Source organism: Psychrobacter immobilis, from assembly GCF_904846235.1.
In the GTDB taxonomy this organism is placed as follows: Bacteria; Pseudomonadota; Gammaproteobacteria; order Pseudomonadales; family Moraxellaceae; genus Psychrobacter; species Psychrobacter immobilis_C.
This window is the reverse complement of sequence record NZ_CAJGZN010000006.1, coordinates 57,672-173,014: the sequence shown is the minus strand read 5'-3', so window position 1 is coordinate 173,014 and position 115,343 is coordinate 57,672. Positions and strand designations below refer to the sequence as shown.

Genomic DNA, 115,343 nt, shown 5'->3' with positions numbered 1-115,343 from the left:
ATTTATTTCAAGAATTTTTATTTTAAGACCTTTAAACCCGCTTTATTATCACGCTTTGGTTTAGGTGCTTTAGCAGGGCTATTGTTAGAAATTTGCGCTGAGTCGTCTTCTGGTACATAATTATCATACTCTTTTGGATCAAAGAACATTCCTTGTGAGTTCTCTTTAGCATAGATACCCATTACAGCAGTAAGCGGTACCCAAATCTCTTGTGAGACGCCACCAAAACGCGCGCTGAAATGTATGTACTCATTTTCCATGCTCATATTACCAGTAGCACGACTAGCAATATTAAGTACAATACGACCGTCTTGCACATGCTCTGTCGGTATCTGTACGTTATCGGCATTAGCATCGACCATCAGATAAGGTGTCAAGGCGTTATCTTCTATCCATTCATATAGCGCCCGCACCATGTAAGGACGAGTTGGGGTAATAGAGGTAGTTTCGCTCATCTAATGATTTCCTATACTAGTAATTTTTAATAATTGAAAAATATCTCGTTCAGCAATTTATCAGATAACAAATGCTAATTAACGTCTGTCTTATTTATACTTTATTTTAGGACAGCTTTTGATACTTGTCTAATCAACGCACGCTTTTTTGGAAGCTACTGCGCTCAAACACTCTCGTTTGGTATTCAAACAATGGACGGCTAATGGCGCGTGGCAGCTCAATACCCATCTCGTCTAATCGCCATAATAGTGGCGCTAATAACACGTCACACCAACCAAACTCATCAGCCATAAAATAAGGCTTATGAGCGAACAGCGGTGACAGAGTAATCAACGAGTCACTGAGCTGTTTTTTGGCAACGGCGGCTTGTGATTTATTAAAGCTATCTGGATGCGTCAACAAGCGCTTACCAAGTACTAACCAATCACGCTGAATGCGCCAAGCCAGTTGGCGAAACTGTGCACGCTCTTGCGGTGTTTCAGGGAGCAATTTATTTGTGTGATAACGCTCTTCAAGGTACTCAAAAATAACGTTAATCTCATAAAGCGCAATCTCACGCTGCTGTAATACAGGCAAGGTATGATAGGGGTTTAGCTCAGTCAAATCTTCAGGGCGCTCAGAATGTAAGCGAGACAAATAGTAAGCGAGCTTTTTTTCTTCAAGTAATAGGCGTACCACATGACTGTCGTAGCCGTCATCAGCATACAAAATTAGCTGACTACTTGGAATGTCATTCGCATCAATCATGAAAGCCTAATGTTAATAGTGAAGGTTGTCATCGTAAACAAACTCGCAACGTTTATCAAGGTAGTGTACGTAAACATTAGCCCTGAGCGACTTATTTCTCAGCTTATTTAGTATTTATGCTCTATATCAAGGCAGAAAAAAGCACTACCGAAGTAGTGCCTTTTTTAATTCGAAGAACTATCTGCTGACTATGACTTATTTGACATCTTTCCAGAACTCTTTATTTAATAAGTAAACTGGTATGAGCAGTACTAATAAGAATAGAATGACGAAGAAACCAATTACTTGACGGTCGTGACGAGCAGGTTCACCCATCCACGCCATAAAGTTAACCAAGTCACCAACTTCAGATTCAAACTCTTCTTGGCTCAACTCTTCTTGCATGTTATGCAATACGTGAGGCATCGCTGCATTGGCCAGTACTAAGTTATTCGCGCCCCAAGGACGGCTTGGATCTTCATAGAACGATAGTAGGTAAGTATATACCCAGTCGTCGCCACGCAGACGTGTCTCAAGTGATAGATCAGGAGGCGCTGCGCCAAACCAAGACGCTTGAATCTCAGGATCGATCTCAGCAGTAATGTGGTCACCGATTTGATCGGTAGTAACCATCAAATACTTTTCAACCAACTCAGGAGGTATCTCTAAATCTTTCGCAATGCGTGAGTGACGAACATACTTGGCTGAGTGACACCCAGCACAGTAGTTCATAAAGATTTTTGCACCGTTTTGTAGCGAGCCCTTATTGGTAAAATCAATAGGAGCAGTACTACAAGCCAAATGCTCGTCAACACCTTCAGCGTTGGTAAACGTACCACATCCACCACCACCAGCCGCCATTGCCGTACCAGCAGTCAACGTCAATGCCGCGCCTAAGCCTAGACCAGCTAGGGATTTAATTAGCGTGTTCATTAGTGACCTCCGGTAACGCGTTCTGGTGGCTGTTTACACTTCTCAATGGCAGTGTAGAACGGCATCAGTAAGAAGAACAAGAAATATAGAATCGTGAATACACGAGCCATGATAGTTGCCGTCGGGGTAGCAGGTGTCGCACCCAAGTAACCCAATACAATAAAGCTAATAGCAAATACAGTAAGCGCGATTTTAGATAAGATACCTTTGTAACGTATAGAACGTACAGGCGACCTATCAAGCCATGGAATCAAGAACAATACGGCAATTGCAGCACCCATTGCGATCACACCACCAAGCTTATCAGGAACAGCACGCAGGATAGCGTAGAAAGGCGTGTAGTACCATACTGGTGCAATATGCGCTGGTGTTTTCAGTGAGTTCGCTGTCTCAAAGTTTGGTGGCTCAAGGAAGAAACCGCCGCCTTCTGGGAAGAAGAATACCACTGCAAAGAAACAGATAAAGAATACTACGATACCAACCATGTCATGCACAGTGTAGTACGGATGGAATTCGATACCGTCTAATGGCACACCATTTTTGTCTTTTAGCTTTTTGATGTCGATACCATCAGGGTTGTTCGAACCCACATGGTGCAACGCTACAATATGCATAAATACTAGACCCACGAGTACTAATGGAATAGCAACAACGTGTAGAGCAAAGAAACGGTTTAGGGTAATACCAGAGATGATATAGTCACCACGTACCCATTCAGCAAGGCCATCACCAATAACAGGTAATGCCGCAGGTAAGTTCAAGATAACCTGAGCACCCCAGAATGACATGTTGCCCCAAGGTAGTAGGTATCCAAAGAAACCCTCTGCCATAAGTGCTAGGTAGATACCCATACCGATGAGCCAAATAAGCTCACGAGGTTTTTGGTATGAACCGTATAGCAAGGCTCTAAACATATGCAGGTATACAACGACGAAAAACGCAGATGCGCCGGTTGAGTGCATATAGCGAATGAGCCAACCACCTTTTACGTCACGCATGATATATTCAACAGACGCAAATGCCCCTTCGGCACTTGGGTTGTACATCATCGTAAGCCATATACCAGTCACCAATTGGTTGACCAGTACGATCATTGATAGCACGCCAAAGAAGTACCAAAAGTTAAAGTTCTTTGGTGCGTAGTACTTTGACATATGGTATTCATAGGTTTCGGTCGCTGGAAAACGCGCGTCCACCCAATGCATTAACTTTTTACCCATACTCATATTAAGCCTCCCCAACCGTCAAGATGGTACCATCCATACCATATTCTGGAACGGGTAAATTAAGTGGTGCAGGAACGCCGCTATATACGCGACCTGCTAAGTCATATTTTGACCCGTGACACGGACAGAAAAATCCGCCGTACCAATCATTACCACCTAAATCCACCGCGCCCACATCAGGACGGTAGTTTGGTGCACAGCCCAAATGTGTGCAAACGCCTTCGACCACCAATACGGTTGGATCTAAAGAGCGAGTGGGATTTTTGCAATATTCAGGTTGTAGAGACGCATCAGACTCAGGATCAGATAATAGAGGTTTAACTGACTCTAGTCCTGCAACCATGTCTTCGGTGCGCTTAACCACATAAATAGGTTTACCACGGTATTTGACGACGATCATTTGTCCATCTTCGATAGAACCAATATCTTGGGTCACTGCAGCCCCTGCAGCCTCAGCTTTAGCGCTTGGGTACCAAGAACGGACAAAAGGTGTCGCCACGGCAGCTACCCCAGCTGCACCAATCGCGGCAGTTGAGGCAATAAGAACTCTACGGCGTTGTACATTAACGCCTTCGGCTTGGCTCATTAATACTTCCTCCAGGTGAATGAAATGGGATTATCCCACACTGGGTTTGTGGCTTAGAAAATATACAATATCAAGCCACTTTAGCTGTGCCTAATTTTGCTAATTGTTGCTATTCTAAGCTATTTCGGTGATAAAATAAATTATTGCGTTAAAAATAAAGCAACCTCAATAGGACATATTAGAAGGTTGAATATGATAATCAAACCAAAACAGTTGGATTATCAACGCTTAACGCTAACTTTGCTTTAACAAGGATTATGATGTGATGACCTTATAAATAATAAGGATTTTCAGCAATAGCGAATGATACTTGAAATTAAGGTAATGTTCACTAACTTTCACCATCTAACTACTTTGTAAGTTGCTGTAAAACAAATATCACCACTCTATATAATAAAGTGGTGATGTCTTCATAATGATTAATAATGTTTTGTCAAACTATCAGGAACTTATTTATCGAAATACGCAATGCAAAGTACATATGCGATATTCCAATAAACTCAGCTAGAGAGTTGCCAATACTAGCCTTCAAGCTCGCTCCAGCGTTCAAGCTTGTGCATCATCTCATCTTCAATGGTTAAGAGACGCTCACTAGCAGCTGTCGCCGCATCAAAGTCAGTATTAAACCAAGAGCCATCGGCCAGCTTTTCTTGCAACTGAATTTGTTCGGCTTCGAGTGCAGCGATTTCTTTTGGCAAGTTATCCAGTTCGCGTTGATCATTATAATTTAGCTTTTTGGCTGCCTTATTTGGTTTCGCTGCTGTGCCAGACTTGTTTGTCGCTTTATTGCTTGCTGCATTGTTGGCAGGTGCTTTTGCAGCACGAGATGCTTCTTCGCGGTTCTTTTGTACGAGGTACTCTTGATAACCACCTACATACTCACTAACAGTGCCTTTGCCATCTTCATCTTCGCCAAACACCCACGTAGAGGTAACGACGTTGTCCATGAATGAGCGATCATGACTGATTAGCAAAATCGTACCACCAAAGCTGGCGACTGACTCTTCTAATAGCTCAAGTGTTGCCATATCCAAATCGTTAGTCGGCTCATCGAGTACCAAAATATTGGCAGGTTTTAATAGTTGTTTGGCAAGTAGTACTCGGTTACGCTCACCACCAGACAAGGCTTTGACAGGTGTACGTGCGCGCTCTGGTGCAAATAAGAAATCTTGCAAGTAGCTCATGATGTGCGTCTTGCGACCGCCAACTTCGACAAAGTCAGAACCTTCCGAAACGTTTTGCGCAACGCTTGCTTCAAGATCTAACTGATCACGCAGCTGATCGAAAAAGGCGATTTTCAGATTAGTACCTAATTCGACACTACCAGACTTAGTGACTTCGTCATCAGACATATCGAGTAGGGCTTTAATAAGCGTAGTTTTACCAGCACCGTTAGGGCCGACAATACCAATCTTATCGCCACGCATAATAGTGGTCGTAAAATCATCTACCAAGACATTGCCATCATACTCAAGATGTAAGTTTTTAACTTTACAGACAAGCTTACCGCTTTTCTCGCCTTGGCCCATGGTGATGTTTACATTGCCCACTTGCTCACGGCGATCGCTACGCTCTTCACGTAAGGCTTTTAGTTCACGTACACGGCCCTCATTACGGGTGCGACGGGCTTTGATACCTTGGCGAATCCAAACTTCTTCTTGTGCCAGTTTTTTATCAAAGTTGGCATTGTTCTTTTCTTCAGCTTGCAACTGCAGCTCTTTTAGCTCTTGATAGCGCGCGTAACCACCTTCACCTTGTGTTACGTCATAACTGGTCAATTGGCCACGGTCAAGCTCAATAATGCGAGTCGATAGTTTATTGACGAATGCTCTATCATGAGTCACGAACAACAACGTCAAACCTTGCCAGTCAAGCAAAAAGCGCTCTAACCATTCGATACTTTCGACATCCAAATGGTTGGTTGGCTCATCTAGTAGTAGCACATCAGGCTTAGTAACTAGCGCACGAGCAAGTAACACGCGGCGTTTACGACCACCAGATAGAGATGATAAGTCGTCTTCTGGATTAAGGCCCATGGTCGTAATCAGACGCATGGCATCGCGTTCTAAGTCCCAACCATGTACCGCATCGATATCATGCTGTAGGGTCGCCATATGCTCACAGGCATCCATATCGCCATTCGCGCACATATCGACTTGCTTATTATAGTTAATGAGCAAATCAGCTGTGCGACGACTGCCGCCCATAACGATGTCTAATATGCGACCGCTGGTCTCAGGAACGTCTTGCTCTAGCATCGCTACACGCATGCTACTGTTGGTAATAATCTCGCCACTGTCAGGCTGCAATGAGCCATTGATCAGTTTAAACAAAGTAGATTTACCTTCGCCGTTGCGGCCAATCAAACACACACGCTCGCCTGAATTGATAGAAAAATCAATACCATCAAGAACAGGCGCGACGCCAAACGCTAAGTGAATATCTTTTAAATGAATCAGTGCCATAGAGTATCTTAAGCTTATATAATAGTGAGGTAGGGGTTGTTGCAAAATTGCCAGCAGTATAACATGCCACCGCGCAACTGTAGTGCGAGTAAATAGTTTTATCAGTACTATTTATGGCTTTTATTCATAGTGGCTATTTTTTGATTAGCATGATGGATTTAACAATGTCACCTAGGTTTTGCCACCTATTTTACTTGCTAAACCTTTCAGCCTTATATTTACGATACTTTAGAGAAAAATATGAATCAATCCAATAACAAAGATGCTGCTGCGAGCATGCAAGATGACTTACAAACTCAAGTAATTGATCTTCAAATGAACGTAGCCCACCTTGAGATCACAGTAGATAGACTTGATGAGGTGATCACACGTCAAGATAAAGATATTCAGACATTGCAACGTCAGCTACAGCTGATTTATAAGCAGATAGAAAATCAAGACACAGAGAGTGGTATAGCCCCATTTGATGTGATGGCGGATAGACCACCACATTATTAAAAAATAATAGTAAGTAAGATAACCAGTAGTGAATGATCGCAATATGTGTATTTTTAGATAAAGATACTTTTTGGTGACTTAATAGTCATAATATGGAAATAATGTATTTTGGTAGTTGTTTTAGTGTTTAAAAATCTTTACTATCTTCCACCTCGGATGCTGTTTACTTAAGAAAATTAAGTAAAACAGTAAAACAATGCGGATGTTTGGAGATGTAAAATGCGCGCCACCTTTCACTTAAAAACTCTTGCAGTAGCTATTGCTGCTCTGTCTGTCGCTAGCGCCGCTAGTGCTGCCGGTCTTGATCGCTCAGGTCAAGATATCACTGCATTCCTACAAGATGGCACTTATGCTGAAGCTGTCTATACCTATATTGATGCGGACGTGACGGGTGAAGATACTTCAGGTAATAAGATTGATGATATCGCAGAATCTTATGACTTTTTTCGTTATGGCGTGAAAACAGACATTAACGACACGTTTAGTGTCGGCGTCTTATATGACGAGCCTTTCGGTGCAGCAGCTGATTATAGTGGTGACAATAACTTTGTAGATGCAAACGGTGAAGGTACTAACGTAGAAGTAAGAACTGAAAGTATTACGGGTATCATAGGTGCAAAATTCGGTGAAAATAAAAACTTTCAAGTATACGGCGGTCCAGTGGCCCAACGTGTACAAGCTGATGTAAAGTTACGTGGTACTGCTTATAGTGCTGCTAACGGCTATACGACACATATTAGCCCCGATCAAGATTACGGTTATATCGCAGGCGTAGCTTATAGTAAGCCTGAAATCGCGTTGAAAGCTGCCTTGACATATCGCTCAGAAATTGAACACAACGCGCAATCATCTGAAATCTATCCTATTGTAGGTACTGGCGCTATACCAGCTCCCATCGAATCTGCATTAGGTCTTTCAACACAGAGAAATGATAGTATTGAAATCACTACGCCTAAGTCAGTGAACTTTGATTTTCAAACGGGTATCAACCCTACAACCCTAGCAACTGCCAAAGTACGCTGGGTACCATGGAGTGATTTTGCTATCGTACCATCACTATATAATGACGTTAGCAAGGTTTCGACTCGGGATGATAAGGGATTAGCGTTAGTTAGCTATGATGACGACCAATGGCAAGTAGAGCTAGGATTGGCTAAGCGCGTTGCGCCAGCACTTGCTATCAGTGGTACTGTTGGTTGGGACAGTGGTGCAGGCAACCCTGTCACTTCGTTAGGTCCTATCGAAGGCTATTATAGCGCCGGTCTTGGTGCGAAATATAATGTGACCGAGAACTGGGCAGTATCTGCTGGTGGTAAATACTTATGGTTCGGTGATGCCAAAGGTCAAATCCCAACTAAAACGATCGTTAGTGATTTCGAAAGTAACGATGGCTTTGTACTAGGTGTAAAGGTATCTTACCAAGCTCAGTAAATCACAAATAAATTATGTGATGTTATTTACCATTAATATTAAAAGCGATCCTTTAAGGGTCGCTTTTTTTGTAGGCATTATTATAGTCATAATGAACCCGTTTTATCTCGAGGAAAAACTTTCCTATTAACAAATACTTTTTTAGAAAATTCACATTTAAAAGTAGAAGTAAACGACATTGTTTGATTTATATCTTATTTGTACTGTTCAGTCATAATTGAGAAATAAAGCACTTTAATTGTTGTTTTAGTGTCAAAAAGGCATTAGTATTCAACTTAGGACACGACTTTGATAATTTCAATGTTAAGCGCAGCAATGCTATATATTGTTTATCAAAGTAGTAATACAACAAGGACCGTTGGAGATACACAATGCGCACTACCTTTCACTTGAAAACCCTTGCAGTAGCAATCGCTACTCTTTCTGTCGCTAGCATGACTAATGCTGCTGGTCTTGATCGTTCAGGCCAAGATGTCACTGCTTTCTTTCAAGATGGTACCTATGCAGAAGCCGTCTATACTTATATTGATGCTGATGTAAGTGGTTATGATAGTGCTAACACTAACCCTTCTCAGAATGACTACGTACGTGGTGATAAGACAGGTGATATCGCTGAGTCTTATGACTTTTTCCGCTATGGCGTAAAAGCTGACATTAACGATACCTTTAGTATCGGCCTATTATACGATGAGCCTTTCGGTGCAGCTGCTGAATATACTCAAAGTAACTTCGTCTCACAAGGAGATGTTGACGCCTCTATTGCTTCTATTACCAATGGATTAGTGCCAAGTCTTGCAGCTGCAGAGGGTGCAATTGATAGTCTTGCCCCATTCGATGGTTCTTTACCTGAAGAGCAGCAAGCTCAGTTAGATAGTTTGCGTGGAGCAGTGGCAGTAGCACAAGCTGAAGCAAGTACCGCGGGTGAGAATACTAATGTAGAAGTTCGTAGCCAAAGCCTAACAGGGATTTTGGGCATGAAGTTTGGTGCCAACAAAAATTTCCAAATTTATGGTGGTCCAGTTGCACAGCGTACTCAATCTGAAACAAAATTACGCGGTTTAGCTTATGGACCTGCTAGCGGTTATACTTCAAACAGTAATCCTGATATGGACTATGGTTATATAGCAGGTATTGCTTATAGTAAGCCGGAAATTGCATTAAAAGCTGCTTTAACTTACCGTTCTGAAATCGATCATGATATACAAATATCCGAGTCGTATCCGTTAGTAGCTATTAGAGCTATAGCAGCAGGAGCTACTCCAGAACAAGCAGCTGCAGCAGCAAATAGAAACAGCAAATACGAAATTACTACTCCTAAATCAGTCAACTTTGATTTTCAAACAGGTATCAACCCTACAACATTAGCAACGGCAAAAGTACGCTGGGTACCGTGGAGTGATTTTATTATTACACCACCACTTTATAATGATACTAGTAAAATCAGTTATGGCCCTGATGGACTGAACTTGGTGGAATATAAAGACGACCAGTGGATGGTAGAGCTTGGCTTAGCGAAACGCGTAGCACCAGCACTTGCTATTAGCGGTACCATTGGTTGGGACAGTGGCGCTGGTGACCCAACTACATCGTTGGGCCCAGTTGAAGGCTACTATAGTGTTGGTCTTGGTGCCAAATATAACGTCACGGAAAACTGGGCAGTATCGGCTGGTGGTAAGTACTTATGGTTCGGTGATGCAAAAGGTCAGTTACCTAGTGATAAAATCGTTGGTGATTTTCAAGATAATGATGGCTATATCGCTGGTGTGAAGCTTTCTTATCAAGGGAAATAATCTTTCTATATAACTGCTAAACAATAAAAAAGCGACCTATGATGGGTCGCTTTTTTATGGGCTTTCTATTACCTATTTGACCGTAAGTTCTCAAATATAGATAGAACAGCAAATATAATCTTTATAGTATTAATTCATATAGCACGACTACATTTTATTTGCCTAGTTTAGCTTAGTGTCCATATACAGCAAATACCCTTGCATTTAAGAACCTATACGCACTCGTACCTTACCGAATGAGTTGTTAATAACGTAGCATACTTGAGGTACACAAGGAAAAGATCTAAATAGATAATCAAATGTGATATTAAGAAAAGAAGTATTGTTGATAAAGGCTTACTTCGTAAAAGTGAGCAGCAGTTGGAATGCCAAATAGGCTAGGACAATCTGGCTTAGTATATCCATCACAGAGCTATCCATACTACTGTCTCATTGATCATAAGTTCTCTTTGTTTAATACTGTAGTAGGTTAAATATACTAAATCGTTACTCATAAAAAAACCTCGCCAATAATGACGAGGTTTTTTTATAACAATAATCTTAAGATATTACGTAAACTTATTTGTTTAAGTTTAACTCCATCTCTTTGTACTTAGCAGAAACTGAAGGTCTTGGGCCACCAGTCATGATACTAACGGCAAAGATAGCGATAGTACTTAAGATAAAGCCTGGAACGATAGCATATAACCAGCTATTTAGTGCCATACCATCTACTTGGAAAGGACCATAAATCCATAGGATAACAGTCAACGCACCAACAACCATACCAGCAACAGCACCATTACGGTTCATACCACGCCATGTAAGGCTGAAGATAACCAATGGACCAAACGCTGCACCGAATCCTGCCCATGCATTAGAAACTAAGTTCAATACTGAGCTATCTGGGTTAGACGCTAGCATAATGGCAACAATAGCAACGATGATAACTGAGATACGACCAACCAATACTTGGCGAGCTTCTGGTGCATCTTTATCAAAGAATAGTTTGTATACATCTTTGGTTAGAGAGCTAGATACAACCAATAGCTGTGATGAGATAGTACTCATAATTGCCGCTAAAATAGCTGCTAATAGGAAACCTGAAACCAATGGGTGGAACAAGAACTGAGTGAATACTAAGAAGATAGTCTCAGGATCATCCAACGTCATCGCAGTTTTTTGTACGTAGGCACGACCAGCAAAACCAGTCATTAGTGAACCAATAAGACTCACAACCATCCAGCTCATACCGATATTACGTGCAGTCGGTACATCTCTCACTGAACGAATCGCCATAAAACGTACGATAATATGCGGTTGGCCAAAGTAACCTAAACCCCATGCCATTAACGAAATAATACCGATGACACTCATACCGCTAGTAACGTCTAAAAGGGTAGGGTCGATATTTCTGACGGCTTCTGTAGTGGCTGAAATACCACCAAGATCAGTAAAGGCAACGACAGGTACGATTACCATGGCAAACAGCATGATGACACCCTGTACGAAATCGGTCATAGATACTGCTAAGAAACCACCGAATAGCGTATAAGCCACAACCACACCAGCAGTAACCCATAGGCCAGTACTATACGATAGATTTAGTGAGCTTTCGAAGAGTTTACCACCACCTACAAGACTTGCAGCGGTATAGACGGTAAAGAATAGAATGATGACCACGGCTGAGATGACGCGTAGCATGTGCGACTTGTCTTCAAAGCGGTTGGCAAAATAATCGGGTAGGGTGATAGCGTTGTCAGCCACTTCGGTATAAACACGAAGGCGAGGTGCTACGATGAGATAGTTTAATAATGCACCTAATGTCAAACCAAGGGCAATCCAAATACTGACAACACCATCGGCAAACATATAACCAGGTAAGCCAAGTAGTAACCAACCTGACATATCTGATGCACCTGCAGAAAGTGCGGTTACTGCTGGGCCTAAGTTACGACCCCCTAACATATAGCCTTCAGTATCATTGGCTTGCTTAAAATAAGCGTAAACACCAATCCCAATCATCACTAAGAAATAGGCGCCGAGTGATATCAGCACGCCACTAGAAACTCCGTTCATATAAGTTGTCCTTAACCAACATCGTTGGCTGTAATTATTTTTTAACTATAAAAGTTCTGTCCTACAAGGCGATGTTCAAAACAATATTTAAAGACAAAAAAAGCCATTAATTGAGACATAATGGCTTTTTTCAGTATCTTCTGTAGTTTTATATGATTGATGTTGTTCTATGGCTAGCACTCATATAGAGATAGAGAACAACGGGAACATCGCATTCCACTTATCTATTGTTATTGCTCGCATCTGCTATTTATATATGAGTATTAGCAACCTACATCATCAATCTAAACCATTAAACCTACTGTTAACCATCATATCTTACTAGAAGTATTCAATATATGACTATCAGTGTCCTTGTGGTAAATTTTTGTTATAAAAACAACGTCAAGCGTATTATAACGCATGAGAGATACAAATGCGAATAGGCAGAATTTATATATTATTATATCCAGCGAGTCTTATTCAATAGGCGCCAGTAAATCTAAGAGTGCAGTGACACTGCTAGATTGTGTAAGCTTTGGATTAATGACCACACCTAGATAACGCTGTAGCTCAATATTGTCTGCCATATCAATACGTTCCAAATCTTGGCTGACCATCGTTTGAGGTAGTACTGACCAGCCAAGACCGACAGAGACTAGCATACGAATAGACTCAAGCGGGTTGGTGCTCATCGTGGCATAAGGCTTCAGATTGTGCTTGGCAAACTCAGCCAAGGTAATTTGACTGGTAAAGGTATTGGCAGAAGGCAAAATGGCAGGATAGCGCGCTAACTGCTCCAACGTCACATTAGATTTAGTAGCCAAAGGTGATAGCGTACCCGTCATAAAATAAAGAGGGTCTGACCAGAGCGTGTGATAAGTTAAGCGCTTATCATATACAGGAGGTAGAGTTACAAAGGCCAAAGACAAATCACCATCTAGTACTGCTTTATGAGCTTTTTCAGAATCTACGAAGTGTACTTCTAACTGAACAGCTGGATAAGCTTGAATAAAGTGTTTAAGGACAGGTGCTAAATGATGTAGGCCAATATGATGGCTAGTACCAATGACTAACTTGCCAGAGACGATATGCTGAGAATGCTGTAAGTTGATTTTAAAGTTCTCATAATCTTCCAGCCAACGCTTGGCATGAGGTAGCATTTCACTAGCCGCTTGAGTAGGTACAATTCCACGTCCTACCGTATCAAACAAGGTAATGTTAAACTCGTCTTCTAAGTTTTTGATACGTTTACTGACAGCAGGCTGAGTGATAAACAGCTTTTCTGCAGCGCCTGAGATACTGCCAGTGTGCATAACGGTAACGAATGTCGTCAAGTTTGTGGTGTTCAAACGAATGTCCTTAGCTACTCTAGGAGCTATAAATAAAAGTTGGCTGACCCAATCACAACGTATTAGAAATAAAAGTTTGCGTCTGGTTAAAAATCATCAATTATTATTATAGGATTTGCCTGCTATAATCACAAGACATCGAGGCGTATTGTGACATATTTATTCTAAAAAATTGGCTATTTACCTTTTAAAACGTATTTTAAGCGTTAATTTTAGTCATATGTTGGGTCTCATAAAGAAATAATATTTAAATTTTAGATACGACAGTAATTATTAAACATTATAGATAGACATAGCATTTACATAGAATCTTAGCTTGGCAATGTGCAAATAAGTAAAAATTAAGTAATTAGTAACCTATAAAGGATAGCAACATGGCTGGTCAAACGTTATATGACAAACTTTGGAACGCTCACGAAATCACTAAGCGCGACGATGGTTCGAGCCTGATTTATATCGACCGCCACCTGTTGCACGAAGTGACGAGTCCACAAGCATTTGAAGGGTTGGAGTTGGCAAATAGAGCGCCATGGCGTCTATCGGCTAACATTGCCAGTCCAGATCACAATGTGCCGACCGTCACAAAAGAGCGCTTAGAAGGAGTACCGGGGATTAAAGACAAAGTATCACGCTTGCAGGTTGTCACGTTGGACGATAACTGCACCAAGTTTGATATTGCTGAATTTACTATAAATGATGCGCGTCAGGGAATTTTGCACGTGGTCGGTCCAGAGCAAGGTTTGGTCTTGCCGGGTATGACGGTTGTTTGCGGTGATTCGCATACAGCGACCCACGGAGCACTTGGTTGCTTGGCTCACGGTATCGGAACCTCCGAAGTTGAGCATGTATTGGCAACGCAGTGTTTGATTCAAAAGAAATCAAAAAATATGCAGATCCGTGTCACTGGTCAACTTGGTGCTGGTGTCACTTCAAAAGATGTGGTGTTAGCTATTATTGCAAAAATCGGTACAGCAGGTGGAACAGGACACGCGATTGAATTTGCAGGTCAAGTGTTCGAAGACATGAGTATGGAAGGTCGCATGACCGTCTGTAACATGGCGATTGAAGCAGGCGCGCGTGTCGGTATGGTTGCGGTCGATGAAACGACGATTGACTATGTTAAAGGTCGTCCATATGCGCCAAGCGAAGCACAATGGGAACAAGCGGAAGCCTACTGGCGTACACTATATTCAGACGATGACGCGGTATTTGATACTGTGGTGGAAATCGACGGTAGTCAGATCGCACCGCAAGTATCTTGGGGTACATCGCCTGAGATGGTGGTAGATATCACGCAATCTGTACCGACACCAGATCAAGCCATTGATGAAGCTCAAGAAGAAGGCTGGTTACGCGCTTATACTTATATGGGGCTAGAAGCTGGTCAGAAAATTACGGATATTCAACTTGACCGTATATTTATTGGTTCATGTACCAATTCACGTATCGAAGATTTACGTGATGCGGCAGCGGTAATCAAAGGTCGCAAAGTTGCTGATAACGTAAAGGAAGCGATCGTTGTTGCAGGCTCTGGACAAGTGAAACTGCAAGCAGAAGCAGAAGGCTTGGATACGTTATTTACCGAAGCTGGTTTTGAATGGCGTGAGCCGGGCTGCTCAATGTGTCTTGCGATGAATGCAGACAAGCTTGAGCCGCAAGAGCACTGTGCCTCAACGTCTAATCGTAATTTTGAAGGTCGTCAGGGTAATGGTGGTCGTACGCATTTGGTAAGCCCAGCAATGGCAGCCGCCGCCGCGTTGGCAGGTCATTTCGTGGATGTTCGTACATTTTAAGACTGATAATAAGTAGCTGACATCATGCTTGTATGAACGATAAATATATGAGCATGGTGTCAAAATGGTAAAAAATTATTTACTGTCTAATACGCTTATCAAGATCATCAGCCAGCAAAAATATAATTGATAGGAAATTTTATGCAAGCTTATAACACCCAAACAGGTATCGTTTGCCCGTTAGATCGCGCAAACGTCGATACCGACCAAATTATTGCAAAACAGTTTTTGAAATCTATTAAACGTACAGGTTTTGGCGTAAATCTATTTGACGATTGGCGCTATCTTGACGAAGGCTACCCTGGTCAAGACAACAGTACACGAGTCATCAATCCAGAATTTGTATTAAACAAACCACGTTATCAAGGTGCTACTATCTTGCTAGCACGTAGAAACTTTGGTTGTGGCTCTAGTCGTGAGCATGCACCTTGGGCGTTATCAGAGTATGGTTTCCGTACGGTAATTGCGCCAAGTTTTGCAGATATTTTCTACAATAACTGTTTCAAAAATGGCATGTTACCAATTGTGTTGGATGAAGCGATTGTAGATACGTTAATGAAGGCAACTTTTGATAACGAAGGCTATGAGTTGACCGCGGATCTTGAACGTCAGGTCGTTATCACACCAACTGGTGAAGAGTATGCCTTTGAAGTAGATGCCTTTCGCAAACATTGCTTGTTAAACGGACTGGATGATATTGGTCTAACCTTGCAGCAAAGTGATGCTATCAAAGATTATGAGCAACAAATGATGCAAAAAACACCGTGGATATTTAACGACGTAAGAGCGTAGAGGGTCATTCTATAATCTACTGCTAATAAAATATGAGTAGTCGCAACGCAGCGTTGAGTTATGGCGGTGAACTGTCTAAAATGAAGAATAGTTTTTCACTACATTTTATTATCTCTCTTGAATAGTAGCCGCCATTATGAATACAAAACGTTATGCTCTATGGACAAGTACCATTGTTGCTGCAAGCTTATTATTGTCAGGCTGTCAGCTATTGACGGGCTATCAAAAAATAGATGAAGCAGAGAATGCCGAGGCATGGGTGGGTAAAATTAAACCTATCGCTGGTGAAGTAAATATTGCATGTGTGGGTACATATCATTGCGAAATTGTGCAGATAGATAAAACACTCATTATCGCGCCCAACAGTCACGAGCCAATCAATCCTCAGATTATGACATCCTTACCACGTCAAGAAGGTATGGCGAAAACATCGATGAATATGGATATGACACCACTCGTCAATAAAAATGCCATAAAAGTTGTGCCGTTAGCGCCTTCTAGTATGCCAGGATTGACCAACTACTATGCACGAGTCATGCCTGCCAAACACGAGGTTCATGTTAATTTCTATCCAGAAAATAACATGGGTTATGTTGAACGCTTTGCGATGATCCATGATTTCACTGAAGCAGGTACCTATCAGTTACGTGCTTATCAAAAGAAAAGCAGTGAAAAATCAGGTAGTCTATTGGACACAGCATCACCTGAGCCTTTATGTATTGAGCTATTGCAAGGCACTCAAGTACAGCGCCGATTCTGTAAGCAACTAGACGCTGAGCATCAAGGTGAGTTTGTAGAGACTGGTATGGCCAAAGCAGTAACATCAGCACCTAAAGCCAAAAAAATGGCAGCATAAAATATGAGTATAAAAAGCTCGACAATATAATTAACCAATAAAAATATTTCCAAAAGGATCAGTATGGCAACGATTTTAACATTAGCGGGTGATGGTATTGGCCCTGAAATCATGACCCAAGCCATTGACGTGCTCAAAGCTGTCAATGATAAGTTTTCACTTGATTTAACGCTTGAGTCTGGATTGATTGGCGGTGTGGCTATTGATGCAACTGGTGAGCCTTTGCCAGATGAGACATTGGCCCGTGCTCGTGCCGCAGATGCGGTATTGCTAGGTGCGGTCGGTGGTCCTAAATGGGATGCAATCGAGCGTAGTAAACGCCCTGAGCGCGGTCTGTTGAAAATCCGCGGTGAGCTTGGTTTATTTGCTAATCTACGCGTAGCCAAGCTCTATCCACAGTTGGCTAATGCCTCAAGTATCAAACCGGAAATTATCTCAGGTCTAGATCTATTGATCGTCCGTGAGCTGACAGGCGGTATCTATTTTGGTGAGCCTCGTGGTATCCGCACACTAGAAAATGGTGAGCAGCAAGGCTATAACACGATGGTGTATAGCACAAGTGAGATTCAGCGTATTGGTAAAGTTGCCTTTGAATTGGCAAAAACGCGTGCGCAAGCAGCAGGTACAGCAGCTAAGGTATGTTCAGTTGATAAGGCCAATGTATTAGAAGTCACCGAGCTGTGGAAACAGACGATGATCGAGATGCAACAAGCTAACTATAGCGACGTGGCGTTATCACACATGTATGCTGACAATGCTTGCATGCAGTTGATTAAAGATCCTAAGCAGTTCGATGTTATGGTGACAGGTAATATGTTTGGCGATATCCTATCTGATGAAGCTGCGATGTTGACAGGCTCTATCGGTATGTTGCCATCAGCGAGCTTAGATGAGTCAGGTAAGGGTATGTATGAGCCGTGTCATGGTTCAGCACCTGATATCGCAGGACAGGATAAAGCCAATCCATTAGCGACTATCTTGTCTGTTGCTATGATGCTGCGTTATACGTTCAAGCAAGAAGATGCAGCACAAGCAATCGAGCAGGCAGTTAGTGATGTGCTTGATGATGGTTTACGTACGCTAGATATTTTAGATAGCAGCGAAGCTGGACTTAAGCAAGTAGGCTGTAAGGAAATGGGTCAAGCGGTCTTGGCCAAACTTATATAACTTAGCCCAAGTTTGAAGGCCGTTCCTATATAATATTTTCCATAGTCTAATCCCATATGTTTTATACCCATAAATTGCTGAGCACTTTATGGGTTTTTTATACTATGTGGTATACAACCATGCCTCACTGTAAATAAAATCTTGTATTCGTTCACTCTATTAACAAATGCATAGTAGGAATAGTTAGTTATTAACATAAAGCTGTTAGGGAATAGTGGTAGGGCTATGGCAATATATTTCTATGATAAATTTTTCGATATTTTTCGATACATGGTAATTATTTAGGGAGTTTTTTTATGTCTCAACTACTTAAGGTTGGCAGCCTTGTTATAGTGATGGGTACAACGTCTGCATTATTAGTGGGTTGTAGCAGCAATGCTAATAATGCTGAAAATAGCGTACAAACGACTAATGAGAGCAAGTCATCCAATAGTGGCATGACAGATCATAATAACAATGCAGGCACCGAAGCAGAGATGAATACTAGTAGCAATCAATCTACTAGTAACAGTATCGATGCTGATACGATGGACAGCAGGATGACTGATAGTAACGACATCAGTCCAGTAACCAACGGTGTTAGTCAGCAAATAGATGGTAATAGCAAAGCAGCAGATTCGCTCAATGAATTACTACCTAAGATTACATACAGTACAAAAGAGCTGTCAGATACCGCTAAAAAAGTGAATCAAGCGACATGGACAGCTGACACTAAAATTGATCGCAATGTCGGGACTAAACTGCAAGCGCTACTGAACTGGAATCATAGTGGCGTTGGTGCAGTTGATGGGTACTGGGGGAAAAACACGCGTAAAGCCATGCAAGCTTTTCAAAAGGCTCAAGGATTACCAGTAACCGAAGCGGTCAATGAAGAAACGTGGCAAGCATTGAATAAGAATTCCACGCTTACTTCACAGCCTGTATTAGTCAGTTATCAGCTGACAGATACTGATGTGAATATCAAAACTACCCAAATTCCTGCTAGTGCTGAAGCCAAAGCCAAGCTAGAGGGTATGTATTATGAAAGCGTCCTTGAAGCCTTGGGAGAGAAGTTTCATATCAGTCGTGACTATCTCAAATCGCTTAATCCTACTGCCAATTTTACGGCTGGTGAGACTATCACGGTATACAATCCAGGCAATCCTAACACTACACCAGTGAGCCGCGTGGTCGCTGATAAAAGCACGCAAACCCTCTATGCGTACGACGACAGTAATAACCTAGTTGCCAGTTATCCGACTACAGTAGGTAGCACAGCCACGCCTTCACCAACGGGTACGCATCAGGTAAAAGTCAAAATTCATGAGCCTAATTATACTTACACTGGCGATAATGGCGAAAAATCTATTATCCCTACAGGTCCTAATAATCCTGTTGGCTTGGTATGGATCGGTCTGAGTAAACCCTCGTATGGCATTCATGGATCACCAGATCCTGAACGTATTAGCCGTCAGGCATCAGCAGGCTGTGTTCGCCTCACCAATTGGGACGCGCTTAGCCTACTCGGTGTTATAAAGAAAGGTGCCACTGTTGAGTTCAAGTAATTCATAAAGGCGAAACAAAAAAATACCGCTGAATTTAGCGGTATTTTTTATGGTAAAACAAACAGTCCATACTAAATGACTAAAACAGTGATAGGCAATAATGAGCAGATTAGCGTTTTCATTATTATTATCAGTTAAACCACTCAAGCGTCTATATCAGCTATCAGCGATAACGTAGCCATTTGATTGTTGACTGCCTTTTACCAGCGTCAATACTTCCACAACCATATTGATTAGTAAGTATTTAGTTTTTACCACGGTAGGTAATGCGGCCTTTAGATAGGTCATAAGGTGTCATTTCAACTTTAACCTTATCACCTGTCAAGATACGAATATAATGCTTACGCATCTTACCAGAGATATGCGCAATGATTTCGTGCCCGTTTTCTAAACGAACTTTGAACAAAGTATTAGGAAGGGTATCAATGACTTCGCCTTCAAATTCAATAATATCGTCTTTTGCCATAATTTGTATCAATCAATTAAAAAATAAGCCCATATTATACGTAAGTTAGCGTATTAAAGCAATACGAACCTGCTTTTTACTTGACAGCATGTGAGTGATATGTATGTCAAATTATATCGATTTAGTCAGGTAGATTTAACCAGACAGGCGTTAGTGGTGCATCTGGTAATAAGCTTTGAAAACGTTCAGGATAATAGGCATTGATAAAATATAGTCCATCACCTGAAGCGGTAGGTGGTGCAATCGTTCGATCTTTTTTGTGCAAAATATTCAAAAAATCTGCTGGTTCTAGCTCATGTCTACCAATGGCATATAATGTACCCATCAAATTGCGAACCATATGATGTAAAAATCCATCTGCTTGTATATCAAAAACGATAAATTGACCATGAGCAAAAAGGTTGGCATGGCTAATCGTACGCACCGGTTGATTGGATTGACAGGCCGCAGCACGGTAACTGCTAAAATCGTGTGTACCGACGATATCGGCTGCTGCTTGCTGCATGGCTTCTAAATCAAGCGGATCATAGATATGAGTTACTTGATGATTTAGTATGGCAGGGCGCTGCACTTGATTGAGCGTAATATAACGATAGCGACGAGCAATAGCACCAAAACGCGCATGAAAATCAGCTGGCATGGGTTGTACCCAGCGTAGAGCAATATCATCGGGAAGTAAGCTGTTTACACCACGCAACCAATTATGAGTAGGGCGATACGCATGAGTTGTAAAATGGGCAATCATATTGCTAGCATGTACACTGGCATCAGTACGCCCAGCTGCGATGACTTCTACAGGCTCATTGGCCACTTTGCCGATAGCTGTTTCTAAGGCTTCTTGTACGCCCAAAACCTCTCGTTGTCGTTGCCAGCCATGATAATGAGTTCCTAAGAACTCAATAGCAATCGCTAAAGTGTAGGTTGATTCAGTTTCGATAATTTCAGTCTCAGACATTAGGGTTTCTAAACTTATAAAATGGGAATTAATTAAAAGGTGCTTATCGCTTTTTGATGCTAGTGCCAGTTTGATTGACGTTATTTAACCAACGCTGTCTGCGTCTTGCTGGACTATCATAGCGAAGTAACAACCATAGTAATCGGGCATAAATAGCAGGTATGGTCAAACGCCCACCAGCAATGACATGATGCTCGTACTGCCAACTGCCCGCCGCATAGCTGTCGCTGACGCCGCCAAACGGACATTGACTGGCTGATATCACCATATGTCCATGTTCATGAGCAAGGGTCAGTGTCTCTGCTAGTGCAGCTGAATAAGGGATGTTACCGGCGCCAAATCCCAATAGAATAATGCCACATGGTGGCTGCGACAATAAAGCTTGTAGCTGGTTGTTTATCATCGAAACATCGTTAGGTAGGCAATATAGCGCATGAACACTCGCGTTTTCAGCGCGTGTTTTAATACTGGATAGCAAGTCTTGTTGATCATCAAGCCAATGTTGCCTACGCGTGTCAGGTAGATTTTTTATATAGCTATTGGCTGGATAAGCGGCGCGAGAATGACCAGTAAATGCCATCAGATCATGACTGTGAATTTTCTGTACCGTTTGAGCAGGCCATGATTCGCCGCCAAAACTAACCTTCACACCTGATTCACCAGCAGCGGCTAGTTTTAATGAGTCGGTGAGATTGCCCCAAGCATCGCTATGTTCATCGATGTTATAGGAGTGCAATATTTCACTGTCTAATAATGGACGCATACTTGCGGTCAGAACAATACAAATATCACTACCTGCAAAAGCTTCTGCTAAAAATGCGCCTAAGTAACTCAACGTATCCGTGCCAGTGATGAGAACAAAGCGTCTATCACCTTTGGCATAAGTATTTAGTAGTAGTTGATAGAAATGCGTAAAATCACTAGGAGTAAGCTGGCTGCTGTCTTTGATCAGGGTGTTTTCTAACCATGAGACTGTCGGTAAGTTATTCGTACTGTCTTGGGCAGATAAAAGTTTTTGTAGAGTAGGCAAAAACACTTCTGCTGATAATGGCGCTAAAGGTCTGCCATAGCTACCAAAGGTACCACCAGCATAAATCAGTTGAATAGGATCGGATAGATTTTTGAGCATAACAGAAGATGGCATAGTATCAACACAGTAAACAAGTATGGAAGAAAAGAGGTACTGGAGAATTGAGCAACGATGGCTAAAGGGTTTAATAATAGATAGTATTAGAGTTAAATGCAAAAAAAATCAGCAAGCATCCCGTGATTAGGAAGTACTTGCTGATGAGAGACTAGACGATTAACTACGCAGTACGTTCAAGTAGTAACTGTGCTTGCTGTTTCTGTTCACTGTTACCTTGAGCTATCACCTCATTGAGTAGACGCTTTGCACTGTCGTATTCACCCAGTTGTAGATATTGCCCTGCCAAATCTAACGTGACTTGATTACTATCTAATGACTTTACAAAATCAAAATCTGCTGCGAACCGTGATGAGAATTCTTCGGCTGATTCAGTATCTTGAGTTGGGACAGGGCTTTCGGCCTCAACTGGTGCAGCAGTAGACACTGGGTCAGTGTCCGATGGAAAATCAAATAGAGAGTTGGTATCATCAATATCAAAATTATCGTCTATTAGTTTACTATCGTCGAAGACCAATGGTTCATCAGGTACGACATTCGATTCTTCGACATCGCTAACATCATTAACCTCGATATTATCATTGAATAATGGTTCCTCGAGATTAATATTTGCAAAGTTGTCTTCTTCAAGGGTTATGCTCTCAGAAGTATTGTTTCCACAATCAGTATTTTCTAGAATGAAATTATCAAAACCACTGTCGTTTTCAGTCGTAGATAGGTCGTCATTAGAAACAGTATCGATGTCATCTAATGTATCTAGGTTGCCCAAAGATAAAGCAAAGTCATCTTCACCGTTTTGAAGAGCATCAACAGAGTGTTGTTCTGAATTCGTAGATACGTCATTAGTGACGACGTTGTCTTTGTCTGCATTGGCTGCTAAATCATCGAAGTCTAAGATAAAATCTTCTTCTAGTGCTGCTTTCTCATTGTCATTATGTGAGAGGTTAGTGTCTATAGATGATTCATTCGAAGTATCATCAAATGAATCAAAGTCAAAGTCAAACTCAAAGTCACTAAGATCGTTATCTTCGTTATTACTAACATTATCGTTAGCAGAGCTCTCTAAAACGTCGTTATCTACATTGTCTAACGGTATGACAGGCGTTTCACTTGTCATATTAGGCGCAGCGAAATCGTTCTCTAAATCGCTGAGAGTCAGATCAAAGCTATCATTCGGATTTTCGGTAATAGAACTAACATTATCGACTTTGTCTGATAACTCTAAGCTGTCGATAGGTTCATTTATTGCAGTATCGTTATTACTTTCTTCAATTGACTGGTGATCTACTGTATTAGTACTATCATTCTGACTAATAGGCAAATCGAAGTCGATAGCGTCAAAATCATCTTTGGCATTGTCCGTTGCCAGTGTTTGCGCAGCGGCAGGTTCTAATTCATCAAACGATAGATTTCTTATCTCGTCTGCTTGAGCGATAGTCTGACTGTCGTTATGATTTCTTATAGACTCATAAATATTATTAAAATCTTCTGGCTGATTTATCGTCGCGTATATGCTGAGTAGTTTAAGAGACAATGCACTGTTATGAGGTTTTTCACTTAGACCACGTTTAATGGTTTCGATCGCCTTGTCATAGCGCTGCTGATCCATAAAACGCTGAGCAATAGTGATATGGTCAAATTTATGGCTATTGCTGACATTAGTGTGGGTAGGAGTATCATAGTCTACTTTTGGTGATGGAGTAGGCGTATCTTTTCTTGCATTAATAGGCGAAGGTGATGACGATTTCTGCGCCTTATTTTTGCGCAAGAATAAAGCAGCCACTAACAGAATAAGCGCCAATCCGGCGATGATATATAGCATATTGTCCATAGTTATTCCTACGCCTGTGATCACAATCTAATGTATGAATCAGTTAGGCAATTATTGATTGCGTAATTTTTCGAGACGAGCCTGCAGCTCAGCCAATTTTTGGTTTTGTAATTGAATTTTTTTAGTATAACTACTAAGAGTGCTACTGGTACTTGATAAACGTTGGGCCTGTGATGCTGCTTGTTGCCGCGATGCTTTGAGTGTCGCTAATATATCTGTACTCAAACCATTCCCTGTGTTTGATGCCGCTTTTGCTTGAGTGCCATCTGCATTGCCATCTCGCCCGGGCGCAAGCACAGAAAATTGTGCTTTTGATAAGGTTTGTGTTTTAGTTGTCGTGGCTTTTTCAGGGCGTTTGGCCGCTTGCGTACTTATAGAAGGTTTTTTAAAAGGTCTTTGAGCTGTTTTTTGCACCGCCGCTGTATTTGCTCTGCGAATATACTGTCTTTGTGCATCGATGGCCGCTTCTAGATTTTTCTGTGATGGTATAACATCATAACTAGGCAAAATAAGCTTAGCATCTGCTTTTAATTGATCTGCGTCTTTATTGATAAAAGCATCAGGGTTTTGTGATTGAATTTGCTTCATCACGATGGAAGTATCTAGATTGTTTTCTTGCGCGATCTGCTGAGCAATAATCCATAGGCTATCGTTACGTTGTACTTGGTATTGATTGATTGTCGAGCTATCTGTTGCTCTATCATTTGAAGGTACATTATTGGTAGCGCTGTTAGGAGTTCTCGACGTTGTATTGTCAATAGAAGCCGCCAAGACGCTAGTATCATTTTTCTCAGTATTGCTTGCGATGATGCTAGTAGTCGGAGTAGATACGGGTGATGTGTCAGCATCTGTTTTTTTACGACTCGGCTGTATCTGCCGTGTGACTTGAATATTTAGAGTATCGAGTGGTTTATCAATCAATACTTTATCTAAGATTGGAGTGTTTTTAATACTTGCTTTGGCGTTATCATTGGCAACAACTTTCGTAGGTTCAGTGCTGTTATTCGCACTCAAAGCACTGCTATCTAAACGGTTCGATGAACTAAAGCCGTTATCAGTATTCTTTGCATTACTGATAGTGTTTTTTATATCAGAATCACTATTTAAACGCCCATTATCAAGCCGACTAGGTGCGTAAGTAAGATTGCTAGTCTGCGAAGTAGCTGTCACTATCGGAGCTTGTATGTTAGACACTGATCTAGAAATAGAAGAGTCAACTGTTGCTATGTTTGCTAGAGCTGGTTTATTTGCAGCAGCGTTAGATACTGATATTAGGGGCGGCGGTGCACCTTTTCTTACGGTTAACGGTTTTGCAGCGCTTGCAGAAACACTTGGTAAATTGAGTTTCTGAGTGCCTTTAACACTGTTCTTGGAAGCATTATTAATCGGTAGACTATCATTTAACGGCATCAATAATGTTTTTGGTACGACATTTTGCTGCCCATTATCATTGATCGACAAAACCAAATCAGCGAAAGGCTTTGACACAGGCTGTGATGTGCTGATTAATACCTGACCGCTGGTCGCTGAAGTTGCTTGAAAGCGCACCTGCATTGAATCAGTTGGCGTCAATCCCATCTGTTGATAGATAACTGGATTGGCCAAGCTCGCTGAAAAGTCAGCCGCTCGTATGTTGGTAACCACAATACTTGCGTTTAAAGGTTCATGCTGGGCTGAGCTAACCACTGTCTTACCGATAGTTGCCGCTTGTGCGCTTGGAATAATAGCGGCCAAACCTACAGAATAAAGTAATGCCATCGATACCGCGCGATGTACAGGAGTCAAGCGACGAGATAAATGACAAGACATGAGCAGTCCTTTACAAAATAAGTTATCTTTGCTGTTATAACAAAGTACGGTTTAGTTTACCAGTTTATTTCACAACTGTTGCGTCCAATGCATAAATGTTTATTTAATGTTCAGCTTATTTTCTTGTCAAGTAACATAGCATCGCCATAGCTAAAGAATCGATATTCTTTTTCAATAGCATGTTGATAGGCATGTTCAATCGCTGCTTTGCCAGAAAAAGCTGATACCAACATTAGCAACGTCGATTTGGGTAAATGAAAGTTTGTTAACAGTCGATCAATGACACCGAATTTAAACCCTGGATAAATAAAAATGTCCGTGTCCCCTGACCAACTAGAAAGTGCTTGCCCATTGATAGCTGTTTTTTGATAAGCCGTTTCAAGGACGCGAGTCACCGTAGTACCAATCGCGATGACCTTATTACCATTTGCATGCGTTTGATTAATTAGCTCAGCAGTTGCTTGTGGCAGATGTGCATACTCACTGTGCATAGTATGATTGAGTAGGTTGTCTGTTTTAACTGGCGCAAAGGTACCAGCGCCAACATGCAATGTCACAAAAGCAGTATTGATGCCTTTTTCTGCCAATTTATTGAGAACCAAGTCATCGAAATGCAAACTTGCTGTCGGTGCAGCGACACTTGCAAGCTTAGCGGGATCATGAAACACCGTTTGATAACGAGTATTATCAGTGTCATCGGCCTGACGTTCAAAGTAAGGCGGGATAGGTAGCTCGCCGTAAAGTTCTAAATCAGGCAAAATTGGCGCATCAAAGGCTAAAATAAACAAGTTGTCCTGACGACCAATCATCGCGCCACTCATATGACTATCGGCCAGTTGAAAACGTTGACCAAGTTTCAGTGCTTTGCTGGCTTTTACATGGCAAAGGGCAATATGTCCTTGGTTGACTGATTCATTATTTGAATCTTCTAAATGCAGTGTCGTTATATCTAAGTCTGAGACAGTAACCAATCGCTCAATCAAAACCTCAAGTTTACCGCCAGTATCTTTTTGACCAAATAGGCGTGCCTTCATCACCTTTGTATCATTAAATACAATCAGGTCTCCAGCATCTAATAAATCAGGCAACTTAGAAAACAAACAGTCTTCTACAGGCGTAGCATTTGTGTCAGTGTGAGCAGGCAAGTACAAAAGTCTTGAAGCAGAACGCTGCGCTAATGGATATCGCGCAATCAAACGATCTGGTAGGTCATAGTCGTAATCTTCCACGCTTAGATAATCTAAGACGTCACTGTTGTTATTGGTAGTAAGTGGGGCATTAGAATCGGAAGATGCAGTGTGAGTGTTGGTCATAATTAGTCTTTAAATGGATAGAAATTTTGGCATAATTGTAGCAGAAATACTGCTATAAAAGGTTGCTTTACTAAGTAGTCACCGTGCACAAAACATATTTGAATAGCCTAAGCAAAAGTAATAGTTTTTAACTGTTCTCATGTTTATTACGTTAGTCTTTGTTTATTTTACTCAAATAAATTTAATTGAGGCAATAGTTGGGCTGCAGGTGTCAATGACGAAAAAGTGACCCCGACTAATCGGATAGGGAGCTGGCGCGGAATATCTAAGAATAATTTGTCTAACCAGTAATGAGCAGATTCAGCACTACTAAAAGCGGTAGTCAGCGTGTGCGTACGGGTAATCTGAGTAAAGTCGGCATACTTAACCTTGAGCGTTATAGTATGAGCGATGAGATTTTTTTTGTGCAGTTGCGCGAAGGCATCCGCATTTTGTTCATAGATTTGTACACGTAACGCCGTGTCATCGTTTAGGTTTTCTCTAAAAGTAGTCTCCGAACCAACAGACTTATGCAGGCGCTCAGACTTGACAGCGCGTTCATCGCGACCATGAGCGATATCATGATAAAACTGTCCTCGCTTACCAAACTCATTAATCAATACTTCGGCTGACATACGGCGTAGATCAGCACCGTTAGTCACGCCCATCGCATGTAATCGTCTTGCCGTTGCTTTACCTATTCCATGAAATCGTTCAATAGGTAGTGTACTAATAAAAGCATCAGCGTCTTCTGGTGTGATAATAGCGGTGCCGTTAGGCTTATTGATGTCAGAGGCAATCTTGGCCAACATTTTGTTGAAGGACACGCCAGCAGAAGCAGTCAATCCTGTATGTTGCAATATTTGTGTTCTTAACCAATTGGCCATCAATGTCGCTGAGCCTTTATGTACCGTGAGACCAGTGACATCAAGATAAGCCTCATCTAGCGATAATGGCTCAACATGAGGCGTTAAGCTGTACATGATATTGCGAATATCGCTGCTAACAGCTCGATATACTTCAAAACGTGGTCTGACAAATATGACTTCTGGACAACGTTTGCGAGCCTCATAACAAGACATAGCTGAGCGCACCCCAAACTGACGTACCTCATAGCTAGCTGCTGCTACAACACCGCGACCATTTGGATCTCCACCAACAACTAATGGCTTGCCCCGTAACTCTGGGAAGTCACGTTGTTCTACACTGGCATAAAACGCATCCATATCTATATGAATGATTTTACGTGGATTGGATGCTGTAGGAGTTTTCATGATTAATATTTTACATCACTCAATACTTTTATTTCAGTATCGATTATTAAGCGGTAAAGGGGTTTTTCGAATATAGAACCATAAAATATGGCAATATACGAATAATTTATATATCAATAACTAAATATAGTGTAAGGTTAATAGTTGAAGAATAGACAGCAATTAGATGTTGACAAATACACCTTAGTGAACGTATGTTAACTGCATATATTCTAAAATATGCATACATTAAATATTATAGATTTTCTATACCGCCTGTCTGAATATTATCGCCTTCCATCATGAATATTATAGTTATATGTTACAGTTCTAATGCTATCGCTTTACAATATATTAACCACGATAATCAATAGTTATGAAAGTAATAAATGGTCTTTTATAGGAATTGTATTTACCTGATAAGACATTGTTTATAGCTGATACCAAACTTATGAATTGAATACTGGTAAATTAACTTTCTAAAAATATTAATGAGAAAGTTCAAGATAATTAAGGAGCTGATGATGAGTCATGAATTAAAAGGGAGCGATTTGACAAGAGCAATGTTAGCGCGCGGTGATGAAAATATATGGTGTGCGGTTTGTGATGAAAGCGATGAACAAGCGATGATGGATCAGTGTGGTAATGATTTTACCGCTTATATCGTATCGTTTAATGATGGATATTTTTATTGTAGCGCTGGCATGCCATGGAGTTATGCAGTACCGATTAAGATAAGCGCTGTTATGCCATTTGAAGTATCGATATAAATAAATTAAGAGTTTGATAGGGCGAATATAATAAGCACAAAAAAACCTCCGATAAAGGAGGCTAGTTTGTACTAAATATTGGTACCAGTGGTCGGACTCGAACCGACACGCTTTTAAAGGCAACGGATTTTGAATCCGTCATGTCTACCAATTCCATCACACTGGCATGTTAGGTGATAATAATTATTGACTAAATATTATCTAATTGGGCTACAGTGTTGACTGTATAGGCTGCGTATTATAGCAGCCTATTTACTTGCGTCAAGTATTATTTTATACAATTTTTTATTTATTCTACTGGTGCTAAATGGCATCATTCTAACCAACAAAGGCACGTTCAACTGCGTAATCTGCTTGCACACCCATGCGCGGTGAAACAGTCAGGCCGAAGTCATCTAAAATAGCAGAAACCTCAGCGTTAAATGGCATGCTGCCACAAAGCATGACGCGGTCGTCGTCTTTATTCATTGGCGGTAAACCAATATCTTCGAACAATTTGCCTGATTTCATCAAATCAGTGACACGTCCTTGGTTTCTAAACTCTTCACGTGTAACGGTTGGATAATAGATGAATTTTTCGCGATACCATTCACCAAAGATTTCGTCATTAGGCAGCTCATTTTCAAACATTTCACGATAAGCCAAATCATGAACGTGACGTACGCCATGTACTAAGATGATTTTGTCAAAACGCTCATACACTTCAGGGTCACGTGCTAGTGACAAGAAGGGAGCAAGGCCAGTACCAGTAGAGAGCATGTACAGGTTCTTACCTGGTAGCAGATCGTCCAATACTAGTGTGCCCGTTGGTTTTTTACTGACTAACAGCTCGTCACCTACTTTGATATGCTGTAAGCGTGAAGTTAACGGACCATCTTGAACTTTAATAGAGAAGAATTCTAAATGATCTTCATAGTTAGGGCTGGCAATTGAATAAGCGCGTAGTAGTGGCTTGCCATCAACAACAAGTCCAATCATCGCAAATTCGCCATTACGAAAGCGCAAGCCATCGTCACGAGTGGTTTTGATACTAAATAGAGAGTCATTCCAGTGATGAACCTCTGTGACCGTTTCGGTGCGAAGTTTTGACATAAAGTCCTCGTTAATAAGTTGTTATTTGTGTGTTAAGTTTGAATAGGTATTAAATCAGAATTTTCAATGTTAAATTGAACATTATAAAAACGTATCAGTCTTTTAATCGTTATCGAAACTGCTATTTTTATGAACGAGTAAATGATGAGTAAGCGCAATATAACTAGTTTATCAGCTTATATATAGCCAGCTATTACGTCATTAGACATAGTAAATTTGCGTCAACGATGACAGCATTACCGGTCATATCGCCCAAATGTAAATGACTCTCATCAAATTTCTTGCTCATAATACCAAACTTTAAAATAAAAATCCGTCTAGCAGTGATTGTCTAGCATGATAAAATGGAATATCGTTAGTGAGTAATTTTGTATCATTTGGCAAAACTGCCTTATCAGGGCAGTTTTGTATTACTGGAGTTGGTCTATGCTTGATGAGAATCCCCTGTTAGATAACTACCATCAAGCTCCTGTTATTGGCTATCATCGTGCCCCGCTGTCACAAAAATTCGGTGCGCCACGCCAGCCAAACCTGGTCGCTCTGACTAGTGTCATTGAGATGTTAGCGCCATATGATACGCCAGCTGCATTTGATGGTTTGGATAAGTTTAGCCATATATGGGTGAGTTGGCAGTTTCATCATAATTATCGATATAAAAACAACAATGAAGCCAGTAGTGACTTTCGCGCTCAAGTACGCCCACCAAGATTGGGTGGTAATCAAAAAATAGGGGTGTTTGCCAGTCGCAGTATGTATCGGCCTTCAGGGCTAGGCCTATCTGTCGTCAAGCTCGAACAAGTCAAAATAGTTCAAGGTCGTGTATTATTGATTATCAAAGGTGCTGATATGATAGACGGCACGCCAATCATCGATATAAAGCCGTATGTGGCCTATAGTGATGCGCTGATTCAGACGGAAAATGGTTTTGCACCAACTGCTCCAGAATTATTAAACGTGACCGTGACCGATGCTGCTAACGAACAGTTTATGATGCTAGTAAGCGCAGGCGAGCCTAGTGATGCTAATAACAATGATACAAGTATTAAAGACGCAAACACTGGATCGAATAGTGCGACAGTTGCGTCTACGATTCATCGTATACAAAATCAATTGATAACCTCAGATATGAGCATTATTAAAGAATTAATTGCCCAAGACCCGCGTCCAGCTTATCGACGGATAGAGATAGCCACGCCATTTGTTATGCGTTATAAATCCGTTGATGTGAGTTTTCAGTTGATAGAATCAGGACAGCTACAGATAACTGCCGTAGCTGCAATCTAACTGGCTTGCATCGATAGCGTTTTTGACAACACATTTTAAAATAATAGAAGAAGAGAGATATGTCTGCTCAACAGTACTCGATAGTGATTGATTTGCGTTGGTGTTTAGATGAGCTATTGGCAGATAAAGTGATTGACCAACGCGGCTATAACCTAGTCATTACTAGCCTCCGCGACAAAACGCAGCATCCTCTATTAACGATTAGTGAATTTGGTTTGCCGAATGGCCATGCGACGGACAGTAGCGCTGAAAATAAATTAACTTTGGCTTGGCTCAACCAGTGGTTGGCGGCTAAAGCAGATATGTCTCTCGTTCGTATTGATCCTCTAAAAGTTGATGTCCCTGCAGTCACACAATTGATGTCATTTGAATATGCACGTTCACAGCATATTTTACCGATTGAGGTCGCTGTAGACGAAGTGGTTATCGGAACAGATCAGCCTTTTTATACTGACTGGCACTCAAGTATTGAAAAATTGATCAAATCAAAAAGCTATCGTACGGTCTATATCAATCCTGAGCAGATCAAACGCTACCGACAGGAGTTCTATCAAGTCACCCAAGCGATCGCAGGCGCAAATAGTGTCCATAAGCGTGCAGCTGCCGATGTGACCAATGTCGAAGCATTATTGCAATTGGGTGACAATACTAATCCCGATGCCAATGATCAGCATATTGTCAGAGTCGTTGATTGGCTGTTGCAATATGCCTTTGAGCAACGAGCTAGTGATATCCATTTAGAGCCACGTCGTGAGACAGGTAAGGTTCGCTTCCGAATTGATGGTGTGCTCCATACGGTGTATGAGATGCCATTGGCAATCATCGTCGCGGTGACCGCACGTATCAAAATTCTAGGTCGACTAAACGTGGCAGAAAAGCGTAAACCACAAGACGGTCGTTTAAAGACGCGAACGCCAAAGGGGTTAGAGACAGAGCTTCGTTTATCGACTATGCCAACTGCGTTTGGTGAAAAGTTGGTCATGCGGGTATTTGATCCTGAAGTACTGGTGCGCTCCTTTGCTCAGCTTGGTCTATCCGGCAAGCAGCTTGAAACGTGGCATGAATTGACGGCTCATCCAAACGGGATTATTTTGGTCACTGGGCCTACAGGTTCAGGTAAAACCACGACCTTGTATAGTACTCTCAAGCAGTTAGCGACTGAACAAGTCAATGTCTGTACCATTGAAGATCCTATTGAAATGATTGAACCTGCATTTAACCAAATGCAAGTGAATCCAGGTGTCGATTTAAACTTTGCTGACGGCATTCGCTCTTTGATGCGTCAAGATCCTGATATTATTATGGTGGGGGAGATTCGTGATGCTGAAACAGCCAATATGGCAGTACAAGCCTCATTGACAGGGCATTTAGTGCTCTCGACACTACATACTAACGATGCGCCAAGTTCAATCACTCGCTTGCATGATTTGGGTATTCAACCGTTTTTGACATCAGCGACTATCTTAGGCGTAATGGCACAGCGTTTATTACGTACACTATGCCCGCATTGCAAAAAAGCGGTAGACGTTGTGCCAGACAGCGAGGTTGCCATTCAATGGCAGGAGTTGGTACAACCTTGGCGTGCGCCTGCCCCAGCACAAATTTATATGGCTCAAGGCTGCGAGCATTGTCGACATACTGGTTATCAGGGACGAGTCGGCCTATACGAGATTATGCCGTTGTCTAACGAATTAAAAAAACTGGTCGCAGCCGATACAAACTTAGATGTACTCAAACAACAAGCTTATCGCGAAGGTCTACAGCCATTACGTTTATCAGGCGCAAAACGTATTAGTGAAGGCGTGACAACCATAGAAGAGGTGATGCGAGTCGTGCCTCTTAATTAGTCTCATGTATTTGAAGTCGTGTTTAGCGTTCCCAACGTACGTTTTGGCGAATGATTTTTGCTGGTGTGCCTGCTACCATACAGTTTGGTATAGTGACTGGTTTATTGACGAAGGCACCTGCTGCGATGATACATCCATCAGCGATAGAGACGTTTTTTGAAATAGTCACATTAGCCGCAATCCAAATATGATCTCCTAGAATGACATCAGAATGTGCTTTGTTCACTCGTACGTTAGTATCTATATCGTAGACCTTATGCACATCGGTAGCGCGAATTTCAATACCACGCGATATCATGCAAGACTTACCAATAGTCACACTCTTATCACGTGCCAAGATATAGCAGTCAATGGCAGTGGTATACTCACCAATATGAATGCGTAAATGATTACCAACGACTAATAATTGACCAGAGAATTTAACATGTTCTGCGATAGTGACTTGATTGTGATTACCATTAATGTCGATTTTTAGTTTATTAAGTTTCCCATGACTACCAATGGTAATTCGATTGTTATCACCTTTACGAATAGTAATTGTGGAGTTGCCAATGATACGTACGTCGTTAGCTATTTCAATGTAATTACTATGGCCTTTATCTTGTAATAAAAACCGTTGTTTATACAGTTGCTTGGGCAACAATGTTTTGAAGATATGGGGTAGAGTGATAGTTTTTTTATGGTTCATAGTATGGCACTTATGAGAGGTAATAAAGGTTTTGAAGCTTCGGCTTTTAAAAGATTGTTATGATGTATCGACTAAGTTCGTATCATCCATTTATTTAGAATAAATTCTATTTAGAGTATTTTTGATAGCCATTTAAGGTAGTGTACCGTTAAACAATACTTGAAAACAGCTTCCTTCACAGCAATCAATGCAAACAAGATTCAAATTTTTAATTCCCAGACTTTTAATTGAGAAAGTTTTAATAACGAGATTATTTATGTTTACAGACACTCATTGTCACCTTAACCGTTTAGATTTGACGAAATACGATGGTAAATTATCTGGCGCGATTGACGCTATGAAAACTGCTAATGTTACCCGTGCGATGGCGATTATGTGTGATTTTGCAGAATACGACGAGATTGCCAATATTGTGAGCACCTATGGTGACGAGACCCTAAATCTAGGGATGAGTGTAGGGATTCATCCTTGTGAGGATATCGATATACTGAAATCAGCGACGGTTGAGCGTCTAATCGAGACTGCTGATAAAGACCATGTATGGGCAATAGGCGAGACAGGGCTAGATTACTACTGGTCTACAGAAAATAAAAAAGAGCAGCAAGCCAGTCTTGCACGTCATATCCATGCAAGTCAGCAACTAAAAAAACCGCTTGTCATACACATGCGCGATGCAAAAGAAGATACGATCGATGTCTTAAAGAGTGAAGGTGCTGAGCATGGTATTATCCATTGTTTCACTGAAGACTGGGAGACCGCAAAACGTGCTTTAGATTTGGGATTTTATATCTCTTTCTCAGGCATTGTCAGTTTTAAAAGTGCCCAAAATATACAAGACGCTGCACGACAAATGCCTAAAGACAGAATCTTGATTGAGACCGACAGTCCATATTTGGCGCCTGTGCCTAAGCGTGGTCGTCCCAATGAGCCCGCCTACGTACCCTACGTCGCAAGCTTTATCGCAGATATGTATGGTTGTGATAGTAACGAGGTCGGAGCATTAACCGCAAAAAACTTTGAAAATTTACTGGCACAGTATCGCTAAAATGGTTATGCTATGACCAGTCAGTCATTTATGTGATGGTCTCATAGTTTAATCCCCTTTAGTATTTAATTTACTAAATGTAACTATATGATTATCAATGACTATTTGTAAATATAAGCATATCCCTTTTATGGTATTTCAGCAGTTCTTGTATAGTTTTATACGCTCATTGCCAAATGTACGCACATAATTGATGGTCATATGCTTAATCTTGTCATGTTTTAGGAGAGATTATGAGTCGTCAGCACCAGTTCAAGGCACGAGAAGAGAACATCTTAGCGATGGCAGAACAATTGCTACTTGAGTCAGGCGATGGTGATATCACTTTAGACAGTTTGGCAGATCAGCTCGATTTGGCTAAAGGCACCCTGTACAAGCATTTCTCCAGTAAAGATGAGCTTTATCTGCGTATTATTATTCGTTACGAAGAGCAATTGTTTGAGATTAACCGTATTGATGACTGCCCGTCGGCAGGCGTTGCCCGCATGATTTTTCAGCAGTTATTCAACCCGCAAAAAGCCATGCTGTTGAACCAAATCGAAGAGCGTTTGGCAGCATCAGTGACTGGTCTCAATCGTTTGTTTGGTGAATTATATGATATCCGTCGCCAGCGCATGAAGCGTTTGATTGATATTATTAGCGCATACCTAAAAGATGAGCACAGTAACTTGAGTACTCGTGATTATCTATCATCTATTTGGGCAATTGGTCAGGGCGGTGCAGGACTATTGAATTCCAGCTTTTACCAACGTTACTTAGGTCGCCGTGATACGCTGCGTTATGCCTTTGTTCAGCAAGTGCTAGAGTTGCCAAGCCATTATCCTGCTGATGATGAAGAGGTCATGGATGAGGATATGCAAGAACTGGTAGAGCAAATCGATACTGAATCAGAAGAGCACCGCAATACCAACTACTAAAGTAGTTATTGGTAAAGTAGCAAGTAATTTTTGGGTTGTGAACCTTTCTTAACTTTAATAAACCGTGTTGTAATGCTTACTATTGCAGCACGAATTCATATATCTTCTAATATTCTTCAAAACCCTTTCTCATTCTGCGACAATTAAAATTGGGCTTATAGGTGCAATATGCCGGTCAGTGTTAAGACGCAGTCCAGTTCAGCGGCTACTTGCTCTTTTACTCTAATTAGTCAAACGTCTCAGTCAAGCTGCTTAGATACAAGACCTACAGACCATTGTCGCAGCTGCGTCTCCATATCAAGTGATGCTTATCACTTATCATCAGTCTCATCGTTAAACAGTCGGCCACAGGCTGGTTTTACATTGGTGGAAATCGTGGTGGTAGTGGTTATCTTGTCTATATTTGCTGGCATAATGAGTTTGTCTGTCGGTAGCAGTGAATCCCGCAAAAACCGCGCTTTTTATGAGCATCTGACCGATTCATTGAGTTACGTTCGCCTATTGTCGGCTGAACGTATGCAGCCGATGGGTTTGCGTATGCAGGCAGATAAGCAGGGGCAGGTAGAGCCGGTCATCGTTACATTATCAAATCCATATGTCGCGTACCAGACAACAGAGATGATGTCAGATAGCGCCGACAGTCAGCCTAAGAATGCTATGGAGCTGTCGGCAGAGGTTGCTGGTCTATCAGGCTCTACTGATGAGCAAAAACCAACGCCAAGTTGGGAAGTCGAGTCGGATATCAATTTGCCTGAACTGCCCACTGGCGTGAGTATTAGAGTTCAAAGTTTGGATTCTAGCGGTTTACAGAGTACGGGACGAACCCAAACGTTACAGCCTTGGTTTAGCGATCAAAATGTACCGCAGGTATTGTGGTTTGGTACAGGACAAGCAACGCCCGTCACCATTGAAGTGCTTCACGATTCGCGTTTAGTGGGCGAGGTGATTACGATAATGCCAGATGGTAGCATGCGAATCGGACAGGGGTTATAGTGACTAAATTATATAAACCTCCTATGACAAGTCAGCCTATGTCACCAAGATCTATATCACTCAAGTCTAGGCGCGAGAGCGGCTTTACCCTTATCGAAGTGATGGTTGCTCTGGCTATTTTGGCAGTGGTAGCAGTCGCGGCGAGCCGTGCCAGTAGTGCATATCTGAGCTCAGTTGATATATTGCGTACTCGTACGCTTGCTCACTTCGTCGCTCAAAATGCCGCCGCTGATTTGCGTATTCAAGAGACGTGGCTGACAGCCAACCGCACCCAAACCGTGAACGCTCAAGGGCGTGATTGGCAAATATCAATGACAGTCGGCGACGCCATCACACCTGCCCTAAAAGAAGTAAATATCGCAGTTGCGCCTATTATAGATGGACAGACACGCACATCGGTCACTGATATCACTGTGATGCTAAGTAATGCTGAGCAAGATACGGGCAGTTTGGATTTAAGTGGTCTAAGCACAACAGGTGATAGCGGGCAAGCAGAGGGCGGTCTGTGAGGCATCAGCGTGGTTTTACACTGCTTGAGCTAATGGTTGCGATGGCAATATTTGCGATGCTAGCCGTTGCAGGCTGGCAGGTATTTGATGGGGTCAACCGTGCTCGTGAGCGCGCGCAATTTCATGCTGACAATCTGGCTGTTCTGCAGTACGCTTATTTACAGTTACAGCAAGACATGGGTCAAATTATCCCTTATCAAGCGCCGACTACTCAAAGTGTCAGTGCGGCGAATAACAGTCCAAGCGATAGTACTAACGCGAACACTAGCTCCCAATCAAGCGAGCAAATGAACGAAATAGCGCCTGAGCCCTTTATGAGTTTAGATGGCGAGCATATCAGCTTTGTACGCTTTGCCGATCCTGATCCACGATATCAGAGTAGCAATAGTATCCAACATATCGAATATATTTTTGCGGATGAGCGTTTGATACGTCGCCAGTATACCAGTATGGAAGGCGGGCGTGACAGCGTCAGCCTAGACAGCGTATTGCTCGAAGGTGTCACAGCAGGAAGCTGGCAAGCTTATCTACCAGAGCTAAGTACCAAGTTTCCGAGCGATGATGCTAACAGTGGCAGTAGTACGAATAAAGCGGTGAGACAATCAGCGAATACAGCGAGTCCTAAGCCAACAGCTGTTTTATTACCGAAAGGAGTCGCGGTTAGTTTTACATACCAAGATATGCCAATCACTTGGCAATGGGCACTCGCCCCGCAACCGATATCGCATAGCAATAGTCAAAGCACAGTCAATAACACAGATAGTAGCAGCAATGATAATGCTAATAATGACAACAGCGGTAGTGATGGTAATGACAATAATAGTAGTGCGGGAACGAATAATTGAGAAGGTAGTAGTTAAAATGCATCAATTGCTCAACAACAAAGGCTATGTATGTCGATGACTGCGAACTCTCAACGCGGTGTTGCACTGCTGACTATCTTATTACTGGTAGTGAGTATTACTGTGGTTGCAGGATCGATGCTTGCTAGCCAAAAAATTGCAATTAGGCGTAGTGGTTTGTTGTTCGATCAAAATCAGTTGCTGCAAGATATCGATGCAGGTCAACAGTTGGCATTGACGATGATTCGCGCTGATAGCAACATCAATGATACTGATAGTGCGCAAGATATCTGGGCGCAGCCCATACCACCTTATGCATTGGCTAGTCACAGTGTCAGCGTCGAGCTACGCGATGAGTCTGGTCGTTTTAACATTAATAACTTGTATCAAGATGGGTCGGCCAATACCACTGCTTTAGCAGTATTCCAACGACTACTCACGCAACTAAATCTAGAGCCTGATATCGCTATTGCTATACTTGATTGGCAAGATGCAGACGGCGAGGTATATCAAGATGGTGGTGATGAAAGTACGGTATATGCGCAGCAGTCAAACGCTGTAGCAACAGATGCTCTGCCAAATCAGCCTTTTGTCAGTATCGATCAGCTACTAGAAGTGACAGGGGTGAGCGCTGAAACTCTAGCAGTACTACGGCCTTATCTTACCGCGGTGCCTTATTATGTGCCGATTAATATCAATACTGCCAGTCCTGTATTGTTAGCCGCACTAATGGATGGTGCTAACAGTCAACAGATGCAATCACTGGTAGATATGCGCGCACAGCAGGCGCTGACGTCTATTGATGCAGTATGGCAATTACCGATATTTGGCAGTGTAAATGATGAGCAGCGAAAGGCTTTAACACCCATGCTCGCCGTTGATAGCCAAGCATTTATGGCACTTATCACAGCGACTGATAATGCAACTGTCGGTCAGGCTAGAGAGCGTTTTGCCACTGTTTTGATTAGTAAAACCGTCGTTGATAATAATCAGGCAGTTAATAGTAGTCAGACAGCTAATAATAATCAGGCGAGTAATAGTAGTGGGGTAGACGGTAAAATGCCCAAGGAAGTCAAAGTAGTAACACAGCGACTATGGGCATTTCGTCCGAGCTTTTAGCGGATGGTATTGAGAGCAACATTTAGTCTTTTAGGCGTGTTTCTTCGCTAGACTTCCAATTATAAGCCCCGTAAAAAAGCATCTGTGCTTGACGAGTACAGTTATGTAGCATTAGCTGCTTGTTTTCTTCGATTTCGTTTAGATCAATCTCATCATCATGATCTTCTGTATAGGTCAGCTCTAGCCAATCAATAATCCAAGAGAAGAACATATTTACGCCAGCCTCAGCTAATAGGCGACGGTCATAAGCATTGATATGGGTAAACGCTGGCTGCAACGCTAAGTCGTCGGCCAACCCTTGAGCATGTATCTTAATCAACTCATTGATGGCTTTTCGTACTGCTTCTGACCCACCATAACGCTCACTGACCAAGAACTGCCAGTAATAAGGCTGATCGCTGACCATATACAAGAATAGCTGAATACTTTTTGCGATTTGACGATCAAAGCTACGTTTGCGCCCAATCTGCAGGCTATCACTTAACGTGGCTAACGTACCGCCCAATTCCTCAATGACCAAAGCGCGCCCGAGTGACTCCATATCATCAAAATGGCGATAAAACGCAGTCGGCACAACGCCAACCTCGCGTGTTACTTGTCTGAGACTGATAGAGCTAAAAGATTGCCCTGTCATACATAAATCGAGCACAGCATTAAAAAAGGCGTGCCGAGTTTGAAGTTTTTTTTGTTCGCGACTGCTCATAATATTTCAAAATTGTCCGGTAGGTGTTTATCATACTCATTTCAACGCATAAATACGACTGAAATACGTCATTCGTGTTAATTTACTAAACCTGTACTGGTCTTTTAAACCACTGTGCCCCAATGACCCTGCAATTCTTGCGCCAGTCGATAAGCTTCATGATCATTCATACCTGTAATAAAATCCAAAATATTTAAGACATTATGATAGATATCGTCAGACAAGATGCGGCGATGTTCGTCAAGATGGGGCTGTAGTAATCTTAACAGACGTTGCTGCTCAAAAGACATCGGCGGCTGCATAGTAGCAGATTGCGACCCTGTCCAAGCGAGTGGCATAAAGGCATTCAATAGGCTATGCAAGCACTGATTGGCCATCAGCTCCATTCTTACTTTGCTCGGATGATTAAATATTTTTTCACGTGCTAGTTGCTTAGCTTGATTGATACCATTTTGTACGCTGGTATCGCAATGGGCAAATAGGCTGCCTTGCAACGTGCCAGCTAGCAATGCATCACTGTTGGCTACAAAGGCATCGGTGACGGTATTGACCAAACGCATCATGGCTCGTGCCCGCAGGGAGGCGAGACTTTGTCTGACAGACATATGCGCTGGCAAGTTTACGCTACTCGGACGTTCACCAATCAGCTCATAAAATATCGTAGCCACTTCGCTATAGGTTAGCATATTCAGATTGATGCCATCTTCTAAATCGATTAGCGCATAACAGATATCATCTGCCGCTTCTAGCAGATAAGCCAATGGATGGCGCGCAAAGCCATCATGTTGCTCCGAGCGTGGTAAATGCAAGCATGCCGCTAATTCTTCTAGTTGAGAGGCCTCACTATAAAAGCAGCCAAATTTCTGCACATTATAATGGTTTTCATTGACATCGTTACTGTGAGTTGCCAACCACGGATACTTCATAAAGGCGCCTAGCGTGGCACAGGTGAGCCGCATACCACCCTTGTCAGGATGATGCTCATTACGTGCCAATAGGCGAAACCCTTGAGCATTACCCTCGTATGCCAGTAAGTCTAATCGCTCGTTGCTGCTTAAATTTTCCAAAATTGCTTGCGGTTCAGGCTGCCCAAACCAATCACGAATCGCATACTCTCCAGCGTGGCCAAAAGGCGGATTGCCAATGTCATGAGCGAGACAAGCTGCTTGTACGATCACACCGACATCTGCAGGTGAAACTCCTGCTGGCAGGCTGCTACCTAGTGCATCATGAATTTTTTCGGCAGCCATCATTCCCAAAGAGCGACCAATAGAAGAAACTTCTAGCGAGTGAGTCAGGCGCGTATGAATACCGAGCTGATTGGTCAATGGATGGACTTGGGTTTTTTGATTTAGCTGGCGAAAAGAGTGAGAAAATACCAGTCTGTCATAGTCTTTGTGAAACTGAGAACGAGTACTGGTATTGGCGTTAAATTTTTTGGAAGCACCAAGACGCTGTGAATTAAGAAGATGTGACCATTGTGTGGTAGGGGACGACAAAGAAGTTGGTTTATTTAGCATATTAAACATCCGGAACCAAGGGAGCCTCTAGCATAGCAAAATAGCGCCCTTGGTTCAGCTATATAGTCAGAGAACTACTAAACGACTACGGCGTTCCCCTCCTTAAAGGTGCTATTTGTACAATCTGTAGTCGGCTGCCTTGTACTCATTTTAGACTTCTTTGACTAGAGTTAATGCCCTATAAATTGTATACGGTGCCAGTTTCGCTTAGCCTACTATTTGTAGTAATTTCACTCGCCTTGCTTGTATCCAAATTATATTGAAACGACTATATTAAGACTTTTGACAGTTAAAAAGTACGTCTTCTTTGTCGATAGCTACATCGCTGTCCAGTGTCTTCTTGAGCAATGTCGCTTTGTCTCCATTTACTTGCCATATGATGCCGTGGGTATCGTCTAATCCGATATCACTGGTATAGATGCCTTTATCAGCATCAGTTTCACTATCAGCGGCAGCTGTCAAATCGTACTCGATACCATCAATGAGCAAATGCGCTGTCTGTGGTGTACTGTCGCTATGATAAGAAACGCCGATAGTAGCAGTAGGCTCACAAGAGAAAGGATTGCTGTTGCTGGCATGGGCTGCATGATCGTGGCTATGACTTTCATGACTGTGATCTTCATGCTCTTTATCATCATGCATTTTATGATCTTGTTCATGTTCGGCGTGATTATCTACTGGTACCTCTTCAGATACCACTGCATCGGTATCGTTGTTTGGTTGACAGCCCAATAGGGAACCTGCCATCACACTACCTAGTATAGTAATACCTGCAAGTTTAGAAAAATAGTTAGTCACAGTATGAACCCTCAAATAAGTAAAATAAAGATATGTTATAATATAACAATATAGAGATAAAATAAAGCCGATGATGGAGAATTTCCAACATCGGCTAATTAACTTTAAACAAGCTATACTATTTAAAGTTACACGTTAAATCTAAAGTGCATCACGTCGCCATCCTGCACGATGTAAGTTTTACCTTCTAGACGCGATTTACCAGCAGCAGCAGCGCCTTTTTCGCCGTTGTATTCGATAAAGTCATCATATGCAATGACCTCAGCGCGAATAAAACCACGCTCAAAATCAGTATGAATCACGCCAGCTGCTTGCGGTGCAGTTGCACCAACAGCGACAGTCCATGCGCGAACTTCTTTGACACCAGCGGTAAAGTAAGTCTGCATATCAAGCAAATCATAACCACCGCGGATTACTTGATCAAGACCGGCTTCTTCCATGTCCATTTCAGCTAGGAAGTCTTTCTTATCATCTTCATCGAGCTGTGCGATTTCAGATTCGATTTGGTTGCATAGGGCGATGACGATAGAGTCTTCACCAGTGGCATAGTCGCGCACTGCGTCAAGATATGGATTATTTTCAAAACCATCCTCAGCGACGTTAGCGATATACATGGTTGGCTTTAGGGTGATTAAACCGTAGCTTCTGATCAGTTTCTTCTCATCAGCATCTAGAGTAGCCGCCCGTGCTGCTTTACCTTCTGCTAATAATGGCTCAATCTTTTTGAACACATCAAGCATGGCCGCAGCGTCTTTATCACCACCTTTGGCTTTTTTGGTCAAGTTAAATACCGCGCGTTCAACAGCTTCTAAATCAGCAAGTGCCAGTTCAGTGTTGATGGTTTCGATATCATCAATCGGGCTAACGCGGCCATCAACGTGCACCACATTGTCATCATCAAAACAGCGTACAACGTGAGCAATCGCATCGGTCTCACGAATATTGGCTAGGAACTGGTTACCCATGCCTTCGCCTTTTGACGCGCCTGCGACCAAACCTGCGATATCGACAAACTCCATCGTCGTTGGTAATACGCGTTCAGGATTGACGATATCAGCCAGTTGCTTTAGGCGTGGATCTGGTACTGGCACGATACCTGTGTTGGGATCTTTGGTACAAAATGGAAAGTTTTCAGCGGCGATACCCGCTTTGGTCAACGCATTAAACAAGGTGGATTTACCCACGTTTGGTAGGCCGACGATGCCGCAATTAAAACCCATAACATTCTCTCAATGTATTAATAAAATCAGTTGGTATAAAGTTTGGTTAAATGATAAATCAAAATTGGGCATATTGTAGCAAATTTACCTGAATAGGGGTGAGGTTGTTACGGTATATGCTCAGGTTTTTACCTGATAATGATATGCAGATTGATGATGAAAGCAGGTCATATTTGAGGCTTGAAAATGAATAAGGCGAATCAATACGAGTGATAAGTAGTTTATGTGGGCTGATAAACCCTATTTTTTAATATGGTAAACTGTCACGCATAGATAAGGGCTTGAACTTCACGTAAATTCAGCACATATACTCTGTCAATTTTAGCAAATCATACTTATCCTAAAGCTATAAACAGTCAGACATAAGCTGATAATATCGCCAAAATAAAATGTAAGGCAATTTTAGACAATGACAACCTCGATTTTTGACACACGCCACTATAAATACCCGCAAAACTTCCTTGAGATGAAGCCTAAACTGTCTCGACTTGAGCAGGCTATTAAAAAACTAGAGGCAAATTTAATTGATACGGCTGAGCCGACAAACCTTAAGTTATTAAAGCAGAGACTAGATAGCGGGTTGGGGTTAAAGGTCGATTATGCCAGTGAGCTAAATCCCGATCAGCTAATGGCAGCGACTACGATCGATGGCAAAGTATTGGTCATTGCTGGAGCTGGCTCAGGCAAGACCAAAACCTTGACCTATCGGACCAGTTATCTATTAGAAAACGGGGTGTCGCCTAAAGAGATTTTGCTACTGACCTTTACCCGTAAAGCCGCGAATGAGATAAAAGATCGAGCTAAGTCCTTGCTGGCTAGCAGTCTTTCAAATCAAGAACTATCAGATGAAGAGCTGGCTGAGGATAAGCTGCCAACTGATAAAGCATTAAATAGCATCACTAGTGGTACTTTTCACTCGTTTTGTAATATGTTACTGCGTCAATATTCAGGGCTGCTCGGTATCAATCCAAGGTTTACCATTTTGGATACGGGTGATAGTGAGGATGCTATCGACTTGGTACATAAAGAAAAGAAGTACCCTGCTCAAACTAAGTCACAAGCCTTTCCGCGCAAAAAAACGCTGCAAAATATCATATCGACGTCTAGAAACAGACGTATACATATTCGTGACTTAATCGAAAGTAACTACCCAGATATTGCCGTGCATATTCCTATCATCGAGCAGCTGGCAGTTGACTTTCATGAGTACAAGCGCGCCAATCACTTATATGATTTTGATGACATCATCAGCCAAGTAGTGCGTCATTTGAAGACCAATGATACCTTTCGACAGCTGCTGCAAAGCCAATATCGTTACATTATGGTTGATGAATACCAAGACACCAATATTCCGCAAAAGCAGCTAATCGACTTAATATGTGAGCCTGAGTCGGTATCGCTGATGGTGGTCGGTGACGACAATCAAAGTATTTACGCGTTTCGCGGTGCCAATTACGAAAACATTTTACTATTCGGTGAGACCTATCCTCAAGCCAAGCTTATTAAGCTTGAGCAAAATTATCGCAGCTCGCCATCCGTTTTAAACTATATCAACGTGTTGTCCGCGCAAATCACGCTAGGCTATCAAAAGCAGCTGTATTCTGATGCGCCGATAGAAGGACATAAACCAGTATTTCGACGACTCAGTGATGAGCCAAAAGAAGCGGGCTATATCACTGATAAGATCATCGCGCTAAAGCCAGAGTATGACTACAACGACTTTGCGGTATTATGCCGTACGTCATTTCAGTCCAATTACGTACAGCTAGAGTTTATGGCGCGCAACATTCCCTTTATCGTGGTGGGCGGTATCAAGTTCATTGAAAGACGTCATATCAAAGACGTATTGGCCTTTGTCAAAATACTCTACAACCCAAATGACACAATTGCTTGGCATCGTATTTTGACCTTGTTCAAAGGGGTGGGTGCAGTGACGGCGACGCGCTTAACCCAAGCCATTACTGCTGACAATAATGCATTTGAATCCTTACTGGCCGCGCCTTTTGCAAAAAAGAGCAATCAGCTAGAACCTCTATATCATGCGCTTACCAAAGCACAGCAAGCTGAATCGGTCGAGACAGCTATTGAGCATATTCTTGAGTTTTATATTCCAGTGTTAAAGCTGATTGAAGAAAATTGGCGTGAGCGTACCGAAGATTTTCGGGTGCTAAAGAACTTAGCGACAGAGCACACAAGCCTTGATAGTTTTTTAGAAAATCTCGCTTTAGACCCACCTAATGATTCGGTTGCTGTGATGGGCAATTCGGATAACGGGCAAGACAGTAGCAATGACAAAGTCACTATCTCGACCATTCATAGTGCTAAAGGGCTTGAATGGCCAGTAGTATTTGTGAATTCTTTAGTAGATGGCATCACGCCGCATCATCGTTCTTTGGATGACTTTGAAGCATTAGAAGAAGAGCGTAAGCTGTTTTATGTTGCCTGTAGTCGTGCAAAAACTCAGCTGTATCTGACCGCGCCGAATTATTTTTCCAGTTATTCTGGATACTTTGACAAGCCGTCACGTTTTATCGCTGAGCTATCTGCGGATGAGGTAACGGTTGAAACGACAAGGCGGACCATGATAGAAGACGATGACCCAATATGGTGGTAATACTTCATGTTTAGTTGATTATCCAATCAATTAAACATAAGCTAATAAGGCTATGCAGTAATATAGACAAGTGAGCTGTCAAATACTTGAACGTTTTATAACTAAAAACATTGGATAATTTGACGCTATTTTCACTAAAATTGTTGCTAGATTATTGCTCAAGGCCAGTATTATTCCTATCAAAAATACCTTCTCAAAAACCCCATAACCAAAAGTATGTGACGCGAAAATATTTCTCAGATAAGGGTTTCAAATTTATCCTAATGCGTTACTATTACCACCTAATTCTGTTAGACCCTTATATTTGATACTCTGTATTAACACCCTAAGAAAAGGATAGGTTATGCGCTACGAAGTTATCGTTATTGGTGCAGGTATGGTTGGCACGTCAATCGCGTGGCATCTACAAAAAAATAACTCAAATGTATTATTGTTAGACAAAAAATTGCCAGGGTCAGAGACCTCATACGGCAATGCAGGATTGATTCAGCGCGAAGCCATTCATACACATCCTTTTCCTCGTCAGCTGACAGAAATGATCAGAGTGTTGCCAAACCAAGGTACCGATATTCGCTATCGTATTCCGGCCATTTTGCGTTATCACCAAGCACTGCTTCAGTACTGGAAATACTCTACGCCGGCTTCAGTCAAAAAAATCGAATCAGAGTGGCAAACGTTGATTGAGCATTGTACCAGTGAGCATCAAACCATGATTAGCGCTTCTGGTGCTGACGAGCTCATTACTCGTGATGGTTGGTTGCAATTGCATCGCTCAGAAGAGACGTTCAAAGAAGCGCAAGTATCAGCTATCGACGCGCGTAACCAAGGTGTTGAGCATAACGTACTAAACCTTGAAGCGCTCAAAGCAATGGAGCCTAGTGCCAATTTCGAAGGTTTTGTTGGCGCAATTCATTGGAAAAATTCTTGGCAAGTATCGAACCCAAGCTCACTCGTGAAAGCTTATGCAAAAAACTTCCAAGACATGCAGGGTACGATCAAAGAAAATGATGTAAAAGAAATCGTTCAAGATGGCGAAGGCTGGAAAGTTATCACTGATAACGATACCTACTATAGTGACAAATTGGTTATCGCAGCAGGCCCATGGTCTAATGATTTGATCAGACCACTTGGCTATAACTTGCCATTGTTCCCAATGCGCGGCTATCATCAGCATTTCAAAGTGACAGAAAAGAACACCATCAATCACAGTATGTTTGATATGGACAAAGGCTTTGTGATGGGGCCAATGCAGCAGGGTATCCGTATCACCACTGGTGCTGAGATGACCACGATGAATGCGCCAAAGAACTTTGGTCAGTTAAAAACCGTATTGAAGCTTGCTAAAAAAATCTTGCCATTAGAAGATGCGGTTGAGAGTGAAGCATGGGCGGGCTCTCGTCCTTGTATGCCTGATATGAAGCCAGTAATCGGTCCTGCTGACAAGCATGACAAACTATGGTTCGCATTTGGTCACAGTCATCAAGGCTTTACCTTAGGGCCAATGACAGGTCGTCTGATTGAAGAGATGATTCACGATAAGCCTACATTGGTCGATCTTGCACCATTTAGTGCCCAGCGTTTTTCTAACTAAGCGCGCATCTGATATATAGTTGGTCCAGTTTAAGAGCGGTACAAGGCAACCGAGTGCAGATGTATATGTCATACTTCAAGCGAGGTTAACGCTGTAACGCTTTTATAGTGGATTGACTGTAATTAGCACAGACTTAAATTAATAAATGAAAGGTATAGACATGATTAAGAAACTACACAGCAATCAACGTATGAGCAAAACCGTAATCCATAACCAAACTATCTATTTGTGTGGTCAGGTAGGTAATGCAGAAGACGATATCAAAGCGCAAACATTGACTTGTCTAGAAAAAATCCAAACGTTGCTAGAAGAAGTTGGTAGCGACAAATCAAAGCTACTATCAGTCACGGTGTGGATCAAAGACATGGCTGACTTTGCTGCTATGAATGAAGTTTATGACCAGTGGTTTGAAGGTATTCAGCCACCAGCTCGCGCTTGTGGTGAGTCAGCTTTAGCACGTCCTGAGCTATTGGTTGAGATGATCGCCATCGCTGCTGAGTAAAGACTGCTCATAGTACCTATAGTATCGGTATCAAATAGAAATAAAAAAGGCCGTGATAATGATATCGTGGCCTTTTTTATGCTTGGTAATAAGCAAATTTAATTATTAAAAAAGGGCGTGCTAGCTTACTAGATAAAGCCTACGCTATATGATATCAACTAGGCGAGACAGTGATTAGTGTCATAGGTACTAGCACCCTTTCCATACCGCTTGGCGTTTTTCAATAAATGCATCAATCCCTTCACCCACATCATCTGCCATCATATTGCCCGTCATTACTTCACTGGCATAATCATACGCATCTTCGATGTTCATGCTCAGCTGCTTATAAAACATATTTTTGCCAGTTCTTACTGCTACCGGAGACTTGGTAGTAATCGCCGTTATCAGTGATTGTAGTGTCTGATCGAGTTGCTCCGATGCTGCTACTCGATTGATCAATCCATATTGCAAGGCAGTGTGCGCATCGATAAATTCACCTGTAATTAGCATCTCAAATGCTTGCTTACGAGGTAGATTACGGCTGACGGCTACAGCAGGTGTAGAGCAAAAAAGTCCAACGTTTATCCCAGAAGTAGCAAATTTTGCATTATCAGCGGCAATGGCCAAATCACAAGCGGCGACCAGTTGACATCCTGCAGCGGTAGCAATGCCTTGTACTTTTGCAATGACGACTTGCGGCATACGGTTGATGGTAAGCATCATTTTGCTACATTGCTGGAATAGGGTACGGTGAAATGCTTCATCGTCGTGGGCGCGCATTTGTTTTAGATTATGACCCGCACAGAACGCCTTGCCTGTCGCTTGAATAACCACGACTCTGATCGTATCGTCTTGAGCGATATTGTCCAGCTCTGCTTGCATGGCAGACAGTACTTCAACGGACAACGCATTGAATTGCTTGGGTTGGTTTAAGGCGAGCGTGACGACGCCACTGTCTTTAGTGTCTTCTCTAATAACCAAAAGGTCATCTATGTCTAAAGTAACGTCAGATTGAGTCATTTATCATCCTTGATAATCGATTGTTTGATTTGGCAAATGCTACTATTTATAAAGCTATATAAAGCTATATAAAGCTATATAAAGTTATACAAAGCGTTGTAAATAGTAGCATGGCTCATATTCTATACAATAGATGAAGCACATAGAAAGCTCACGAAAAAAATAGCGCACTCAGATGATGAGTACGCTATTGGTTTTTCAATCAGATATAATCTAAATCTATACTAACTTAAATTTATACTAAGCTGTATGTATCTTGAGATTAGTATGCGCCTTCGCTATAGATAAGCTCGTAGCTGTGGCTGTATATCTCAACGATGTTGCCGAACGGGTCTTCCATATAGATCATGCGATAAGGTTTTTCGCCAGGGTAGTAGTAGCGTGGTTTTTCCATACGCTTTTTGCCGCCTGCTGCAACCATACGCTCAGCCAACTCTTCAACGTTTGGATCTTGAACGCAGAAGTGAAAGATGCCTGTTTTCCAATATTCAAAGTTGTTTTCAGGGTTTTCTTGATTTTTGAATTCAAAAATCTCAACACCGATACGGTCACCAGTAGATAGGTGAGCGATACGGAAGCTGCCCCAACCTGCACCGAATACTTCAGTACACATCTCACCAATCGGGCTGTCATCTTCGACAATCTCAGTTGGTTCCATAATGGTGTACCAACCCATCACTTCAGTATAAAATTTTACGGCTGCATCTAGGTCAGGGACTGAAAGACCGATGTGCGAAAAGCTTCTTGGATAAACGTTGTTCATAGCTTGTGCTCCTGTTTGCTGTACTCTTGTTTAACGTGAGGCCAGTATACAAACGCATATTCATTATGTAAAATTATCAAATATTATATAAATAAGTATAAAACGTAATGATTAATATTACATGGTTACGAACTTTCTGTACGCTTGCTGAAGTTGGGCACTTTACCCGCACAGCTGAACGTCTATATATGACGCAGTCCGGTGTGAGCCAACATATAAGTAAGTTAGAGGAGCAACTAGATACGGACTTGTTGATTCGTCAAGGAAAGCAGTTCTCATTGACCAATGCAGGTGAGCAGCTCTATAAAGAAGCAGGCGAGATATTGCAGCGCTTATCAAATTTAGAACAGCGCATCGGTGAAGATCCGTCTTATGAAGGATTGGTACGGTTGATGTCACCAGGTAGTGTGGGACTTAAGCTATATTCACAGCTTTTGACACTACAGCAGCAGCATCCAAAACTAGTGATTGATTACCGTTTTGCACCCAATTCTGATATTGAGCGGGCGCTGGCAAATCACGAGATTGATATTGGCTTTATGACAAATATCTCAGACGATGAGACGGTTAGCTGCAGGCCTATAGCGCAAGAAGCATTGATACTAGTAACCCCTGCGGCTACACTAAAGCCTAGCTGGGAGCAGCTTATGGCACTTGGATTTATCGATCATCCAGATGGCGCCCATCATGCAGGCATGCTACTGACCGCTAATTATGAGCAATTCCAGCATATCAATAATTTCGAGAAAAAGGGCTTTTCGAATCAGATAGGGTTAATTTTAGAGCCAGTCAGCAGAGGAATAGGCTTTACTGTTTTGCCAGCCCATGCCGTGGCCGCTTATCCGAAGCCTGAGCTGATTAACAGTCATTATCTGCCAGTTGCTGTTAGCGAAACCCTATATCTGGCAGTCAGAAGACAGCAGGTACTCTCTAATAGAATGCATACGGTCATTGATGAAGTAAAAGAATGGCTATAGATATGTTGAGAGTGAATGATACATGCACAGCTAACGAAGGGTTAATCGAAAGTTCAATAGCTGCGCATTTAACAGAAGAGGTTCATTGATAGATTGCGACTATAAAAGATTGCGTCTATCTTAAAGTCTGCCCAAGTTTGATACTTGCGGCAATATTAGCAGCAGTAGTCTCAATATTGTTATAAGCAGAGCCTAACACATTATCGATCGTGTCTACTTTTTGGATACTCGGCATGACCACATCAAACTGACTGGTCTGAGCAGGTTTTAGTCCATCGACACTGCCGCAGATAGCGATAACAGGTGTACGGCTAGCCTTAGCGATTTGGCTGATACCGCCTGCCACTTTACCCATGGCTGTTTGTGCATCGAGCTTACCTTCGCCAGTGATGACGAGATCAGCCTCTGTGATATGCTGTGACAGGTGAGCCACTTCAGCAACCGTATCAAAGCCTGACTTTAGCTGAGCTTGAAAGAACGTCATCATCGCATAGCCAAGACCGCCAGCAGCGCCAGCGCCTTCAACGTATTGACAGTCTTCATAGCCATGATGTTCACATATGGTAGCAAAGTGACTGAGTGCCTTGTCCAAGGTATTAACTTGCTCTGGGCAAGCACCTTTTTGTGGGCCAAATACTGCGCTTGCACCTAGCAGACCGCATAATGGATTGGTCACATCACAAGCAACTTCAAATATCGTGTCTGATATTTTTGCATGCAGGCTAGTATTATCGAGCTTATGTAAGCTGGCAAGTGCGCCACCACCATGAGTGAGCAGGCTATCATTGATGTCATGAAATGTTATGCCCAACGCCATTAGCATGCCAAGGCCTGCATCATTGGTTGCGCTACCACCTAGACCGATAACGATACGCTTAGCACCTTCTTCTAACGCATCTTCGATCAGCTCCCCAACACCATAACTACTCGCAATAACAGGATTACGCTCATCGGCTGTTAGTAGATGCAATCCGCACGCTTGAGCCACTTCGATAACAGCGGTCGCGTCAGGCAATAACAGATACTTTGCCGTAATCGGTCTCATCAATGGGTCATGTACTCTGACTTCTTTCCAGCGCCCGCCCAATACATAAGACAATACCGCAGAGGTACCTTCACCGCCATCGGCCATTGGCAACAGCTTATAGTCAGCATCTGGAAACACTTGACTAAAGCCAGATTGAATAGCGTGGCACACGTCCAGTGCTTCTAAACTTTCTTTAAACGAGTCAGGGGCAATCAAAACTTTCATACGGCTCTCTTTGAATATCTTAATGACACGATCATTGCGATAGTGTCATGTTTTAAAATGTTTATTTAACAATCATCAAATAAACGTATGTAGAAATACCCAATTTTATGAACTAGATAAACACTAGGGTCAATAACCAAATAAATACGATGCTAGTCACACCTTGGATACCAGTGGCCATTGAATGAGCTTTGTACGCCTGCGCAACGCTCATACGACTAAACTGGCTAACAATCCAAAAGAAGCTGTCATTGGCATGTGAGATGGTCATGGCACCAGCACCGATTGCCATCACGCAGAACACGCGTCCAAGTTCGCTGTCTAGGCCGATCTGACTCAATAGTGGGGCAACCATAGCAGAAGTAGTAACCAATGCGACTGTGGTTGAGCCTTGTGCTGTTTTTAGCGCAGCAGAGACGATGAATGGCATGAAGATGCCTAAACCCAAGGCCGATAGCGTCGAACCTAGGTAGTCGCCAATCGGTGTCACTTTTAGCATGGCACCAAACGCGCCACCAGCACCAGTAATCAATAGGATAGGGGCTGCTACTACCAAACCTTGCGAGATACTGTCGCTGATTTCTTGCGTTTTTTGGCTTGATTTAATCAAGAAAAACGATAAGAACAAACCGATAAGTAGTGCAGTAAGCGGATTACCAATGAATATCAAAATCTCCGCTACCATGCTACTGCCAAATGGTGCGCTTGGAAAGTTAGCAACAGAAGATAAGCAGATTAATATGATAGGAACGATGATTGGTAAAAACGCAATTGTTGCTGAAGGCAAGTGACTGTAATCGTCACGAGTTTTCATTCCTTCAGGCATTGCTGCTGGAGCATCTGCCGCATTGATATTGTCAGGCGTAGCGTTAAGGAAGCGATTAGACCACCACCAGCCAGCCAGTACCGCAACTGCTGTCACGACCACACCGACCATGATGACCAAACCTAAGTTTGACTCTAGACCTAAGTTACCTGCCGCTGCGATTGGGCCTGGCGTAGGCGGGACAAAGGTGTGGGTGGCATATAGACCAGTGGCCAACGCAATACTCATCGCGACACTTGATACATGTAAGCGCTCAGCTAAGGACTCTTTTAGAGAGTTTAAAATAATATAGCCAGAGTCACAAAACACAGGTATAGAAACGACTGCGCCAACGATAGACATCGTTAAAGTAGGGAAGCGTGGTCCCAATACTTTGATAACCGACTCTGCCATTACGATAGCAGCCCCAGTTTTTTCGAGGATTAAGCCAATAATCGTACCAAATACGATAACAAGACCGATATAGCCTAAGATACCACCGAAACCATCAGAAATCGTTTTGGCGACAGTATTAAGCGGTACTTGATAAAATAGCGCGACCAAAAAAGCAGAGAGAATCAATACTAAAAAGGGATGCCACTTTAATTTTGCGGTAGCGAAAATAATAAAAAGAATGGTCAGCACAAGCCAAAATACAATCATCACTGTCTCAATATGGTTTATATCTTAATTGATTACCAATGCAATACAGCCAATTATATCGAGATTAAATACGGTATATAGCTTGCTAATTCTACTTTGCGTAGTGCTTGCAAGTGCTTTTACCATATCTACATTTAAACGATATTGGACCAACTATCTGCATCACTAACGATACGAAATTTTAAAGGGGCATATTTTATAGCAAATAGACGCCGCTAGGAAATAGATTCGTTAAATAGTTGGCGCTGTTGACAAAAAATTGAGAGATACTTAATTTTAAAATGACGGAAATCAGTAAGAAAACGTCGAAGACGTGTGTGGAAATACTTGTATAACTAGCAATTGCTAATACTTCAAACCAAAAAAAACTGGCCATCTATAATGACCAGTTTTTGTCTAAACAATATTTACCTACCTGAGTAATGATTATTTTTAGAATAGGTATTCTAAGGAGTGCCCTGATTGACAGTTAGGCAATCTTATCAAAAAAAGCTTTGTTATTGGTAGCAGTTGCAGTATCAAAGCTGACGTAAATGCCTTGATCATCCAACGTGGCATACCAATGATCATCATTGCCACTGGTCAGCAGCTGAAAGTATTTGTCATTGACTATTCTGCCAACTGTATACACCTCACCTTCGGAGTAGTATGCATTACCTTGAGTACAGATAAGCTTGTCATTGGTATGAATGTTATGATTTTCTTTCATGTTCTTGCGCCCTATTAGTACATTAGATAGCAGTAGATTATCAATTCTGCTAATAGTAATAAAGATGATTATATAGGCAGTATCTTGTTGTTTGGTATAGCGTTTTTAAGGCAATTGTTGCATTTAGTTACTACAATATTGCATAGATAACACCGCTATCATAGCAATAGATTTTTTGAGAATCCTAAGCTGTTTAGGAATATATAAAATCCTAATTTGTCGAGATAAAGGAGTGCAAGTTAGCGTTATAAATTGTCTAAATATATAAACTCTAATGTCAAAAAGGACGCACGTAAAAAAGCCAGCAACCTAAGTTGCTGGCTTTTTGCAGACTGAGTCTAACTATATAGAAGATTACTCTTCAGAATAGTCTTCTTCAGCAGCTTCTTCTTCAGCTGAATCTTCGTTGTTACCATCTTCAGAAAGAATAGTAACTAAGATGCTAGCAGTAACGTCATGGTGTAGCTGAATATCAACATTGTATTCGCCAACTTGACGTAGAGTGCCTTCAGGTAGCTTGATTTCAGCACGGTCTACTTCTAGACCTGAGTTAGTCAATGCTTCAGCGATATCGCGAGTACCGATAGAGCCGAATAGCTTGCCTTCGTCACCTGATTTAGCACGCATGATAACATTAACGTCAGTCAATGCATCAGCACGCTCTTGAGCAACAGCGATCTCTTTTGCTTCTTCAGCTTCAAGTTCAGCACGACGTGCTTCGAACTTTTCAATGTTAGCTTTAGTAGCAGGTAGCGCTTTGCCCTGAGGGATAAGAAAGTTACGTCCGTAACCTGGTTTTACATCGACAGTTTCACCGAGTTTACCAAGGTTGACGATACGCTGTAACAAAATAATTTGCATGAGTCATTCCTAGTTAGCGGTTAACCTTGATGGTTATCAGTGTATGGAAGTAGCGATAAGTAACGAGCTTGCTTGATAGCAGTCGCTAATTGACGCTGATATTTAGTAGATGTACCAGTAATACGGCTTGGTACGATTTTACCATTATCACTAATGTACTGTTTTAGCAATTCAACATCTTTATAGTCGATGTGAGTGATGCCTTCAGCAGTGAAACGGCAGAATTTGCGACGGCGATAGAAACGTGCCATGAGTATTCTCCTTTAATTAGTCTTCACTGTTGTCGTTGTCGTCATTATCGTTTTCACGATTGTCTGGACGACGAGTAGTTGCTTTGCGTGCGCGTTTTTCATCGGCATTCTTGGCTAACTGCGACTCTTCAGTGACAGCTTCGTCACGGCGCATAACTAGACTACGAATGATCGCGTCGTTATAACGGAATAATTCTTCAAGTTCAGCTAAAGTTTCACCGTCAGTTTCAATGTTGAAAAGAACGTAATGAGCTTTGTGAATCTTGTTGATTGGATAAGCCAGTTGACGACGGCCCCAATCTTCTAGACGATGGATAACACCGTTGTTGTCTTGAACTAACTTGATGTAGCGCTCAACCATGCCGACCACTTGGTCGCTTTGGTCTGGGTGTACAAGTAACACCAGTTCGTAATGTCGCATTATGACTCCTTACGGATTAGTAGCTATTAACCCTATGTTAATAGCAAGGAGATTTATAAGGTAAGCCCAATTCTAGTCATATTTTATAAAAAACAATCAAGAATAAGCTTAGTTTATAAAGCGCCGTATTATAACAGTACTCGGCAACTAACACAAAGGTTAATCACCAAGCTACTGCCAATAAAATATAAAAAGAGGCTAAATAAGCTTTGCTAAATAAAAAAGCCGCGATAGTACGCAGCTTTTTTAAGTATAACGAGCTATAAAACCAATAATCAAATCAAAATACTGTTATTCAGATTTTGACTTTTTTACCAGTTGGCTACTGTCTGCTTTAACCACTAAGGTTTTGGCAAGTTTGTCATGCCAACCAATGTTTTCAGGGCTTTTAGATGCCATGTAATAATGAATAGCGATAATCACAAAGCCTAAAAAGCTAGTAAACGAAAACAGTAAGTTATAGATAATAAATAACAATAACGTACGTGTACCGATAAGCTTGATAAATGAAGGTAGGCGATGCGTGGTTTGGTCCACAACACGAATACCAGTGATCAGCTTGCCTAGCGATTGACCACGCATGGTAATAAATACCAATTGTAAGGCAAATAGCCCAAAGACCATCACTTGTGACATCATCAATGTGCTACTAGGAAGGCTTTCCATCAGCGTCATTAAGTATTGATAAGCTACATCCATATCTTGAATGTTCTGAAACTTGGTGTAATCCACGTCTAGCTTATTCAACGCCATGAATAATGGCAAAATGGCCAATATATAAAGCAAGCCATTTAATGCAGTCGCCAATACGCGTGACATGATTGGCGCAAGTACCACGTTGCCGACGACTTTATCGTTGCCTTCAACAGCCTTTTTGAGAATAGACTTGTTTAATGAGACATTGTTGTGCGGCGTTTGATGACGATTGGTCGTCATGTCGGCTTTCACGTTTTTAGGACGTTCAGGCTTGCCATATAGTCTGTCTAACGATACTGACTTATCATCTTTCGCTTTGTTGGTATCTTCAGGGAAGACGGTCACGTTATTGATGATAGAGTCGTTTACTTCAGGCGTGTTAGCACTGGTCGGGCGATAAACCGTTTGGTTATTGGTAAGATCACCTACGCGCTGCCACTGAGCTAAGCCTTCATGCCACATCAAATCATCAAGCAATACTTCACCAGATGCCAGCATGATATTCAGCTGCTCCAACTGATATGGGCCAGCTTGTACGTTATTTCGAGCAAGGAAAATCTGCATAATTGCCTGCATAGTTAGTCATGTCTTAGGACATTATATTAGGGTCTATTTGAAAAAATCAAATAGACCCTAATAGTGGTATCTTTAATGACTGTGTGAATGACCGCTGTGACTAAAGGTAGCGGTTTACTTTGCTTCTTCACCAGCTAAGAAGAACCAAGTATCTAGTACTGAGTCAGGGTTCAATGACACTGAGCTGATACCTTGCTCCATTAACCAAAATGCTAGATCTGGATGGTCTGATGGGCCTTGACCACAGATACCGACGTATTTGTTTTGCTTACGGCAAGCTTCGATAGCCATAGATAATAGTTTCTTAACAGCAGGATCACGCTCATCAAATAGATGTGAGACGATACCTGAGTCACGGTCAAGACCAAGCGTTAACTGAGTCAAATCGTTAGAACCGATTGAGAAACCATCGAAATGTTCTAGGAACTCTTCTGCTAATAGGGCGTTGGTTGGTAGCTCACACATCATGATGACGCGTAGACCATTTTCGCCACGTTTTAGACCGTTTTTCTCAAGTAACTCGATGACTTCTTTGGCTTCGCCAACAGTACGTACGAATGGAATCATGATCTCAACATTGGTCAAGCCCATGTCATCACGTACACGTTTTAGTGCTTTACACTCAAGCTCAAAACAGTCGCGGAAGTTATCAGACACATAACGGCTAGCACCGCGGAAACCAAGCATTGGGTTTTCTTCTGATGGCTCGTATAATTTACCACCAAGCAGGTTAGCGTATTCGTTTGATTTGAAATCTGACATACGAACGATCACTGGCTGATCCATAAAGGCAACAGCTAGCGTTGAGATACCTTCGACCAATTTATCAACATAAAAGTCAACAGGTGACGCATAGCCTGCGATGCGCTCTTGGATTGCTTGCGCAATTTCACGTGGCAAGCTGTTCATGTTTAGCAAGGCTTTTGGATGCACACCAATCATACGGTTGATGATGAACTCTAGACGTGCAAGACCGATACCTTCGTTTGGCATTTGGGTGAATGAGAATGCGCGATCTGGGTTACCAACGTTCATCATCACTTTGAATGCTAGCTCTGGCATAGATTCAACAGAGTTAGTCTGGACTTCAAAATCAATCTGGCTTTCATAAATGAAACCAGTGTCGCCTTCCGCACAAGAAGCAGTTACGTCTTGACCATCAACTAATAGCTCAGTTGCGTTACCACAGCCAACGATAGCTGGCACACCTAGCTCACGCGCGATAATCGCAGCGTGACAAGTACGACCACCACGGTTGGTGATGATAGCAGAAGCGCGCTTCATAACTGGCTCCCAATCCGGATCAGTCATGTCTGATACGAGTACGTCGCCTTCTTCTACTTTGTCCATCTCGTTTAGGTTGCTAACGATACGCACTTTACCTGAACCGATACGCTGACCGATTGAACGACCTTCACACAATACTTTTGCGCCAGTCGTGTCGATGACATAACGTTCCATTACGTTGCTGTCTTGACGGCTCTTAACAGTCTCAGGACGTGCTTGAACGATGAAAATCTCGTTAGTATCGCCATCTTTTGCCCACTCGATATCCATCGCTTGGCCATAATGCTGTTCAATCGTTACCGCTTGCTTGGCAAGTGAGGTTAGCTCTTCAGTCGATAGAGAGAATTGCATGCGATCTTGTTTTTCAACATCAACGGTTTTAACTGATTTAGCCGTACTGCCTTCATCACCATAAACCATTTTCTTATGCTTGCTACCTAGGTTACGACGAATAACTGACGGTTTGCCATTGGCTAGCAATTTCTTAGAGATGTAGAACTCATCTGGGTTAACCGCACCCTGTACAACCATTTCACCTAGGCCATAGCTTGAGGTGATGAATACCACTTGATCAAAGCCACTTTCGGTATCTAGCGTGAACATAACACCAGCAGCACCAGTTTCTGAACGTACCATACGTTGTACGGCAGCAGATAATGCAACGCCTTCGTGCTCAAAACCTTTGTGTACACGGTAAGAGATTGCACGGTCGTTGTATAGAGAGGCAAATACTTCTTTAATAGCAATTAGGACGTTATCAATACCGCGAATGTTCAAGAAAGTTTCTTGTTGACCGGCAAATGACGCATCTGGCAAATCTTCAGCAGTGGCAGAAGAACGGACAGCAACAGCGATATCTTCGCCGCCACTCATGGTTTCAAATGATTGACGTACTTCTTGCTCAAGATCTTTTGGCAGTTCTTGTTCAATAATCCAAGTACGAATCTTTTTACCAGTAGCCGCAAGCTTATTAACATCATTTACGTCTAGTGTTTTTAGCTCGCTGTTGATTTTGTCAAGCAAGCCCGTTTCCGTCAAAAAGCGGTTGAATGCATTTGAAGTGGTGGCAAAGCCGCCTGGAACACTAACGCCTAAATCAGAAAGATGGCTGATCATTTCGCCAAGCGAAGCGTTCTTACCACCAACCATTTCGATGTCGTCTTTTCCTAGCTGATCAAGATTGATTACAAGTGCTGTAGATTGCGCTGCCATGATAACTCCAGAAAATAAGGTTATTTAGTAAAGATTATAACGGTGAATTATACCGCCATATTAGGACAATTTCGAGGGTTTTCACCAAAAAACTTGTTAAAAATATACAAATTGTGGGGTTTGCTACATAAATCAGGGCCAGTCTAATCAAGTTTCGTATTTACTCAGATAAAAAATCTCATTGCTAGTGACGATGTTATGCGCTTACAGAAGCCAATTACTGCATAAAATAGACGTATTCAAACGAGCCATATTTAGAGTATTTCTATAAGTTATGTTTCAATCTTATGTATCTGTATAAACAAAGCATAATAGAAGAAGCATAAAAAAATACCTCAATGAAAGGTGAATTAACTATGGTGACAAGATGAAAAACAATGTTGGTGCTAAGTATACGCCTGTAACATTGATTTCTATTAAGAGGCTAATATGCGTATAATGTAGCGCATAGATAGTTGATGCACATTGCATGGTAAATGTGCAGTATAGGTACTGAAAAAGGCTCGTTTTAAGAAGGCGGTTATAAAGCCTAGTTATACGAGTTATAAAGGCGACTATAAGAAGCCAAGTAAAAGTCACGCTGTCAGATGGTCAAAGCAATACTATTAATAGTCAATAACTGATAAACGATTGCCAAGTCTGAATTATTACTAAGATCTATACCAAAAACTAAATGAAGGTCACTATTGAGTTTTCAACCGAGGTGTCAACGATATGTACTCAAGCAATCCATCTGAACAAGTTAAGTCCACTGTCCAAAATCGCCACGCGCTAAACCTGGACAGCTCACAAGCCATTAGAACGGCGTTTTTTATCTCAGATGGCACAGCTATTACGGCTGAGACACTTGGACGCGCTATTTTAAGTCAGTTTGCCTCAGTTCCCTTTGAGACAAGAGTATTGCCATACGTCGATAGCTTAGAGCGTGCGGAAGATGCGGTTGAACAAATCAATATGGCGTATCAGCGCGATGGGTCGTTGCCATTGGTTTTCGATACGATCGTCAATCCTGAGATTCGCGAAAAGATTAACTCAGCGCATAGTTGTAATTTAGATATGTATGAAGGTCTGATTGGCCGTGTTGCAGAAGAGACTGGTGTAGAGCCAGATGGTCATTCAGGGCATGCGCATGATGATGTCGACTCTGAGACCTATAAAGAGCGTATCGATGCAGTTCATTTTGCTTTAGACAATGACGATGGCGCGCGTACTCGTCACTACAATGCAGCCGATATTATTCTGGTGGGTGTGTCGCGCTCTGGTAAGACGCCGACTTCTTTATACTTAGCATTACAATTCGGTATTCGAGCGGCTAACTATCCTTTGACTGAAGATGACTTGTACGACAATCAGTTGCCAAAAGCATTACGTGAGCACAAAGACAAGCTGTTTGGTTTGCTCATCGATACTGATCGCTTAGTAAAAATCCGTCAAGAGCGCCGTGCAGGCAGTCGTTATTCTAGCTATCAGCAATGCCAGCAAGAGCAGCGCGCGATTCAGGGTATTTATATCACGCACGGTATCCCAAGCTTAGATGTATCAGAGATGTCTGTTGAAGAGATTGCCACGCGTATTTTGCAGATGACAGGTCTCAAACGCCGTATTGGATAATGAATGTCAGCTTAAACAGTCTCTGTTCAATCGGTATCAATAAGTGTTCAGGCAGCTTTAATAAATGCGCAAAAAACACTAATAAACATACATCATTTCATCCTAGATAATTATCATATAGAGAATATTATGATTTCAGCCTATCAATCTATAAAGCCATCGTTGTTAATGGCAGGTTTAATCAGTGCAGCGACTTTACTGAGTGCTTGTCAAACATCACCATTTGCAAAGGATCCAGTACCTGAGCCGCGCTATATTCCAAGTATCGTATTGGGAGAAGCACAGACACTGACCGTTATGCCAAACCGTGTGGCTTGTGCTTCAGAATTGCCAATGCAGTGCCTACTTGCTAAGTCTAAAGACGGTAGCGTATTCCAGATTCCTTATGACTGGATCGACGATTTTAAGCCAACCCTTGGTACAGAGTACATTATTAGCGCCCGCCCGCAGATTGATGAAGGACAACAGAGCACCACTGGTCACTGGACATTGCAAAACATACTGTCACAACGTATGGTGGGCATGCCTTAGTAGGGTGGTATTCATTTATCTACATGATACAAACTCATCTACATATTGATTCATTTATATCTCAAACATTTACTCGATAAATAAATATAAAGAGGACATCATGGTAAGTAAAAGTGCAAGCGACGAGACCAACGATACTGGTAAAGACATTCATACCGAGGTGTCTAATAAAGAAAGCGGCCGCGCGCCGAACCCTGAGCATACTGAAGGCAAAACTAAAAAAGCAAAAATTGAGCAAACCCATGAGCAAGTTACTGAAGATATCATGCATCATCCTGACCTAGTAAATCCGCTTGATGACACACGAATCGATATTAAATCTGGTTTTACCAAAGACTCTCGCCGTCTAAAAAGTGACGATCACGAATATGAGTATGATGCCGTTGTTTTGGGGGCGGGACCTGCTGGTGAAGCCGCTGCTATGAAATTGACTAAGTCTGGTAAAAGAGTTGTCGTCGTCGATCCGCGTGATCAAGTAGGGGGTAACTCTACTCACGTCGGTACGATTCCAAGTAAAGCACTGCGCCAATCTGTATTCAACTTGATTAACTTCCGCCGCGATCCAATGTTTACCAAGGCGATGGAATATAAGCAAGTACCGCTAAATGAAGTACTGGCCAAGGCGCGTCAAGTTATCCGTCGTCAAGTCAGTACCCACACACGTTTTTATGAGCGCAACCGTATCGAAGTCATCCAAGGCTGGGCAAGTTTCATTGACGCTCATACGCTACGTATTGAAGTCGATGAAAATGTGTACGAAACCATCACTTTCAATAAAGCCATCATCACTGTCGGTAGCCGTCCTTACCGTCCTGAGATTTTAGACTTTAACCATCCACGCGTTTTTGACTCTGACAAAATCTTGCAAATGGATTATGTGGTCAAAAAAATCATCATTTATGGTGCAGGGGTGATTGGCTGTGAGTACGCGTCTATCTTTACTGGTCTTGGCTACAAAGTTGATCTAATCAATAACCAAGATCAATTGCTCAACTACTTAGACAGCGAAATCAGTGATGCCATCGCGCATGACTTTAGACAGTTCGGTGTGCTTATCCGTAGTAATGAAGAGATTGATCATCTTGAGACTCATGATGATTATGTGGTCTTGCATTTAAAGAGCGGCAAGCGCATCAAATCTGATGCCATTCTTTGGTCAAATGGTCGCTCAGGTAATACAGAAGGCCTGAATTTAGAAGCCATTGGGTTAAAAGCAAACGGACGTGGTCAGCTAAAAGTAGATGATACTTACTGTACGGACGTCGACAATATCTATGCTGCTGGTGACGTAATCGGTTGGCCATCACTAGCTTCTGCTGCCTATGACCAAGGTCGCTGTGCCGCTGCCTTTATGGTTGGTGATAGTGATGCTGAGCCAGTATCTAGTGTACCGACTGGTATCTATACGATTCCTGAAATCTCTTGTATCGGTAAGACAGAGCAAGAGCTCACGGATGAAAAAGTGCCGTATGAAGTGGGTCAGGCATTCTTTAAACATCTGGCACGTGCTCAAATCATTGGTGAACGTTCAGGCGTATTAAAGATATTATTCCATCGTGATACGTTAGAAATTCTAGGTATCCATTGCTACGGTAACCACGCTTCAGAGATTATCCATATCGGTCAAGCTGTGATGAAGTGTAAGAGCAACAATACGCTTGAGTACTTTGTAAATACGACTTTCAACTATCCAACGATGGCAGAAGCATATCGTGTGGCAGCATTGAATGGTTTGAACCGAGTGTTTTAAACCACCGCTATTTATATCGTATAAATAAAAAAGCGCCTACTAATATTAGCAGGCGCTTTTTTTATGCTCATAGGTTTAATTAATTTGAGGATTTATAAGTAGGCTTTTCGCTGTGGAATACGCTTGCGTAAAAATAGCAATAAAACAAAATAGAGCAACCATAAGCCAGCTAACGCGTAAAATCCTATAGCGACTTGAGAAACACTGGCACCCATTTGGTTAAGCTGAACAGAGGTATTGATTGCAGGGGTAGTCGGTACCAGCCAACGTATTACTTGTAATACTTGGGGCAATTGGTCAACTGGCCAAGGATAGCCGCTTAAGAAAAATATCGGTAAGGAGATAAAAATTAATATTTGCATACTGCGCTCACGCTGCCGGAACCATAATCCGAGCACGCAGCCGAGCGTTGCGACTGTCGGACAGAATAGTGCCAAAAACAGCAGCGTACCAAGCATGTTTTGTCCGCGTGGATAATGATGTAGCTCAAACGCCCACCCATAATAAAAGCAGCCAACGATAAAGCTAAGCGAGCTCAAAGCCCCAATACGTCCTAGCCAGCCACGTATACGGGTACTATGACGGCGCTGCTCATACCATGTGCCAATCAGCATCGCAGTCGCCATTAAAAGTGTCTGCTGTAAGATAATAACAGAGACAGCAGGTACGACATAGGCACCATAGCCTTCGGTTTGGTTATACAGTGGCATAATCCGTAGCGGTACAGCTTGCGTGTTCTGCGCTGCGGTAGATGCATAAGCGCCTTTCGCAATGCTTTTCTGTACCTTAATACCAGCCGATACCGTACCCACTGCTTGAGAGAACCCCAGTTGGACGTTTTTATTTAAAATAAAATAACCGCCGTTACCCAGTACGCTGACGTGCGCTTGCTCTCCAGACTGAACTTGCTCTTCGAGACCAGCTGGGATCACCATATATCCTGCAATTTGATCTGACCATATGGCTTCTTTGGCAGCCTGCTCATTGATAAATCGTTCAGTATCTAAATATGGGCTAGCGCTCGCATAGCGAACGAGAGTACCCGATAAGTTGCTGTTGTCATGATCAATGATACCTACTGGCACATGGTTGACTACCTCAGATGAGTAAGGCCAAGGATAGAAAAACCCATAGATAATAGGAGCAATAATCAACATCAAAAGTACGCCTTTATCGCCAAAGACGTCTTTGAAAGTTTGAATAAAGCTGTTCCAAAAACCTTGTGGGGCGGGGGTGACTGTTGATTTGGTTTTTGAGTATGTATTGTTTGATTGTGCAGACATCAGCGTGCTCCCCAACGTTCAGGATGCGCCAATGCGCGTTTAGTCAATAGTGCTGCAAATAGTAGCGCTATTATAGCTGCAAGCATGAGGCCATAGACGATAGGTAAAGATATGGCGATCGGGGCTTGCATTTGTAACTGTGCAATATGGAGCTTTAGATAATGCGTTAGCGGTAGGGCATTTGACCAATATTGCGCGCTATCACTAATCGCAATATATGGAAACGTAACACCGGCAAAAGCGTAAGAAGGCGCTGAAATAAATCCAGTAGTCGATAGACCCATACGTAATGAAAAAGAATTCAAAGTAAAAATAGCACCTAGCCAAAATGACAATGTCATTAAGCACAAAAACCCAGCATAGACTGCAAAGAGAGACGTAACATTGATGTTCTGATTGGACGTTGCTAGCCACAATATCAGCGCTGACCACAAGCTATATGCCAGTATTGGCCAAAAGTATTTGCCTAACAAGCCAGAGACCAAAACTGATAGGCTGACCGAACTGGGCATTTTTGCATTCGATGATGCTTTGTTATCGCTGCTATCTTTTTTGGTTGATAGTGAAGATGCCGTTTCTGAAGTTCTAGATAAGGTTAAATTAGGCTTTCCTGTATCAATAAAACGGTACCAGCGACCGATATTTTTATCACGTAACTCGCGACCAATAGTCGTTGCGCCAATGACCATCGCTAGTATATGTAATAAGGCAGGTATAACGGTCGATGCTAAAAATTGTTGGTAGTTGTTTGCAGCATTGAATAAGCTAATACGCTGAACACTGATAGGCGCGTAAGCCGTCATCGCTTGTGATGGTGCTACGCCTTGTTTAACCAATCGCTTGATCTCTACGCCTGCGGATAATGTACTAGCGACCGCTTGGACACCTGCCTGAATAATACCAGAGTGCGTACCGTACTGTGCATTGACTTGTAGAGTCAACGGAGCAGGCTGGCTCGATAATATATTACGAGAAAAGTCCTCTGGAATAATGACAACAGCATAAATGTCGCGCTGTAAAATAGCAGCCTCTGCATCCGCTTGGGAGTAATAAAGCTGTCTGACTGTCAAAGTAGGACTGGCCTCTAAGTAACGGACGGCAGTATTGGCAACAGCGCTATTGTCTTGATCGATGACTCCGATAGGCAAATCGGTAATTTGAGTCTGTGAAAATATCCACCATATTAGCAGCACCGTTGCCAGTGGTATCCATACCACCATGCTAAAGTCCCAGTGATTTTTTGCCAAAAAACGGCGCTCGTAGGCTGCACTGCGTAAAAAAGCCTCACTTAACTTAGTCAAGTGCATGGCTTACTCTTGGTTCTGATTGACAGGAGTAGGATTGATACGTACGACCACACTCATACCCGAGCGGATACGAGCATCGGGCTTAGACGGTCGTGCCTTTACCTCAAAAGTACGCACATCAAAACCATCATCATTATTGGTCGGACGCCAAGTGGCAAAGTCTGATAAGGTCGATGTCGCATAGACGGTAAACTGTTTCGTATAAGGTTTATCCGTTGATGACAGCGCTGGAATAGTACCGGTAAATGTTTGACCAATAGCAAATTGATTTAAGTAAGACTCAGTGACGTTAAGTACCACCCATTGGTCATTGGTATCCACTAACGTTAAAAGCGGAACTCCTTGACCGATGACTTCTCCAGCACTCACGATGACATTGTCGACGATACCAGCGATAGGACTTCTTAGGTTTGCTTCCTCTTTTGCTACTAGCGCTTCATCGAGTTTTGCATCGACCTGTGCGACTTGTGCAGTAGCCGCTGACTTATCTTCAGTACGTGCACCTTCTAAGGCCAGATCATACTGCAAGCGAGCTGCTTCGGTTTGGTCTTGAGTAGCAAGATATTGAGCATACGCCTCATCGCGCTTTTGTCGGGCCATCAAACCTTCTTCGTAAAGGCGATTGACACGCTGATAGGTGTTTTCTGCCAAGTCAGACGCGGCTTTATTGGCTTGCCAAGCGGCTTTTGCTTGGGCGATTTCTTGCGGGCGCGCACCATTTTCTGCTTTATCTAATTGACTTTGTGCGATTTGTTTCCCAGCACGTGCTTGATTAATCTTGGCATTAATCTCAGGCGAATCCATCTCAACCAGTTGCTGACCTGTCGTTACCGTATCACCCTCTGTTACCATAATTTGGGCAATACGCCCTGGCACTTTTGCAGCGATAGACGTTTGCTGCATTTGCATTTGCCCTTGTAGCGTAATAACTTCTGGCTCGCTATGCACATTACTTTTGTATAGGCCATACGCAATCGTACCGAGGACAATCAGTATGAATAGTGCAAGTAATGCTTTTTTTATACGTGCAGATTTGTCAGTTTTAGAGGCGTCACGATTATAAGCAGGTGTCGGTTGCTCTGGTTCAATATCAGACACGCCTTCTACAGGATCGACTGAATTTTGTGTATCTTGAGAGGTCACTGACTCGGTTGCATCAGCTGATTTATTTGAGTCGTCTGATTCGCGTGGTAATTCTGTCATGACAATGAGATTCCTAAAGCAACAAAGTTGAAAATAAAGGGTTTATTACTAGTACACTCGAAACGCATAAGGTTTGGCGTTGTCTATAGTTTCAGCATTAAAAATAGCACCAAGAGCGACGATAAATGCTGAATAATATAGCCATAGCATAATGACCACGGCAGCTGAAAGCGCGCCAAACTCAGCACTATAGTTATTAAAATTTTGCACATAAATTGAAAACAAGATGGACAATATAATCCATAAAACCGTTGCCAGCGCAGCGCCTGGCATTAATTTTTTGAGGGCGACGGCATCACGATTTGGGGCTAGACGATAAAGGCCCAAAAAGCTTAAGAATATGATACTTGTCAATATTGGCCACCTGCTCCAAAGCGCAATCGTCTTAGCTATCTGAGGGAAAGGGAAGTAGGCGGCTCCCAAAGGGATAATCGCGATAGAGGAGACTGCGATAATCAATACGATTACTGCTGCAAAGGTTAAGCCAACTGCGCGGATCGTGCTTTGTACAAAACTACGCTCCTGAGTGATATGAAACGCAAGGTTGATAAGAATAATTAAAGACTTGATACCTTTAGAGCCCGCATAAAGTGCGAGCAAGGACGATATAAGCAGGCTGAAAGTCAGAGCAGACGTAGTCGTAGAAACCAACTCGCTCAGACGGGAGTTAAGCACTTCATATACTGTATCAGGTATAAATTGACTCAAAAGCGAGATTTGCTCTTGCATCTCGGCAGGAGAAAACGCAAGACCATAAAGCAGTACAAACACAGCCATCACTGGAAAAATTGATAAGAATCCAAAGAAACCTACGCTTGCGCAATGCGCCCAAACGTTAGAATTATTGGCAATACGCCACGTTTCTAGTAACGTCTGTAGCCAGTTTTTTATCGATGTAGAGGTCAATTTTTTCATAAAAGCAGCTGTTCGTAATAGGGTTGGTAATAGTATTTTCGATGTCGATTTCAGAGTAATACAAAGCCTTTATCATCATGACTTATGGCTGCTCACGTTATATCATTTTTCAGTATATAAAGTAGGCAATTGAATGTCAGCGGCATTCAGATAAGCATTAAAAGCAAGTGGTGTACCGCAGCTTTGCATAAGGGCAGCCAGTGACTGTACATAGTCATTAGCAGCTTGTGCTTGCTCGGTACGTGCCTTAAGCGATTGCGTCTGCGCTTGCACCACGTCAACCGTGGTATTTACACCTTCTTGTAATCCTAAGCGTCGTAGTCGTAATACTTCTGCTGCCAAATCAACATTGCTTTGCAATGCCTGATAGCGTGATTGAGCATTATTGACATCGTGCCAGTTTTTTTCTACCAGTAGCAATAAATTGTCACTGACTTCAATCTCAGAGAGATCGGCCTGACGTATTTTGGCACTACTGGATGCTAGTGATGCGGCTTTATCGAGTCCGCCCCATAGTTTCCAACTGGCAGATATACCAGCGACCCAGCTTGGATCTTTCTCTACCTGACCATAACCGTATAGTAATACCGTAGGCTTATAGCCTGTATCTGATAGCGCATGTAACTGCTGAGCCTGTGCCCGCTTGGCGGCAACTTTTTGCAGTCCAGGATGGTTATTTAGTGCCAAGTCCTGAAAGTAGCTCACATCTGGTAGAGGGCGACTAGAGACAAACAAAGGTGTGGTTGGTTTGATACGGTAGTCGGTACGTAGTAGACGCTGTAGCGCAATCATAGCTAGGCGCGCGTCATTATTGGCATTGACGGATTCACTCTTGGCATCCGCAAGCGCAGACTGTGCTTCTAGTCTATCGACACGTGAGATAAAACCTTCTTCAAACAGACGCTCTGCCATATGATCGGTCTGCTGCAATGTATCGTAAGCATCTTCTCGTAAGTAAGCGGCGATAATCGCTAGCTGTGCCTTAAAATAACGTTCAATCAACGTATTATAAAGCTCATTTTTATCCAGTACGCTATCAGCCATCGCTTCTTGCGTACGTGCATCCGAGGCGCCAGTCAATGCATCTGTGCGCCCAGCAGTATAAATAGGCCAAACGACTCCAAGACCTGCACCCGATGTAGAGCCTGAGCGCTTAAGGTTATAAGAGTCAGGAATACGCTCACCGACCAGCTCACCAAAGTCTGGTAAGTCCGCTGTAGGAGGGACTATGTTATCTACGCCATTGTTTACTTCGTTGACGATACCGCTTCTGAGAGAAGATAAATCTATATCCTCATCTAAATGATAAGCGCTGGCAGATACTCGAGCAAATACGAGCGGATTGTCGATAGTTCTGAGTGCGTCAGTTTGGTATTTGCTAGCGGCAATCGCTGCTTGATTGGCAGCAATTTTAGGTGATACTTGTACTAGCAGCTTTTGCGCTTGCTCTAAGCTCAAGAAGCTTGAGACGTCTAGTGCGTAGCTGTTATCGACTGCTTTATGTGTGATAGGGTCAACAAGCGTAGACAGTGCCTGCGATTTAGCATTATTAGGGTTTGGTACTGTATGAAAAGGCGCTACAGCTGGTTTATCATTATCAGTTGGACTATCAGCATCTATGATTTGTGTCACAGCCACTGGTGTAACATCATCTGATACTTCCATACTGTTAGCGTCAGTGCTCGCGTAAGTCATGACAGGCACGCTCATGACTGCAACTGTCATCATAGCAGTCGGTAGCGCTGATAAAATGAATTTCATAAGTCACATAAGCCATTAATTAGAATGTAAGGTATTATAAAATAAGGAACAGCACCGATAGGTTTCATTGCTCAGGATATAAAGTCGCTGAACTATTATAGACTATTTGCCAGCTAGCGAAAAAATGATGCTTAAATAAATCATTCTTATTCTAATATAAAAATACGTCTATATTAAAAGTGCTAACAAGCGGTCATTCGTCATAAGAGGTACACTGTAGAGCCACAATGGTGACGGGTCAATGCTCAGTATTTTGCCGTTTTCTATTGTGCGACCAGTAGCGGTATGATAGAGGATTGATTTAATTTTTAAATATCTGTTTATAAGTAACAACATAGCCAACAAGACGTTTTCAATTCAAGCAATTTATTTTTAAATAGATTTTGTTTTTAATTTTATTGTTAAAGCATTTAGGCAGTAATTAACGAATAGAAAGCGCTCAATAAGCATCAGTCAATCAGTAGCAATTAATAAGTAGCAGTCAATGAATAGTCACTAAATGGCTATCAAACAGAATAAACAATATTAGCAGAGGGTGTGTCATGGCAGGATATATTTTAGCGTTGGATCAAGGGACCACGTCAAGTCGCGCGATATTGTACGATGATCATGCGCGTCCTATCAAAATGGTACAACAGCCAACGACGCTGCAAACACCAAGAGCTGGATTCGTTGAGCAAGATGCACAGCAAATTTGGCAAACTCAGATTAGCTGTGCACACGATGTTATTAATCGGGCAGGGCTGCTTGCCACTGACGTTACCAGTATCGCGATTACCAATCAGCGTGAGTCGATTGTGATGTGGGATAAGCAAACTGGTAAGCCACTGGCTCCCGCCATCATTTGGCAGGATAGGCGTACCGCAAATTACTGCAAGACACTCGCTACTGAAAGCGCTAGCAATAGTATGAATGACCCTGTGCATCCGGGCATTGATAGCGTCAATATGGCACACGAAGTTCAGCGTATTACAGGCCTGCGTTTAGATCCGTATTTTAGTGCCAGTAAGATTGCTTGGCTGCTCGAAAACAATCCGAAGCTGAGTGTACGAGCCAGCAAAGGTGAGATAGCGGTCGGTACGATTGATAGTTGGCTGATTTATAAGCTCACAGGCGGGGAGCATGTCATCGATGTGACCAATGCTTCTCGCACATTGTTATTCGATATTCATAAGCTGGAATGGTCAGAGACACTTTGTGACCGTTTTGCTATACCTATGAATATATTGCCTAAAGTACTACCATCCGACGGTGATTTTGGCAAAACTAAAAAAGGCCTGTTTGCAAAGCAAATACCCATTCAAGCAGTATTGGGTGATCAGCAAGCAGCGCTCTTTGGACAAGGTTGTCTTGATGCAGGTATGGCCAAAAACACTTATGGTACAGGCTGCTTTATGCTAATGAATATTGGGCAGCAGCCAAAGTTGAGTGAGCATAAGCTGCTAACCACCATCGCGTGGCAACGTAAAACCTCACCAATTCGTCCTGATAATTTGTCATTTGATCAAATTGTACAGTCAGGCAAACGCATGCTACAGCCACCTAAAAAGGAAGTCACTTATGCTCTAGAGGGCAGTGTCTTTATGGCGGGGGCTATCGTTCAATGGCTGCGTGATAATTTGGGTATGATTCAGCAGAGTAGTGATGTCGAGGACCTAGCCCGTCAAGTAGACAGTAGCGAAGATGTTGTTCTATTACCTGCTTTTACTGGAATGGGCGCGCCTTATTGGCGTTCGGATATTAGTGCTAGCATCACTGGTATGAGCCGCGGTACTACTAAGGCCCATATTGCTCGCGCTGCATTGGAGGCTGTTGCTTATCAAACCTATGATGTGCTTATCGCTATGCAAAAGGACAGTCCTCATCCTTTGACTGAGCTGAGGGTAGATGGCGGCGCTGCAAATAATGATTTACTGATGCAGTTCCAAGCAGATTTGTTGGGTGTTCCGGTATTACGTCCTAGAGATACAGAGATTACAGCGAAGGGCGCGGCACTACTCGCAGGTTTAAAGACTGGGTTATATGATGAATCGACAATGAAAGCTTCATGGCAGGTAGATCGCGTGTTTGAACCAAGTATGTCGACTGATGCTCGTGAGCGACATCTTGCTAAATGGCAGCAGGCTATCAAAAGGTCTCTAATGCCGTTATAAGATTGATTTACTTAGTAAGTTTATTGTGATCGTACATTTATGATTACTCAAAGTATGAGGCTGCCGTACACAGATGTGATAAAGATACAGGCTGTAACGCAAGATAATCGCAATACGGACACAGTTTACATAATCGGCCTATCTGTCCTTACCTATAAATTTTTATACTTCAATTGGATTTAGTAAGACTGCTAATAATTAGCAAATAAATAATAAATAATTTAAGGACAATACTATGAGTAACCACGATGCTATCGATCGCAGTGAAGTAAAACATATGTCAAAAGAGACAAAAGAAGATTTAAACGCAGACATCATTACCGGTGAGCCAGGTTCACATCCAGTAGGGACAGGTATTGGCGGTGTAGGCGGTGCAGCGGCAGGCGCAGCTATCGGTACGATGGCAGGTCCATTGGGTACGTTGATTGGTGGTGCTATTGGTGCAGTCGTCGGTGGTGGTGCAGGACATGCAGCAGCTGAAGCCATTGACCCAACTCACGAAGAAGCGTACTGGCGTGCAGAGTATGCAAATGCAGATTATCATAGAGAAGAATACGATTTCGACCGTGACTTGCATCCAGCATATGCGGTAGGCTATGCGAACCGTGCTCGTTATCCAGTAGATGCTCGTTTTGAAGATCATGAAGCAGATTTAGAGCGTTCATGGCACGAAGTAAAAGGTGAGTCTCGTATGGAATGGAACGAAGCGCGTCAAGCATCACGTGATGCATGGAACCGCGTATCATAAGACAGGTTAAATAACTAATAGAACGATTAGTCAAATATCCTGACAACTAGTGTATTTAGTAATTAGCTAGTATCAGGGATTGCTATACCATTACTTAAAATAGATTAATTGTATGTCCAGTTCTATTAGTAAATCTACTTATCAACATCTATGCTATTTTAAAACTTCCAAAGTTTAACTTTGGGAGTTTTTTTAGGCATAAAATTTGCAGCGTATACACATACGTGAATATTATGTACTATAATAATGAGAACGATGGGGAATATATGAGTAACAACACTGAAGGCAATAAACAGTTTTATATCGCAACGGCCAACCTGCTGAACTTTGCGAACCCTAATCGAACTTATTATGAAAATGCGCCAGCTTATAATGATAAAGCTTACGAACATAAGCTGCGAGGTCTTACAGATTTATTGGCTAAAGCGCATGCTGACATTATCGCAGTACAAGAGGTTTGGGATAGTGATGCATTAGAAGCGCTGGCTGTTTCACTAGGTTTTCAGTCCGAGCATGCGGTCATTCCACTTGCCAGTAACGATAGCGCGAGTATATACACCAAAGGCATGGGTGCACAGAATACACCTGCTGTCGGTATTATCAGCCGATTTGAGCAGTTAGAAACCAGTTTGCTAGAAGATATAGCACCAAAAGCCATTATTGATGTACCTGATATCGGTCCTTATCAACGCTTCAACCGTCCTCCATTAGTGCTACGTGTTGACGCGTACGGGCAGCCCATTACAATTATTACAGCGCATCTAAAAAGCAAACGTGCTTTTTTCTTACGTGATGAAAATGGTGACCTATTAGAAGACATGGACGATCCAAATATTCGAGTTCGCGCTAAGCTTCGTAGTTTATGTATGCGCGCGGCAGAAGCGGCCTCTATCCGTATGTCTATCATAGAGCGATTGCAACATACCCGTGAACCATTGATTCTATTGGGTGATATGAATGATGTCACAGGTAGCGTGACTACTCAGTTGATGACAGAAACTGGGGAGGTTAATTACGATAAAAGTATGCGTGATGTTGCACTTTTTGATGCTGCTCGTATTCAAGCACGATATGGCTGGATGAAGGATGTTGCCTATACCCATATATATCAAGGTATGCCAGAAGTTATCGACCAGTTATTTGTCTCAGAAGAGTTTTTGCCCGATAGTAAATTTTCGCTCGGTTATGTCGAACGAGTTGATTATTTTAATGATCATTTGAAGTGGGACTATGCCGATAGAGTCACTGATCATGGTATTATAAGGGCAAAAATAAAACTCAATGATTAACTTTATAAAATTAGACGGTTAGCTCTATTAAATTGCTGATCGTAGTATTATTTTTTAACCTATTCATGTCCCTTGCTTGATAATACGCAAGCGTTTATGATGCCTCTGCATTGAATATAGTAGTGACCATATAGGCTTTATATTTTAGCCAACAGTCAACCATCCTTTATCTGAGGATAAATACTATTCAATGAAGATTATATTTATAAAATAGGGCGCAACATTAAGAGATTCACAATGAGTGATAATAAAGACGAAAAGATTGAAGATGTGTTGGTGGATTCGGAATTGGCAAAGAAGCTTGTACCTAATAAGTTTAAGTTTACTAGCCAGCAAGGCCGTGCACGTCGTCAAAAACTTTTGGCTGGTGCCAAAAAATTGAGCGAAACACATGCTATTAACGATATTACGTTAGCGGCTGTGTGTGAAGAAGCGGGCATACCAAGAGCTTCTGCTTACCATTTTTTCCCCAATATTGAAGCAATATTTTTAGCATTGCGTTTTTTGAATGCGATTGAAATATTAGAGATGGTAGAGACGGTCGATATTGGCAACTATGATAGATGGCAAGGGTATTTAACGGCGCTTATCGATCATTGTATTACGATATTCCATAACGATGAGACAAAAGCCAAGCTTATCTATGACACCAATACACCTGATTTTGAAGGTGACAGCTTTGGTGAAGATATGGATCATCAAATCGTTGATCTGGTCTATAAGCGTTTGTCAGAGCGTTATGAGATGCCAAACTTCCACGATATCCAAGATACCTTGTTGATTGCTTATAGCATCGTAAATGCTATCTTTACGTTGTCTTATCGCCGTCATCAGAGTATTACTGAAGAGTATATCCAAGAAGCAAATACAGCATTTATTGCTTATTTACGTTGTTACCTACCAGAAAAGTTGCCACGTAAAAACCGCTAATTGAGCTTACTTTAAACATAAAAAAGCCGACAAATAGGTCGGCTTTTTTATGTTTAGTTTTTAGTATAGGACTGGAAATAATACAGATTAATATCTCTAATAAAACAGCGACTATTCTAACGGTTAGATGTCAAATCTTGTCCACGGCAAGTATCATCGCTCGCATCTAAAGGCGAGTACTGCTTATGATAACTGACTATTGACTTCTCTAGCGCTACATTGGTCTGTGAGTCGTTGGCATTGACGTAAGCTTCGCGGGCCTGTTCAAGCCAGCGATCAGCCATGCGAAAATGCATACCAGATTCGCGCCAGCCTCGTGCGCATTGATTGGTTGCTGCCCAAATTAAAGCCACTTCACTAAATGCCATCTCACGTGGTGCTGATGCTATGCCATCGCCGTCTTTAAGTGCGCTTAAAGTTGCCCATAGATCAGGACGCATCAAGGCAGAGGTAGACGGAATATCTTGATGCAGGCCCAAGTCTTGTACCGTGTCATTATCTAGCGCTTGAAATATAGGCTCTGCCATTTCTAACGCAACTTGACCTGCGGATGAGCGGCTATTCATACTGTCTTGATGAATAGCATAGTTCAACCACGCTTGCGCTTTGTAAGCGAAATACTGTTGAGCGGCTGTCTTGTCTTTTTGCTGATAAGGTTTTAATTGCGTGACCATACAATTTAATAGGCGTTGTTGTTCGCTTTGATATCTATAAGAGCGTGCTTGAGTCTGACTATCATCGTGGCAATATTCACCCATGCTAGTTGAGTGAGCCACTTGGACAGTCTCACTCTTAGCTAAAGCTGGCTGCATAAAGGTTAACGAAAATAAAGCTGATAATGTAACGCATACTGAGCGCTTGAAAGGTGCTGCATTGATGGCTGAATCAAACATGGTGTAAACCTTATGTTAAGGTAATAAACGTTGGTATTATTTACCATTACTAGGGCTGACTTAATTGTTTATTGAATGACAAAATAATTTTCCATAAGACGAGCATGACACTGTCATAAGGATGTACTTACGACAGTATCATTAGTATCAATCAGTTAAAATGCAGAATTGCTGCTTAGACGTTGGTTCTTACGTGGGTCTTCACGTTTAAATAAGTCTTCATCGAACTTAAAGCGCAATCTAAAGTAAGCACCTTGCTGAGTACTGTCGTCATAAGCAATATCTTCATCTTCAAAGCCCATGAAGTTATAACCAAGTGATAACCAAAGGTTGGTCATTGGGCTATAACCCACTTCTGCACCAAGCATATAAGCTAAGTCATTTGCCTGATTATTCCAGTAAGTACCTGCTTGTAAACCAATATCCCAGCGCTCACTGATATCATAAAGACCGCGGCCATAAACAGCGTGAGCCGTGTTATCGCTGGTTAAGCTATCTGCCTCGTATTCTGTATACTTACCAGCATAACGTCCAGACAACGTCAACGGACGCGTAGGATGGTAATTACCATTCCATGACCAAACCATAGTGTCTTTTTGATAAGCGTCATCGCCAGTATTATTATCATCCAAACGATATTCGAATTTTGCAAGCATATCTAACTGATTGCTATCGTAGTCACGATACGCAGCACCTAGCTGAAAACGATTGATAGTGCGATCGCCATCACTATAGTCAGTACGTGAGTAGATATCTTTGGCTAAGAAGGTAACCTCATCAGTATAGCGATAGGCGATACCAGCACTACCAAGTAGCGTATCACTTGTTTCACCCCAACGTTTTTCAAAACGTCCTGATGCTTTATAATTCTCTTTAGCAAGATATTCAACACCGATACCTGCCGCTGTTGCAGTGTTGCTTTCTTCACCTTCGAGAGATTCGACACGCTCAAATAAAGTATTTAAAGTTAGCCCTTCTTGAACATACCACTTGTTTTTTAGACCAATAGCTGCTTCTGCCTCACGTGCACTAATGGCATCGCGCATGCGGTATTCGCTATAAACCTTACCATCTTTCATGTAAGTCGCGTCAAAACCAACAGTGGTACGTTGACGCTCATCTGTATCATCAAGACCATAAGTGCCAGATAGGCTGTTGATCAAATCATGACGAGCGTATAGACGACCCAAGTCCCCAAGCGCTGTCTCACCACCGATAGAAGTTGCATTACGTGAGCTATTTTCGATATCTTGCTCATACTCTGCAAATACCAAGCTGTTATTCAACTTAGGTAGACGAGAGGTAATACGAGCACGAACAGTCGTACCTTCAATATCTTCTTCAGCGTTACTAACGCTGCTCAACGCTGACTGATTGATGATGTCATCATTAAACAAAGTGTCGTCTGTAATATCTACAACGTCTGTCGCGGCTTGAGTATTACGTGAGGCAGCAGTCGCGTCTTGTTTGTAATAACGAACCCCAATTTCACCAACGATGTTTTCACTTAAACGATGCTCAACGCTTGCTTGCACGCCTTCGCGGCTAGCGTCAGTAGTATGCTCTTCTGTGCGTATGCCTTCTAATTTAAGAGCAGTTTTCTTATCATTTAGAGTATGAGTAACCTCTACACCAGATTCAGTACGTCCAGCCGTAAGCGGTGATGCACCAGTGACAAAACCTTCATCAGCATCATTATAATAAGCTTTAGCTCGCGTATTTTTCTTATTATCAAAATCAAGCTCAATACGTAGTGCGTTACCTTCAACATCACTATCAGTCAGTTCTGCCGCGTTGATTTGATTACTTGACTGAAAATTTGGGTTTTCAGCTTTGTTCATCGCATATTCTACGACTAGCTTTAGCTTATCATTGAATTTAACAACACTATTGACACTAGCCAACTCTTCTTTGTTCAATGGGTCATCGCTATTCACATAGCTACCACCGATGGCGACTTTATTCGTTAGTTGCTGCTTCGCTGCAATACCACCGACTAAATAATCTTCACCACCTTCATCAACTTCTACAGTGACACGGATATAGATAGGATTGCCTTCGATATCTTGACTAGCAATCGGTGCCGTCAAGAATAAGCTACGGCTGATAGGGTCAATCTCATAATCAGCAAAGCGAGTAAGCGTCTCACGATTGATAATAAGCCCAGGGTTGTTGGCGTCACGAGTAATAACTTCAACCGTTTCAGAGTTTTCTAATACCGCATCGAAGTTCTCAGCCAATGGATATGGGCCTGAAATGCCCAAACCGCGAGTCTCATTTACACGTTGGCTAGTACTGGTCTCTGCTAAAAAGGCAGTAACACGAGTGTTGCTATCTTCAAATTGAGCTTTTAGACCAGTTAATGTACGGTTGTATTGACCAAGCTTGATACCTTCATCGTTATCAATTTGCGTTTTTAAATCACCATACATAGCGAACGAGCGACCTTTATCAAGGCGCACGTAAAGCTTGCTAGTAGACTGCGCATCGAAGCCTTTGGCTGATGAATCGCCATAGACAGGATAGTATTCGCCCGGATCGATATCACGGAACAAACGCTCGCCTTTTTTATCACTATCATACGCAAGCGTAAGCAGATAGTCGCCGCGTACTTTTCCTTTGAGGAACATCGCAGCACGACCAGAAGCTGTGTAATCATCGTTACCAGCAAAGTCATTTAGCTCTTGCTCAAATGCACCTTGAGCATCAGTAATGCTGCTACCATCAAAGTCTTTTAGTGAAATAGCGCCTTCTACAATACCAACAGCAAGTAGTGGACGTAGTTGAGCCGTGAACTGTAGTGGGATAATTTGTTTACTACTACCAGTATCAATTACCAACTCACCTTTGCCTGGTGCGCTTGGCGCGGTGACGGGTATTAATAGCTCACCCCCTGATACAGTAACTTGGGTACCGGCTTGATCTTGGCTACTGTCTTTCAGATTGATACGACCGATATTAGTATCAAGTGTAAGAGAAGTAGTACCGATATAGGGGCGATTGTCGCGATCTTTTAGACTAATAACAACCTGATATTCGCTGATACCATCTGCTGGGACTAGTTGTGCTTGCGTACGATAATCAATCGCTTGCAGACTATCAGGTGTCAATACGGTGATGATCTGCTCGGAAATAGTTTTGCCATTGATGTCAGTTGCCACACCACGTAACGTATTGCTTCCGCGTTTTAGGTCAACCGCATAATAGTCAAAAGCCATTACATTTTGCTTTTCTTGCTCAGCAGTTTTACCGACTTGCTGCTCTGATATCGCTTTGCCATTGGCGTATAGAGTAAATATTGAACCAAGTGGTGCTTGTACCTGTACCATCTGCTTGTAAGTACTGAGCTGTTGACCTTCATTTAGGTTAATGAAGGTGACATTATTGTTAGCCACTTCTTTTAGATATTCTTCGAGCTCTTTTTCTACTGGAGGTGCAACCGTTGTCACGGCCATGTCTACACGATTGGTCGCATCCCCAATCATATCGTTGACAATAGCAGAATCACAGTTGTTACCAAGGTCTAGGTCGCCATTGATATTGCAGCCACTTGCATCGACATTATCAGTCGTGTCGGCATCGTAGTTTGGCTCTAATGTTAGCGCTGTTTTTACCGCTTGCTCTAGCGTATCATTCTTAGCACTCACTGATTTGCTACGAGCGATTAGCTCGGCGTTCAGACGCTCAGTACTATCGCCCATGCCGCCCACAATCGCAAAATCTGCACGATGTAGCTCGCCATATTTCAAATCGACAAAACGGCTGCCAGCATCACCCGCATTACGGTTGCTTTGGGTGACCAGCTCTGTTTCTCTAGGGATCGTTGTGCTATCTACTTTTAGTACGTGTGTTTTGGCACTGACCCCATAAAAGTTGTATTTACCTTCAGGATCAGTAACGATGAAGTTGCCGTTCTCCATATATATACGGACACCAGCAACCCCAAGCTCGCCGTCTTCTTTTTGCTGAATACCATCACGGTTGATATCGTGATAGACTTTACCAACGATGATACCGTCAGTATTCATGACGCCGCGTTCTACGTCGATTTTCCACTGTGCTTCTCTTGATACTAAGCTTTGGCCTTGCTCATTGTTAGCAACTGCGATTGCGCGGTTGATACCATCACCACCTAGTGATGAAGCACCAACAAGCACACGATAAGTAATTTTTTTACTTTCGCCATTTGCCATATTGCCTAAGTTCAATACTTGATATTTACCATCAGCTTTAAACTCGGTGGTATGTGCTTGATTGATATCAATATCAGTCGTTGGACTAACACGTACACTATTCTCAACGTAGTCAAAACCACGTGGTAAGGCATCTTTTAGTTGTACATCGTAAGCAGTAGACTTACCGCTATTTTTGATTTCGATGGTATAGCTGACATAATCGCCGAGTTCAGCACTTTTTACGTCACTTTCCTTTGTAACAACTAAAGCTGGGTTGTCATCGACGATATTAATTTGTGAGCTCAGGTCACTGATACGCACGGTGAAGTCAGACGCATTTGGCAATTCATCAGCATCAATGCCAACCGAAGGGGCGATACAAGCATCTAAACTGACAGTCAATGTGTCGCTGTTCAACGTTTGGATAAGCTTATCGTCAATAGCGTTAGCGTTATTTTGAGTGGCTGCTGATAGCTGATATTTACCTGTGTTATTACCGGTTTCTATAGCTTTAAGTGAATAGCTATCTCCAGTTTTCGGTGATTTGATGGTTACCCATATTTGATCAGGCTTGTCAGTTTGTACATTACATTGCGCATAGCTGGCACTGACATAAACGTCATCATTAATTTGTGAAATCGTTTTGCTTTCATCAAATTTAGGAGTGGTGAATTTGATACCAGATTCGATAATGACTAGGCTATCGGTTGCACTCACGCTGGTTACTGACGGATCTTCTAACACAACTGCACCAATCTTAATATCAGCAGTATCCCCATCCTTGCCATTAGTATCTGATAGAGCTTGTACAATAAACTGAATGTTTTCACTCTGACCAAGCTTGATTTGAGCACTCATGTTATCAAGAATAAGTTGTGTATCACCACTATCGACAATACCGTTTTTATTGAGGTCTTGATAAACTTTTAAATTAGATAGAGTTGGCGATACATCAAGCGTCAGCTCAACAGTCTGACTACTATAGCTAGTATTACTAAGAACATTAACCCAATTCACCAATGTGTTGGGTGCGACAGTACGCAAGGGTTGCTGAGTTAAGTTAATACCATATTCAGGTAAGGCAGAGGCTTTGACTTGTACTTGGTTTGAAACACTATTCTGTTTGATAGAATCAACGTCATAAGCTGCATTAGCAATGTTATTGATAGTTTGTACAAGAGTACTAGGCGCAGCAAATGCCATATTTGATTGCATAAGCAACATTGCAGCCGTCAGCGCAGAGATCTTCGCTGTATGCAACGTAGTACGATTAGACGGTGTCATTAAAGATTTAGTCATATGTCGCTTATCCAATAAAACATAAAGAGGTAATAAATCTCTAGCTTGAATAATAGGTGATTAACTCAAGCTAGAGGATTGAGCTATAAGCAACTTGTGCTGCTTATAACTTCTTCGATTAACGAGCGTTTTTAATCTTAACTTTAAAGGTCAGACTGGCAACGCCTTGAGGAGCCAAAACATCTGTACTAGACATAGTGGCAGTAATAGCACTGGTACTTACAGCAGCAGCACCAATAGAAGAGTTATTAGTAGCAGTAGAAGCAGCTGTATTAGGTACGTAAGTAGCACCAGCTGAGAAGTTAGATAACAAATCCGAAATCGTTAAGCCTGTAATGTTAAAACCAGAAGCTGCTGCTGGATCCGCAGTTTGTATGGCAGAAGACGTATTAGTCGCCTGGATACGATAAATAACACACTGATCAGGTTTTGCATTATCAATTGCAGTTTGAACAAAAGTAGCTGCAGAAGCGTCAGCATTACAGGCGGCATCTAATGCTTGAGACTTCACTAAAGTTAGACCTCTAACATTTGTAACATCAGTGATAGTTGGTATAGTAGGCGGATTTGTACCAGCAGCAGCTAGCCTAACGGTAGTATTCTCTGTGCTACCAACAACTGCACTAATAGAAGCCATGTTATATCTGACTTCTAATTTACCATTTGGTGCTATACCGCCAGGCAATACTGAACTATTAATAGTGTAGACATTACCGCTTTTCGTTGGTGTTACTGCAAGAGGCGCGCTAGGCGTACTGCCTGGTGTACCGTCTGGATTTGGTGGAGTATAAATCAAGAAAAATTGAGTGGTAACAGGATCGACTGCTGCGTTGGTGCCATCAGTAAAGGTAAGGGTCAATGGATTATTTGTATCACCTTCAACATCTTGTCCAAGGTTAGTGATAGTAGCGACATGCGTCACCTGACCATCAGTATTCGTAGTAGAAGTATTCGGTGCAATGTCTCTCGTAGTGGCTTTTACAAGCGTCAGACTACGTCTAGTGAAGGTAGTCGTTGCAGCACTATCTACACCAGTTCCACCAGATAGATCAGCAGCAGCAGGCACTCTAGTAGTTTCACTACCAGGAGCAGGTGTTAGTGTATTATCTAAAATGTCATAATCAGTACCGACTGTAGGAGTGTCAGATAACGTGCCAACAGCACCAACGAATTTATCATAAACCGCTACGTTGTTAGTAACTGAACTATTAGCACCAGTGAACTGAGCTTTATCAACATTAACCGTAAAAGTGATAGTGCGACTTTCACCAACTGGCAAGTTGGCGACTGGAACATCGATAGCTCGTCGACCACTGATAGTGGAAATCCTAGGTGTACCAGCGCCACCACTTACGGTCACGTCTGTTGTAGCATTATTAGGCAGAGATAGACCTGCAGGAAGGACATCTCTTATAACAAAATCAGTGGCATCAGCACTATAGTCAGTATTCGCATTAGTTACGGTAATAGTGTAAGCAATCTGAGGAGTAGTCGCTGTCAAATCGACGCTACTAGCCCCTGTTTTTACAATACTAAAAGTAGGCAATCTAACGATCGTTTGGTTTTCATTAACTAATGTAGGAACTTTAGTACCTGTTGTAGTTGCAGTAGTAATAAAGCTACTAGTAGCAGTTAGAGTACCAACAGCAATATCGCCACCAGTACGGCCAGTAGGTGTTAGTGACGTATAGCTAAGAGCTGCTTGTAAACCTGGCAACAGTTTAATATTTCTAGTAGTAGTGTTTGCGCCACCTGTTAAATTGCCACTCTGAGCTTGACCAAGTGCTTGCAATGCATTTGCTTGGTCAGCTGTTAGAGCAGCACCGCCTTTCTGTCGAATTACGAAGGCAACATCTGTATTTGCTGGATGAGCATACCCTTGCGTAGGTGTGGCTGTCTCAATATTAGCGTCGTTATTAGCAGTCGTATTGATGTTATAAGTATCGCTCACGTTACCTTCATTTATCAATATATGATTGAAAGTAGCAGTAGCACCTGGAATAGTCGCTATGTTTTCGTTTTTGTCATCAGTAGCACTGTTACCATTAGTAGCGTACAGTATGAAGTTAGCTGTTTCGCTAACATTCACGGTCACTATATTAGAAGTCGCAGTTTGAGTGACCCCTGCAACATTATAACTTGCAGTTGCTACGTTATTAATAGCAGGAGTCGTAGAATTAGTCGTAGATCCTGAAGTTATAGACGCCATAGCGCCAGTCGATAGGCCCATCACTGCGGCGACGCCGACAGCTAGCAAACTATAATTAAAAGTGTTTGATTTCATGTAATGCTCCAGAGTTAAGATTAAAAATTGAAATGTTAAAAGAGCGAAAGGCTTAATATCTACTGGACTAATTAACGGTAGTATTGAGAGCGACGGCTGCTGACTTTTTAGCTGGCAATAACTTAATATTCCAACGCAGAGTGCGGTACTCAGAATATGGAATTTTGACCATCTTGCCATCGACTTTACGCATTAGCGGCATCTCAGCGTAATTCTTGCCATCAGTGCTGGCTTGTGCGCTTGCAGGCATCGCATCACCAGTAAATGTCATGTTGGCAGGGATAGGTAGGGTTACCATCAGGTCGTTAATGTCTTTATTAATAGTATTGGTATAATTCGCTTTATACTGAATCACAGTACCTGCCGGTGCGGTGCGTACTGGCTTATAGACTGTTTTACCTTCCGCATTCTTTATGACTTGATTGGCTGTTAGTTCCATTTTTAGGGCGTCTTCAGCATGTGCTATATTTAGTAAAGAGCTAGAAGCTATAGTGGCCAATAGAACATTGCGTAGAATCTTGAAACGTTTCATATAAAATCCTTTCTTATATCATTGCTATCATTGGGATGTTGATGCTTTGGGCTACCGTGAAGCTGTCTATCATTTGATATCAGGATCGTCTGCAAAATGCCTATATTTCCCATTGAGCTATTGTCACGTAACCGATACAAAGATTCACTATAAAGACGACAAATGGTAATTCGAGGTAGCTAAACGGTAAAAAGGCCCTGTCTGGGTAGACAGGGCCTTTTTTGATTAGAAAGAAGAATAGTAATATTTTAAAGTTGCAAGAAATAATAGCTACTGAGTGTCCATAGTTGTGCCATATTTGGTATTAAAATATAGCGTGGCTTTGGTAGGAGTTGATCCAGTAGGTTTATTTAAGTTAAACAGCTCAGAGGTAATAGTACCTGTCGGTAGAGTTGTGCCAGTATAGAGAGAAGTAGGATCTCCTTTAGGAACTGGCAAAGCGAAAACAGAGGTTACCAAGTTGGTTTGCGACTTTACCTGTAATTGATCGTTGATTTGAATATCTTTCAAATCAACATGACCTCGGTTATAAGCTTCAATTCTATAAGCAATACACTTTCCGGGTTCTATGTCTTTTATTTCTGCAATACTAAATGCAGGGGTTTGAGAAGGTGTACCAGTAGTACCGTTAAAGTTTGTATTGATATTACAATTATGGACATATTGCGATTTAATAAGCACTAAAGAGGCGTTATTCGCTTTCACCTCACCAAAGTCTAAGTTGTTATATATATAAGTGCCATTATTAATTGATACTTCTCTAGTATTAGCAGTGGTATCTACACTATAAACCCATGATTTTGGTTCGGTTTCCACTATGCAGATACGGGTTGGTAATGCACTTGGTTGAACAGTAAAGCTGTATTTACCTGAACTTGATACTGTTTGTGGATTAGCTGAGCTTGTAACAACTTTAGTGCCGTCACAGTTTGTTAAAGTAACTTGTAATGCACTGTCAAATATTCCAGACTCGTTACTATCTAAGATGCCATTAAAGTAAGCACTATTTGCAGTAAAGGTGCTAGTAATATTCTGTTTAGTAGAGTCTGCAGCAGTAATACCGCCATTATCGTTAAAGACAGTGCCTGAGAAGGTATATTGAGACGGCGTGTTAGTGACGTTACAAGTAATCTCATCACCATAGCTCACATTATTTATCGCAAAGGTGCGACGCGTACCAGCATTGTTAACTGCCATCTCACCACTGCTAAAGACCACATCAGTGCCAGTCGTTGCGTTTGAACACGTATATGTGGTCTGGTAATCAAGTAGGTTACCATTAATGGTTTGTTCAGTAACGGTATAGTTAACGCCTTCAGTTAGTGTGGTGACTGTGGTCGTATTGTCGGATATTACTGCACCAGACCCGCTCGTAGTAAAAGCTTCTACAAAGGTATTATTATCCGTACGTCGCAGTTCGATACGGAACTGATCGTCACCGTCCACGCGGCTACCATCTAGTAATTTATTAACGATAATCTTCGGTGGTGCAAGACAAAAATAAAAGTCAGAGTAGCCAAGAGAGTGTACATCAGTTAAGCCACTGTCACTTCTAGTATTACGATGCTTGAGAACTAGAGAAGAGTTCGCTTTACTGTATGGCCATGTTGCGTCAATAGTACATTCATTTACAGAACAGTTTCTTCCTGCGCGGCCTGTCACTTTATTATTATTAGTAATTTCATGAAAGTAAGGAAAATATGTTAACCGACCGTTATTAAATGCTTCAGCTTCTTCTATATACGGAATTTGGTTAAAACTTCCAGTTGAGTCTAAGTCCTGTATTTTGTAACCAATCTTACTCACAGAACGATCTACTTGAACCGTTAAACTATGATTGGTTTTAACAGTCGTAGAAATATGCGATAAAGTAATAGCTGAAGAAGTAACACCATTTAAAGAATCATAAAAGGGTGATTTACTTCGTCCATTGCCACGATATATATCTTCGATACCTGAAAATGAAATTTTAAATATTTTGCTACCCAAGTTTTCATCAAAGGTAAAAGTACGTGATTCTACTCCATTCGCCCAAGATGACAAACTTGGAGCTGTACTAGCGCTATTTGCAATAGTATATTTTTTATGACCCGAAGGGCAGCTTTCCGCACTAAAATCATTAGGGGTAGCAAAAGGGTTAGCAACTGCAAAATTGCTAACCAATAACAGTATCACAAAGCCCATCAGGCTCAGTAGTTGGTATAGATAGCTACCAGAGGTACGTGAACTGACTAAATCTAAAAAGTGTTGAGCTTTATGCATGGCACCATTTCCAATAATTAGAATGTGTGAAAAAGTATGAAAAAAAACGTTACCAAAAAATACTTCTCCTACAATATTATTACAGATTGACTACATATTAGCATCCAATAGACGACAGTCGGTAGTTTTCACAGTTCTAGTGGCAACACCTTAGTGATATTTAAATAGGGATTTCACAAAACACTTAAAATTTTTTCATTAGAAAGAGTAAGGCACGCCAGAATTATGTGCATCTGTGCCTAAGAGGTGTTATCGATAGCGTATATGTGTCTAATAGCGTATTAAGTTTACGGCAAGCCTATAATTATTTACCTAACAACTAATCATTATTTATTTAAAAAATACTTGTTATTTCATCATTTCTCTACAGCCATAAACAACTTAACCGTAAAAGCTTATAATGGAATGTCATAATCAAATAATGATTAAACGAATAGCTATAGCATTATGACGATTTGGCAGGTGTGTTGATTTGATACACTTGTCGATATGAGTAATACTATTTTTATAATCGAGCAGTATGTCATCGCACAAAACAATGGAATGCTTGGACGTAGCAAGGATGTCATAAGTAAACCAATCTCTCATCATGCATTATTCAACGAAGCCCTGCCATTAGGTAGGTATGACTGATATAAAAGGACTAACAAGAATGAATTATTATAAGGATGCTGATAGCACCGAAACTCAGGAATGGCTGGCCGCCTTTGAATCTGTGGTTAAACACGCAGACAAGGACCGTGCTCAGTTTCTCCTAAAAGCCTTATACAATATGGCAGTTCAAGAAGGATTGCCGTTCAATCGATTAGATACCGCTTACGTTAACAGTATCGCTGTTGAAGATGAGCCAATGTACCCAGGCGATTTAGGCATGGAGCGTAAGATACGTGCGCTAATTCGTTATAACGCACTTGCTATGGTCATGCGCGCCAATAAAAACGACGATGATCTAGGTGGTCACTTAGCGACATTCGCCTCTAGTGCGACGCTTTATGAAACGGGTTTTAACCATTTTTTCCGCGCCGCTAGCGATCACTTCGGTGGTGACATGATTTATTATCAAGGTCACTCAGCGCCAGGTATCTATGCGCGCTCTTATCTAGAAGGTCGCTTGACCGAAGATCAGCTTGACAATTTCCGCCGTGAAGTAGGTGGCAAAGGTCTATCAAGCTATCCACATCCCTATCTCATGCCGGATTACTGGCAGTTCCCAACGGTATCAATGGGACTTGGCCCAATCATGTCTATCTATCACGCCCATGTACATCGCTATATGGAAAACCGTGGCTTACTAGAAAAAGAAGGCCGTAAGATTTGGACATTCTTAGGTGATGGTGAAACGGATGAGCCAGAAAGCCTAGGTGCCATTTCTCTTGCTGGTCGTGAGAAGCTGGACAACCTAATATGGGTAGTTAACTGTAACTTGCAGCGTCTTGATGGTCCAGTCCGTGGTAACGGCAAAATCATTCAAGAGCTAGAGTCAGTATTCCGCGGCGCAGGCTGGCGAGTCATCAAAGTTATTTGGGGCGGCAACTGGGATTCATTACTTGGTAAAGATCATACGGGTGTCCTTAAACAACGTATGGAAGAAGTGGTGGATGGCGAGTATCAGCTATATGAAGCGCGTACGCCTGAATTTACCCGTAAAGAATTCTTTGGTAAATATCCAGAGTTAGAAGAAATGGCAGATGCGTTGACTGACGAAGAAATCTCACGTCTAAACCGTGGTGGCCATGATCCAGTTAAAGTTTACGCTGCCTTTAGCGAAGCGATGAAAACCAAAGGCCAACCAACGGTTATTTTAGTCAAAACCGTTAAAGGTTATGGTTTGTCTACCCAAACGCAAGCCGTTAATAAATCGCATCAGGTCAAAAAGCTTGATCAAGAAGCGTTGATGTATTTCCGTGATCGTTTTGATTTGCCATTTACTGATGAGCAGTTAGAGACTCTACCGTTCTACCGACCTGAAGAAGGTTCGGCGGAAATGAAGTATCTAAAAGGTCGTCGTGAGTCGTTAGGTGGTCATCTGCCAAACCGTCGTAGTGGTCACATCCCACTGAATATCCCTGAACTATCAATGTTTGATCGGGTATTAAAAGGCAGTAATGGTAAAGAGCAATCTACGACGATGGTATTCGTGCGATTGCTATCTGCAATGCTCAAAAACAAAGACATTCAAGATCGCGTCGTACCAATCGTACCTGACGAAGCGCGTACGTTTGGTCTAGAAGGTATGTTCCGTCAATTGGGTATTTACTCGGCTGTTGGTCAAAAATATACGCCAGAAGATAGTGAAGCGTTGATGGGCTATAAAGAAGCCATCGATGGTCACATGTTAGAAGAAGGTATCAACGAAGCGGGCGCAATGAGTACTTGGATTGCCTTGGCAACCAGTTATTCTGTCAACGCGCTACCGATGATTCCGATGTACATCTATTACTCAATGTTTGGTTTCCAACGTGTGGGTGATTTGGCTTGGGCGGCAGGTGATTGTCAAGCACAAGGCTTCTTGTTAGGCGCAACTGCTGGTCGTACGACACTTAATGGCGAAGGCTTGCAGCATCAAGATGGTCATTCACAGATTCTATTCAATGTTGTGCCAAACTGTGTCAGCTATGATCCTTGCTTTGGTTATGAGCTAGCTGTGGTCATGCATGACGGTCTACGCCGTATGTATGGTGAAGGCGAGCGCGTTTACTATTACTTGACGTTAATGAATGAAAACTACGAGCAACCTGCTATGCCAGAAGGTGCCGAAGAAGGTATCAAACGTGGTATGTACTTACTTGAAGACAATGGCTCAACACAAGTGCAACTACTAGGTTCTGGTGTTATTTTACGTGAAGTACAGAAGGCATCACAAATCTTAAAAGACGAGTTCAACATTACGTCTAACGTCTGGAGCGTAACCAGCTTTAATGAGTTGACTCGTGATGGTATGGTTTGTGATGACTACAACCGTCTACATCCAATGGATGAAGAGAAAGTGCCTTGGGTTACTGAGCAATTAGCACCGCACGAAGGTATCGTAGTGGCAGCAACAGATTATATGCGTAACTACTCAGAGCAGATTCGTGCTTGGTTACCAGATAACCGTCCTTATACGACTCTGGGTACCGATGGTTATGGCCGTTCTGATACACGCGAAAACCTACGTAGTTTCTTCAACGTTGATGCGGCGCATATCGTTGTGGCAACGCTTAAACGTCTAGCCGATGAAGGCGAAGTTGAGATGCGTTTGGTTAAAGACGCGATTTCAAGCTTAGGTATCGATGTGGATCATCCACCTGCATGGCAGCAGCAGTCTTACTATGATCAGTCTCCAGATGCACCAGCACCAGGTAATGTAAATCCAAATCCTGTACCTGAGTTTATCGCTGAAGACGATGATGAAATCAGTAATGAAGGTCGTGCTGAAGATCAAGCAGATGCAAATGTACTTGATGATAAAGATGTCAAATAATAATAACCATAAGACGAGGAAATAAATCATGGACATTAAAGCCCCCGATTTAGGTGTGGATAGCGCCGAAGTCAGCGAGATTATGGTAGAAGTTGGCGATGTCATCGCAAAAGATGACAACATCGTATTATTAGAATCTGACAAAGCATCGGTTGAAGTACCAAGCTCTGCTGCTGGTAAAGTGACTAAGATTAGTGTTGCTATCGGTGATCAAGTCAGCGAAGGTATGGTGCTGATTGAGCTTGAAAGTGCAGACGATAGCGCAGAAAGCAATGATGATAATACTGCTGCTGAAGAGCAAGAAGCGAACAGCACAAATGATGTCGAACCAGAATCAAAGCCTGAGCCTGCTGCAACTGAATCAAAGCAATCAGAGTCTGCTGCGAAGCCAGCCGCTAATGCTGGTAAAGCAACCACTCATGCGCTACCTGACTTAGGTGTTGACGAGGCACAAGTTTCTGAAATCATGGTGAGCGTTGGTGATACTGTTAGCGCTGAACAGTCGATTTTGCTAATCGAATCAGATAAAGCATCGGTTGAAGTACCAGCGCCAGTTGCCGGTAAGATTGAGAAAATCTTGGTAGAAGCAGGTGATATGGTTGCTAATGGTCAGGACTTTATCGTTATCATGGAAAGTAGTACAGATGATGCTAGTGATAGTGAATCTGAAGCGCCTAAGCCACAAGAGTCAGCACCAGCCAAAACAGAAGATAAGCCAGCTGCTAAAATTACTGGTGAGCCAAAGCAAGCGGCCAAACCGACCAATACTGATACAGCTGCTAGCAAAACAGAGGGTAAGTTAACTGAAGCACAGGTCAATGAAAAATTGGTTGATGTGTATGCAGGTCCTGCTGTTCGCAAACTAGCGCGTCAGTTAGGTGTTGATATCACACAAGTGAATGGTTCTGCTCTAAACGATCGCATTCTAAAAGAGGACTTGTTTGCACATGTTAAAAACAGTCTAACCAAGCAGAAAGCGGCACCTGTGAGCAGTAATCCTGTTAGCTCAGGTCTACCGAAACTGCCTGACATGAGTAACGCTGAGATCTGGGGTGAGACAGAAACACAAGACCTTAGCCGCTTGCAGAAAGTCTCGATACCACAGCTCAACTACAATACTTTGCTACCGCAAGTAACGCAGTTCGATTTGTCTGATATCACTGAGACTGAAAAACTACGCGGTGAGCTAAAAGGTGGCATGAAAGCTGAAGGTATTGGCTTTACCATTTTAGCATTCGTAGTTAAAGCAACTGCTTATGCGCTGACTCAACATCCACGATTCAACAGTCATTTGAGCGATGACAATACTCAGGTTATATTGCGTAAAAGTGTCAATATGGGTATTGCTGTGGCAACAGATGATGGTCTTATTGTACCTGTTATCAAAAACGTCCAAGATAAAGGCCTGAAGCAAATCGCAATTGAGATCGGCGAGCTTGCTGTAAAAGCTCGTGATAAGAAGCTCAGCACCAAAGATTTGCAAGGGGCGAGCTTTACTATATCGAGCCAAGGTAACTTGGGTGGTACCGCCTTCACGCCACTAGTTAACTGGCCACAAGTTGGTATTTTAGGTGTCTCTGAAGCAAGTATGCAGCCACGTTGGGATGCGAAGACACAAAGTTTTGAGCCACGTTTGATGCTGCCACTGTCTTTGTCTTATGACCACCGTGTGATCAATGGCGCAGATGCTGCTGTATTCACTCGTTATATCGCAACGCTATTAGCAGACCCACGTCGTATCTTGATCTAAAGCTAACTAGCAATACAAAAAGACTGCCCACGGGTGGTCTTTTTTATGGAGATTATTTGTTCTTACAGGTTATTATCTATTTTTATAAATAATTGCCTAGTAGCTGGTGTAGACAGACGGTAGTAACCATAGTTAATAGGCACAAAAAAGCCAGCTATCAAGCTGGCTTTTATTACGCATGGTAACTTTACTAATTTAGAACTGTTTAACGAATGCTACGCCATATACCCAAGGGCTGATATCAACTTCGCCGATATCAGTACCGTTTAGGCTTGCATCTGTTTTGATGTCCATATAACGGGCATCAATACGGAAAGCTTCGGTAGGAGCAAAAGGAATATCAAGACCAACATGGCCAGCTACACCAACGCTATCATCAAGCTCTAAATCATTACCATTACCAAGGTAGATTCTTTCTTTGAAGAATGTCGTGTAGTTCACACCAACACCAACAAAAGGCTTCACATTCATAGGCAGATCATAGCCATCGAAGTGATACTGTACAGATAGAGTAGGTGGTAGGTGCTGAGTTTCTGCATCAATAGTAGTATCACCAGTTTTCAGAGTGATGTCATGATGGAATGGAATAGCAGCTAGCAGTTCAACACCAACGTTGTTAGCGATGAAATACTCACCACTGATAGTTGGACGTACATCGCCATCAACATCAGCAGTTAAACCGTTATCTAGAGTACCGTTGTTGCTTTTAGGATCAACATAATGTGCGCCAGCAGCAACAGACCAAGTACCAGCAGGGACTGCAAAAGCAGTTGTCATTGTAAGTGCAGCAGCAGTAGCTAAAACTAGGGATTGTAGTTTCATCATTTCATTCCTTAACGTAATAAAAAATTATCAGCAGTTTGCTAATGAGGGATGGCATTAGCTACTGATACATAATGTCATGATTAAAGTTTAATCTGTAACATTTAATCTCTATTATAATACGAAAATCATTATTGTTGGTAAGGTTTTAAATATAAATTAGCAATGTTTCTGCAATAAATTACATTTACGTGTAATTCAATTGTCTACAGTCTATAATTAAACACAACAAAAGCTGCTTTTTAAGTAAGTGTCATTGACGTAAGTCGGTATCTCTTATTTACGATTCAACAAGAGGTGCAATATATTATGCTTGGCTATTGCAGTAACTCCCCTCTACGCTGTACGAATGCGCGTACGATGAAAATACTGAATCAGGTAGACTCTTGTTGTCCTGAATGTCACTTGTTTTTGATACATGCGCAGGATATTAGTCAGCAGCTTCGCGCTGACGAACAGTTCTTGAGGTTCTCTATCCTACTAATTGTGTTTATACTGCTTGTATCAGTCTATATTTATTATCTGCATTTTGTATAGCCGATAGTCATGGCTGATAATGGACAGGTCAGTACCAAATGAAGCGTTTCTGATAAAAATCACGGATGATTGCTGCAAATATCTCCTATGTTCTGTGATGAAAGTTTGGTTCTTATTGTTTGACCGTTGTTTTATTCTACTAATATCAAATCGGTATTTCACCGCATAGGGCTGGCATGTTATTCCAATCTATACGGCGCTTGCGTCATTTTGTTTATGATATTTTACAAAATGAAGAACATGACACGTTATTTAGCCGTTACGTTGATTATTTTCTCATATTTTTGATCATGACTAACGTAGCTGCTGTGATAGCCGAGTCTGTCGATCAGTGGTATTACCCTTATCAAGATTACTTCACATTATTCGAAAACTTCTCTATCGTTGTCTTTTCTATTGAGTACTTACTGCGTCTGTGGAGTGTGGCTGAAGCCAAGCCTGATAACACAACGTGGAAACAGCGATGGGATTGGCTTAGAAGCCCATCCGCACTGATAGACTTAGTAGCCATCGTGCCAGCCTTTTTGAATTTCTTTGTCAATATTGATTTGCGTTTCTTGCGCATTTTACGTTTATTTCGAATCCTAAAATTGACGCGTTATTTTGCGTCAATGCGTATCTTGCTAGTCGTGATTAGCAAGGAGCGAGGCTCATTTCAGGCTGTTATCTTTATTCTTATTATTATGATTGTGACCGCCTCTAGCGGTATATATCTGGTAGAGAATCACGCACAGCCAGACGAGTTTGAGTCCATACCTAAAGCGATGTGGTGGGCTGTGGTGACACTGACAACAGTAGGTTATGGAGATGTCACGCCAATTACTAATGCGGGCAAAATATTGGGTGCTGTCATTACGATATTGGGTGTGGGTCTCGCTGCACTGCCAGCTGGTATTCTAGCGACGGGATTGGCGAATGAGTTGGCTCAGCGCCGTGAAGAGCTTGAACAGCATTTTCGTGAGCAGCTCATTGATAGCGATTTTGATCTGGTACAGAATCAGATGATGATTGATAAAATTCGTCGAGAGCTGGGTTTAGATAAAGAACAGGCACAAAATATAGTCCTACAAGTACTTCGAGAGCAAGAGCTTGAACGGCGCGAAAAAGAAGTTGAGACGCGCCAAAAGAACTTCTGTCCGCATTGCGGTGAAGTTTTATAGGCAAGTGTGAGATGATTTATGACAGGTAGGTTTTTAGCAATTAATTACAGCTAATGCTTTGCTTATAAAAAGAGGTCTCGTGTTTTCATAGCACAAGACCTCTTTTATATGCAATTAGCAGTTGCTCTTATATCCCCTGAGGAATAGGCAGTGCACGCGCTAACTCATGAGCGACTTCTTGTGCTGCATTTGCTAGATCTTCTGCAGTGAGTGGTAAATTTTGCAATGTTAAATGCCAATCATCGACAGATCGGCGCAAATGCGCCACCCATAACGTGGTGCAGTCGCGTGGGAGCTGCTTAAGGTTGACTTCAAAACAACGGTTTCCTTCATCGTCACTCAGATGAATTTCGCCTTTCTTGACTCTAGAAAACGAATGGCCATGGTATGAGTTGGCAATTAAACCAATATGAGTGATATGAGCGGGTATTTTTTCGAGTTCCAATCTGATTTGCTCTTGATCAAGCGGGGCCAGATACATGGCTTGCTCGCCGCGATCTTTACCGTTTAAGCTGTCACCTTGATGCTTGACCGATTCAGCTTTATCTCGTAATTGCTTAAACCAAACGATGTCACTGATGACGCAATTGTCATCGTACAATACACAAGCCAGATCAATATCCATCGCGCTTTGATTTTTTTTGAAGCGCTTAAACATACCTTTTGGCTCAATTTTGGTAAATTCATAATTGAGCGCAAAGAACAAAGTCCCTGCGTCTAGTCCAAGTCCTCGTAAACTATCTGACAACAGTGGAGATGGGGCAGTGGTCGACATAACTTTCCTTTTTTATTCTTAGTTTCTAACCGTTATCTAGATTTGGTGCGTGCTTACTTAAGGCGTGCGGATATTAGCCTATCTCAGATCAGTGATATCACTCACTGATTGCTGTCGAAGACTTATCTAATACTGCTTGATAAAGTAGCTCAGGCTTAGCATCTAATAACCCACTACCAAATCCACGTAGCCACCAGACTAGCTGTGAGGTTAAATTAACAGTAGCCTTTACTGTAAGGGTATTATCCTCATTTAGCGTCACGGTTTGATCATCGTTAAGCTTACTTTCGGTCATACTCTTACCAGCTTGCCTAGTAAACCTAAGCTCAACAGCGGTATTCTTGCCACGCTCGTCCAATTCGCCAAACAGTGGATGACTAAAGCCCATGCTGCCTTCATCTAAATAGGTATCGAGTTGAAAGTTTTCTGGCGTTTTTGCAGCGGTTTCGAGAATCTCAACACTATCAAACCGATGTAAAGCAAAGGTGCGAATGGTGGCTTCTGGATCGTCAGTACGAGTTGCCAGTAGATAGATAATCACGCCACGCTGGATAATTGCGATTGGATTTAGGATATATTCGCTGGCTTGTAATTTGTTGCTACGAGTATAACAAGCATGAATTTGCAGCTGATAAAATAGCGCGTGATAAATATTGTCTTTACTGTCCAAATTTATATCTGGTGCGATAAGTGGCTGGGTGGCAGGCTCGATACGCACTCTGTCTATCCAAGAGTGGGTCACTTTGCTGTTCTTGAGCTGTCGCCGTGCTAAGTCAAACCAAGGAAATAATTCATCTAAGATAACAGGTGGCAGTAACTGGGTCAGATTGGCCTCGACCATATTAAAAGCAACCGCTTGTGATAAGTTCATGTGCGGCAAACTTTGTAATGGGGCATCTTCTTTCCAGCGCCAACCTTGAGGATTGGCATTGTTTTTTTCGATAGGGAAGCGTTTCGCAAGGGCATTCAAATCACGTTGGACAGTACGTAGGCTGATATCAAAGCCTGCCATCATCAGCTGCTCATAGATATGCGTGGTGCCTACCCAGCGATTGCGCTGTAGTTGTGATAGTACCTGCCATTGCCGAGCAGTCGTTGCCGCACCATGTCGATTGTCATTAATATTGGAGGCATTGGCCTCTTTCGAGGTACCAGTGTCTACAGCTGCAAGCGCACCTGCCGGCTCACTAGGATTGGACTGAGCTTGGATGTTATCAGCATCAGTAGGATGTACAGTCATTAAGAGATACCCTTTATGAAGTTACAAGTCGGTTTCTGGCACGATATTGCTCGATCAGGAACCGTTAATCATCGCAGAAAAGCAGCGTAGCGTCTAGCGACGTTCATGCATGCGTATGTTTATTTGAAGGTTGCTATTCGATGGTTGCTGTTCGATCTAGCCATAGACATAATAATGAATCTAGTCGAACGGCAATGTGCGTGCGTATCGGTAGTACCGTTTAAATTTTAATTGCCATCTTCATCGATAGCTGTTGTCTCGCTATCGTTTAGGGTGTCATCAATAGGCTTAGCATCGCTTTGCTTGCTACTTTCCTCGCTGCCTTTTTCATTAATTCTCTCACCTTGTCGCTTTTCTTTTATTCTCTTATTTTCTTTCTTTTGACGTTTTTCTTTACGCTTTTTCTTCGCTTTCTTTTTGGACTTTTCATCATCGATGTCGTCCGTGCTTTCTTGGTTTTCATCCCATAGCATCAGACGACTTAATACTTTGCCAAATAAAGTATCTTTGCGATAACGGCCTTTTTTATTCATGGTGTCAATGGGCAAGCCAGTCATCAGCGTCAGGGCCTCACTTAGAGTATAGACGCCATAGATATGAAATTTACCTCTATTTACCGCATCGATAATATCGTCACGTAGCATCAGTTGTTTGACATTGGCCATCGGAATGACGACGCCTTGATCACCTGTTAGCTCTTGCTCGCGGCAGGCGTCAAAGAAACCTGCGATTTTAGCATTGATACCACCAACTGCCTGTACTTCGCCTAACTGGTTCATAGAACCAGTAATCGCAAGAGACTGATTGATAGGCACGTTTGCTAACGCGGATAGCAATGCACAGCCTTCGCTAACGGTGGCGCTATCACCATCGATTTGCGCGTAGCTTTGCTCAAACGCCAGTGAGGCACTAAAATTCAGCGCATGATGTTGACTAAATAACGCTCGCAAATAGCTGGTCATAATCAGCATGCCTTTGGCGTGTAAACTACCACCCAAGTCTACATCACGCTCAATATCAAGAATTTCACCTGTGCCAATATTGGGCTGAATGACCGCAGTAAGCCGTGCTGGCATGCCAAACTCACTATCAGCATAACTGACTACGGTCAAAGCATTAACTTGTCCAATAGCATCGCCTTGCGTTTGGATAAGTTGCTGGCCGTTTTTCAGCTCATCCCAGTACAGATCGCGCAAATATCCTGAACGCTCATCCATGTCATCGATTGCTTGAATGACATGATCTGCCGTCACCATAGCCTCATTGTTTAAGCGAGCGTGACGGTTTGACTCATGCAATAGTTTAATCAACAAGTCACTGTGTAGGCTTAAACGATCTTGTTCTTCAGCTTGCAAGCTTAAATGCTCAAGTAGCGTGGCCTGTGCACTGCTATCAAACGGATAAAGGTCGGCATAGTCGATGATATCGGCCATTTTTGCGACCAATGCCAATTCATGTTCAGTGGTACGAGGCACATCGTCATGAAAGTCAGCTCGGACTTTGAATACCGCATCAAATTCAGGCTCAAGCTCTAGCAGCTCATAATATAAATCTGCTTCACCTAACAAGATAACCTTGATATCTAAATCAATAGGCGCTGGTGAGAGAGACAAGCTACCGGTCAGCGTTAGCATTTGCTCTAGACTTGACAGTTTGATTTTTCGTGATTGTAAAGCGCGCTTTAAGCCCTGCCATGCATAAGGATGTTCAAGTACGTGGCTGGCTTCTAATAGTAAATAGCCGCCATTAGCGCGGTGTAGGGCGCCTGCACGAATCATACTTACGTCAGTGGTTACTGTGCCTAATTGGGTGATTTGCTCGACATGCCCTAACAAATTGAGATGGGTTGGCAAATCCTCAAAGACCACAGGTGCGCCACTGTCAGGTGTATGACTGACAATAACATTGACCGCGTAACGACTGGGCGTCGTAGCCAACACTGCCGTCACAAACTCCTCATCATCGCCATTGACGATACGCTCTACGTGAGTGACCATGTCATCAAATACAGCTTTGAGATATGCCACGACAAGTGGATGAGTCGCAAACTGCTCGTAGATAGGGGTAAATAATGGCTGTAGAGCACGTTGGGCAATACTACGATGTAGCGACTCGATCTCATCGTTGGCTTCGTCTTCTAATTGCTCTAAAGCGATGGTCAGTTGACTCAGTCGCTTTTGCATATGGTTTTTTTGTACAAAGTTATTCAGCTCAGCTTCATACTCATTATTGCTATATGTAGAGTCTTGGTTTTCTTTACGCTCATTATTTTCATCGCTCAAAATATTGACTTTTTCGCTATCATCGAGCTTTTCTGAATCTTTACGATTGCTAGGTATTTTTATTTGCTTGTTATCATCGCTATTACTTTCTGTAGGCAGTTGACTAGGATGAACAAATACGGCTTTATTATCAAACGAGCGAAACGTCAATGCTAGGTCATATTGTTTGCCTTCAGCATTAAGCGCGTCATAGGCATGACTTTCTTTTTGATGAGTACTGTTTTTGATGGCTTCGATTTTACTTTGGTATTGATCGCTACGAAAGCGTTGGCTTAAACGCTTTTTTGCTTGCTGCCATAAGTTGTTAACTTGCTGCTGTAATAGCAAGGCTTGACCAGCTGGTAGACGCAGTGCCAATGGTGTGCGTGGATCGGTGAAATTATGCACATATACCCAATCATCAGGCGTCGGTGCGTCGGCGGCAATACGCGTTAACAGACGACTAATGACGGTACGCTTGCCCAAACCGTTTTCACCAGCGGCAAACACATGGTAGCCACTGGCTTTAATATCCAGCGCTGTATGTAATGCTTTGAGCGCGCGTTGTTGACCGAAGCCCACATCTAAGTCGGGCGCAGTGCGTGTATCCGTAGGCAATTCATCAGGGTCGCTATAACGTTTTAATTGCTCAGCGGAAATGCGACAATTTTGCTGAACTTCTGTGAAGATAGGGTTTGGGGTATCAGGTGCTTTTTGCTTAGTATTTTTTGAGTCGGTAGTAGGTACTACCATATTGTTAGCGTCTTTTGATACTTGCGATATAAGGGTGTAGGGTTGTTCTGTCATAGGCGTTTGAAAAATCATCTTAAAAAGTATTAAAGGAATATGAGAAGTGATTGATCTTATCTGTTCATGCGTATTCTGAGTTTTTTATAATTAATCATGACATCTTACAAGATATAGTCACCTATTAGCGAAGTCATTAAGCACAGTTTTGTATCATATTTAGGCAAATGCTTGAGCGTAAACAGTAAAAAACGAATGACTTAATCAGCGAATTGGAGGCAATCAAAGCAGAATAACGCCTCATGATCAGCGTAGATAGTATAAGATGTCCCACATTGGCGCAATCTGCAACTATTCAATGGGCAGACTGCATGATAAAATAAACGGTTCACAAGTCAAAACTGGATAACTCGTTGTATGTCAGCTTCCGCTAAAAACTCTTCATCGTCTGCTAGTATGGGTACTATCAATATTGATCCGACTGGTTTCGTAAAGCTTGGTTCGCAACTGCCAAAGCTGGCCAATATCTTGGCGCAAGCGATAAACGAGCTGGGTCTGCCGTTAAGTGAAACGCAGCAGCGCACGTTATTATTGTACTTAGACCAGCTTTTACTATGGAATAAAGCGTATAATTTGACCGCGATCACTGATCCAGAAGAAGCGCTGATCAAGCATGTGATAGATTGTCTGTCCATTATAACGCATTTACCCGCCGGATCGTTGCTAGATATCGGCACGGGAGCAGGGTTGCCAGCAGTTATTATTGCCATTTGTCAGCCTGAGCGCCAGTGTACGGCGCTTGATAGCAATCAGAAGAAAATTCGCTTTATTAAGCAAATCAGCAGCGAGCTCGGTTTGAGTAATATGCAGCCGATCGCATCGCGTATTGAAGCGCATGAAGCAAGTTATGCGGTGGTGACATCGCGAGCGTTCGCCAGTTTGATAGATTTTGTAGAAGTAGCGCAGCCAAGATTGGCAGATCGCGGCCTCTTATGTGCTATGAAAGGTAAAGTGCCGAATGAAGAAGAGCTACAAGCACTTGATAGTGATTGGCATATCAAAACTATTAAACTGACGGTGCCACGTTTGCACGACAGTCGTCATTTAATTGAAATGTCTGCTAAAGATAGCTAAGGCATAAACACTTCGCAGTCATGAAACAGGCACTGTTTTTTGTGAAACACAGTTTACGTCTGTATCTAAATGACATAGTATTTAAAAGCATTTAAAATACTCGACCGTAAACTGAGCATTTTAGACCATAAATTGCTTATTTTTAAATACTGAGCGAGTGTCGCTGTACAAGATTGAATAAAAGAATAATTGTACCAACCGAGTCAAAAGTAATAGACCCTAATAAAATTGAGTGAGTGTATGGAAATCATAGCAATTGCGAATCAAAAAGGCGGTGTGGGTAAAACCACAACGGCAGTAAATTTGACCGCCAGCTTGGCTGCTAAACGCAAGCATGTACTGCTGATTGACTTAGACCCACAAGGTAACGCGACCAGTGGTACAGGTGTTGACAAAAACGAGTTGGATCTTACTATAGCGGATGTTTTGCTAGATGGTGTCGCGTTGTCTGAAGCGATTGTTACTAGTCCTGCAGGGTTCGATGTCATCGGTGCCAATCGCGATTTGGCTGGCATGGACATTACGTTGATGAGTAAGACAGATAGTCATGAGCTGTTCAAAACCGCCATGGCTGAATTGGTTAACGATCAGGTATCCACGCAAAAACAGCCATACGATTATGTGATTATCGATTGTGCGCCTAGTTTGAATCTACTAACGATTAATGCGTTGGTGGCTACAGATAGTGTGATTATTCCTATGCAGTGTGAGTATTATGCACTAGAAGGGTTGGCTGACTTATCACAAACCATTGAACGTCTAACAGAGTTGAACCCTAAGCTATATATTCGCGGTGTGGTCAGAACGCTATTTGATGCGCGTAATACGCTTGCCCGTGATGTATCTACTGAGCTAGAAGCGCATTTTGGCGATATCATGTACAAAACCCATATTCCAAGGAATATTCGCTTGGCAGAAGCCCCTGCGCATGGCTTACCAGTTATTGCATATGAGAGATGGTCGAAAGGCGCGCGCGCGTATCAAAAGCTGGCTGCTGAAGTAATGAAGCAAAGCAGCTAGTTTTATCTAAAGTTCTTACAACGGATTTTTAGATAAAAAGCGTCACTGATCAGCACAGTGAATGAATAGCATAAGTATAGAACACTTAATATTGTATTTAGTAAGCCGCATCAGTAATCAATTGGCTTTTATTTTAGCGTTAGAGGATAGGTAATCATGGCGAAGAAAAGAGGGTTGGCTGCTAATCGGGGCTTAGATGCCTTATTAGGGTCAATCAAAAAAGAAAAGCAAATTACCGCCTCTGCCTTGCAAGACGACATGGTGGCGCGTGACAATGCTGCGCCAGATATTAATGTGCCTGTAGATACTAATGCGCCTATAGATACTGTATCCACAGATATAGCGCCTGATATCACTCCGACAAAAGCCAGTAAAAAATCATCTGCGAAGACTACTGATAACGATACTGCTAGTGAGAATAGTACTCGCGCGCCACGTTCATCTCGTACTGCCAGCAAGGCGACGCTCAATAAGTCACGTGGCAATAGTACAGATACGAGCGCAACCGAAGATCAGATTAGCCTTGTACAGATTGATGTCACACGCTTGCAAGCAGGTAAGTATCAGCCTCGTCGTGATATGAGTGAGACAGCACTTGCAGAATTAGCGTCCTCTATCGAGCAGCATGGCGTGATGCAGCCTATCGTTATCCGCCCACTATTGGCAAATGAGGATAAGAGTGAAGCATTTGTCACCCACGAAATTATCGCTGGTGAACGCCGCTGGCGCGCAGCAAAAATGGCAGGAAAAGCGGTTATCCCTGCGATTGAGCGTGCCTTATCTGATGAGTTGGCAATTGCATTGGCACTGATTGAAAACATCCAGCGCGAAGACTTATCAGTGATTGAGCAGGCAGCGGCGTTGCAGCGATTTCATACGGAATTTGGTATGAGTCATGCCATGATTGCTGAAGTCGTTGGCAAGGCGCGTACGACAGTATCGAATCTACTTCGTTTAAATCAGCTGCATGATACAGTAAAAGACCATTTGGCCAACAGTGCGCTAGATATGGGTCATGCTCGTACACTGTTGGCGTTGTCCTCTGAACAGCAACCTATCATCGCGCAAAAGATTATCGATGGCGGTATGACCGTGCGAGAAGCTGAAAAGTTGGTCAAATCAATCTTGCAGCCAGCGTCCAAAATCAATCGTGCTGAACAAGTACAATCTCGAGATGTAGAGCGTTTGACCCAAAGATTGACAGACATGCTTGGTGCTGAAGTCAAACTAAAACATAAAAAAGATGGTCAAGGTAGTGTTGAGATATTTTTCCACAATCAAGATCAATTAGCTGCGCTGATTAAACATATAGAAGCTCAGGCTTAAGAACGTTTGCGAGTTAGCCGTATCTATCCAAATGCTAAATCGCCTCTGAACAACTATTTTTGCAAAAATACGGAAGAGAGTGGGTATGTGGGAGTTGGTAAAAGCAGGTGGCTGGCTAATGACACCTATCGTGGTCTGTTCTATATTGGCATTAGTCATTATTATTGAGCGTAGTCATACGCTACAGTTTAACAAAGTCGCTCCTAGTAGGTTGCGCGAACAGTTAATCACTCGCTTACGTGAAAATGGTGATATTGGCCGCACACAATTGATGAATGTAAAAGAAAAGACGGCACTTGGCGATATCTTGGCAACGGGTTTGCTATATCGTCAGTACGGGCTAGAGTCGATGACGATGCACATGCAAAATCGTGCCAGTGTCCAGGTTCATCAATTAGAAAAAAACATCAATATGTTGGGTACAATTGGTGCCATTGCGCCGTTACTTGGCCTATTAGGTACGGTACTAGGGATCATATCATCATTCTTGGCGATTACCGATGGTGCCATGCAAGATCCGACGATGCTAGCCGCTGGCGTATCACAGGCACTAATCACTACCGCTGCTGGTATGATTGTTGCTATCCCTGCGTTGGTTGCTTATCGTTATTTTCAGCGCCGTATCATTGATATTAATGCTCAATTTGAGACTCAAGCAGGACTTATGATTCAAGAGCTGTATGATTATCACTTACTTGCTAGTACGCAGCCATCTACATCTTCTAGCCGTACGTCAATAGAAGATAGTATTGTGCAAGAACGTTCATTCGGTGGGTTGGATTCGGATAAGACCAGCATAGCGGCAGTGTAGTCAATGCGGTTGCAAAGAATAAAAGTCTTAAGCCTATAAATGGTAGCTGAATTAAAGAGATTGATATGCGTTTTAGAAAACCAACGGTTGAACCGCTTGAAATTAATCTAACACCGATGATTGATTGTTTACTGTTTTTGATTGTGTTTTTATTACTTGCTACCTCATTTAATCACTTTAGTCGTTTAAATATTATCCTTCCTGAAGCGGAAGGTGTCGCACTGACAGAACAAAACAACAGTATCGAAGTAGCTGTGCAAGAAGATGGTAGCTATTTGGTCAACGGCATTACACTTGCTAGTAGCAATGAGGCTGAACTGACCAGTATGTTGCAGCAAGAGGCGGGCAGCAACCGCGATATGCTATTTGTTATTGCAGCGGATGCCAATGCGACTCATCAGTCTGTGGTACGAGTAATGGATATTGCTGGAAAGCTCGGGTTTTTGAATTTAAACATTAGTACAGTGGTACCACTTGGCCAAACGCTGCCGCAATAACATATATAGCCTTATCATCATAAAACTGTGTGACACACAGCCCATTCATACCACGATACCCAAATTGAGGCTTTTATGAGCCAAGCTTATTTACCTGACTCTAAAAAATCTTCTGCTAAAAATGCATCGGCAGTATCGCCCGTTACCCCTAAAAGTAAGACATTATTACGCTTATTAAGGTATTTAAAGCCTTACTGGTGGGCATTGCTATTGACGGCGTTAGGTTTTGCGATTAATGCAGGGACAGAGATTTGGACTGCCAAGCTTCTGCAATATATTACTGATGCCATTAATCAAAATGATCGAAGCAAACAAACCTTATTTCCGCTATTGATTATATTGCTATTCTTTGTGCGCGGGGTTGGTAGTTTTTTGGGTAACTATTACTCTGCATTGGTCTCACGCAACCTAGTCTATGAGCTACGTGTAGAAGTTTTTAATAAATTACTGCGCTTGCCTAGTTCGTTTTATTTGGCCAATCCAGCCGGTACGATTTCATCGAAGTTGATATTTGATGTTGAACAGGTCACGGCTGCTAGTACAGACTCAATGAAGACCTTGCTACGTGATGGTTTGACCGTTGTCGCGTTGATCGGTTTTTTGTTCTATAGCAATTGGCGTCTAACGCTTATTTTATTTGTGGTATTGCCACCAATATTATGGCTGGTACGCATTGCATCAAAGCGCTATCTTAAGCTCTCAAAAGGTATCCAAGAGACGATGGGTAATGTCAGTCACATTACCAATGAAGTCATCGGCGGCTATCAAGTGGTCAAAAATTACGGTGGTCAATCATACGAATCAGCACGTTTCGACAAGACATCTAAGAAAAACCTACGCCAAGGTATGAAGGTGGTTGTTACCAATAGTATTAATACGCCAGCCGTACAGCTGTTGATGGCGATTGCGATGGCCGTTGTCGTCTGGCTTGCGTTGCGACCTGCAGTAATAGATGATATTTCAGCAGGTGAGTTCATCTCTTACATTGCAGCAGCAGGTTTATTGAGTAAGCCTGTACGTTCGCTGACTGATATTAATCAGAAGCTGCAAAAAGGTCTGGCTGCTGGTGAGTCGATTTTTGCGCTACTTGATGAGCCAGAAGAAGAAGATACAGGCACAATCAGTAAAGCGCTATCAGGGCAAATGTCGTTAGACAATATCAGCTTGGTATATCCAGATTCGACGGTGGCTCTACGTGACTTTACCTTGAATATTAAAGCAGGCGAGACAGTTGCATTAGTAGGGCGAAGTGGTGCGGGCAAGTCCTCACTAGTCAATTTATTAACACGTACTCTAGAGACGTCTTCAGGGCAAATCACATTAGACGGTATGCCTATTGAAGACATTAAGTTAGAGAGTTTGCGTGCCCAGATTGCAATGGTAAACCAACAAGTAGTATTGTTTAATACCACCGTATTTAATAATATTGCTTACGGTAGCCTAGCTGACAAGACTCAAGCTGGGGTTGAACAAGCCGCAAAAGATGCCTTCGCTCATGACTTTATTATGAAAATGCCAAACGGTTATCAGAGTGAAATTGGTGCCGAAGGGTTGCAACTATCTGGTGGTCAGCGTCAGCGATTATCGATTGCTCGCGCGCTACTAAAAGATGCACCGATTCTAATTTTAGATGAAGCCACTAGCGCGCTGGATAATGAGTCTGAGTATTATATCCAGCAAGCGCTCGATAATGTGATGAAAGACCGCACCACATTGGTCATTGCCCATCGATTGACGACTATCGAATCAGCTGATCGTATTGCTGTGATGGATGGTGGCCAGATTGTTGAGTTAGGAACGCATAATGAGCTAATGCAGCTACAGGGCCACTATGCGCAAATGTATGCTCGAGATTTCGAGTAGTCAGTTTAAAAGCTTTTAGCCAATTTTCACGCAGCCATGAACCAATAAGATAAGCGATATTGATTAATGAGTATTGAGACGATAGTCACCCGCGCATGGCAACGTCAAGCTGTTTGGTTGTGGTTGTTGCTGCCTATCAGTTGGTTATACGGTTTCATTACCTTATTGCGTCGTCAAGCTTATAAGGCTGGGCTATTATCAAGCTATCGAGCACCTATTCCCGTGATGGTCATTGGTAATATCAGTGTTGGCGGTAGTGGTAAGACGCCGCTGATTATTGCTCTGGTCAGCTACTTACAGAAAAAAGGCATAAACGTAGGGGTAATCAGTCGCGGATATGGCGGTGATACGAGTCAAATGCCCGCATTGGTTAGTGCTACCAGTTTACCCCGTGTAGTAGGGGATGAGCCGTGCTTGATTGCTCATATGACAGGCGCTGCTATGGCAGTGTGTCCCAATCGCCAGCAAGCGATTGCTACTCTGTTAAAGGCAAAGCCTGATTTACAATTGGTTATTGCAGATGATGGTTTGCAGCATTATGCACTACAGCGTGATATCGAATGGATTGTGGTAGATGCCGCCCGTGGGTTTGGCAATAAGCAGCTATTACCAACGGGTTTTTTGCGTGAGCCAATGTCACGATTAGAGGGTGCCAATGTTATTTATCATGAAAAACCAAGTACTGATTTAACTCGGACTTCTAGAAGTAGTAATAAGATACAGTCTACTGACCGTTTGACCATGCATTTGCAACCAGCTGAGTTACAGCGCCTATGGGATCCTACATCGAGCGCAGCTCAACTAAATAGTGTTAAACCTACTAATAATAGTCGTGTTCATGCTGTTAGTGGTATCGGCTATCCGCAGCGGTTTTTTGATACCTTGGAATCTATTGGCTTTGAGGTCATAGGCCATCCTTACCCTGACCATTATGATTTTAGTTTGGCTGAGCTTTTACAATATGTTGACTATCCTATCATCGTAACCAGTAAAGATGCGGTAAAAATCAGCGCATTATTGGCGGACTATACAGCGACACAAGCACTCAATGATGAGTATGTAGAACTTGTTAGTAGACTATGGGTGTTGCCAGTGATGGCTGTATTATCAGAGAATAGTTATCATAATCTAGATGCGCAGCTAAAGGCGCTAGGGATTCGTATCGACCATGATATGAACACGTCAGCCTCATTATAAATATCAGCTAATATTTTAAATCTTCGTACCACTTTATATAGGAATACGCCATGTCGTTCGCCACCACGCCCGCTAAAACCCATATCGTGATTCCTGCACGTTTTAAAAGTACGCGCTTACCTGGTAAGCCATTGCTAACTATTCATGGTAAGCCGATGATACTTTGGGTAGCAGAAAAAGCGCAGACAGCAAGTTTTGCTGATGACATGTGTATAGCGACTGATGATGAGCAAATTGCAAAAGTTTGCACCGATGCAGGTTTTGATGTTGTTATGACCAGTAGTGAGCATGCTTCAGGTACGGATCGCTTGGCAGAGGTAGCAGCTATCAAAGGTTGGGCTGACCATGATATTGTGGTGAATATGCAAGGCGATGAACCCCTTGTACCGCCATTGCTTTTGGAGCAAGTACAGGCGCTTTTGGTAGCGGATGAGGATAGCGTGATGGCCACACTCTGTGAGCCTATCGATGACTATGATACGTTCCAGCGGCCATCGGTAGTAAAAGTGGTCAGCCAATCTGCTAATAACTTACAGCGTGCGCTCTATTTTAGCCGCGCACCGATTCCTTGTGATCGTGATGTTGTATTAGCTGATAATAATCAGATGCAAACTCCAAAAAATGCTTATCGCCATTTGGGTTTATACGCTTATCGTGTCAGTCTATTACAGCAGTTCGTAAACTGGCCACAAACGCCACTTGAGATACTCGAAAGCTTAGAGCAATTACGTGTTTTAGAAAATGGTCAGCATATCGCAATCGCAGAAGCTGCCTGTCAGTTACCAGCGGGTGTCGATACACAAGAAGATTTAGACCGTCTAAATGCGATGAGCTTAGATAACTTTCAAAACTCTCATAATCATAAGTAATAGTCTAAGCAAAGTTGCGTGCGATTCTAAGCTTCATACAACGCTAAAGTATCGTTGTCGTGGCTATACCTAAAGTACCTAATCAATGTGATAGAGCCATAACCATGAATAATTTAACAGGAAATATGGACGCACTAGATAACACAGACCGTATGTATTTTGCGCCACTATTGCCATGGCAAAAAGTACTGTGGTTACAGTTGACCGAGCGCGTACTTAAGCAGCAGTCTTTGCCGCATGCATTGCTCGCTGCTGGTATGCAAGGTATGGGCAAACGCGCCTTTGTATGGCGATTGGTCGCTTGGCTATTATGCCGTGAGCGTGGCACACACCCACTAGGTGCTTGCGAAGTGTGTGAGAGCTGTCAATGGCTCAAGTCGGGAACTCATCCGAGCCTACAAGTATTACCACTCGTTAGTATGCCTATCAGTGCCGAAAGCGATGCGCTTCAAGAAAAATCAAGTAGCACAAAAGATAAAAAAGGCGCTAAAGCTACTAGCAATAGCGCTCTTAAAATCAAAGTAGATGATATTCGTGCTTTGCAGCCTTTTATTTATCAAGGGGGGCAAGGGATGCGTATCTGTGTGTTAGATCACGCTGAAAAAATGACGGTGGCCGCTGCTAATGCGCTGCTTAAAACATTGGAAGAACCACAAGCGCAGGTGCATCTACTTTTGATTAGTGATACGCCTGCTCAGCTATTGCCAACGATTAAGAGTCGTGTGCAACAGTTGGCACTACAGACAATTGAGCCGACTGTTGCTGTCGATTACGTGACGCAGGCGTTAGGTCACACGATTAACCGCGAAGCCGTCGGTACCGCTGCGATTGAACAGTTGATACAACTGGCCAACGGTGCGCCATTAGCTGCTATCGCCTTAGCGCAAGCACCATGGTATAGCAAGCGCAGCCTATGGCTGACCACATGGCAGGCGCTACGTAGCGGTAAACGTAGTGGTGTGGCGGCGAGTGATTATTGGCAAAGTCAGCTTAATATTAAAGAGTTTATACAGTTATCTGAGCTGATGCTCCTTGATATACGCCGTGTCTGTTTGGGCCTTGTTGAACTACAAAAGGATGTCAATCTATCAACGATATTGGCGACTTATCAGCCTACTGATAGCGGGTTAGAGGTATTTGCCAACAGCGTACAGCAGACCAAAATTGCGCTGCAACAAAATGTGCAAGAAAAATTTGCCTATGATAAGCTAATGCAAGAATTGGCAAGCTTATAGAGCCATGCTTGAGCATTTAATTTGTGTTCTAAAATTTGTGATTATTCTTAACTATATACTATCAATTATTTATATAAACATATTAAACCCAGTCGATAAAGGAAGCTGACTATGGCAATGCCAGGACGTGGCGGGATTTTAACCTGTCATTATGAAAGTATCGAAATGTTATATGCCAGCTATTTATCATTTGTCAGTAATGGCGCTTTGTTTGTACCGTCTGACAGACCTCAGCAATTGGGTGATGAAGTGTTTATTGCTATCACGCTACCCAACTCCAGTGAACGCCTACCAATGAATGGTAAGGTTGTTTGGATTAACTCTAAGAGTCAAGGCAGTCGCCCAGCAGGGTTTGCTGTGCAAATTGGTAGTGATGTCTCTGGCCAAAGAATTAAGAATGAAGTTGAGCGCCTGCTAGCAGGAAAAATCGATAGCTTACAATCGACTTATACTATGTAGTATCTATGTAATAACTAAGTAGTATCTAGAAATCACACCTGTATCTTTAATAAGTTTGGCTGTGATTTTTAACTTATAAATATAAAAAAAGCAGCCTTATTATTTAGTAAGGCTGCTTTTTTAGATCAATTTTCTTTAATTTTTATAGTAGTAGGTGCTAGTGGCTTAATAACGAGGCGGGACATACATATCATCGGGAATAGGTTCGCGGTAATATTCATCATCGCGTTTGCGATTGGGTAACTCAATTTCGTCACGAGGCACTTCTTTGTAAGGGATTTGGTCGAGCAAATGGGCAATACAGTTCAGCCTAGCGCGTTTTTTATTATTGCCTTCGACAACCCACCAAGGTGCTTCAGGAATATGAGTGCGCTCAAACATGGTTTCTTTTGCTTTGGTGTAATCTTCCCAGCGTCGGCGCGACTGTAGGTCCATTGGTGAAAGTTTCCACTGCTTAAGCGGATCATATATTCGGCTCATAAATCGTGCATGTTGCTCATCATCAGTGATAGAAAACCAGTATTTTACTAAGCGAATGCCTGAGCGTACGAGCATACGCTCAAACTCTGGTACTGATTGAAAAAATTCTTCATATTGCGCGTCAGTACAAAACCCCATGACACGCTCAACGCCTCCGCGGTTGTACCAACTACGGTCAAACAATACGATTTCGCCTGCTGCAGGCAAGTGGGCCACGTAACGTTGGAAGTACCACTGCGTTTGCTCGCGCTCAGTGGGAGCCGGCAGGGCAGCTACCCTGCAAACGCGTGGGTTTAATCGTTGGGTAATGCGTTTAATGGCGCCACCTTTACCAGCAGAATCCCGCCCTTCAAAAATAACGACGATACGCTCACCGCGATCAACGACCCAATCTTGTAGTTTTATCAGTTCTCGCTGTAGTCGTACCAACTCTTGAAAGTAGGTGCGTCGATCCAGTTTTTCTTGCTCGCTCATTTCACGTCCGTTAAAACGAAAGTCACGTGTATAGTCATCTATTTCATTTTCTAGTTCTTCATCATATGTATCAATTAAGTCTTGGTGCATTTTTCGACGTAAATCATCATCAAGAATGTCTTTTTCGATGCGTTCAGTAAGAATGGCTTGTTCCTGATGGTACCGATCTACATCCTCTTCAGTCGTTAGAGATTGAAAATCAGCGGTTGTAAGCGGTTCTGTCATCACCAGTTTTTCAGAGCCAAAAATAACTTGCCTCATTTTTCTTAATAAAATTTTTGTCTTACCCATAAATATTACCTTTGTTTTGCGTATCGGCTTTTTTAAGAGGCTACTATCTAGGTCGTTTCTATCATAGCAAAGTACAGACAATAAAAAATGCCCTTTAAATAAATTAAAGGGCATTTTTTATTGATAGATATGTACTGATTAGAATAATAAGTCAGCGTATCTTTTTCACTTAAAAGTGACCAAGCTTATTTTTCTAGGATACAAGTCACACCTTGACCACCTGCTGCGCAGATAGAAATAAGTGCACGGCCTGAACCTTTTTGATCCAATAATTTAGCAGCAGTAGCTAAAATACGACCACCAGTTGCTGCAAATGGATGACCTGCCGCTAGTGATGAACCGTTTACGTTTAGCTTGCTACGATCAATAGAACCTAGCGGGGCATCTAAGCCTAAGCGCTCTTCACAGAATTTCTCATCTTCCCAAGCAGCTAAGGTTGATAGTACTTGTGAGGCAAAGGCTTCATGAATCTCATAAAAGTCAAAGTCTTGTAGAGTCAGACCAGCGCGCTCAAGCATACGTGGTACCGCATAAGCTGGTGCCATTAGTAAGCCTTCTGTCGTGCCAGATTTACCGATAAAGTCTACTGCTGCGGTTTCTTGATGGACGATATAAGCCAATGGTTTTAGCCCGTGCTCTTTTGCCCACTCATCAGTACCTAGTAGTACACAAGAAGCACCATCAGTAAGCGGCGTAGAGTTGGCAGCTGTCATCGTTGGATTGGCATTTTTTCTACCAAATACTGGCTTTAACTTACCCAGTTTTTCTAATGTAGTATCTGGACGCAAGTTGTTATCACGAGTCAGGCCTTTATACGGCGTGATCAAGTCGTCAAAGAAACCTTCGTCATAAGCGCGTGCTAGGTTTTGATGGCTGTTAAATGCAAGCTCATCCTGCGCTTCACGGCTGATATTCCACTCAAGCGTGGTAATCGCTTGATGATCGCCCATTGATAAACCAGTGCGCGGCTCACCGTTTTGCGGTGAATCGATTAAGTCTTTTGGATTTAGACCCATTAACGCTTTTAGACGTTGTTTATTGTCTTTTGCTGCACCAAGTTTGATCAGTACTTTACGTAAGCCATCGCCGACAGCGATAGGAGCGTCAGAAGTAGTATCTACACCACCAGTGATTGCCGAATCGATCAGACCAAGTGCAATCTTGTTAGCAGAAGCAAATGTCGCTTGTAAGCCAGTACCGCAAGCTTGTGAGATATCATAAGTTGGCGTATGTGGGTTTAGCGCGGTATTTAATGTGGCTTCACGAGTAAGGTTGATATCACGGCTAAGTTTCATGACTGCGCCAGATACCACTTCACCTACTGTTTCGCCTTGCAGGTTATAACGCTCAACTAAACCGTCCAATGCAGCTGTTAGCATATCTGTGTTGCTAACATCAGCGTATGATCCATTTGAGCGCGCGAATGGAATACGGTTACCACCTAAAATAGCAACACGGTTTAGGTTTGAAGCTGGTTTGCTCGCGCTGGCTTTTTTAGCTGGAGCAGGTTTTTTAGCAGCAGTGGTTTCCACTTTTTCATCGACCGCTTTTTTGCTAGCAGTTTCTTTAGCGCTAGTATCTTTAGTCGAGGTGCTTTTTGCAGCGTTTTCTTTTTTTGCTGTATCTGATTTTGTATCCGTTGCTTTAACAACTGTACTTTCAACAACAGGGCTATCTGGATGATTGTTTTTATTACTCATAATATTATCCTTAAAAAGTATGGGTAGAAGTAAAAAGTGATAGGTAATAATAAAAAATAGTTAAGTTATTTTATACAAGCAAATATTATCATTTATTACGCAGTACAGCTGTTTATCATAAGGCGTTTTTATTCACTTAATGTATCTCTTTAGCAAACTATGTGACGCTTGTATGAGGTCGGTAGTAGATTCATGACCATGACGCATCGCTCTAATAGACTGGCTAGTAAGAAATATTAGCATTGCATAACAGTACGTTTGATAATATATTGTTATCAATAATTAAGTATGCCATAACCTATAGGTCAGATTTTAACATGTTATAGTGGCGCTTAACGCTGCTAAAAACGACTGGCTTGTATACTGACTTGTTTACAGATTGTTGTAGACATTATCTGTTTTTGGACTTGTTTATAAGGGAAGTGTATAGTTAGGCTAGTTTTGAGGCGATTTACTAAATTTAAATAATTACGATGTCAATGTCTCTATATAATAGATTCATTGCATTTTTTATTATTATACGAATCATTAATTATAAGGATTATATTATGTCAGACCGTTACGGTGATTTTGTTCAATCTTCTATTGGCAAAAAAGTAGCAAAAAATTTAGGTTTGCCGATGCCAACGACGCTTGATCGTTTCGAAAGCGGTGAGCGTTTGGTGCGTGGTAGCGTATTGGTTGGCCGTGCTACTGGTGATGACAAGAGCGTCAGTGAGTCTGTTGCCCGTATCCTGTCAGACGTCCATGCCGAAGTATATGTAAATAGCAGCGATGATATCAAAGACGCACTTGCTGATGCAGGCGTAGAGGCAAAAGCCAACACGGGCAGCGATGATCAATTCAAAGTACTGCTTTTTGATGCCAGTAATATCAGCAATGCTGAACAGCTAAAAGAGCTTTATGAGTTTTTCCATACAGTTGCACGCCGCGTAGAAAAATCAGGTCGTGTGGTTGTGGTTGGTCGTACGCCAGAGAACATCACTGATATTGAAACAGCAATGGCTCAACGCTCGCTTGAAGGTTTTGTGAAATCAGTGGGTAAAGAGTTTAAGCGCGGTATCACAGCGCAGCTGATTTATGTTGAAGAAGGCGCAGAGCAAAACCTAGATTCGACCTTACGCTTTTTTACCTCAGCTCGTTCAGCTTATGTATCAGGACAAGTAGTACGTGTCAGTAAAGGCAGCTCAGTCGATGTTGACTGGAACCAGCCTTTGGGCGGCAAAACTATGCTAGTGACTGGCGCAAGTCGCGGTATTGGTGAAGCTATCGCTCGCGTATTGGCTCGTGAAGGGGCACATGTTATCTGTCTAGATGTACCACAGCAGCAAGCTGACCTACAAAAAGTTGCTAGCGAAATCAGTGGTTCTGCTTTGACGGTAGATATCACTAGTGAAGACGCTGGTGCAGAAATCGCTGACGCTGCTCAAAAACGTGGTGGTCTAGATTCAATTATCCATAATGCTGGCGTGACTCGTGATAAGACGTTGGCTAAGATGGATGAGAAAAAATGGAACATGGTCATTGATATCAATTTAGGCAGTATCGCTAGATTGAATCGCTACTTGTTGGACAATGATGTGTTGAAAGAAAACGCACGTATCGTATGTGTGTCATCAATTTCAGGTATCGCGGGCAACATGGGTCAGACCAACTATGCCACTTCGAAAGCTGGTGTGATTGGTTTGGTTAACGCAACTGCCAAGCAATTAGAAGACAATGCTAAAGGCATGACGATCAATGCAGTCGCTCCTGGTTTCATCGAAACCCAAATGACAGAAGCCATTCCATTTGCTATTCGTGAAGCTGGTCGCCGCATGAACTCAATGAGCCAAGGCGGCTTACCAGTAGATGTGGCTGAGACTATCGCATGGTTTGCTTCACCTGCGTCTGGCGGTCTAAATGGCAACACGGTTCGCGTCTGTGGTCAAAGCTTACTTGGTGCATAATGTTGATTAATTGACAGGTATATGTGAGAAATAAGGTACAGATAGAGACAGTAGTTGTATCATATGAGCTATTATTCCTCGTTTGTATCACATATGCTTACGAAATAATCTCTGATAAAGTGTAATAAAGCTGCCCAAGGGTGGCTTTTTTATGATAAAAACACAAGAACCAATAGCCAAACTATTTTTTGCTATTAAAGATACTCATGAGGTTGATTAAATTTAATGCTTATTAGATGATTTAATAGTAGGCTTTAGTCAATGACTGCAGATTGTCTTTATATACGTTAAAGAACTTGTTCAAGCCACACTTAGGATGTACTTATGTCAGACAAACATTATGATGCGTTGCCAAAAGCGCACACCACTTACGCCAATATTGTCAAAAGCTTATTGCCTATCGGTAATGGTGGCAAGGTCAGTAGA

90 protein-coding genes and 1 tRNA gene (1 of these 91 only partly in view) are annotated in these 115,343 nt (G+C 42.3%); 43 read left to right on the top strand and 48 right to left on the bottom strand.

The genetic code is table 11. The annotated features are described in order from the left end of the window. Positions 1-17: 17 nt before the first annotated feature. The 6 genes from JMX07_RS06020 to JMX07_RS05995 form a co-directional block, all read right to left on the bottom strand. On the bottom strand, positions 18-455 hold the full coding sequence (locus JMX07_RS06020) for a ClpXP protease specificity-enhancing factor (RefSeq protein ID WP_201606855.1): 438 nt from the start codon (positions 453-455) through the stop codon (positions 18-20). 133 nt (positions 456-588) lie between these two features. Next, positions 589-1,203 carry a glutathione S-transferase N-terminal domain-containing protein gene (locus JMX07_RS06015; protein WP_201606854.1) on the bottom strand — a complete coding sequence of 205 codons (615 nt, stop codon included), beginning with the start codon at positions 1,201-1,203 and terminating at the stop codon, positions 589-591. 195 nt (positions 1,204-1,398) lie between these two features. Further along, on the bottom strand, positions 1,399-2,115 hold the full coding sequence (locus tag JMX07_RS06010) for a cytochrome c1 (protein WP_201606852.1): 717 nt from the start codon (positions 2,113-2,115) through the stop codon (positions 1,399-1,401). After that, entirely contained in the window at positions 2,115-3,335 is a 1,221-nt protein-coding gene (locus JMX07_RS06005; RefSeq protein WP_413786659.1) for a cytochrome b, read from the bottom strand. Before JMX07_RS06005 ends, JMX07_RS06010 begins: the two co-directional genes overlap by 1 nt. A 7-nt stretch (positions 3,336-3,342) precedes the next feature. Continuing rightward, positions 3,343-3,927 carry a ubiquinol-cytochrome c reductase iron-sulfur subunit gene (petA, locus tag JMX07_RS06000; protein ID WP_057759305.1) on the bottom strand — a complete coding sequence of 195 codons (585 nt, stop codon included), beginning with the start codon at positions 3,925-3,927 and terminating at the stop codon, positions 3,343-3,345. 521 nt (positions 3,928-4,448) lie between these two features. Next, entirely contained in the window at positions 4,449-6,392 is a 1,944-nt protein-coding gene (locus JMX07_RS05995; protein WP_201606851.1) for an ATP-binding cassette domain-containing protein, read from the bottom strand. Between the two features lie 240 nt (positions 6,393-6,632). Between JMX07_RS05995 and JMX07_RS05990 the strand changes: the two genes are divergently transcribed. From JMX07_RS05990 to JMX07_RS05980, 3 genes are all read left to right on the top strand, one after another. Further along, positions 6,633-6,890 carry a SlyX family protein gene (locus JMX07_RS05990; protein WP_227684653.1) on the top strand — a complete coding sequence of 86 codons (258 nt, stop codon included), beginning with the start codon at positions 6,633-6,635 and terminating at the stop codon, positions 6,888-6,890. A gap of 219 nt (positions 6,891-7,109) precedes the next feature. Next, positions 7,110-8,321: an OmpP1/FadL family transporter gene (locus JMX07_RS05985; RefSeq protein ID WP_201606850.1), complete on the top strand. Its 1,212-nt coding sequence runs from the start codon at positions 7,110-7,112 to the stop codon at positions 8,319-8,321. A gap of 371 nt (positions 8,322-8,692) precedes the next feature. Continuing rightward, positions 8,693-10,111 (top strand): outer membrane protein transport protein, encoded by a 1,419-nt coding sequence (locus JMX07_RS05980; RefSeq protein WP_201606849.1) that lies wholly within the window; start codon positions 8,693-8,695, stop codon positions 10,109-10,111. 558 nt (positions 10,112-10,669) lie between these two features. Here JMX07_RS05980 and putP read toward each other — a convergent pair. Then, positions 10,670-12,169, bottom strand: coding sequence for a sodium/proline symporter PutP (putP, locus tag JMX07_RS05975; RefSeq protein ID WP_160020915.1), 1,500 nt, complete (start codon positions 12,167-12,169; stop codon positions 10,670-10,672). Positions 12,170-12,627: 458 nt separating this feature from the next. Beyond that, positions 12,628-13,500 carry a LysR family transcriptional regulator gene (locus JMX07_RS05970; RefSeq protein WP_101205469.1) on the bottom strand — a complete coding sequence of 291 codons (873 nt, stop codon included), beginning with the start codon at positions 13,498-13,500 and terminating at the stop codon, positions 12,628-12,630. A 374-nt stretch (positions 13,501-13,874) separates the two neighbouring features. On the opposite strand from JMX07_RS05970, the gene leuC reads away from it, so the two are divergent. The 5 genes from leuC to JMX07_RS05945 all read left to right on the top strand — a co-directional run bounded on the left by leuC (position 13,875) and on the right by JMX07_RS05945 (position 19,652). After that, positions 13,875-15,293 carry a 3-isopropylmalate dehydratase large subunit gene (gene leuC, locus JMX07_RS05965; RefSeq protein ID WP_201606848.1) on the top strand — a complete coding sequence of 473 codons (1,419 nt, stop codon included), beginning with the start codon at positions 13,875-13,877 and terminating at the stop codon, positions 15,291-15,293. Between the two features lie 141 nt (positions 15,294-15,434). Continuing rightward, positions 15,435-16,085 carry a 3-isopropylmalate dehydratase small subunit gene (gene leuD, locus JMX07_RS05960; RefSeq protein WP_201606847.1) on the top strand — a complete coding sequence of 217 codons (651 nt, stop codon included), beginning with the start codon at positions 15,435-15,437 and terminating at the stop codon, positions 16,083-16,085. 136 nt (positions 16,086-16,221) lie between these two features. Next, positions 16,222-16,941, top strand: a complete 720-nt coding sequence (locus tag JMX07_RS05955) for a hypothetical protein (RefSeq protein ID WP_201606845.1) — start codon at positions 16,222-16,224, stop codon at positions 16,939-16,941. A 63-nt stretch (positions 16,942-17,004) separates the two neighbouring features. Beyond that, on the top strand, positions 17,005-18,108 hold the full coding sequence (gene leuB / locus JMX07_RS05950; protein ID WP_201606844.1) for a 3-isopropylmalate dehydrogenase: 1,104 nt from the start codon (positions 17,005-17,007) through the stop codon (positions 18,106-18,108). Positions 18,109-18,404: 296 nt separating this feature from the next. Further along, positions 18,405-19,652 (top strand): L,D-transpeptidase family protein, encoded by a 1,248-nt coding sequence (locus tag JMX07_RS05945; protein ID WP_201606843.1) that lies wholly within the window; start codon positions 18,405-18,407, stop codon positions 19,650-19,652. 244 nt (positions 19,653-19,896) lie between these two features. Here JMX07_RS05945 and infA read toward each other — a convergent pair whose 3' ends face one another. From infA to dinB, 7 genes are all read right to left on the bottom strand, one after another. Next, positions 19,897-20,118 (bottom strand): translation initiation factor IF-1, encoded by a 222-nt coding sequence (infA, locus tag JMX07_RS05940; protein WP_021814850.1) that lies wholly within the window; start codon positions 20,116-20,118, stop codon positions 19,897-19,899. 121 nt (positions 20,119-20,239) lie between these two features. Further along, a complete protein-coding gene (gene truA, locus JMX07_RS05935) occupies positions 20,240-21,073 on the bottom strand; it encodes a tRNA pseudouridine(38-40) synthase TruA (RefSeq protein WP_201606842.1) in 834 nt (277 codons plus the stop codon). A gap of 43 nt (positions 21,074-21,116) precedes the next feature. Then, a complete protein-coding gene (locus JMX07_RS05930; protein WP_201606841.1) occupies positions 21,117-22,217 on the bottom strand; it encodes an asparaginase in 1,101 nt (366 codons plus the stop codon). Between the two features lie 163 nt (positions 22,218-22,380). Further along, positions 22,381-24,048, bottom strand: a complete 1,668-nt coding sequence (locus JMX07_RS05925; protein ID WP_201606840.1) for a FimV/HubP family polar landmark protein — start codon at positions 24,046-24,048, stop codon at positions 22,381-22,383. A 51-nt stretch (positions 24,049-24,099) separates the two neighbouring features. After that, positions 24,100-25,857 (bottom strand): peptigoglycan-binding protein LysM, encoded by a 1,758-nt coding sequence (locus tag JMX07_RS05920; protein WP_201606839.1) that lies wholly within the window; start codon positions 25,855-25,857, stop codon positions 24,100-24,102. Positions 25,858-25,967: 110 nt separating this feature from the next. After that, a complete protein-coding gene (gene queA, locus JMX07_RS05915) occupies positions 25,968-27,170 on the bottom strand; it encodes a tRNA preQ1(34) S-adenosylmethionine ribosyltransferase-isomerase QueA (RefSeq protein ID WP_201606837.1) in 1,203 nt (400 codons plus the stop codon). A 167-nt stretch (positions 27,171-27,337) separates the two neighbouring features. After that, positions 27,338-28,423: a DNA polymerase IV gene (gene dinB, locus JMX07_RS05910; RefSeq protein ID WP_201606836.1), complete on the bottom strand. Its 1,086-nt coding sequence runs from the start codon at positions 28,421-28,423 to the stop codon at positions 27,338-27,340. 503 nt (positions 28,424-28,926) lie between these two features. Between dinB and JMX07_RS05905 the strand changes: the two genes are divergently transcribed. Next, the gene (locus JMX07_RS05905; protein WP_057759343.1) at positions 28,927-29,172 is read left to right on the top strand and encodes a hypothetical protein; all 246 of its coding nucleotides are present in this window, start codon (positions 28,927-28,929) and stop codon (positions 29,170-29,172) included. 79 nt (positions 29,173-29,251) lie between these two features. On the opposite strand, the gene JMX07_RS05900 is transcribed toward JMX07_RS05905, so the two are convergent. Both JMX07_RS05900 and JMX07_RS05895 read right to left on the bottom strand, forming a co-directional pair. Beyond that, positions 29,252-29,338 (bottom strand) — tRNA-Leu (locus JMX07_RS05900). A gap of 152 nt (positions 29,339-29,490) precedes the next feature. Continuing rightward, positions 29,491-30,264 (bottom strand): ferredoxin--NADP reductase, encoded by a 774-nt coding sequence (locus JMX07_RS05895; RefSeq protein ID WP_101205461.1) that lies wholly within the window; start codon positions 30,262-30,264, stop codon positions 29,491-29,493. 426 nt (positions 30,265-30,690) lie between these two features. Between JMX07_RS05895 and tsaA the strand changes: the two genes are divergently transcribed. Together tsaA and JMX07_RS05885 are read left to right on the top strand one after the other, a co-directional pair. Further along, positions 30,691-31,548 (top strand): tRNA (N6-threonylcarbamoyladenosine(37)-N6)-methyltransferase TrmO, encoded by an 858-nt coding sequence (gene tsaA, locus JMX07_RS05890; RefSeq protein ID WP_201606835.1) that lies wholly within the window; start codon positions 30,691-30,693, stop codon positions 31,546-31,548. A 59-nt stretch (positions 31,549-31,607) separates the two neighbouring features. Beyond that, positions 31,608-33,395, top strand: coding sequence for a GspE/PulE family protein (locus JMX07_RS05885; protein WP_201606834.1), 1,788 nt, complete (start codon positions 31,608-31,610; stop codon positions 33,393-33,395). Positions 33,396-33,417: 22 nt separating this feature from the next. Here the strand turns inward: JMX07_RS05885 and JMX07_RS05880 are convergent, their stop codons facing one another. Further along, positions 33,418-34,083, bottom strand: coding sequence for an acyltransferase (locus JMX07_RS05880; RefSeq protein WP_101205458.1), 666 nt, complete (start codon positions 34,081-34,083; stop codon positions 33,418-33,420). Positions 34,084-34,339: 256 nt separating this feature from the next. On the opposite strand from JMX07_RS05880, the gene JMX07_RS05875 reads away from it, so the two are divergent. The 6 genes from JMX07_RS05875 (at position 34,340) to gspK (ending at position 39,508) form a co-directional block, all read left to right on the top strand. Continuing rightward, positions 34,340-35,128: a TatD family hydrolase gene (locus JMX07_RS05875; RefSeq protein WP_201606833.1), complete on the top strand. Its 789-nt coding sequence runs from the start codon at positions 34,340-34,342 to the stop codon at positions 35,126-35,128. A 233-nt stretch (positions 35,129-35,361) separates the two neighbouring features. Further along, positions 35,362-36,045, top strand: coding sequence for a TetR/AcrR family transcriptional regulator (locus JMX07_RS05870; RefSeq protein ID WP_057759351.1), 684 nt, complete (start codon positions 35,362-35,364; stop codon positions 36,043-36,045). 366 nt (positions 36,046-36,411) lie between these two features. Continuing rightward, complete coding sequence (locus JMX07_RS05865; protein WP_413786658.1) at positions 36,412-37,038, top strand: prepilin-type cleavage/methylation domain-containing protein; 627 nt, start codon at positions 36,412-36,414, stop codon at positions 37,036-37,038. A gap of 38 nt (positions 37,039-37,076) precedes the next feature. After that, a complete protein-coding gene (gene gspI / locus JMX07_RS05860; RefSeq protein WP_227684650.1) occupies positions 37,077-37,547 on the top strand; it encodes a type II secretion system minor pseudopilin GspI in 471 nt (156 codons plus the stop codon). Beyond that, complete coding sequence (gene gspJ / locus JMX07_RS05855) at positions 37,544-38,392, top strand: type II secretion system minor pseudopilin GspJ (protein WP_201606827.1); 849 nt, start codon at positions 37,544-37,546, stop codon at positions 38,390-38,392. Before gspI ends, gspJ begins: the two co-directional genes overlap by 4 nt. A gap of 54 nt (positions 38,393-38,446) precedes the next feature. Next, positions 38,447-39,508: a type II secretion system minor pseudopilin GspK gene (gspK, locus tag JMX07_RS05850; RefSeq protein WP_179798895.1), complete on the top strand. Its 1,062-nt coding sequence runs from the start codon at positions 38,447-38,449 to the stop codon at positions 39,506-39,508. A gap of 22 nt (positions 39,509-39,530) precedes the next feature. Here the strand turns inward: gspK and JMX07_RS05845 are convergent, their stop codons facing one another. The 4 genes from JMX07_RS05845 to ychF form a co-directional block, all read right to left on the bottom strand. Next, on the bottom strand, positions 39,531-40,211 hold the full coding sequence (locus JMX07_RS05845; protein WP_057759356.1) for a TetR family transcriptional regulator: 681 nt from the start codon (positions 40,209-40,211) through the stop codon (positions 39,531-39,533). Positions 40,212-40,315: 104 nt separating this feature from the next. Next, positions 40,316-41,731, bottom strand: coding sequence for a deoxyguanosinetriphosphate triphosphohydrolase (locus JMX07_RS05840; RefSeq protein WP_413786657.1), 1,416 nt, complete (start codon positions 41,729-41,731; stop codon positions 40,316-40,318). Positions 41,732-42,004: 273 nt separating this feature from the next. Further along, positions 42,005-42,529: a hypothetical protein gene (locus tag JMX07_RS05835; protein ID WP_201606824.1), complete on the bottom strand. Its 525-nt coding sequence runs from the start codon at positions 42,527-42,529 to the stop codon at positions 42,005-42,007. A gap of 128 nt (positions 42,530-42,657) precedes the next feature. Continuing rightward, positions 42,658-43,749, bottom strand: coding sequence for a redox-regulated ATPase YchF (gene ychF / locus JMX07_RS05830; RefSeq protein WP_201606822.1), 1,092 nt, complete (start codon positions 43,747-43,749; stop codon positions 42,658-42,660). A 409-nt stretch (positions 43,750-44,158) separates the two neighbouring features. On the opposite strand from ychF, the gene JMX07_RS05825 reads away from it, so the two are divergent. The 3 genes from JMX07_RS05825 to JMX07_RS05815 all read left to right on the top strand — a co-directional run bounded on the left by JMX07_RS05825 (position 44,159) and on the right by JMX07_RS05815 (position 48,456). After that, complete coding sequence (locus JMX07_RS05825) at positions 44,159-46,363, top strand: ATP-dependent helicase (protein ID WP_201606820.1); 2,205 nt, start codon at positions 44,159-44,161, stop codon at positions 46,361-46,363. A gap of 343 nt (positions 46,364-46,706) precedes the next feature. Next, complete coding sequence (locus tag JMX07_RS05820) at positions 46,707-47,954, top strand: NAD(P)/FAD-dependent oxidoreductase (protein WP_201606818.1); 1,248 nt, start codon at positions 46,707-46,709, stop codon at positions 47,952-47,954. 163 nt (positions 47,955-48,117) lie between these two features. Beyond that, on the top strand, positions 48,118-48,456 hold the full coding sequence (locus tag JMX07_RS05815) for a RidA family protein (RefSeq protein ID WP_055124581.1): 339 nt from the start codon (positions 48,118-48,120) through the stop codon (positions 48,454-48,456). 189 nt (positions 48,457-48,645) lie between these two features. Here the strand turns inward: JMX07_RS05815 and JMX07_RS05810 are convergent, their stop codons facing one another. Continuing rightward, the gene (locus tag JMX07_RS05810) at positions 48,646-49,458 is read right to left on the bottom strand and encodes an enoyl-CoA hydratase (protein WP_201606815.1); all 813 of its coding nucleotides are present in this window, start codon (positions 49,456-49,458) and stop codon (positions 48,646-48,648) included. 262 nt (positions 49,459-49,720) lie between these two features. Beyond that, positions 49,721-50,221, bottom strand: coding sequence for a lactoylglutathione lyase family protein (locus JMX07_RS05805; protein ID WP_101205448.1), 501 nt, complete (start codon positions 50,219-50,221; stop codon positions 49,721-49,723). Positions 50,222-50,328: 107 nt separating this feature from the next. Here JMX07_RS05805 and JMX07_RS05800 point away from each other — a divergent pair, with 107 nt between their 5' ends. After that, entirely contained in the window at positions 50,329-51,198 is an 870-nt protein-coding gene (locus tag JMX07_RS05800; RefSeq protein ID WP_201606813.1) for a LysR family transcriptional regulator, read from the top strand. A 115-nt stretch (positions 51,199-51,313) separates the two neighbouring features. Here the strand turns inward: JMX07_RS05800 and JMX07_RS05795 are convergent, their stop codons facing one another. From JMX07_RS05795 to ppsA, 8 genes are all read right to left on the bottom strand, one after another. Continuing rightward, a complete protein-coding gene (locus JMX07_RS05795) occupies positions 51,314-52,450 on the bottom strand; it encodes a glycerate kinase (RefSeq protein WP_201606811.1) in 1,137 nt (378 codons plus the stop codon). A gap of 112 nt (positions 52,451-52,562) precedes the next feature. Further along, positions 52,563-53,918 carry a GntP family permease gene (locus tag JMX07_RS05790; RefSeq protein ID WP_201606809.1) on the bottom strand — a complete coding sequence of 452 codons (1,356 nt, stop codon included), beginning with the start codon at positions 53,916-53,918 and terminating at the stop codon, positions 52,563-52,565. A 469-nt stretch (positions 53,919-54,387) separates the two neighbouring features. After that, positions 54,388-54,627, bottom strand: coding sequence for a hypothetical protein (locus tag JMX07_RS05785; protein ID WP_101205444.1), 240 nt, complete (start codon positions 54,625-54,627; stop codon positions 54,388-54,390). A 354-nt stretch (positions 54,628-54,981) separates the two neighbouring features. Next, positions 54,982-55,488: a 50S ribosomal protein L9 gene (rplI, locus tag JMX07_RS05780; protein WP_102094899.1), complete on the bottom strand. Its 507-nt coding sequence runs from the start codon at positions 55,486-55,488 to the stop codon at positions 54,982-54,984. 20 nt (positions 55,489-55,508) lie between these two features. After that, complete coding sequence (gene rpsR / locus JMX07_RS05775) at positions 55,509-55,739, bottom strand: 30S ribosomal protein S18 (RefSeq protein WP_010198808.1); 231 nt, start codon at positions 55,737-55,739, stop codon at positions 55,509-55,511. 16 nt (positions 55,740-55,755) lie between these two features. Then, on the bottom strand, positions 55,756-56,160 hold the full coding sequence (rpsF, locus tag JMX07_RS05770; protein WP_101205443.1) for a 30S ribosomal protein S6: 405 nt from the start codon (positions 56,158-56,160) through the stop codon (positions 55,756-55,758). 291 nt (positions 56,161-56,451) lie between these two features. Next, complete coding sequence (locus JMX07_RS05765) at positions 56,452-57,432, bottom strand: RDD family protein (RefSeq protein WP_201606808.1); 981 nt, start codon at positions 57,430-57,432, stop codon at positions 56,452-56,454. A gap of 114 nt (positions 57,433-57,546) precedes the next feature. Beyond that, complete coding sequence (gene ppsA, locus JMX07_RS05760) at positions 57,547-59,931, bottom strand: phosphoenolpyruvate synthase (protein ID WP_102091300.1); 2,385 nt, start codon at positions 59,929-59,931, stop codon at positions 57,547-57,549. 714 nt (positions 59,932-60,645) lie between these two features. Between ppsA and JMX07_RS05755 the strand changes: the two genes are divergently transcribed. From JMX07_RS05755 to sthA, 3 genes are all read left to right on the top strand, one after another. Next, complete coding sequence (locus JMX07_RS05755; protein ID WP_413786656.1) at positions 60,646-61,542, top strand: pyruvate, water dikinase regulatory protein; 897 nt, start codon at positions 60,646-60,648, stop codon at positions 61,540-61,542. Positions 61,543-61,671: 129 nt separating this feature from the next. Beyond that, positions 61,672-62,073, top strand: a complete 402-nt coding sequence (locus JMX07_RS05750) for a DUF4377 domain-containing protein (protein ID WP_134292468.1) — start codon at positions 61,672-61,674, stop codon at positions 62,071-62,073. 100 nt (positions 62,074-62,173) lie between these two features. Beyond that, positions 62,174-63,823, top strand: coding sequence for a Si-specific NAD(P)(+) transhydrogenase (gene sthA, locus JMX07_RS05745; protein ID WP_227684646.1), 1,650 nt, complete (start codon positions 62,174-62,176; stop codon positions 63,821-63,823). A 92-nt stretch (positions 63,824-63,915) separates the two neighbouring features. On the opposite strand, the gene JMX07_RS05740 is transcribed toward sthA, so the two are convergent. The 5 genes from JMX07_RS05740 to JMX07_RS05720 form a co-directional block, all read right to left on the bottom strand. Continuing rightward, complete coding sequence (locus JMX07_RS05740; protein WP_201606807.1) at positions 63,916-65,106, bottom strand: ABC transporter permease; 1,191 nt, start codon at positions 65,104-65,106, stop codon at positions 63,916-63,918. Continuing rightward, complete coding sequence (locus JMX07_RS05735) at positions 65,106-66,413, bottom strand: ABC transporter permease (RefSeq protein ID WP_134292469.1); 1,308 nt, start codon at positions 66,411-66,413, stop codon at positions 65,106-65,108. Before JMX07_RS05735 ends, JMX07_RS05740 begins: the two co-directional genes overlap by 1 nt. 3 nt (positions 66,414-66,416) lie before the next feature. Further along, entirely contained in the window at positions 66,417-67,616 is a 1,200-nt protein-coding gene (locus JMX07_RS05730; RefSeq protein ID WP_201606806.1) for an HlyD family secretion protein, read from the bottom strand. Positions 67,617-67,664: 48 nt separating this feature from the next. Then, positions 67,665-68,531 (bottom strand): YihY/virulence factor BrkB family protein, encoded by an 867-nt coding sequence (locus JMX07_RS05725; protein ID WP_201606805.1) that lies wholly within the window; start codon positions 68,529-68,531, stop codon positions 67,665-67,667. A gap of 102 nt (positions 68,532-68,633) precedes the next feature. Beyond that, the gene (locus tag JMX07_RS05720; RefSeq protein ID WP_201606804.1) at positions 68,634-70,292 is read right to left on the bottom strand and encodes a TolC family protein; all 1,659 of its coding nucleotides are present in this window, start codon (positions 70,290-70,292) and stop codon (positions 68,634-68,636) included. 542 nt (positions 70,293-70,834) lie between these two features. Between JMX07_RS05720 and glpK the strand changes: the two genes are divergently transcribed. The 4 genes from glpK to JMX07_RS05700 all read left to right on the top strand — a co-directional run bounded on the left by glpK (position 70,835) and on the right by JMX07_RS05700 (position 75,412). Then, positions 70,835-72,445 (top strand): glycerol kinase GlpK, encoded by a 1,611-nt coding sequence (glpK, locus tag JMX07_RS05715; protein ID WP_201606802.1) that lies wholly within the window; start codon positions 70,835-70,837, stop codon positions 72,443-72,445. A 235-nt stretch (positions 72,446-72,680) separates the two neighbouring features. After that, positions 72,681-73,193, top strand: a complete 513-nt coding sequence (locus JMX07_RS05710) for a hypothetical protein (protein WP_201606800.1) — start codon at positions 72,681-72,683, stop codon at positions 73,191-73,193. 266 nt (positions 73,194-73,459) lie between these two features. Beyond that, complete coding sequence (locus JMX07_RS05705; protein ID WP_201606798.1) at positions 73,460-74,482, top strand: endonuclease/exonuclease/phosphatase family protein; 1,023 nt, start codon at positions 73,460-73,462, stop codon at positions 74,480-74,482. Between the two features lie 237 nt (positions 74,483-74,719). Further along, on the top strand, positions 74,720-75,412 hold the full coding sequence (locus JMX07_RS05700; protein ID WP_101205430.1) for a TetR/AcrR family transcriptional regulator: 693 nt from the start codon (positions 74,720-74,722) through the stop codon (positions 75,410-75,412). Positions 75,413-75,528: 116 nt separating this feature from the next. On the opposite strand, the gene JMX07_RS05695 is transcribed toward JMX07_RS05700, so the two are convergent. From JMX07_RS05695 to JMX07_RS05675, 5 genes are all read right to left on the bottom strand, one after another. After that, positions 75,529-76,305, bottom strand: coding sequence for a hypothetical protein (locus tag JMX07_RS05695; protein ID WP_201606796.1), 777 nt, complete (start codon positions 76,303-76,305; stop codon positions 75,529-75,531). A gap of 155 nt (positions 76,306-76,460) precedes the next feature. Then, the gene (locus tag JMX07_RS05690) at positions 76,461-81,779 is read right to left on the bottom strand and encodes an SdrD B-like domain-containing protein (RefSeq protein WP_201606794.1); all 5,319 of its coding nucleotides are present in this window, start codon (positions 81,777-81,779) and stop codon (positions 76,461-76,463) included. 118 nt (positions 81,780-81,897) lie between these two features. Then, the gene (locus JMX07_RS05685; RefSeq protein ID WP_201606792.1) at positions 81,898-84,063 is read right to left on the bottom strand and encodes a beta strand repeat-containing protein; all 2,166 of its coding nucleotides are present in this window, start codon (positions 84,061-84,063) and stop codon (positions 81,898-81,900) included. 67 nt (positions 84,064-84,130) lie between these two features. After that, on the bottom strand, positions 84,131-84,595 hold the full coding sequence (locus JMX07_RS05680; protein ID WP_201606790.1) for a hypothetical protein: 465 nt from the start codon (positions 84,593-84,595) through the stop codon (positions 84,131-84,133). Positions 84,596-84,865: 270 nt separating this feature from the next. Next, positions 84,866-86,857: a hypothetical protein gene (locus tag JMX07_RS05675; protein WP_201606788.1), complete on the bottom strand. Its 1,992-nt coding sequence runs from the start codon at positions 86,855-86,857 to the stop codon at positions 84,866-84,868. 652 nt (positions 86,858-87,509) lie between these two features. Here JMX07_RS05675 and aceE point away from each other — a divergent pair. Both aceE and JMX07_RS05665 read left to right on the top strand, forming a co-directional pair. Then, on the top strand, positions 87,510-90,320 hold the full coding sequence (aceE, locus tag JMX07_RS05670) for a pyruvate dehydrogenase (acetyl-transferring), homodimeric type (protein ID WP_102094735.1): 2,811 nt from the start codon (positions 87,510-87,512) through the stop codon (positions 90,318-90,320). Positions 90,321-90,348: 28 nt separating this feature from the next. Beyond that, the gene (locus JMX07_RS05665) at positions 90,349-92,070 is read left to right on the top strand and encodes a 2-oxo acid dehydrogenase subunit E2 (protein ID WP_201606785.1); all 1,722 of its coding nucleotides are present in this window, start codon (positions 90,349-90,351) and stop codon (positions 92,068-92,070) included. A 195-nt stretch (positions 92,071-92,265) separates the two neighbouring features. Here JMX07_RS05665 and JMX07_RS05660 read toward each other — a convergent pair whose 3' ends face one another. Further along, entirely contained in the window at positions 92,266-92,892 is a 627-nt protein-coding gene (locus JMX07_RS05660) for an OmpW/AlkL family protein (protein WP_201606872.1), read from the bottom strand. Between the two features lie 713 nt (positions 92,893-93,605). Between JMX07_RS05660 and JMX07_RS05655 the strand changes: the two genes are divergently transcribed. Continuing rightward, entirely contained in the window at positions 93,606-94,589 is a 984-nt protein-coding gene (locus tag JMX07_RS05655) for an ion transporter (protein WP_057759421.1), read from the top strand. A 127-nt stretch (positions 94,590-94,716) separates the two neighbouring features. On the opposite strand, the gene JMX07_RS05650 is transcribed toward JMX07_RS05655, so the two are convergent. From JMX07_RS05650 to JMX07_RS05640, 3 genes are all read right to left on the bottom strand, one after another. Beyond that, positions 94,717-95,364 (bottom strand): TerD family protein, encoded by a 648-nt coding sequence (locus JMX07_RS05650; protein ID WP_201606783.1) that lies wholly within the window; start codon positions 95,362-95,364, stop codon positions 94,717-94,719. A 97-nt stretch (positions 95,365-95,461) separates the two neighbouring features. Further along, positions 95,462-96,604 (bottom strand): helix-turn-helix transcriptional regulator, encoded by a 1,143-nt coding sequence (locus JMX07_RS05645; RefSeq protein WP_201606781.1) that lies wholly within the window; start codon positions 96,602-96,604, stop codon positions 95,462-95,464. Between the two features lie 227 nt (positions 96,605-96,831). Further along, entirely contained in the window at positions 96,832-99,618 is a 2,787-nt protein-coding gene (locus JMX07_RS05640; protein ID WP_413786655.1) for an AAA family ATPase, read from the bottom strand. 411 nt (positions 99,619-100,029) lie between these two features. Between JMX07_RS05640 and rsmG the strand changes: the two genes are divergently transcribed. The 10 genes from rsmG to JMX07_RS05590 all read left to right on the top strand — a co-directional run bounded on the left by rsmG (position 100,030) and on the right by JMX07_RS05590 (position 110,023). Next, entirely contained in the window at positions 100,030-100,746 is a 717-nt protein-coding gene (rsmG, locus tag JMX07_RS05635; RefSeq protein ID WP_201606779.1) for a 16S rRNA (guanine(527)-N(7))-methyltransferase RsmG, read from the top strand. A 240-nt stretch (positions 100,747-100,986) separates the two neighbouring features. Continuing rightward, entirely contained in the window at positions 100,987-101,766 is a 780-nt protein-coding gene (locus tag JMX07_RS05630; RefSeq protein ID WP_102078567.1) for a ParA family protein, read from the top strand. A 156-nt stretch (positions 101,767-101,922) separates the two neighbouring features. Next, the gene (locus JMX07_RS05625) at positions 101,923-103,092 is read left to right on the top strand and encodes a ParB/RepB/Spo0J family partition protein (protein ID WP_201606778.1); all 1,170 of its coding nucleotides are present in this window, start codon (positions 101,923-101,925) and stop codon (positions 103,090-103,092) included. Positions 103,093-103,177: 85 nt separating this feature from the next. Next, entirely contained in the window at positions 103,178-103,903 is a 726-nt protein-coding gene (locus JMX07_RS05620) for a MotA/TolQ/ExbB proton channel family protein (protein ID WP_201606777.1), read from the top strand. A 65-nt stretch (positions 103,904-103,968) separates the two neighbouring features. Next, positions 103,969-104,400 carry an ExbD/TolR family protein gene (locus tag JMX07_RS05615; protein ID WP_057759437.1) on the top strand — a complete coding sequence of 144 codons (432 nt, stop codon included), beginning with the start codon at positions 103,969-103,971 and terminating at the stop codon, positions 104,398-104,400. 75 nt (positions 104,401-104,475) lie between these two features. Further along, a complete protein-coding gene (gene msbA / locus JMX07_RS05610; protein WP_201606776.1) occupies positions 104,476-106,263 on the top strand; it encodes a lipid A export permease/ATP-binding protein MsbA in 1,788 nt (595 codons plus the stop codon). Positions 106,264-106,329: 66 nt separating this feature from the next. After that, entirely contained in the window at positions 106,330-107,460 is a 1,131-nt protein-coding gene (gene lpxK / locus JMX07_RS05605; protein WP_201606775.1) for a tetraacyldisaccharide 4'-kinase, read from the top strand. Positions 107,461-107,510: 50 nt separating this feature from the next. Beyond that, complete coding sequence (gene kdsB / locus JMX07_RS05600) at positions 107,511-108,329, top strand: 3-deoxy-manno-octulosonate cytidylyltransferase (RefSeq protein ID WP_201606774.1); 819 nt, start codon at positions 107,511-107,513, stop codon at positions 108,327-108,329. Between the two features lie 104 nt (positions 108,330-108,433). After that, positions 108,434-109,564 (top strand): DNA polymerase III subunit delta', encoded by a 1,131-nt coding sequence (locus tag JMX07_RS05595; RefSeq protein WP_201606773.1) that lies wholly within the window; start codon positions 108,434-108,436, stop codon positions 109,562-109,564. Between the two features lie 111 nt (positions 109,565-109,675). Further along, positions 109,676-110,023 (top strand): PilZ domain-containing protein, encoded by a 348-nt coding sequence (locus tag JMX07_RS05590; RefSeq protein ID WP_102078574.1) that lies wholly within the window; start codon positions 109,676-109,678, stop codon positions 110,021-110,023. 165 nt (positions 110,024-110,188) lie between these two features. Here JMX07_RS05590 and ppk2 read toward each other — a convergent pair whose 3' ends face one another. Together ppk2 and JMX07_RS05580 are read right to left on the bottom strand one after the other, a co-directional pair. Next, positions 110,189-111,268, bottom strand: coding sequence for a polyphosphate kinase 2 (gene ppk2 / locus JMX07_RS05585; RefSeq protein ID WP_265088348.1), 1,080 nt, complete (start codon positions 111,266-111,268; stop codon positions 110,189-110,191). Positions 111,269-111,453: 185 nt separating this feature from the next. Next, entirely contained in the window at positions 111,454-112,968 is a 1,515-nt protein-coding gene (locus tag JMX07_RS05580) for an acetyl-CoA C-acetyltransferase (RefSeq protein ID WP_101205407.1), read from the bottom strand. A 548-nt stretch (positions 112,969-113,516) separates the two neighbouring features. On the opposite strand from JMX07_RS05580, the gene JMX07_RS05575 reads away from it, so the two are divergent. Then, positions 113,517-114,917, top strand: a complete 1,401-nt coding sequence (locus JMX07_RS05575) for a 3-oxoacyl-ACP reductase (protein WP_201579031.1) — start codon at positions 113,517-113,519, stop codon at positions 114,915-114,917. Positions 114,918-115,241: 324 nt separating this feature from the next. Next, on the top strand, positions 115,242-115,343 hold the start of the coding sequence (locus JMX07_RS05570; protein ID WP_201606772.1) for a MaoC family dehydratase. 813 nt of this gene lie beyond the right edge of the window; 102 of the gene's 915 nt are visible here — the first part of the coding sequence; it begins with the start codon at positions 115,242-115,244; its stop codon lies beyond the right edge, outside the window.

Excerpts from the sequence above, each read along its gene's own strand:
- JMX07_RS06020 (WP_201606855.1), bottom strand. The coding sequence starts at position 455 with ATGAGCGAAACTACCTCTATTACCCCAACTCGTCCTTACATGGTGCGG.
- JMX07_RS06015 (WP_201606854.1), bottom strand. The coding sequence starts at position 1,203 with ATGATTGATGCGAATGACATTCCAAGTAGTCAGCTAATTTTGTATGCT.
- JMX07_RS06010 (WP_201606852.1), bottom strand. The coding sequence starts at position 2,115 with ATGAACACGCTAATTAAATCCCTAGCTGGTCTAGGCTTAGGCGCGGCA.
- JMX07_RS06005 (WP_413786659.1), bottom strand. The coding sequence starts at position 3,335 with ATGGGTAAAAAGTTAATGCATTGGGTGGACGCGCGTTTTCCAGCGACC.
- petA (WP_057759305.1), bottom strand. The coding sequence starts at position 3,927 with ATGAGCCAAGCCGAAGGCGTTAATGTACAACGCCGTAGAGTTCTTATT.
- JMX07_RS05995 (WP_201606851.1), bottom strand. The coding sequence starts at position 6,392 with ATGGCACTGATTCATTTAAAAGATATTCACTTAGCGTTTGGCGTCGCG.
- JMX07_RS05990 (WP_227684653.1), top strand. The coding sequence starts at position 6,633 with ATGAATCAATCCAATAACAAAGATGCTGCTGCGAGCATGCAAGATGAC.
- JMX07_RS05985 (WP_201606850.1), top strand. The coding sequence starts at position 7,110 with ATGCGCGCCACCTTTCACTTAAAAACTCTTGCAGTAGCTATTGCTGCT.
- JMX07_RS05980 (WP_201606849.1), top strand. The coding sequence starts at position 8,693 with ATGCGCACTACCTTTCACTTGAAAACCCTTGCAGTAGCAATCGCTACT.
- putP (WP_160020915.1), bottom strand. The coding sequence starts at position 12,169 with ATGAACGGAGTTTCTAGTGGCGTGCTGATATCACTCGGCGCCTATTTC.
- leuC (WP_201606848.1), top strand. The coding sequence starts at position 13,875 with ATGGCTGGTCAAACGTTATATGACAAACTTTGGAACGCTCACGAAATC.
- leuD (WP_201606847.1), top strand. The coding sequence starts at position 15,435 with ATGCAAGCTTATAACACCCAAACAGGTATCGTTTGCCCGTTAGATCGC.
- JMX07_RS05955 (WP_201606845.1), top strand. The coding sequence starts at position 16,222 with ATGAATACAAAACGTTATGCTCTATGGACAAGTACCATTGTTGCTGCA.
- leuB (WP_201606844.1), top strand. The coding sequence starts at position 17,005 with ATGGCAACGATTTTAACATTAGCGGGTGATGGTATTGGCCCTGAAATC.
- JMX07_RS05945 (WP_201606843.1), top strand. The coding sequence starts at position 18,405 with ATGTCTCAACTACTTAAGGTTGGCAGCCTTGTTATAGTGATGGGTACA.
- infA (WP_021814850.1), bottom strand. The coding sequence starts at position 20,118 with ATGGCAAAAGACGATATTATTGAATTTGAAGGCGAAGTCATTGATACC.
- truA (WP_201606842.1), bottom strand. The coding sequence starts at position 21,073 with ATGTCTGAGACTGAAATTATCGAAACTGAATCAACCTACACTTTAGCG.
- JMX07_RS05930 (WP_201606841.1), bottom strand. The coding sequence starts at position 22,217 with ATGCCATCTTCTGTTATGCTCAAAAATCTATCCGATCCTATTCAACTG.
- JMX07_RS05925 (WP_201606840.1), bottom strand. The coding sequence starts at position 24,048 with ATGGACAATATGCTATATATCATCGCCGGATTGGCGCTTATTCTGTTA.
- JMX07_RS05920 (WP_201606839.1), bottom strand. The coding sequence starts at position 25,857 with ATGTCTTGTCATTTATCTCGTCGCTTGACTCCTGTACATCGCGCGGTA.
- queA (WP_201606837.1), bottom strand. The coding sequence starts at position 27,170 with ATGACCAACACTCACACTGCATCTTCCGATTCTAATGCCCCACTTACT.
- dinB (WP_201606836.1), bottom strand. The coding sequence starts at position 28,423 with ATGAAAACTCCTACAGCATCCAATCCACGTAAAATCATTCATATAGAT.
- JMX07_RS05905 (WP_057759343.1), top strand. The coding sequence starts at position 28,927 with ATGAGTCATGAATTAAAAGGGAGCGATTTGACAAGAGCAATGTTAGCG.
- JMX07_RS05895 (WP_101205461.1), bottom strand. The coding sequence starts at position 30,264 with ATGTCAAAACTTCGCACCGAAACGGTCACAGAGGTTCATCACTGGAAT.
- tsaA (WP_201606835.1), top strand. The coding sequence starts at position 30,691 with ATGCTTGATGAGAATCCCCTGTTAGATAACTACCATCAAGCTCCTGTT.
- JMX07_RS05885 (WP_201606834.1), top strand. The coding sequence starts at position 31,608 with ATGTCTGCTCAACAGTACTCGATAGTGATTGATTTGCGTTGGTGTTTA.
- JMX07_RS05880 (WP_101205458.1), bottom strand. The coding sequence starts at position 34,083 with ATGAACCATAAAAAAACTATCACTCTACCCCATATCTTCAAAACATTG.
- JMX07_RS05875 (WP_201606833.1), top strand. The coding sequence starts at position 34,340 with ATGTTTACAGACACTCATTGTCACCTTAACCGTTTAGATTTGACGAAA.
- JMX07_RS05870 (WP_057759351.1), top strand. The coding sequence starts at position 35,362 with ATGAGTCGTCAGCACCAGTTCAAGGCACGAGAAGAGAACATCTTAGCG.
- gspI (WP_227684650.1), top strand. The coding sequence starts at position 37,077 with ATGTCACCAAGATCTATATCACTCAAGTCTAGGCGCGAGAGCGGCTTT.
- gspK (WP_179798895.1), top strand. The coding sequence starts at position 38,447 with ATGACTGCGAACTCTCAACGCGGTGTTGCACTGCTGACTATCTTATTA.
- JMX07_RS05845 (WP_057759356.1), bottom strand. The coding sequence starts at position 40,211 with ATGAGCAGTCGCGAACAAAAAAAACTTCAAACTCGGCACGCCTTTTTT.
- JMX07_RS05840 (WP_413786657.1), bottom strand. The coding sequence starts at position 41,731 with ATGCTAAATAAACCAACTTCTTTGTCGTCCCCTACCACACAATGGTCA.
- ychF (WP_201606822.1), bottom strand. The coding sequence starts at position 43,749 with ATGGGTTTTAATTGCGGCATCGTCGGCCTACCAAACGTGGGTAAATCC.
- JMX07_RS05825 (WP_201606820.1), top strand. The coding sequence starts at position 44,159 with ATGACAACCTCGATTTTTGACACACGCCACTATAAATACCCGCAAAAC.
- JMX07_RS05820 (WP_201606818.1), top strand. The coding sequence starts at position 46,707 with ATGCGCTACGAAGTTATCGTTATTGGTGCAGGTATGGTTGGCACGTCA.
- JMX07_RS05810 (WP_201606815.1), bottom strand. The coding sequence starts at position 49,458 with ATGACTCAATCTGACGTTACTTTAGACATAGATGACCTTTTGGTTATT.
- JMX07_RS05805 (WP_101205448.1), bottom strand. The coding sequence starts at position 50,221 with ATGAACAACGTTTATCCAAGAAGCTTTTCGCACATCGGTCTTTCAGTC.
- JMX07_RS05800 (WP_201606813.1), top strand. The coding sequence starts at position 50,329 with ATGATTAATATTACATGGTTACGAACTTTCTGTACGCTTGCTGAAGTT.
- JMX07_RS05795 (WP_201606811.1), bottom strand. The coding sequence starts at position 52,450 with ATGAAAGTTTTGATTGCCCCTGACTCGTTTAAAGAAAGTTTAGAAGCA.
- JMX07_RS05790 (WP_201606809.1), bottom strand. The coding sequence starts at position 53,918 with ATGATTGTATTTTGGCTTGTGCTGACCATTCTTTTTATTATTTTCGCT.
- JMX07_RS05785 (WP_101205444.1), bottom strand. The coding sequence starts at position 54,627 with ATGAAAGAAAATCATAACATTCATACCAATGACAAGCTTATCTGTACT.
- rplI (WP_102094899.1), bottom strand. The coding sequence starts at position 55,488 with ATGCAAATTATTTTGTTACAGCGTATCGTCAACCTTGGTAAACTCGGT.
- rpsR (WP_010198808.1), bottom strand. The coding sequence starts at position 55,739 with ATGGCACGTTTCTATCGCCGTCGCAAATTCTGCCGTTTCACTGCTGAA.
- rpsF (WP_101205443.1), bottom strand. The coding sequence starts at position 56,160 with ATGCGACATTACGAACTGGTGTTACTTGTACACCCAGACCAAAGCGAC.
- JMX07_RS05765 (WP_201606808.1), bottom strand. The coding sequence starts at position 57,432 with ATGCAGGCAATTATGCAGATTTTCCTTGCTCGAAATAACGTACAAGCT.
- ppsA (WP_102091300.1), bottom strand. The coding sequence starts at position 59,931 with ATGGCAGCGCAATCTACAGCACTTGTAATCAATCTTGATCAGCTAGGA.
- JMX07_RS05755 (WP_413786656.1), top strand. The coding sequence starts at position 60,646 with ATGTACTCAAGCAATCCATCTGAACAAGTTAAGTCCACTGTCCAAAAT.
- JMX07_RS05750 (WP_134292468.1), top strand. The coding sequence starts at position 61,672 with ATGATTTCAGCCTATCAATCTATAAAGCCATCGTTGTTAATGGCAGGT.
- sthA (WP_227684646.1), top strand. The coding sequence starts at position 62,174 with ATGGTAAGTAAAAGTGCAAGCGACGAGACCAACGATACTGGTAAAGAC.
- JMX07_RS05740 (WP_201606807.1), bottom strand. The coding sequence starts at position 65,106 with ATGTCTGCACAATCAAACAATACATACTCAAAAACCAAATCAACAGTC.
- JMX07_RS05735 (WP_134292469.1), bottom strand. The coding sequence starts at position 66,413 with ATGCACTTGACTAAGTTAAGTGAGGCTTTTTTACGCAGTGCAGCCTAC.
- JMX07_RS05730 (WP_201606806.1), bottom strand. The coding sequence starts at position 67,616 with ATGACAGAATTACCACGCGAATCAGACGACTCAAATAAATCAGCTGAT.
- JMX07_RS05725 (WP_201606805.1), bottom strand. The coding sequence starts at position 68,531 with ATGAAAAAATTGACCTCTACATCGATAAAAAACTGGCTACAGACGTTA.
- JMX07_RS05720 (WP_201606804.1), bottom strand. The coding sequence starts at position 70,292 with ATGAAATTCATTTTATCAGCGCTACCGACTGCTATGATGACAGTTGCA.
- glpK (WP_201606802.1), top strand. The coding sequence starts at position 70,835 with ATGGCAGGATATATTTTAGCGTTGGATCAAGGGACCACGTCAAGTCGC.
- JMX07_RS05710 (WP_201606800.1), top strand. The coding sequence starts at position 72,681 with ATGAGTAACCACGATGCTATCGATCGCAGTGAAGTAAAACATATGTCA.
- JMX07_RS05705 (WP_201606798.1), top strand. The coding sequence starts at position 73,460 with ATGAGTAACAACACTGAAGGCAATAAACAGTTTTATATCGCAACGGCC.
- JMX07_RS05700 (WP_101205430.1), top strand. The coding sequence starts at position 74,720 with ATGAGTGATAATAAAGACGAAAAGATTGAAGATGTGTTGGTGGATTCG.
- JMX07_RS05695 (WP_201606796.1), bottom strand. The coding sequence starts at position 76,305 with ATGTTTGATTCAGCCATCAATGCAGCACCTTTCAAGCGCTCAGTATGC.
- JMX07_RS05690 (WP_201606794.1), bottom strand. The coding sequence starts at position 81,779 with ATGACTAAATCTTTAATGACACCGTCTAATCGTACTACGTTGCATACA.
- JMX07_RS05685 (WP_201606792.1), bottom strand. The coding sequence starts at position 84,063 with ATGAAATCAAACACTTTTAATTATAGTTTGCTAGCTGTCGGCGTCGCC.
- JMX07_RS05680 (WP_201606790.1), bottom strand. The coding sequence starts at position 84,595 with ATGAAACGTTTCAAGATTCTACGCAATGTTCTATTGGCCACTATAGCT.
- JMX07_RS05675 (WP_201606788.1), bottom strand. The coding sequence starts at position 86,857 with ATGCATAAAGCTCAACACTTTTTAGATTTAGTCAGTTCACGTACCTCT.
- aceE (WP_102094735.1), top strand. The coding sequence starts at position 87,510 with ATGAATTATTATAAGGATGCTGATAGCACCGAAACTCAGGAATGGCTG.
- JMX07_RS05665 (WP_201606785.1), top strand. The coding sequence starts at position 90,349 with ATGGACATTAAAGCCCCCGATTTAGGTGTGGATAGCGCCGAAGTCAGC.
- JMX07_RS05660 (WP_201606872.1), bottom strand. The coding sequence starts at position 92,892 with ATGAAACTACAATCCCTAGTTTTAGCTACTGCTGCTGCACTTACAATG.
- JMX07_RS05655 (WP_057759421.1), top strand. The coding sequence starts at position 93,606 with ATGTTATTCCAATCTATACGGCGCTTGCGTCATTTTGTTTATGATATT.
- JMX07_RS05650 (WP_201606783.1), bottom strand. The coding sequence starts at position 95,364 with ATGTCGACCACTGCCCCATCTCCACTGTTGTCAGATAGTTTACGAGGA.
- JMX07_RS05645 (WP_201606781.1), bottom strand. The coding sequence starts at position 96,604 with ATGACTGTACATCCTACTGATGCTGATAACATCCAAGCTCAGTCCAAT.
- JMX07_RS05640 (WP_413786655.1), bottom strand. The coding sequence starts at position 99,618 with ATGGTAGTACCTACTACCGACTCAAAAAATACTAAGCAAAAAGCACCT.
- rsmG (WP_201606779.1), top strand. The coding sequence starts at position 100,030 with ATGTCAGCTTCCGCTAAAAACTCTTCATCGTCTGCTAGTATGGGTACT.
- JMX07_RS05630 (WP_102078567.1), top strand. The coding sequence starts at position 100,987 with ATGGAAATCATAGCAATTGCGAATCAAAAAGGCGGTGTGGGTAAAACC.
- JMX07_RS05625 (WP_201606778.1), top strand. The coding sequence starts at position 101,923 with ATGGCGAAGAAAAGAGGGTTGGCTGCTAATCGGGGCTTAGATGCCTTA.
- JMX07_RS05620 (WP_201606777.1), top strand. The coding sequence starts at position 103,178 with ATGTGGGAGTTGGTAAAAGCAGGTGGCTGGCTAATGACACCTATCGTG.
- JMX07_RS05615 (WP_057759437.1), top strand. The coding sequence starts at position 103,969 with ATGCGTTTTAGAAAACCAACGGTTGAACCGCTTGAAATTAATCTAACA.
- msbA (WP_201606776.1), top strand. The coding sequence starts at position 104,476 with ATGAGCCAAGCTTATTTACCTGACTCTAAAAAATCTTCTGCTAAAAAT.
- lpxK (WP_201606775.1), top strand. The coding sequence starts at position 106,330 with ATGAGTATTGAGACGATAGTCACCCGCGCATGGCAACGTCAAGCTGTT.
- kdsB (WP_201606774.1), top strand. The coding sequence starts at position 107,511 with ATGTCGTTCGCCACCACGCCCGCTAAAACCCATATCGTGATTCCTGCA.
- JMX07_RS05595 (WP_201606773.1), top strand. The coding sequence starts at position 108,434 with ATGAATAATTTAACAGGAAATATGGACGCACTAGATAACACAGACCGT.
- JMX07_RS05590 (WP_102078574.1), top strand. The coding sequence starts at position 109,676 with ATGGCAATGCCAGGACGTGGCGGGATTTTAACCTGTCATTATGAAAGT.
- ppk2 (WP_265088348.1), bottom strand. The coding sequence starts at position 111,268 with ATGGGTAAGACAAAAATTTTATTAAGAAAAATGAGGCAAGTTATTTTT.
- JMX07_RS05580 (WP_101205407.1), bottom strand. The coding sequence starts at position 112,968 with ATGAGTAATAAAAACAATCATCCAGATAGCCCTGTTGTTGAAAGTACA.
- JMX07_RS05575 (WP_201579031.1), top strand. The coding sequence starts at position 113,517 with ATGTCAGACCGTTACGGTGATTTTGTTCAATCTTCTATTGGCAAAAAA.